This window comes from Streptomyces sp. SKN60 (assembly GCF_026236535.1).
Classification (GTDB): domain Bacteria; phylum Actinomycetota; class Actinomycetes; order Streptomycetales; family Streptomycetaceae; genus Streptomyces.
In genome coordinates, this window is record NZ_JAHTMW010000015.1 from 55,935 (window position 1) to 169,493 (window position 113,559).

The following is a 113,559-nucleotide window of genomic DNA, read 5'->3' on the forward strand; positions in this document are numbered from 1 at the left end:
GCCCGCGCGGTGGTGCCGAGCACGATCGGCTGGTGGGCGCCGCGCGGGAACGCGGCGGCGAGGCGGTCGAGTTCGGGTCCCGGCCAGGCGGCGCGGGCGGCCCGCATCAGCTGCCGCCCGAGGCGCCGGCTCGCGGCGCGCAGGGCGGGCGAGGGGGTGCGGGCGTCGGCGGCCTCGTCGAGGGCGTACGGGTCGGCGCCGAGGGCCGCTGCGGCGGCGAGGGCGGCCGAGGTGAGGCCGGTGGTGTGCAGCCGGCCGCGGCAGAAGGCCTCGAGCCCGGCGGCATCACGGATGCGCCCGGCCTTGACGGCGGCCTCGGCGCCGCCGGAGTGGGCGTGCCCGCCGGCGGGGAACCGCCCGTCGGCGAGCACGAGGAGGGCCGAGCGCGTCATCGAGACCCCATCAGAACAGGAAGTAGCGCTGGGCCATGGGGAGTTCGGCGGCGGGTGCCGGTTCGACCGGTTCGCCGTCGATGGTCACCGTGAAGGTGTCGGCGTCGACCTCGACCCTGGGCAGGGCGTCGTTCTCGCGCATGTCGGCCTTGGTGGTCCGGCGGGTGGAGCGGATCGGGGTGAACTCCTTGTGCAGACCGAGTTTCTGCGGCAGGTCGTCCTCGATCGCCGCCTCGGCGACGAAGTTGACGGAGCCCGCGGCGGCCGCCCTGCCGAGGGCGCCGAACATCGGCCGGGGCAGCACGGGTTGGGGGGTGGGAATGGAGGCGTTGGCGTCGCCCATCTGCGCGTACGCGATCTGGCCGCCCTTGAGGACGACGAGCGGCTTGACACCGAAGAAGGCGGGCTCCCACAGCACCAGGTCGGCGAGCTTGCCGGGTTCGACGGAGCCGATGAGGTGGCCCATGCCCTGGGCGACGGCCGGGTTGATCGTGTACTTGGCGACATAGCGGCGGGCCCGGTGGTTGTCGGCGGCGCCGTCGCCGGGCAGCGCGCCGCGCCGCTTCTTCATGACGTGGGCGGTCTGCCAGGTCCGCATGATCACCTCGCCGATGCGGCCCATGGCCTGGGAGTCGGAGGAGATGATCGAGATCGCGCCCAGGTCGTGGAGGATGTCCTCGGCGGCGATGGTCGAGGGCCGGATCCGGGACTCGGCGAAGGCGAGGTCCTCGGGGACGGCCGGGTTGAGGTGGTGACAGACCATCAGCATGTCGAGGTGTTCCTCGATGGTGTTGACGGTGTGCGGCCGGGTGGGGTTGGTCGAGCTGGGCAGCACGTGCGGCTCGGAGACCACGGTGATGATGTCCGGTGCGTGTCCGCCGCCCGCGCCCTCGGTGTGGTACGCGTGGATGGTGCGGCCGGCGATGGCGGCGAGGGTGTCGCCGACGAAGCCGGCCTCGTTCAGGGTGTCGGTGTGGATGGCGAGTTGGGCGCCGGTCTCGTCGCAGACGCTCAGGCAGGCGTCGATGACGGCGGGGGTGGCGCCCCAGTCCTCGTGGATCTTGAACCCGAGGGCGCCGCCGCGCAGTTGGGAGTGCATGGCCTCCCGGGACGTGGTGTTGCCCTTGCCGAGCAGGCCGATGTTGACCGGGAAGGTGTCCAGGGCCTCGAACATCCGGGCCGTGTGCCAGGGTCCGGGGGTGACGGTGGTGGCCTTGGTGCCCTCGGCGGGTCCGGTGCCGCCGCCGACGAGGGTGGTCACGCCGGTGGCGAGGGCCTGGTCGACGACGGTCGGCGAGATGAAGTGGACATGGGTGTCGACGGCTCCGGCGGTGACGATCCGGCCGTTGCCGACGATCACCTCGGTCTCGGGGCCGATGACGAGCTCCGGGTGGACCCCGTCCATGGTGTCGGGGTTGCCGGCCTTGCCGAGGGCGGTGATGCGGCCGTCGCGGATGCCGATGTCGGCCTTGACGATCCCCCAGTGGTCGATGACGACGGCGCCGGTGATCACGGTGTCGGGGGCGCCCTCGGCCCGGGTGGTCCGGGACTGGCCCATGGACTCGCGGATGACCTTGCCGCCGCCGAAGACGGCCTCGTCGCCGGCCCGGCCGGGACCGCCGGAACGGTCCTCCTCGATCTCGACGAGCAGGTCGGTGTCGGCGAGCCGGATCCGGTCGCCGGCGGTGGGTCCGAACAGGTCGGCGTACGCGGCGCGGTGCAGCTCAGGCACGGTCGCCTCCCTCGGTCTCGGCGTCGTCAAGGGGTCCGGCGGTCTCGCCCAGCGGTCCCGCGGTCTCCCCGCGCAGTCCGGGCACGATCCGGCGGCCGGCGACCGGCACCAGCTCGACCTCGACGGGGATGCCCGGCTCGAAGCGGACGGCGGTGCCCGCGGCGATGTTCAGACGCAGTCCGCGGGCGGCGGCGCGGTCGAAGTCGAGGCCGGGGTTGGCCTCGGCGAAGTGGTAGTGGGAGCCGACCTGGACGGGCCGGTCGGCGGCGTTGAGGACGGTGAGGCGGGTGACGGGGCGGCCCTCGTTGAGGGTCACCGGCCCGTCCCCGTAGAGGATCTCGCCGGGGATCACGGTGCGCGTCCGCCCCTTCAGACGATGGGGTCGTGGACGGTGACGAGCTTGGTCCCGTCCGGGAAGGTGGCCTCGACCTGGACGTCGTGGATCAACTCGGGGATGCCGTCCATGACCTCGTCGCGGGCGAGCACCTTGCGGCCGGAGGCCATGAGCTCGGCGACGGTCCGGCCGTCGCGGGCGCCTTCGAGGACGTGCGAGGTGATGAGGGCGACGGCCTCGGGGTGGTTGAGCCGCACGCCGCGCGCCCGGCGCTTCTCGGCCACGTCGGCCGCGACATGGATGAGCAGACGTTCCTGCTCATGGGGGCTGAGTTGCACGCTTCCACCTCACTGTCGTCACCGGGGGCGGTGTCCCGGACAGCAGCGGACCCTACCGACCTTCAACACTCTGTTGACCTGCGGAGACGGTTCGCCGCGCCAGAGATTGCACGTTAGGGCGGAAGTTTTTCCGGCGCGTTAACTGAGCCTTTGCGCGGTCATTAAACGAGCGCTTGTTCAGGACCGGGGCGCGCCCGGGTCCTGGTGGTGGGCGGCGATGCCGAACCTGCGCTGTTCGCCCGCGGCGGACGCCGAGCCGCCGATCCGCGACACCGAGCTGATCACCGGCTCGTCGGCCGGCTCCCGCAGCGCCTCGAGTTTCTCCAGGTCGGCGGCGGAGACCAGGGCGACGAGCGGCTTGCCGTGGCGGGTGACGACCACCCGCTCGTCGCCGTACACGACGCGGTTGATCAGGTCCGCGAGCTCGGCGCGCGCTTGCGTCACCGGAATCTCGTAAGTCATGCTCCTCATCTTACGGCCTGTACGTCCTGTACATTTTTTACAGAAGGAGGAGCGCCATGAACGGCATCGGCAGCACGCGGAGCACCATGCGGTACGTCCTTCCGGAGTTCACCGAGCGCACGAGCTCCGGCACCCGCACCCTCGACCCCTACTCCAAGCTGCTCCAGGAGCGGATCGTCCTCCTGGGCACACCCGTCGACGAGACCTCGGCGAACGACGTCATCGCGCAGTTCCTGCACCTCGACTACGCCTCGCCCGGGCAGGTGATCAGCCTGTACATCAACTCCCCCGGTGGCTCGGTGAGCGCCATGACCTCGGTCTACGACACGATCCGCACGGTCTCCTGCGAGGTGGAGACCATCTGCCTCGGCCAGGCCGTCGGGCCGGCCGCGGTGCTGCTCGCGGCGGGTTCGCCCGGTCGCCGGCTCGCGCTGCCGGGCGCCCGGATCGTGCTCCAGCAGCCCTCGCTCGACGAGCCGTTGCAGGGACAGCCCAGCGATCTCGACGTCCAGGCACGGGAATTGCTGCGCCAGCGCGAGCTGATCGCCCGCCTGCTCGCCGACCACACCGGACAGGACCGGGAGCGGATCGACGCCGACCTGGACCGCGTCACCGTGCTCGACGCACCGGCGGCCCGGGCGTACGGCCTGGTGGACCACGTCGTTCGCAGCCGCCGGGCGTCCGTCGGCGCCGGGGAGGAGTGAGGCCGCCGTGGTGCCGGAGCTTCCGCCGCTGCCCGCCCTGACGCGCGCCGAGGGCGAGTTCGTGGACGCGTACCTCGAAGTCGTCGATCTCCTGGGGAGAATCAATCCATCCAGGACCTCGCATACCTATGGGGCGCTGCGCGCGGCCCAGGCCCTGGTCGGACGGGCGACGGCACTCCGGGACGCGCTGACGGTCATGCATCTGCGGGGCGAGAGCGAGGTGCACGCGGACACATTGGCGCGTGCGCTAAGGGTGTTGGACGGCGAGCGGCGCTCCGGCCGGGTCACCCTGCCCGGGGAGAGGGCGAGTTGACACCGGCGCGTGTCGTGTCGAGGTCCACACGGGGCACGCGGACCGCAGAATCGCTCCCCCGTTCGGCGTAGTCGACGAATCGACATGGAGCTCAGGTGAGTTGCGCAACAGGTGTACGCATCTGGCGGAATCAGTCGTTCCGGTGCTGGTGAACGACTCATGGGCCAAACCTCCGACGATCGCGAAACCTGACTGTCCACCCGAATGGATCAGTCGTGAGGAGCCTCACATATCGCCGTTTCAGCTCGGATTTCGCCCTGGGTGTGGGTCAAGATCCCTGTCGACGACAAGCCCCCGCCACCCACGGCGGGGCGGTCCGGGCGGACGCCGAGTCCTGCCGCCGTCCCGGACGTCTGGTCGACAGGAGTGGACCGGCAGGAGTGGAGGACCCGAGCAACACGGGCCGCCCGAGCAGTACGGGGCGTCCCTCGGGGTGAAGCCGCAGCCGCGGCCGGGCATCTTCGCCAGCCCGAACCCGACAGGTCATCCTTCGCAGGCGGCTGACGAAGGGTTGCGCATGACTGCGCAGATGCATGTCCCGTCCCTGCTGTCCCGGGCCGGAGCCGTCTCGGCTCTCACCCTCGCCGCCGTCGGCGGCACGCTGCTCGCACCGGGAGCGGCGCCCGAGGCCCAGGCGGCGACCTCCTACGCGAGCAAGGCGCTGAACGTCGCCGCCTCCAAGAAGGGGTCCCCCTACAAGTACGGTGCCAGCGGCCCGACCCGCTTCGACTGCTCGGGCCTCACGCTCTACTCGTACAAGAAGGCGGGCAAGACGCTGCCGCGCACCGCGCAGCAGCAGTACAACAAGACCCGGCACATCTCCTCGGGCAGCCGACAGGTGGGCGACCTGGTGTTCTTCCACTCCGGCGGAAGCGTGTACCACGTCGGGATCTACGCGGGTAACAACAAGATCTGGCACTCCCCCAAGACCGGGTCCTGGGTGAAGCTCGACAGGATCTGGACCTCGAAGGTCTACTACGGCCGGGTGAGGTGACCCGCCCGGACCGGAGGGCGGACCACGGGCCGGTCCGCCGGGCGGACCGCCGGGCGGACCGCCGGGCGGTCAGGCCTGGGTCAGCGCCGCCGTCCACGGCAGATTGATCCACACCGTCTTGCCGCCCTCCGCCGTCGGGGTCACCGAGAGCCGGCCGCCCGCCTCCTTCGTCAGGGAGCGGATGATCACCATCCCCCGCCCGTTGTCCTGCTGCACGGCCGCCGGAAGCCGCTGCGGCCAGCGGGGATGGCTGTCGGTGACCCCGATGTGCAGCTGCTCGTCCCGCTCCAGACGCACGTCGACGGTGAAGGTGGGCGACTGGCCGAAGGTGTGCAGGACCGCGTTGGTCGCCAGCTCCGAGACGATCAGCCGGACCGCGTCCGCCGTCTCGGCCGCGCTGTCGAGCCCCCAGGAGGTGAGCACCTCCGCGACGTACCGCCGCGCGGTGGAGACCGAGGCGGGGTCGCTCGGCAGCGTGACGGTTGCTTCCTGCTGGTCTGCCATGCGACGCCGTCCTTCTCCCGCCGGGCCACGCCCGGAATGCTCTGCGCGTCAGCCTGCCATCGAAGTCACCGCGCCGTGCGTCGATCCACCAGATATACGGATATCTGTCGCCCGAAGCGGTGAACCGCACAGACGCTTGTACGCGTAGCCGTCCGGGCTCAGAGCGCCCCGGGCGGCGCCGTCCGTACGATCGTCGCCACCGCGCGCTCGATCTCCGCGTCCGTGAGGTCCGCACGCGCGGTCAGCCGCAGCCGGGAGATGCCGTCCGGCACCGACGGGGGCCGGAAGCAGCCCACGCCGAGGCCGAGTTCACGGCAGTCGGCGGCCCAGCGCAGCGCCTCCGCGGGGCCCGGGGCGCGCACCGAGACGACGGCCGCGTCGGGGTGCGCGGCGGTGAGGCCGGCGGCGGTGAGCAGCCGGTGCAGGGTGCGGGCGACGGTGCCGGCGCGGGCCGGCAGGGCGGGCTCGGCGCCGATCAGGCGGAGGCTCGCGAGGGCGCCGCCGACCGCGGCCGGGGCGAGCCCGGTGTCGAAGATGAAGGTACGGGCGGCGTTGACCAGGTGCTCGATCACCCGGGCCGGGCCGAGCACCGCGCCGCCCTGGCTGCCCAGGGACTTGGACAGGGTGAGGGTCGCGACGACGTCGGGGTCGCCCGCCAGGCCGGCCTCGTGGAGGGTGCCGCGTCCGCCGTCGCCGAGCACGCCGAAGCCGTGGGCGTCGTCGACGACCAGGCCCGCGCCGTGCTCGCGGCAGGCGGCGGCGAGTCCGGCGAGCGGCGCCCTGTCGCCGTCCACCGAGAACACCGCGTCGCTGACCACGAGGGCCGGGCGGCCGGGGTGCGCGGCCAGGGTCTTGGCGACCGCGTCCGGGTCGGCGTGCGGCACGACCGTGGTCTCGGCCCGGGCGAGCCGGCAGCCGTCGACGATGGAGGCGTGGTTGTCGGCGTCGGAGACGATCAGGCCGTCGCGGACGGACAGCGCGGTGAGCGCCGCCAGATTGGCCGCGTAGCCGGAGGAGAAGACGAGCGCGGCCTCGAAGCCGCAGAACGCGGCGAGTTCCTGTTCGAGCCGGGCGTGCAGCCGGGTCGTGCCGGTGACCAGACGGGAGCCGGTGGCGCCGGCGCCCCAGCGGCGGGCGGCCTCGGCGGCGGCCTCGGTGATCTCGGGGCGGCGGGTGAGACCGAGGTAGTCGTTGCTCGCCAGGTCGAGGAGTTCGGACTCGGCGGTCCGGGGCCGCAGGGTGCGCACCAGGCCGGCCGCCGCGCGCTGCCGTGCCGCCGTCTCGGTCCAGTCGAAGGCGGCCGGGCGCGGGCCCGCCCCCGCGGCGGGGTCCAGGGGGTCCTCGGCGTACGGCGGCATGGCGGGTCCTTTTGTAGGCAGCGCACAGACCCTAACCGGAACCGGTCGAGGTCAGGATGTGGCCATGCACACACCTCAATCGGCGTCGTTTGTTCGGATCCTCCTTGGCCAGGGGGCGGGCCGTAGGCCAGGATCAACGCTTATGGACCTGCTGAACACGCTGGTGGAGAAGGGGCTGCGACGCGAGTCGCCGACCCGTGAAGAAGCGCTCGCCGTGCTGGCGACCTCCGACGACGACCTGCTCGATGTGGTGAGCGCGGCCGGCAAGGTGCGCCGGCAGTGGTTCGGGCGACGGGTGAAGCTCAACTATCTCGTCAATCTGAAGTCCGGGCTGTGCCCCGAGGACTGCTCCTACTGTTCGCAGCGGCTCGGCTCGACGGCCGGGATCCTCAAGTACTCCTGGCTCAAGCCCGACGAGGCCTCGGCCGCGGCGGCCGCCGGTGTCGCCGGTGGCGCCAAGCGGGTCTGCCTGGTGGCGAGCGGCCGCGGCCCGACGGACCGGGACGTGGAGCGGGTCGGCAGGACCATCGAGGCGATCAAGGAGCAGAACGAGGGCATCGAGGTCTGCGCCTGCCTCGGGCTGCTCTCCGACGGCCAGGCCGAGCGCCTGAAGGAAGCCGGCGCCGACGCGTACAACCACAACCTCAACACCTCCGAGGGCACGTACGGCGAGATCACCAGCACCCACACCTACGCGGACCGCGTGGACACCGTACAGAAGGCGCACGGCGCGGGTCTGTCGGCCTGTTCGGGTCTGATCGCGGGCATGGGCGAGACCGACGAGGACCTGGTCGACGTGGTGTTCGCGCTGCGCGAGCTGGACTCGGACTCGGTGCCGGTCAACTTCCTCATCCCCTTCGAGGGCACCCCGCTCGCCAAGGAGTGGAACCTCACCCCGCAGCGCTGTCTGCGGATCCTCGCGATGGTGCGGTTCGTCTGCCCCGACGTGGAGGTCCGGATCGCGGGCGGCCGCGAGGTGCATCTGCGCTCCATGCAGCCGCTGGCCCTGAACATCGCCAACTCGATCTTCCTGGGCGACTATCTGACCAGCGAGGGCCAGGCCGGCCAGGCCGACCTGGACATGATCGCGGACGCCGGCTTCGAGGTGGAGGGCGCGGGCACGACCACGCTGCCCGCGCACCGGGCGGACGTCGCCGCCGCTGCGGCCGGCGCAGGCTGCGGTTCGCACGCCGAGGCGGGAGCGGGTGCGGGTGCGGGCTGCGGTTCGCACGCGGAGGCCGGGGGCGGTTGCGGGCCGTGCGGCGGGCACGCCGGGACGGACGCCCAGACCGAGGAGGCGGCCCCGGCCGACGCCTCGGGCGCGCGCACGGACCTGGTGGCGGTGCGCCGCCGCGGCGCCGGTACGGACCTCGCGCCGAATGCGTAACACCCGTACCACCGAACTCCTCGCCCTGGACCGGGCGCACGTCTGGCACCCGTACGGCCCGATGCCCGGCCGTACGGAACCGCTGGTCGTCGCGTCCGCGTCCGGGGTGAGGCTCCGGCTCGCCGAACCCGCCGAGGGGCACGCCGAGTTGGTGGACGGCATGTCCTCCTGGTGGTCGGCCGTGCACGGCTACAACCACCCGGTGCTCAACGAGGCCGCGCGCGGCCAGTTGGACCGGATGAGCCATGTCATGTTCGGCGGGCTCACCCACGAGCCGGCCGTGCGGCTCGCCGCGCGCCTGGTGGAGATCACCCCGGAGCCGCTGCGGCACGTCTTCCTCAGCGACTCCGGTTCGGTGGCGGTCGAGGTCGCCGCGAAGATGTGCCTGCAGTACTGGCGCTCGCTCGGCCGGCCCGCCAAGCGGCGGCTGCTGACCTGGCGGGGCGGCTACCACGGCGACACCTGGCAGCCGATGTCCGTCTGCGACCCCGAGGGCGGCATGCACGAGCTCTGGTCGGGGGTGCTCCAGAAGCAGGTCTTCGTAGACGCGCCGCCGGCGGAGTACGAGGAGTCGTACGCCGAGCGGCTGCGCGAGGCGATCGGGCGGCACGCCGACGAGCTGGCCGCGGTGATCGTGGAGCCGGTGGTGCAGGGCGCGGGCGGCATGCGCTTCCACAGCCCGGAGTACCTGCGGGTGCTGCGGGAGGCCTGCGACGCGCACGACGTGCTCCTCGTCTTCGACGAGATCGCCACCGGCTTCGGGCGCACCGGCGCGCTGTTCGCCGCCGACCACGCCGGGGTCTCCCCCGATGTGATGTGTCTCGGCAAGGCGCTGACCGGCGGCTATCTGTCGATGGCGGCGACGCTCTGCACGAGCCGGGTCGCCGACGGCATCTCGCGCGGCGAGGTCCCGGTGCTCGCGCACGGCCCGACCTTCATGGGCAACCCGCTGGCCTCCGCCGTGGCCCTGGCCTCGGTGGACCTGCTCCTCGGCCAGGACTGGCAGGTCGAGGTCAAGCGGATCGAGTCGGGTCTCCGCGAGGGCCTCGCCGAGGCCGCCGCGCTTCCCGGCGTCCGGGACGTGCGGGTGCTCGGCGCGATCGGCGTGGTCCAGCTCGACCACGACGTCGACATGCCCGCCGCCACCCGGGCGGCGGTCCGTGAGGGCGTGTGGCTGCGCCCGTTCCGCGACCTGATCTACACGATGCCGCCCTTCGTGACGGGCGACGAGGACGTGGCCCGGATCTGCGCGGCGGTCCGGGCGGCGGCCGCGGCGGGATAGGACCCGCCCCTCAGCTCGGGTACGTACAACCAGGAAAGGCTCCACCCCCATGACCGTCATCGTCGTCACCGGCACCGGCACCGAGATCGGCAAGACGATCGTCACCGCCGCGCTCGCCGCGGTGGCCACCGCCGACGGGCGTTCCGTCGCCGTGCTCAAGCCCGCTCAGACCGGCGTCGCGCCGGGCGAGGCGGGGGACGCGGACGAGGTCGTACGGCTCTCGGGCGCGGTGACAGGGGTGGAACTGGCCCGGTTCCCGGAGCCGTTGGCGCCGGGGACCGCGGCCCGGCGGGCCGGGATGGCACCGGTGCGCCCGGACGAGGTCGCTGCGGTGGCCCGGAAGCTGGCGGAGGAGCACGACCTGGTGCTGGTCGAGGGCGCGGGTGGACTGCTCGTGCGCTTCGACGAGGAGGGCGGCACGCTCGCGGACGCGGCGGGGCTGCTCGGCGCGCCGGTGCTCGTGGTGGCGCCGGCCGGGCTCGGCACGCTCAACTCGACGGCCCTGACGGCGGAGGCGCTGCGGGCCCGCGGCATCCCGCAGCTGGGCGTGGTGGTCGGCAGCTGGCCGGCCGACCCGGACCTGGCGGCCCGGTGCAACCTCGCGGACCTGCCGGAGGCCGCGGGTGCACCACTCCTCGGCGCGGTCCCGTCGGGCGCGGGCGCGCTGTCCCCGGAGGCCTTCCGGGCGGCGGCGGCCGGCTGGCTGGCGCCCGTGCTGGGCGGCACCTGGACCGCGGCGGAGTTCGCGGCGACGGCGCGGCCCTGACCTCCTTACCCTGGGCGGCATGCGACGCGCCCGTGTTCAGGAAATCGTCTTCGACTGCGCCGCTCCGGCCGCCCTCGTGCGGTTCTGGGCGGCGCTCCTCGGCGGGGCTCCGGTCGACCGGAGCCCCGACTGGTCGTACGTCGACCCGCCCGGGTTCGTACGGATCGCCTTCCAGCGGGTGCCGGAGGGCAAGGCGGTGAAGAACCGCCTCCATCTGGACGTCGAGGTGGACGATCCGGCCGCTGCGGCCGATGAGGCGCTGGCGCTCGGGGCGCGCCGCTCCGGCGGGATCGTGACCGACGAGCAGGGCTCGTTCCAGGTGATGCACGACCCGGAGGGCAACGAGTTCTGCTTCGTGACGGGGTAGGTGCACCGGGGTAGGTTCGGTGACGGCCCGCGCCGCCGAGAGGCCGTCAACGAGGGGATTCCGCCGTGCAGTTGCCGTTCCGCTTCGCCGTCAACATGCTCACCCCCGGCTCCGCCGACGAGTGGCGGACCCGCTGCCGCCGGGCGGAGGAGCTCGGCTACGACCTGATCCTGGTGGCCGACCACCTGGGCATGCCCGCGCCGTTCCCGTCCCTGGTGGCGGCCGCCGCGGCGACCGCCCGGCCGCGGCTCGGCACCTTCGTCCTGAACGCGGCCTTCTGGAACCCGGTCCTCCTCGCCCGCGAGGTGACGACCACGGCCGCGCTCACCGGCGGCCGGCTCGAACTCGGGCTGGGCACCGGCTACGTACCGGCCGACCACGAGCGCGCGGGCATCCCGTTCCTGCCGCCGCGCGAGCGGGTGGACCATCTGACCCGGGTGGTCGAGGAGCTGGCGGGGGCGCTCGCAGGCGCCGAGGGGACGCCTCGGGTCGGTCTGACCATCGGCGGCAACGGCGACCGGGTGCTGCGGCTGGCGGCCCGGCACGCCGATGTGATGGCCTTCTCCGGCGGCCGCTTCGACGGCGACGCGCCGACGGTGCTGACCGCCGGGGAGCTGGCGGAGCCGGTCGAGGCCTTCGCGGGCTTCGAGAAGGAGGCGGGCCGCCCGGTGCCGGCCGAGCGCAATCTGCTGATCCAGCGGGTGCTCGTGACGGAGGACCGGGCCGCGGCGGCGGCCGGGTTCGCGACGGTCGTGCCGTACCTCACCGAGGAGCAGGTCCTGGAGCTGCCGATCGTGCTGATCGGCACCGTGCGGGAGATCGTGGACCGGCTGCACGCGCTGCGCGAGCGCTACGGCTTCTCGTACTTCACGGTGCTCGACGGGGCGATGGAGGCCTTCGGCCCGGTGCTCGCGGAGCTGCGCGGGACTACGGACTGAGCGGACCACGGACCGAAACGCGGTCGACGGCGCGCGGCGGCCGGTGGTGGGATGGCGGTCATGGACGATCTTCGGATACGGGCCGCGGTCGCGGCCGACATCGACGCCGTGCTCGCCTTCTGGCGGGCCGCGGCCGAGGGCACCAGCATCAGCGACGACCCGGCCGGCGTGACCCGGCTCGTCGAGCGCGACCCGGAGGCCCTGCTGCTCGCCGAGCGCGCGGACGGCGAGCTGGTCGGCACGGTGATCGCCGGCTTCGACGGCTGGCGCTGTCACCTCTACCGGCTCGCCGTCCACCCCGAGCACCGGCGGCGCGGGATCGGGGGCGCGCTGCTGCGCGCGGCGGAGGAGCGCTTCGTACGGCTGGGCGGGCGGCGGGCGGACGCGATGGTGCTCGACCGGAACGAGCTGGGGCGGGCCGCGTGGCGGGCGGCGGAGTACGGCCCGGAGGAGCAGTGGACGCGCTGGGTGAAGCCGCTGCCGGCCTGAGCGGCCGTACCCCCCTTTGCCGGTCCTTTACCATGGGTGTCCGTAACCGATCCTTCGTACCCGATCATCCGGTCATCCGACCGCAGGAATCGTCAGACTGAAAGGTGTGAGCGTCCGCCCATGGGCGAGCCTCCCAGTAGCCGTTCCCCGTTCCGCCCCCGCGCCCGACACCGCGCGGTCCTCCCCTCCCTGACTGATCATGGGACTCACCCGGGGACGGAGGTGAACCGATGACCGAGGTACTGCTGCTCCTGGTGGCGCTGCTGCTCGCCGTCGCCTGTGGCGCGTTCGTGGCGGCGGAGTTCTCGCTGACGACCGTCGAGCGGGGCGAGCTCGAAGCCGCCGCGGAGCGCGGCGAGCGCGGCGCGGCCGGCGCCCTGAAGGCGGTCCGGTCGCTCACCTTCCAGCTCTCCGGCGCCCAGCTCGGCATCACCGTGACCAATCTGGTCGTCGGCATGCTCTCCGAGCCGTCGATCTCGAAGCTGATCGAGGGCCCGGTGGAGGCGCTCGGCCTGTCCCCCGAGGTCGCCTCCTCGGTGGCCCTGGTCATCGGCACCGGCCTCTCGACCGTGGTCCTGATGGTGATCGGCGAGCTGGTCCCCAAGAACTGGGCGATCTCCTCGCCGCTGGCCGTCGCCAAGGTCGTCGGGACCCCGCAGCGGTACTTCACCGCCGCCTTCAAGCCGCTGATCAGCCATCTGAACAACTCGGCCAACCGCATCCTGCGCCGGCTCGGCCTGGAGCCCACCGAGGAGCTGGCCTCCGCCCGCTCCCCGAAGGAGCTGGTGGCCCTGGCCCGGCACTCGGCGAAGGAGGGCGCCCTGGAGGCGGACACCGCCGAGCTGTTCGTGCGCACCCTGAACCTGGCCGAGCTGACCGCGGAGAACGTGATGACCCCGCGCGTCCAGGTCACCGCCCTGGACGTGCAGGCCACCGCCGAGGACGTGCTCAACGCGACCCGCGCGACCGGTCTGAGCCGCTTCCCCGTCTACCGCGGCAATCTCGACTCGGTCGTCGGCATCGCGCACGTCAAGGACGTGCTCGCGATACCGGCCGACGCGCGGCCGCGCCGCTCGGTCGGCGACATCGTGCGCGAGCCGCTGCTCGTGCCGGAGAGCCTGACCGTGGACCGGCTGCTCGACCGCCTGTCCGGAAAGCAGACCATGGCCGTCGTCATCGACGAGTACGGCGGCACGGCAGGCGTCGCGACCCTGGAGGACATCGTCGAGGAGGTCGTCGGCGAGGTCCGCGACGAGCACGACCCGCACGAGACGCCCGACCTGGCGCCGGCGGGCGAGGACACCGACGGTCGCGCGCTGTGGTCGGCGGACGGCGCCGCCCGCACCGACCAGCTGGCGTCGATCGGCCTGAGGGTGCCGGAGGGCCCGTACGAGACCCTGGCGGGCGTGCTCGCCACCGTGCTCGGCCGGATCCCGGCCAACGGCGACAGCGTGGAGCTGGCCGGCTGGCGGCTCGACGTGGTGGACGCCTCCGGGCGCCGGGCGGCTCGCGTGCTGCTGCACGCCCCGCTCCCGCACTCCGGTGACACGGACGGGGAGGCCGGCCGATGATCGCGGTCCAGTTGCTGATCGGCCTGGCGACCCTGGTCGTCAACGCCTTCTTCGTGGGCGCCGAGTTCGCCCTGATCTCGGTCCGCCGCAGCCAGATCGAGCCGCTCGCGGAGTCCGGCGACCGCCGGGCGCGCAGCGTCGTCTGGGGCCTGGAGCACGTCTCCGCGCTGCTCGCGGCGGCCCAGCTCGGCATCACCCTGTGCACCCTGGTGCTCGGCATCGTGGCCGAGCCGGCCATCGCGAGCATGCTGGAGCCGCTGTTCGACGCGGTCGGTGTGCCGCACGGCCTGGTGCACCCGATCTCGTTCGTGATCGCGCTGGCCCTCGCCACGTATCTGCACATGCTGCTCGGCGAGATGGTCCCGAAGAACATCGCGCTCGCCGAGCCGACCCGCTCGGCGCTGCTGCTCGGTCCGCCGCTCGTGACCCTGGCGCGGGCCCTGAAGCCGGTGATCTTCGCGATCAACGCCTTCGCCAACGGGATCCTGAAGCTGCTGCGGGTGGACGCCAAGGGCGAGGTCGCGGCGACCTTCTCGGACGACGAGCTGGCCCGGATGGTCACCGACGCCGGGGACGCGGGGCTGCTCGACGACCGGGCGGCCGAGCGGCTGCACGACGCCCTGGAGCTGGGCCGGCGCCCGGTGCGGGATGTCGTGATGCCGCTGGAGAAGGTCGTGTACGCGGAGACGGACACCACCCCCGAGCAGCTGGAGGCGCTCTCCGCGCGGACCGGTTTCTCGCGCTTCCCGGTGGTCGACGAGGGCCGCCGGATCCTGGGCTACCTCCATGTGAAGGACGCCCTGGACGTCACCCCGCGCGATCTGCGGTTCCCGGTGACGGCGCTGCGGCCGATCGCCCGGGTGCGGGCGGCGACGCCGATGGACGACGTGCTGACCGCGATGCGGCGCAGCCGGACCCATCTGGCGGCGGTCATCGACGAGGACGGCAAGCTGGCCGGCCTGGTGACGATGGAGGACGTGCTGCGCGAGCTGGTGGGCCGGCCGGCGGGCTCGTAACGCCGTACGGCGGACACGCGAAGGGCCCCCGGGACCGCGACGGTCCGGGGGCCCTTCGGTGTGCCTCACAGGGCCGTCGCGGCCTGCCAGGCGTCGAGCACGGTCCGGTCGCCGTGGCGGGTGAAGCGCGGGTCGTCGGCCCCGTACCGCCCGTAGACGAGCAGCAGCAGGTCGCCGGCAGTGCCCTCGACGGTCACGGTCGCGGTCGCGGTCACCGCGCCCTCGGCCCGGCGCTGCCAGCCGAAGCCGCCCCCGCCGAGGGTGAGCGTCCAGGCGGCGCCGGAGTCGGTGGCGGCGAGCCGGATGCTCGCGCCGTCCCGGTCGAGCTGGGCGACCGGCTCGGCGACCCAGGAGAAGTACGGCAGGTTCTCCAGGAACTCCTCGATGCCGTCGGCGGCCGTCTCCGGGTCGACCGGGCCGGGCGCGCGGCCGAGGGCGAGCTCGGCGTCGGCGTGGTGGACGACCGCCTCGAAGAGCAGCCGGCGCGGGAAGAACCGCACGTGCGGGTCGGCGCCGTGGGACCACATGCGGGTGTCGGGGTCGGCGGCGCGCAGCGTCCGCAGGCTCGCGGCGGCGCTCGCGGCGAGCCAGTCGGGGTACGCGGCGGGGTCGTCCGGCAGGTCGAGCGGCACGTCCCTCGACCAGACGCGTTCGGTGGCGCGGGTGCGGACCAGGTGCTCGATCCAGCGGTGGGTGGTGCCGTGGTGCTTGATCAGGTCGGCGAGGGTCCAGCCCGGGCAGCTGGGCACCGGGGTGGCGGGGTCGGCGCCGCGGACGAGCGTGACGAAGCTCTCCACGCGGGCGGCGACGGCGTCGAGCCGGGCCGGATGCACGTCCTCGGTGAGCCCGAAGCCCTGCGACACCTTCAGCAGCTCGTCGCGCCACGCCCCGGGCGGCTGCCGCAGCGCGGCGTCCCGGAAGAGGCCGTCGAGTCTGCGCCGGTCGGCCGCCGGAAGCCCGCCGAGGACGTACGCCGTGCCCTCCAGCCACTTCACGGCCGTGTCGGGGTCGAGCACCTCGTCACCGGCGGTCTCGACCGCCGTGACCAGCTCGGCCAGGGCCTCGGTCAGCGCGCTGAGCAGCGCCTCGCTCATGGGTTTCCCCTCCCGGTTCTCCACTCGGCGCCGGGACCATACCGCGCGGTACGATCGCTGGGCCATGGAGATCAATGCCACCTACACCAGTCTCGTCGCCGTGGGCGACAGCTTCACCGAGGGTATGTCGGATCTGCGGCCGGACGGGTCCTACCAGGGGTGGGCCGACGTCCTCGCGGGCCGGCTCGCCGCCCGCACGCCCGGCTTCCGCTACGCCAATCTGGCCGTGCGCGGCAAGCTCATCGGGCAGATCGTCGACGAGCAGGTCGACGCCGCCGCGGCGATGAATGCGGACATCGTCACACTGGTCGGCGGGCTCAACGACACCCTGCGCCCGAAATGCGACATGGGCCGGGTGCGCGCCCTGCTCGGCGAGGCCGTCGAGCGGCTCGCGCCCTCCTGCGGGCAGCTGGTCCTGATGCGCAGCCCCGGCCGCAACGGCCCCGTCCTGGAGCGCTTCCGGCCCCGGATGGAGGAGCTCTTCGGGTACGTGGACGAGCTCGCCGCCCGGCACGGCGCCCTGGTGGTCGACCTGTACGGCGCCCCGGCGCTCGCCGACCCGCGCATGTGGGACGTGGACCGGCTGCACCTCACCGGCGAGGGGCACCGCCGGGTGGCCGAGGCGGTCGCGGAGACCCTGGGCCTGCCGCCCGCCTTCGACTGGCGCGCCCCGCTGGCCCCGGCCCCGCGCCCGGGCTGGGCCAGCCGCCGGGCCGCCGACGCCCGCTTCGCCAGGCAGCACCTGGCCCCGTGGATCGGCCGCCGCCTCACCGGCCGCTCCTCGGGCGACGGCCGCCCGCCGAAGCGCCCGGAGCTGCTGCCGTACGAGGAGCCCGCGCTCTGAGGGACCGCGCCGCGGTCGGTGAAGGACGTGACGCCCGTCTCGTAGCAAGCTCCAGCCCGGACCGTGGCGCTGGCCTGCAGAAACCGCCAGTAGAATCTGGACACGTGACTGCTGTGACTGCGAAGCCCCGTATCCCCAACGTCCTGGCCGGCCGCTACGCCTCCGCGGAGCTCGCCGTCCTCTGGTCCCCCGAGCAGAAGGTGACGCTGGAGCGCCGGCTGTGGCTCGCGGTGCTGCGTGCCCAGAAGGACCTCGGGATCGAGGTGCCGGACGCGGCGCTCACCGACTACGAGCGGGTGATCGACCAGGTCGACCTGGCGTCGATCGCCGAGCGCGAGAAGGTCACCCGGCACGACGTGAAGGCCCGGATCGAGGAGTTCAACGCCCTCGCCGGCCACGAGCACGTGCACAAGGGCATGACCTCGCGCGACCTCACCGAGAACGTCGAGCAGCTGCAGATCCGGCTCTCCCTGGAGCTGGTGCGGGACCGCACGGTCGCCGTCCTCGCGCGCCTCGGCAAGCTGTCCGGCGAGTACGCGGAGCTGGTCATGGCCGGCCGCTCGCACAACGTGGCCGCCCAGGCCACCACCCTCGGCAAGCGCTTCGCGACCGCCACCGACGAGCTGCTCGTGGCGTACGCGCGCCTGGAGGAGCTGCTCGGCCGCTACCCGCTGCGCGGGATCAAGGGCCCGGTCGGCACCGCGCAGGACATGCTGGACCTGCTCGGCGGCGACGCCGGCAAGCTCGCGGACCTGGAGCACCGGATCGCCGGGCACCTCGGCTTCGCGCACGCCTTCACCTCGGTCGGCCAGGTCTACCCGCGCTCGCTCGACTACGACGTGGTCACCGCCCTGGTGCAGCTGGCCGCCGCGCCGTCCTCGCTGGCCAAGACGATCCGGCTGATGGCGGGCCACGAGCTGGTCACCGAGGGCTTCAAGCCCGGCCAGGTCGGCTCCTCGGCGATGCCGCACAAGATGAACACCCGCTCCTGCGAGCGCGTCAACGGCCTGATGGTCATCCTGCGCGGCTACGCGTCGATGACCGGCGAGCTGTCCGGCGACCAGTGGAACGAGGGCGACGTGTCCTGCTCGGTGGTCCGCCGGGTGGCCCTGCCGGACGCCTTCTTCGCGCTCGACGGCCTCCTGGAGACCTTCCTCACCGTGCTCGACGAGTTCGGCGCCTTCCCGGCCGTCATCGCCCGCGAGCTCGACCGCTACCTGCCCTTCCTGGCCACCACCAAGGTCCTCATGGGCGCGGTCCGCGCCGGTGTCGGCCGCGAGGTCGCCCACGAGGCCATCAAGGAGAACGCGGTGGCCTCCGCGCTCGCCATGCGCGAGCAGGGCGCCGAGCGCAACGAGCTCCTGGACAAGCTGGCCGCCGACGAGCGGATCCCGCTGGACCGGGCGCAGCTCGACGCGCTGATGGCCGACAAGCTGTCCTTCACCGGTGCCGCCGCCGACCAGGTCGCCGCCGTGGTGGCCCGGGTCGAGGAGATCGTCAAGCAGCACCCGGAGGCCGCCGGCTACACCCCCGGGGCGATCCTCTGACCACCCGGTCCCCCCGGTTCTCCGCCGAGGAGCTTCAGGCCGCCCGCGACCGCATCGTGCCCGATGTGGCCGCGGGCGGCCTTTCGGTGCTGCTCTGCGGGATCAACCCGGGTCTGATGACGGCGGCGACCGGGCACCACTTCGCCCGCCCCGGCAATCGGTTCTGGCCGGTGCTGCACCTGTCCGGGTTCACCCCGCGCCGCCTCGCCCCGGCGGAGCAGGGCGAGCTCCTGTCGTACGGCCTGGGGATCACCAACGTGGTGGCGCGGGCGACGGCACGGGCCGACGAGCTGACCGCCGAGGAGTACCGGGAGGGCGGCCGGATCCTCACCGAGAAGGTGGCGCGGCTCGCCCCGCGCTGGCTCGCGGTCGTCGGGGTCACCGCGTACCGCACGGCCTTCGGCAAGAAGCGTGCCGCGATCGGGCCGCAGGAGCGCACGATCGAGGGCCCGGCGGGCTCGATCACCCGGATCTGGGCGCTGCCCAATCCGAGCGGCCTGAACGCGCACTGGACGGCCGAGACGATGGCCGAGGAGTTCGCCCGGCTGCGGGAGGCGGCGGGCGTGCCGGACCGGCGCGCGGGCTGACTCCGTACGGGCGGAGCGACCGTCGGAGAGACGGTCGGCAGCAGCGGTCGGCAGCGGCGGTCAGGGCGGGTCGACGGTGGTGACGACGGCGAGGAGCTGGAACGGCAGCTCCTTGTCCCACTGGGAGACCCCGAGGGCGACCCACCGCTCCCCCGTCCGCCACAGATGCAGGTCGGGTGTGTGGTTGCTCAGGACGCCCCAGGGCTCGGGTATGTGCTCGCCGGACATGCTCCGGTCGAAAACCGACCACAGGCTGAAGACCTGCGGCGGGCCCCAGAGGGCGGCAAGCAGCGTGGAGAGCCCGTCCCGCTCCGCTTCGTACTGCTCCTCGACGGCTAACCGGCGGGTGCCGTCGTCCTCCCAGAATTCCTCGCTCGTGGCGAGCGCGACAACGTGGTGGTCCGGGCCGCTGTCGCGGAACCCGGAGCGCTCGGCGCGCGCCGGGAAGGCCCGGCCCACCAGCTCGTCGACGGCCACGAGATGCTGTGCCCTGTCCATGGAGCCAGTAAAGCGCGCCCCACTGACAGTTGGCGGCCCGTCAGGCGCCGTTGCCCGGCGGCGCCCGGACCGGCCCGCGGTCGGCGCTCGCCGGGCCCGGGTCCATTGAGTAACATCCGGCCAAAGATGCGTACGAGCTGGGAGGACACACGGTGGGGCGGCTGACCGGCGGGGATCCGTCGCTGCTGCGGCGGATCAACTCCGCGGTGGTACTCCATGCGCTGCGGGGCTCCGACGCGCTCACGCTCACGGACCTGACCCGGATCACCGGCCTCTCCCGGCCGACGGTCGAGGGGGTGACCGAGGGCCTGATCGGGGGCGGTCTGGTCGTCGAGGCGGCGCCCGAGGAGGGCGAGACCCGGCGCCAGGGCCGGCCCGCCCGGAGGTTCCGCTTCCGGGCGGAGGCGGGGCATCTGCTCGGCATCGAGATCGGTCCGCACCGGGTCGCCGCGCTGATCTCCGGCCTCGACGGGCGGATCATCGGCGCCGGTTCGCGCGAGGTGGCGGAGACCGCACCCGAGGACGAGCGCCTGGACAAGGTGCGGGCCGTGGTCGCGGACGTGCTGCGCCGGACCGGGGTGCCCCGGTCCAATCTGCGGGCGGTCGGCGTCGGCACGCCGGGGATCGTCGAGGCGGACGGCACGGTCCGGCTCGGCACGGCGCTGCCCGGCTGGACGGGCCTCGCGCTCGGGGAGCGGCTGCGCCGCTCCTTCCGCTGCCCGGTGATCGTGGAGAACGACGCGAACGCGGCGGCCGTCGCCGAGCACTGGAAGGGCGCGGCCACCGACTCCGACGACATCGTGTTCGTGCTCGCGGGGCTGAGCCCGGGCGCCGGTTCGCTGATCGGCGGGCGGCTGCACCGGGGTTACGGCGGCGCTGCCGGCGAGATCGGCGCGCTGCACCTGCTGGGGCGCGGGGTGACGCCGGAGCATCTGCTGTCGCCGACGGACGAGCCGCTGCACCCGCTGGACGAGCAGGCGGTGGCGGAGGTCTTCGCGCTCGCCCGGCAGGGCGACGCGGCGGCGCAGGCGGCGGTGGAGCGTTTCATCCAGCGCCTGGTGCACGACGTGGCGGCCCTTGTGCTCGCGCTCGATCCGGAGCTGGTGGTGATCGGCGGCTGGGCGGCCGGTCTGGACGGGGTGCTGCAGCCGCTGCGCGAGGAGCTGGCCCGGTTCTGCCTGCGGCCGCCGCGGGTGGTGCTCTCGCTGCTCGGCGAGGCGGCGGTGGCGACGGGTGCGCTGCGGCGCGCCCTGGACCATGTGGAGGAGCAGTTGTTCGTGGTGGACGGCACGGTGTCCGCGCGGCGTTGAGCGGCTCCGGTACGAGGACGGCCCCGGGCGGTGAGCCCGGGGCCGTCCTCGTACGAGCGAGGTGTCGTCAGGAGGCCATGGCCAGGTCGCCGGAGTCGCCGAAGGTGAGGCGGCAGGTGTCGGCGCGGTAGGTGGCCACGGAGACGGCGGCGGTGCGGCCTCCGGAGAGGTAGCGGGTGGTGACGACGAGGACCGGGGAGCCGGGCAGCCGGTCCAGTTCCTTGGCGTCGTCGGCGCGGGCCGAGCCGAGTTCGACGGAGCGGTCCTGGCCGTCGAGGGCGAGCTGCCGCAGTTCGCGCAGTACGGCGCGGGCGCGGGCGGGTCCCTCGGGGGCGGCGGCCGGGTCGAGGCCGGGCACGGAACCGGCGGGCACGTAGAGGAGTTCGGCGGCGACGGGGGTCCCGTCGGTGACGCGCAGCCGGCGCACGGCGTGCACGGTCTCGCCGGGCTTGGCGTCGAGGAGGCGCAGGACGGCGGCCGGGGTGGTGTCGGCGGCCGAGTCCACGGCCTGCCAGCTCTCCTCGCCGGCACCGGGCCAGGCGTGCTGGGTGGTGGAGACGTCGACGCCGACGCGCGGCGGGGCGACGGTGGTGCCGACGCCGCGGCGGCGCTGCAGGCGGCCTTCGAGTTCGAGCTGCTCCAGGGCCTGCCGGAGGGTCGCGCGGGCGACGCCGAAGCGGGCGGCCAGCTCGCGCTCGTTGGGCAGGATCTCGCCGACCGCGAAGTCCGTGTCGAGGGCTTCGCTGATCACGGTCTTGAGGTGCCAGTACTTCGGCTCCGGTGCTGCTTCGAGCTGCGTGGTCCCCACCCTGATCCTCCGCACATTCGCCGTGTCCCGCGGCGTTTTTCCGCGCCCTTGTTTATTAAAGGTTCCTGCACTAACTCTGCGACCATAAGGCGCGGCACACCCTTGGTCAAGACCAATCCTGCGTCAGAGGTCCTGGAATGTGACCCTCTGACCTAGATCGTTCACAGGACGTTCGCGTACGTGCGATGCCGGCGCAGCAAAGTGCCCCGCCGCGGAACACGAGGTTCCGGGGCGGGGCGGGTCGAGCGGGGCGGTCGCACGGGCGGCGGACGGCTGATCGTCAGCCGAGGTCGAGGCCCTGGAGCTTGTCCGGATTGCGCAGGATGTACAGGCAGGCGATCCGGCCGTCCCTGACCTCGATCTGGAAGATCGCGTCGGTCTTCCCGCCGACGAGGGCGACGAGCGCGGACCGGCCGTTGATCTCCTCGAAGCGGAACTCGTAGGAGTCCCGCGCGCCCCGGGCGACGGCGAGCAGGAAGCGCCCGACCTTGTCGGCGCTCTCGATGATCCGCAGCGGGCCCTTGGCCTTGCCGCCGCTGTCGCCGACCAGGCGCACGTCGGGTGCGAGCAGGGCGAGCAGTCCCGCCAGGTCGCCGTCGGCGGCCGCGGCGAGGAACCGCTCGGTGAGGTCGCGGCGTTGGGCCGGGTCGACGTCGTAGCGCGGGCGGCCCTCGTCGACGTGTCTGCGGGCCCGGCCGGCGAGCTGGCGCACGGCGGCCTCGCTGCGGTCGAGGGTGGTGGCGATCTCGGCGAAGGGGAGGCCGAAGGCCTCGCGCAGCACGAACACCGCGCGCTCCAGCGGGGAGAGCGACTCCAGGACGACGAGCAGGGCGAGGGAGACGGAGTCGGCGAGCAGGGCGCGTTCGGCGGTGTCGGGCACGGCGGGCCCGAAGTCGGTGACGATCGGCTCGGGCAGCCAGGGGCCGACGTAGGACTCGCGGCGGGACTGGACGTGGCGGAGCCGGTCGATGGCGAGCCGGGTGGTGATCCGGACGAGGAAGGCGCGGGGCTCGCGGACCCCGGCGCGGTCGTCGGCGGTCCAGCGCAGCCAGGCCTCCTGCACCACGTCCTCGGCGTCGGCGGCGCGGCCGAGCATGCGATAGGCGACACCGGTGAGCAGCGCGCGGTGCTCCTCGAAGACGTCGGTGGGGTCGGTGAGCATCTCGGTCGGCACGTCCCCATCCCAGCCCACGGCGTCAGCCGTGTCCAGTTCGGTCCGGACCGGTCCGCCCGCACCTCTTGAACTCGACTCTACTCACCGGTAATTCTTGCTGACAGGGTGTCTCGCAGGTGTCCTGCAGGGCGTGTCGGTACGACAGGGAGCAGCCATGTCCGCACAGATCTCGTTCCCCGTGGAGTCCGCGGCCGGGCCGCGCACGGTCACCGTGACGTACGAGCGGCGGGGCACGGGCGAACCCCTGCTGCTGCTCCACGGGATCGGCCACCTCTGGCAGGCCTGGGAGCCGGTCATCGACGTGCTCGCCACCGAGCGGGACGTGATCGCCGTCGACCTCCCGGGCTTCGGCGCCTCCCCGGCGCTGCCGGCGCCGCTCGCGTACGACCTGACCACGGTGGTGCCGGTGCTCGACGCCTTCTGCGCCGCGCTCGGGGTGGAACGGCCGCACGTGGCGGGCAATTCGCTCGGCGGACTCCTCGCCCTGGAGCTGGGCCGGGAGAAGCTGGTGCGGTCGGTCACGGCGCTCTCCCCGGCCGGCTTCTGGTCGGAGGCCGAGCGCCGCTACGCCTTCACCACGCTGCGCGCGATGCGGGGCGCCGCGCGGGCGATGCCGCTGCCGCTGATCGAGCGCCTGTCCCGCAGCGCGGCCGGCCGCACCGTCCTCACCAGCACCATCTACGCCCGCCCGGCCCGGCTCTCACCCGAGTCGGCGGTCGCCGAGACGCTGTCCCTGCGCGCGGCCACCGGCTTCGAGCAGACCCTCGCGGCGGGCCGGTCCGTGCTGTTCCGCGAGGACGTCACCGCGCTGCCCGTGACGATCGCCTGGGGCAGCCGCGACCGGCTGCTGCTGCGCCGCCAGGGCGTCCGCGCCAAGCAGGTCATCCCGGGTGCCCGGCTCGTCCGGCTGCCCGGCTGCGGTCATGTGCCGATGAACGACGACCCCGCCCTGGTGGCCCGGGTGATCCTGGACGGCAGTGCCGCCGTCGCGGCCTGACGGCGCGTCGGCGCGGACGGTGCGGCCGCGACGGACGCCCAGCCCGAAGAGTCCGGTGCCGAGCGCCGCCCCGGCCCCCACCAGGAGGCCGCCGGCGGCCTGCGCCGGGCCGAAGGTGCCCTCCCCGACGAGCACGGCGGTCAGCGCGGCGGCCACCGGGATGGCACCGGTATAGAGAGTGGCGCGTTCCATACCGATCCGCTGGGCGCCCATGTAGAAGAGCACGAAACCGACGACGGTCGCGAGCGCCGCCTGCCACACCAGCGCCCCGGCCTCCACGCCCGTCGGCATCCGCAGCGCCGCGGTGCCGTCGACGGCGAACCCGACGAACGCCGCCTCGACGGCGCCGACCCCGCACACCACCGCCGTCAGGAGCTTGGGCCCGAGCAGCCGCAGCACCGGCACCGCGAGCACCGTGAAGCCCACCTCGCCCGCGAGGGCCGCCGCCGACCAGCCGAGCCCGGCCAGGTCGGTGCGGCCCCAGCCCTGCACGGTGAAGGCCCCGGCGGCGACGAGCACCGCCCCGTACAGCACCGGCCTGGTCGGCCGCCGGCCCTCGGTGAGCGGCACCAGGACGGCGACCACGACGGGCGCGCAGCCGACCAGGACGCCGGGGACGGCCGGCTCGGCGGTGCGCTCGGCGGCGAGGACCGCCAGGTTGAAGCCGACCATGCCGACCGCCGCGAGCAGTGCGATCCGCAGCCACAGGCGCACGGTCAGGGCGCGCAGCGGCCCGAGCGCGGCCCGGCCGCCGAGCAGCGGGAGCAGGAGCAGGCAGGCGGCGCCGTAGCGCAGTGCCTGACCGCCCGCGTACGGGTAGGAGCCGAGCAGGCTGTTGGCGGTGAAGGAGGCCCCGACGAGGGCGTAGGCGACGGTGACGAGGAGCACGCCGCGCAGGGGGTTCGCGTTCATGGTGTCGACGCTAGGAACCGGAGCGGCTTGATTTGAGGTCCACTTGTCGTACGTCATCGGGGACCACTTCTCGCGGTGGCCCGGGACACGGCGACGACGCACGAAGGACGTCGGGACGAAGGACGTCGGCACGAAGGGGGTACGGGGATGCGCGGCCAACCGGCCTGGGAGCTGCTGCTGCCCGCGGCGGCGGCGCCTGCGCGGCAGCGGGGGCGCTCGCTCCAGGAGGCGTTGCGGGAGGCCGTGCGCACGGGCCGGCTCGCGGTCGGGACGCGGCTGCCGTCGAGCCGGGCGCTCGCCGCCGACCTCGGGGTGTCCCGGGGCCTGGCGACGGAGGCGTACGAACAGCTCACCGCCGAGGGCTATCTGCGCAGCGACCGGGGGTCGGGCACCTGGGTGGGCGGGGCGGCGCGGGCCGCCGCGCCCGGCGTGCGGGACCTCGCGCCGCGCGCCCCGGGCGTACGCGTGGACTTCCGGCCCGGGACGCCGGACCTGTCGCTGTTCCCGCGCGCCGCGTGGGGCGCGGCGCAGCGGGCCGTACTGTCCGAGCTGGCCCATCGGCGGCTCGGCTACCCGGATCCGCGCGGTCTTCCCGAGCTGCGGACGGCGGTCGCGGCGCTGCTCGCGCGCCGGCGCGGAGTGGTGGCGGATCCGGAGCGTCTGGTGGTGTGTTCGGGGGTGGCGCAGGCGGCCACGCTGCTCGGCCTTGCGCTCCGCGCGCGTGGGCACGGCGCGGTGGGCGTGGAGGATCCGGGCAGCCCGGAGCACGGCCGGCTGTTCGCCGCGACCGGTCTGGACACGGTGTGGCTGCCGGTCGACGAGGAGGGTCTGGTGCCGGGGCCGCTGGCGGCGTCCGGGGTGCGGGCGGTGGTGGTGACGCCCTCGCACCAGTTCCCGTCCGGGATCTCCTACGCGGCCGCCCGGCGGGCCGAACTGCTCGACTGGGCCCGGTCCGTGGACGGGTTCGTGTTCGAGGACGACTACGACGGGGACTTCCGCTACGACCGGGCGCCGGTCGGCGCGCTCCAGGGGCTCGATCCGGAGCGGGTGGTGTATACGGGCTCGGTCAGCAAATCGCTCGCGCCGGGACTGCGTCTGGGCTGGCTGCTGCTGCCGGGTGAGCTGGTCGAGGAGGTCGTGGAGCGCAAGCGCACGATGGACCTCGGCAATCCGGTGATCGACCAGGCGGTGCTCGCCCGTTACGTGTCGGGCGGCGGCTACGACCGGCAGCTGCGGCGCTGCCAGCGGGCCTACCGGGAGCGCCGGGACGCCCTGGTGGCCGCCCTGGAGCGGCACTTCCCCGGCACGGTGACCAGCGGCATCGCGGCCGGTCTGCACGTCATCGCGCGCCTTCCCGCCGCGTACGGGCCGACGCCGGCCCTCCTCGCGGCCGCGGAGGCGGCGGGGGTGGCCCTGCGGCCCCTGGAGGAGTACGGAACGGTGCGCCCGGCGGACGGGGCGGTGCGGCTGGTGATCGGCTACGCGCATCTGACGCCGGCGGAGATCGGGCGCGGGGTGGCGCTGGTGGCGGCGGCCGGCCCGCGAAGCGGCGTGGGCTGAACCTGCCTGCGGGGGCAGGGGGTTGTTCACGCGGGGGTTGTTCACGCGGGGTTCGGCTGGGCGCCGTTCCCGGGCGCTAGGCATGGGGCGCGGCACCGGGGCGCGGGCCTCGGAGCCGTCCGTAAACGAGACGACGGTCCCGCTCCGCCCACCCCCTTGGAGGCGTTCGATGTCCCAGCCCACCCCCGGCCCGGCGGCCGGCGGCCCGGCGCCCGCCCGCCGTACCGTTCTGCGCGGTTCGCTCGCCGCGTCGGCGGCCGCCCTCACCGTCGGCGGCGGCGCGTTCGCGAGCCCGGCGTTCGCCCTGTCGGGGCGTCCGTCGGCCGCGTGGGGCGTGCAGACCGGTGATGTCACCGCGCACGCGGGCCTGGTGTGGGTCCGCTCGGACCGGCCCGCCCGCATGATCACGGAGACCTCGGCGAGCGAATCGTTCCGCCGGGTGCACCGCCACCACGGCCCGCTGCTCGGCCCGGGCACGGACTTCACCGGCACCACCGCGCTGCGCGGCCTTCCGGCCGGCGAGCAGATCCACTACCGGGTCACCCTCGCCGACCCGGACGACCCGCGCCGTACCGGCGAACCGGTCACCGGCACCTTCCGCACCGCGCCCGAGCGGCGCCGGGACGGGGTGCGGTTCCTGTGGTCCGGCGACATCGCCGGACAGGGCTGGGGCATCAACCCGGACATCGGCGGCTTCCGCGCGTACGAGGAGATGCGCCGGCTCGACCCGGACTTCTTCCTGTGCAGCGGCGACACGATCTACGCGGACGGGGTGATCCAGCCGTCCGTGACGCTGCCCGACGGGCGGATCTGGCGGAACGTGACGACGCCGGAGAAGTCCAAGGTCGCCGAGACCCTGGCCGAGTACCGGGGCAACTTCCGCTACAACCTGCTCGACCACAACGTGCGGGACTTCAACGCCCAGGTGCCGTCGATCGTGCAGTGGGACGACCACGAGGTCCGCAACAACTGGTACCCGGGACAGCTCCTCGACGACGTCCGCTACACGGAGAAGGACGCCGAGGTCCTCGCCGCCCGTGCCTCGCGCGCCTTCGCCGAGTACTTCCCCGTCTCCACGCTGCACGCGCGCGTGGGCGAGACCCGCGCCGAGGGCCGGATGCACCGGGTGGTCAACTACGGCCCCCTGCTCGACGTGTTCGTGCTGGACATGCGCTCGTACCGCAACGCCAACTCGCCGGGCCGGCAGGCCGACGACACCACCGGCATCCTCGGCGCCGAGCAGCTGGAATGGCTCAAGCGGGAGCTGTCCCGGTCCCGCGCGGTGTGGAAGGTGCTGGCCGCCGACATGCCGCTGGGCCTGGTCGTCACCGACGGCGCGACCGACTTCGAGGCCGTCGCCCAGGGCGACCCGGGCGCGCCGCTCGGCCGCGAGCTGCAGATCGCCGAGCTGCTGCGGTTCATCAAGCACCGGCGCATCACCGGCACCCTGTGGCTCACCGCGGACGTGCACTACACCTCGGCCCAGCACTACGCCCCGGAGCGCGCGGCCTTCAAGGACTTCGCCCCCTTCTGGGAGTTCGTCTCGGGCCCGCTGGCGGCGGGCGGCTTCCCGGCCAACAAGCTGGACGCCACCTTCGGCCCGGACCGCGTCTTCGTCCGCGCCCCGGACCGCGCGAACCTCTCGCCGATGGAGACCCCGCAGTACTTCGGCGAGGTCGCCATCGACGGCGACAGCGGCGAACTGACGGTCCGCCTGCGGGCGGAGGGCGGTCTTGTGCTGTTCAGCAGAACGCTCCAGCCGGGGCGGGTGGGGCAGTAGGTCCCGGAATCGGGGCGGCGGAGCGTGCCGGTCCGGGCGTCGGCGGGGTACGAGTCCCGGCGCGGGGCCGCCTCCGCCGTCCGGTCGATTGTCAGTGGCGGGTCCTACGGTCTTTCACATGACGCGATCCGTACAGGCGCTGGCCTACGCACGCCCTTCCGCCCTCGAGCCCACCGGCTCCGGGCGGCTGCTCGGACTGGAGACCTCGGGGGGCCTCACGCCGCACGGCGCCGAGGCCCGGCCCCGGTTCTTCTCCGGGTTCCTCACCTCGCCGCAGGTCGCCGCGCGCGGGCTGCTCGCCGTGGCCGACGTGGCGGCGGCGCGCTACTACCAGCGGATGAGACCGGGGTCGCTCGACCCGGTGGTGACGGGCAACGGGGACCGGCTGCGGTTCGAGTCGTTCTCCGGCTGCGGCGGGGTGTACGCGCGTCTTGACGTGCTGAGCGCCGGTCTCGACGGGGCGGAGACCGGGCACGGCACGACGAACGTCGATGTGAACAACCCGCTGCGGGAGGCCCTGTCCCGGCTGACCGGCGGCGACCCGCTGCATCTGCGGGTCGGCCCGGAGGAGTTGGCGGTGACCACCCTGGACGGGCCGGTCGTCGAGAAGAAGGTGCCGCTGCCGGACCGCTGGCTGCGCGGCTTCGCCGAGGCCCAGGTCTCGTCCGCCGGTTTCGACCTGCGGGCCGAGCTGTCCGGGGCGGAGGCGGTGCGCTTCCTGCGTTCGCTGCCGCGCTCCCAGGCGCGCGGCCGGGGCCCCATGTGGGTGGTGCAGCAGGGCCGGACGCTGCGTCCGACCACCCGCCCGGTGCCGGGTGCCGTCTGCCTCGCGGGCCCCGACCGGCTGGTCGCCCTGGAACGGGTGCTGCGGCACGCGACGGCGCTGCGGGTGTACGGGCCGGTGCCGGACGGCGCGGCGGCCGCGCCGAGCGCCTGGGAGGTGGAGCTGCCGGGCATGCGGCTCACGCTCACCCTCTCCCCCGACCCGGCGCGCGGCTTCTCCGGCGAGGGCGGCGTCCTGGAGGCACTGGCCACGGAGGAGGCGGCGCGGGACGCCGAGCTGGTCTCGGTGCTGCTCGCCTGGGAGCCGCGCATCGACCTCGCGGACCTGGCCGAGCAGTCGGGCCTGCCCGTGGACCGGGTGCGGGCGGCGCTGACCCGGCTCGGCACGGCCGGCCGGGTGGGTTACGACGTCGCCGAGGCGGCCTACTTCCACCGTGAACTCCCCTACGACGCCGACCGCGCCGAGCGCCACAACCCGCGGCTGCTGTCCGCCCGCGCCCTGCTCGCGGAGGGCGCGGTCACGCTGGACGGCGAGCTCGCGACGGTGGCGTCCGGCGAGCGCCGCTATCAGGTACGGGAGACGGCGCACGGACGCCTGACCTGCACCTGTACCTGGTGGGCGGACTACCGGGGCCGGCGCGGGCCGTGCAAGCACGCGCTCGCGGTGCGGATGGCACGACGCGGGGCGATGACGGTCGAGGCGGCGGGGACGGCCGAGGCGGTCGCGGAGGGTGTGCGATGACCACGGGGACGATGACGGGGACGGGGACTGCGGCCATGACCGGCATGGAGACCGCGACGGAGGCGCTGCTCACGGCGGTACGGGAGGGGCGGCACCGCGAGGTGCCCGCGCTCCTGGAGCCGCTGGACGCCGCCGCGCGCAAAAAGGCGCTGCCGCGCCTGAAGGAGCTGCGCACCGAGGTGCGCGGCTGGGACTGGCAGCAATGGAACGCGCAGACGGAGGCCCGCCGGGCGCTGCGGGTCGCGGGCGCCGGCTGCCACACGGGCGCGGCCCCGGCGGCGGCCTGGATCGCCTCGCGCGATCTGACCGGCTGGGGGCAGCACACCGTGGACGGCGTCCTGGAGGTCCTGGCGGACCGGGACCCCGCGTGGCTCGGGGACGTGGCGGGCCGGCTCGCCGACCGCCCGGGCGTCGCCGACGACGACTACCGCCTGGTGCACACCCTGGTGCAGCGCTCCGGCCGCCCGGTGCCGACCACTGAGAGCTATCTGCGCGGCTGGACCCGGACGGTGACGGACCACCGGCTGGTGGCGCGGCTGCGCGAGGACCCGCAGACGCCGGTGCTGCTGCCGCACGTCCTGGCGCTGACCGAGACCCCGGACCGGCTGACCTGGTCGGTCGGGCCGGACGCGCCCACGCACTGGCCGACGGCCCTGAAGACCCTCGCCGACGAGGGCGTGCTCGACCGCGCGGTCCTGGTCGACGGCTGCGTGTCCCGGCTGCTGCGCGGCGGCCGGGCCCGCGACCTGCGCTTCCCGCTGACCCTGCTCCAGACCCTCGGCACCACGGACGAGGAGCGGCGGGCGCGGATCCCCGACTGGCTGGGCATGGCGGCGGACGGGCCGTCCCCGGTGGCCGGCCACGCCCAGGCGGTCCTGACCGAGCTCGCGCTGGACGGCGGCCTCTCGGTCACCGAGCTGGCGGAGATGTCGGGCTCGGTGCTGTTCCGCAGCGAGAAGAAGCTGGTTCGGGCGCAGTTGACGCTGCTCGGCAAGGTGCTGCGACGCGAGCCGGGCGCGGCGGCGGAGCTCCTTCCGGTGGTCACGGACGCCTTCGGCCACGAGGACACCTCCCTCCAGGAGCGGGCGCTCGCCCTGGTGGGCCGCCATCTGAAGCACGTGGACGAGTCGGCCCGGACGGAACTGTCCGGCGCCGTCGAGCTGTTGAGCCCCGTGCACCGGCAGGCCGCGGCCGAGCTCTTCGGCGTGGCCGCCGTGTCCGACGCCGCGCCGTACGAGGAGGTCCTGCCGCCCGCGCCGGAGCGCCGCCCGGTGCCGCCTCCGGCCGAGCTGGCGGAACTCGTGGAGGACCTGGTCTCCCTGGAGCGACGGCCGCACGACATGGCGCCGGAGGAGTTCGAGCGGGCGCTCGACGGTCTCGTACGGCATGCGCACCGGGACCGCGAGGCGCTGCGGGCGGCGGTGCGGGAGGCGTTCGCGGGGGCGTACTGGCTGGAGGCGGGGAGTCGCCTCGGCGACGGTACGCGGGGCCTGACGGACATGCTCGCCACCGTGGTGGGCACGGCTCGGGTCACCCGCACCGATGCCGGCCACCGCCCGTCCTGTGCGCACGAGTCGCTGACCTGGGTGCTCCAGTCCCGGGTTCGTGAGGCGGCCTGGCAGCTCGCCCAGGGCAAGCGCGTGCCGTTCCTGCTGGCCGCACCGACCTGGCACACCGGGTCCATCGACGCACCCGTGCTCGTGGAGCGGCTGCGGGAGTACCGGGACAGCGGCGTGGAGCCGCTGCCCCTGGACCTGGCGCAGGCGCTGCTCCGGGTTCGGAAGGGTGATCCGGCGGCAGCCGGGGCGGCAGTCGAGGCGGCGGCGCTCGGCACCCGGGCGGGCGAGCGGCTCGCGGAGTGGCTGACGGCCGACGCCTCGCTCGCGCCCGGGGTGCGGCTGATGCCCCGGAGCCGCGACAAGCGGGGCGGCCAGTGGTGGCTGGCGGACCGGGTGATCCTCGCGGTGCGCGACCGCCGGGTGATCCGCGAGGAGTTCCCGCCGGCGTTCCGCTGGCTCGGCACCGAACCCACCGAGATCCCGCGCGGCTGCGGCTCGTACCACTGGGCCGCTCAGCGCTCCCTCTGGCCCGCCGTCCTCCCCGACGACCGCGAGACCCTCGCGGCCTGGCTCCTGCCGTCGCTGGCGAGTTCAGCGGAGCGGGAGGAGCGGGGTGCGGCGCAGGCGCTCACCGCCCTCGCCGAGTCCGACGGCCCCGTCGGGCCCGCCGTCCACCTCGCGCTCGCCATCGGGCTCGGCTGCTTCCACGCCGAGGACCGGCTGACCGCCGTCGACGCGCTGCTCGTGCTCGCGTCGCGCGGTGAGCTGGACGCGGCGCTGCTCGGGGCGCGGCTCGCGGAGTTGCTCGCCGAGGGGTCGGTGAAGCCGAACCGGCTGGCGGACGCGGCTCGTACGGCGGCGGCGACCGGGGCGTACGGGACGGTGCGCGACGTGCTGCTCGCGCTGCTGCCGTCGGTGCTCGGCGACGCGAAGCCGGCCCGTGGGGCCGGGGAGCTGCTCGCGGTGGCGGCGGAGTGCGCGGAGCGGGCCGGCTGGTCCGGGAAGGAGGTGCCGGGGCTCGCGGAGCTCGCGGCGCGCAAGGGCACCACGCAGCTGGTGACGCAGGCGCGCCGACTCGCGGTCGCGCTCGGACAGCGGGCCGGTCAGACCCGATCGGAAAGTGCTTGAAATCGCCACCAATGCCCCGGATCGGCGCTTAACCCGTCAGTCACAAGGCGTTCGTGATCACGCAACACCGCTGGTTCACAGTGAGGTCATGACGCCCGATATGACGCCCGACATGACGCACCGGAAGAACGCCCGCCGGCTCCACCACTGGCGGCACGACCTGATCGAGCTGGCGGCCCTGTTCACCGCCGTGGTGGTGGCCGACTCGATCGCCAAGACCGTGGTGAAGGGCCCCGACGGCCCCTATCTGCTGGTGTTCTCGGCGATCGCGCTGGTCGCCACGGCCGCCTTCCACACGTGGTGGGCCCGGCGGCACAGTCATGCGCCGCCCGCCGACGATCCCGGCGGCAGCGGGGTGACGTCCCCGCTGCCGCCGGACGCGGTTTCCGGCGAGGCCCCCACCCCCGTGGGGGACTCCGCCGGAACGGCCACCAGCCTGTGGCGGCTGCGGACCACGGTCCGCGACGCCCCGGGCAGCCTGGCCGCGCTCTGCGCGGTGCTCGCCCGGCACGGGGTCGACATCCTGACCCTGCAGACGCACCCGCTGGCCGAGGGCACGGTGGACGAGTTCCTGCTCCGCGCGCCCGCCGGCCTGGAGGCGGGCGTGCTCACACGGGAGATCGCCGCGGCCGGCGGCACCGACACGTGGACCGAGCGCGCCGACGCCCACGACCTGGTCGACACCCCGACCCGGGTGCTCGGCCTGGCCACCCGCACCGCGCTCGACGCGGCCGAACTGCCCCTGGCGCTGCGCCAGCTGCTCGGCCGCTGCACCCTGCGCTCCGTACCGCCGGTCTCCCTCTCCGGCCGTCCGACCGGAGACCACGCCCCGGTGGAGGGGGTCCTGGAGGAGACCGCGATGCGGCTGCGCGACCCGAACGGCGGGACGCTGGTCATCGAGCGGCCGTATCTGCCGTTCACGCCCACCGAGTTCGCCCGGGCCCGCGCCCTGGTCGAGCTCGACGCCCGGCTCGGGCCGCGGCTGCCGCGCAGCCTGGACGTGCTGACGCTGCCCGAGGGCAACGACATCACCGTGCGCCGCGCCGACCAGCGTGACCTGGCCGCCGCGCGGGCCATGCACGACCGCTGCTCCGAGCGGACCCTGGCGCTGCGCTACCACGGCCCGGTCGGCGACGCCGACCGCTACCTCGACCACCTGCTGAGCCCCCGGTTCGGCCGGACGCTCGCCGTGCAGACGGCCTCCGGCCGGGTCGTCGCCCTGGGCCATCTGCTGTGGGACGGCGACGAGACCGAGGTCGCCCTGCTCGTCGAGGACGAGTGGCAGCGGCGCGGCATCGGCTCCGAACTCCTCGGCCGTCTGGTGGCGCTCGCGGAGGAGGCCGGCTGCGACAGCGTCTACGCGGTGACCCAGTCCTCCAACACCGGCATGGTGGCCGCCATGCGGGCGCTCAACCTGCCCCTCGACTACCAGATCGAGGAGGGCACCCTGGTCATCACCGCCCGCCTGGCCGGCCGGCCGGCGAGCGCCGCCGGGCCCCGGGCGGAGTCCGACGCGGCTACACCCGCGCGGCCCGCTGCGGACTCCGCCGGCTCTCCGACGGGGTGGCGGACCCGGCGCTGAGCGCCTGCGTGAGATCCCGCCACAGGTCCTCGACGTCCTCCAGGCCCACGGACATGCGCAGCAGCCGGTCGCTGATGCCGCCGGTGCGCCGGTCCGAGGGATCGACGATGCGGTGGCTGATCGAGGCGGGGTGCTGGATGAGCGAGTCGACACTGCCGAGGCTGACCGCCGGCGTGATGAGCCGTACCGCGCCGATCACGTCGTGCGGGTCGCCGTACACCTCGAAGGCGATCATCGCCCCGCCGATCCGCGGATAGTGCACGCGCGCGATCCGCGGGTCGGCGGCCAGCCGCCGGACCAGGTCGGCGGCGGTCGCCGAGGCGGCCCGTACCCGTACCGGAAGCGTGGACAGGCCGCGCAGCAGCAGATAGCCGGCCAGCGGGTGCAGCACTCCGCCGGTGGCGAAACGCACCTGGCGCAGGGTACGGGCGAACTCCTCGTCGCAGGCGACGACGCCGCCCATGACGTCGCCGTGGCCGCCGAGGTACTTGGTGGCGCTGTGCAGCACGATCCGCGCGCCGAGCTCGGCGGGCCGCTGGAGCACCGGGGTGGCGAAGGTGTTGTCGACGAGCAGCGGCACCTCGCCGCAGGAGTGGGCCAGGGCCCGGATGTCCACCTCGGCGAGGGTCGGGTTGGCCGGGGTCTCGACCATGACCAGGCCGGTGTCGGGCCGGATGGCGTCCGCGACGCCGGCCGGGTCGGTCCAGGTGACCTCGGTGCCGAGCAGTCCGGCGTTCAGCAGGTGGTCGCTGCAGCCGTACAGCGGGCGGACCGCCACCACGTGCCGCAGGCCCTGGCTCGCGCGGGCGAGCAGCACGGCGCTGAGCGCCGCCATGCCGCTGGCGAAGGCGACCGCGGAGTCGGTGCCCTCCAGGCGGGCGAGGGCGGTCTCGAAGCGCCCGGTGGTGGGGTTGTCCAGGCGGGCGTAGACCGGCGGGCCGTCCGGGAGGACGCCGGTGGTGGCGAACGCGTCGATCCGGGCCGCCTCCGCCCGGGCGTCGCGGGACGGGTAGGTGGTGGACAGGTCGAGCGGCGGGGCGTGCAGACCGAGCTCGGCGAGGTCGTCGCGGCCGGCGTGCACGGCTTCGGTGGCGAGTGCCCGGGTGGGGGCGGACTCGGCGGAGGACGCATGGGCGTTCCTGGTCATGTCCATGCGGCGCACTCTGAACGGATACCGCCGGGTAGCGGGAAATCGCCGTGTTACGTTCGGCCAATGGCTGATTCTGTCGTACTGGACCCGGTCGATCTGCACATTCTTCGCCTGTTGCAGAACGACGCCCGGACCACCTACCGGGAGCTCGCCGCCGAGGTGGGGGTGGCTCCGTCCACCTGTCTCGACCGAGTGGCACGGCTGCGCCGCACCGGCGTGATCCTCGGACACCGGCTACAGCTGAATCCGGCCAAACTCGGCCGGGGCCTTGAGGCGCTGCTGCTCGTCCAGGTGCGCCCGCACCGCCGGGAACTCATCGGGCCGTTCGTCGAACGGGTGCGCGCGCTGCCGGAGTCCCGGGCGCTGTTCCATCTCACCGGCCCCGACGACTACTTGGTCCACGTGGCCGTGGCGGACCCCGCCGACCTGCAACGACTCGTCCTGGACGCCTTCACCTCACGGCGCGAGGTGGCCCGGGTGGAGACCCGGCTGATCTTCCAGCAGTGGGAGTGCGGTCCGCTGCTCCCGCCCGTCCCGGGCGCTCATTTGTCAGCCGACTGAGATCGATTGAGGGTGACGCGGGCCCCGTGCACGGGCCAGGATTGGCTCCATGCCAGAGTCTTCCAGCACCGCTCTTCCCCGCCAGGTCGCCGACGACTACGTCGACGCGCTCATCGAACTCGACCCGATCACCGGCACGTTCCTGGGAGTCCGCGAGAGCGCCGGGCGCCTCCCCGACTTCTCCCCCGCCGGTCAGGAAGCCCTCGCCGACCTGGCGCGGCGCACGCTCGAACGACTCGACACGGCGGAGCGGCAGGACGGCGCCCAGGACGAGGCGGAGCAGCGCTGCGGCCGGCTGCTGCGCGAGCGGCTGACCGCCCAGCTCCAGGTGCACGAGGCGGACGAGGGTCTGTGCGCGGTGAGCAATCTGCGCTCGCCCGCGCACAGCGTGCGCCTCTCCTTCACCATGCTGCCGACGGCGACCGCGGCCGACTGGACGGCCGCCGCCGCCCGGCTGCGGGCCGTGCCCGCGGCTCTGGAGGGCTATCGCGCCTCGCTCACCCTGGGGCTCGAACGCGGCATGCGGGGCGGACCGCGGGCCACGGCCACCTTCGTCGGGCAGCTCACCGAGTGGTCGGTCGGCGGCGGCACCGGCCCGGACGGCGCGCCGCGCGGCTGGTTCGCGGGCTTCGCGGCCGGCGCCGACACGGCGATCCGGGCGACCGGGCCGGGCGGCGACGGCGACGGCGGGCTGCCGGACGGGCTGCGTGCCGAGCTGACGGCGGCGGGCGCGGCGGCCGACGCGGCCGTGCTCGCGCTGCGGGACTGGATGCGCGACGTGTACGCGCCGGCGGTCGCCGACGCCCCGGACACCGTGGGCCGCGAGCGCTACCGCCGCTGGGCCCGCTTCTTCAACGGCACCGACCTGGACCTCGACCAGGCCTACGCGTACGGCTGGTCCGAATACCACCGCCTGCTCGGCGAGATGCGGCACGAGGCGGACCGCATTCTTCCCGGCTCCGATCCGTGGGAGGCGTTGGCCCACCTCGACGTGCACGGTGCGCACATCGAGGGCGTGGACGCGGTACGGGACTGGCTGCAGGGCCTGATGGACGAGGCGATCGACGCGCTGGACGGCACGCACTTCGAACTCGCCGACCGGGTGCGGCGGGTGGAGTCCCGGATCGCCCCGCCCGGCGGCGCCGCCGCCCCGTACTACACCGGCCCGTCGGAGGACTTCTCGCGCCCCGGCCGCACCTGGCTGCCGGTGGACGGGCAGCACCGCTTCCCGGTGTACGACCTGGTGTCGACCTGGTACCACGAGGGCGTGCCGGGCCATCACCTGCAGATCGCCCAGTGGGTGCACGTGGCCGACCGGCTCTCCCGCTACCAGGCGACGATCGGCAAGGTCAGCGCCAACACCGAGGGCTGGGCGCTCTACGCGGAGCGGCTGATGGACGAGCTGGGCTTCCTGGGCGACGCGGAGAAGCGGCTCGGCTATCTCGACGCGCAGATGATGCGGGCCTGCCGGGTGATCGTGGACATCGGCATGCACCTGGGCCTGGAGATCCCGGCGGACTCGACGTTCCACCCGGGCGAGCGGTGGACGCCGGCGCTCGCGCAGGAGTTCTTCCAGCGGCACAGCAGCCGGCCGCCGGCCTTCGTGGAGAGCGAGATGACCCGCTATCTGTCGGTGCCGGCCCAGGCCATCGGCTACAAGCTGGGCGAGCGGGCCTGGCTGCTCGGCCGCGCCAACGCCCGCGCCAAGCACGGCGACGCGTTCGACGCGAAGGCCTGGCACATGGCGGCCCTGTCGCAGGGCCCGCTGGGCCTCGACGACCTGGTGGACGAGATCTCGCGGCTCTGAGCGCGGCGCGGCGCGGAGGCCGGGCGGGGGGGGCAGGCGTCCGATCGACCGGCCGGACTGTGAGATACCCCCGGGAGGACTTGATCTCCCGGGGGTTTCCCTGCAAGGTCACGCCCATGACCAGCGGATACCTCCCGGACGCCACGGACTGGCGGATCCTCGACGCCCTCCAGGCCCAGGGCCGGGCCAGCTTCGCCGAGCTCGCGCGGGCCGTGTCCATGTCCGCGTCGGCGGTGACCGAACGCGTGCGGCGCCTGGAGGAGGCGGGGGTGATCGCCGGGTACTCGGCGATCGTCGACCAGGAGCGGCTCGGGCTGCCGATCCTCGCGTTCGTCCGGCTGCGCTACCCCAACGGCAACTACAAGCCCTTCCACGACCTGATCGCCGCCACCCCCGAGGTGCTTGAGGCGCACCATGTGACGGGCGACGACTGCTTCGTCCTGAAGGTCGCCGCCCGCTCCATGCGGCATCTGGAGGAGGTCTCCGGAAAGATCGGCGCGCTCGGCTCGGTCACGACGAGCGTCGTCTACTCCTCGCCGCTCCCCCGGCGTCCGATCAGCCGCTGAGCGCGTCGCCGCCCGTGCGCAGCCGCACGGCCGAGCCGTGCCGGGCCTTGGTGACCTCCAGCTGGGCCGGGATGCGGCGGCGCAGGTCGCCGACGTGGCTGACGATGCCGACGCTGCGGTCCCGTTCGCGCAGGGAGTCCAGCACGTCCAGGACCTCGTCGAGGGTCTGGTCGTCGAGGCTGCCGAAGCCCTCGTCGATGAAGAGGGTGTCCAGGCGGACGCCGCCGGCCTCGTCGGTGACGACGTCGGCGAGGCCGAGCGCCAGCGCGAGGGAGGCGAAGAAGGTCTCGCCGCCGGACAGGGTCGCGGTGTCCCGCTCGTTGCCGGTCCAGGCGTCGACCACGTGCAGGCCGAGTCCGGCCCGCCGGCCGCCGCTGCGGGCGTCGGAGTGGACCAGCGTGTAGCGCCCGGAGGACATCCGCTGCAGCCGGGCCGTGGCGGCGGCCGCGACCTGCTCCAGGCGGGCCGCGAGCACGTACGACTCCAGGCGCATCTTGCGCTCGTTCTCGGCGGAGGTCCCGGCGGCGAGTCCGGCGAGCCGCGCCACCCGCTCGTACTCCTCGCGCAGCGGCCCGAGCCGCCGCACCTCCTCGCCTGCCCGGCCGGACAGCCGGTCAAGCGCCTCGCACCGCTCCGTTACGGCCGAGAGCACGGTGGCGGCCTCGCGCAGCGCCCGCTCGGCGTGGCTGTGCGCGGCGCCGGCGGCGGCCGGGTCGGCCGGCGGGAGCGCGGCGGCGGCCGCGGTGGCCTCGTCACCGAGCCGGTCGGCGACGACCGCGGCCTCCGACCGCCAGGCGTCGACGCGCTGTTGCAGCGTGCGCCGGGCGGGCTCGTCGAGGAGCGCGGCGGCCGCCTCCGCCGGGGTCGCGAACCCGGCCCGGAACGCGGCGTCGGCCAGCCGGTCGTCGGCGTCCTTCATGCCGCGCGCGGCGACCTCGGCGCTGCGCACCGCCTCGGCGGCCCCGGTCAGCAGTCCGATCCGCCGCTCCAGCAGCGTGGCGTACTCGGCGACGCTGCCCGACTCGCCGCGCGAGGCCGCCACTTCGGCCTCCAGATCCGCCTGCTGCTGCTCCAGCGCCTCCCGCCGCGACGTCCGCGCCGCCACCCGCCGCTCGGCCTCCCGCTGCGCGGCGACCCGCTCCTCGTGCTCCCGCTCGGCCGCGCCCAGCGCCTCCCGCGCGGCATGTGTCTGCCCGGCGAGCGCGTGCGCCTCGGCGTGGGCGCGGGAGAGCTCGTCGACAAGCCGGGTGAGGTCGGCGACGGTGGGTTCGGCGGCGGAGCCGCCGTCGGCATCGGCGGCGTCCGGCCCCGCCAGTGCCTCCTTCCGCGCCGCCTCCCAGGCCTCCGCCGTCGCCGCCGCGCCCGTCTCCGCCGCCGTGCGGGCCTCGTCGGCCCGGGTGTAGGCGGCGTAGGCGGTGTCCTCGGCGGTGCGGTCGACGTGGTCGGCGGTGGTGCGGGCGGGGGCGGGGTGGGTGTCGGAGCCGCAGACCTGGCAGGGGGCGCCGGGGGTGAGGGCGGCGGCGAGTTCGGCCGCGATGCCGCGGAGGCGGCGGGACTTGACGTCGAGCCAGTGTTCGTGGGCGTCGTTGCGGCGCTCGCGGGCGGCGGTCAGCTGGTCGCGGGCGGTGGTGAGTTCGGCGGCGAGCGTGTCGCGGCGGCGGGCGGCGGCGAGGCGGCGGCGGGCCGGTTCGAGGCGGCCGGCGAGCTGTTCGGCGCGGGCGGTGGCGTCCTGGGCGGCCTCGGCGTGCCGCTTGAGGCCCTCGCGGCGGGCGTCCCAGCCGGCCAGCCAGACGGCGGCGTCCTGGAGGAACTCCTCGTCGGCGCGGGCCTCGCGGTCCAGGACGGCCCGCTCGGCGGCGAGTTCGGCGCCGCGCTGTTCGGCGCGGCGGGCCGCCTCCAGGCCGCCGAGCTCCTCGCGCAGCCGGCGCTCGACGGCGGAGAGCTGTTCGGTGCCCGCGTCGGCGAGCTCGGGCGGCAGCACGGCGCGGGCCCGGTCGCGGGCGGCGTCGGCGGTGCGGTGGGCGCGCTCGGCGTCCTCGCGCAGGGCGAGCGCGGGCGCGACTCGGTCGGCCTTGAGGGAGCGGTCGAGGGCCTGCTGCCATCGCTCGCACTCGGGGCGGCGGGCGGCGAGCTCGTCCTGGCGGCGCAGCGCGTCGGCGTGCCGGGCCTGCCGGTCGGCGAGCTCGCGGGCCGCGTCGAAGGCGGCGCGCGCGCCGGCCTGGCGTTCCTCGGCGGCGGCGAGCCGGATCCGCGCGATGTCGAGGGCCTCGCGGGCCTCGCTGTGGGCGAGCGCGGCGCGGGTCTGGACGGCCTCGGCGAGGCCGGGTTCGCCCGGGCGCTCCTCGACGGGGACGGCGGCGGGCGAGCCGGGGCCGGCGGCCTCGGCCATCCGGTGGGCGAGGGCGAGCAGCCGCTCGTCGCCGGCGCCGACCTCCCGCTCGGCGGCCTTGCGGAGCTCGGCGAGCCGGTCCTCGACGGCGGCGAAGCGGCGGGTGTCGAAGAGCCGGCCGAGGAGCTTGCCGCGGGCCTCGGCGTCGGCGCGCAGGAAGCGCGCGAAGTCGCCCTGGGGCAGCAGCACGACCTGGCAGAACTGGTCGCGGCTCATGCCGAGGAGCTGGGTGATCTCCTCGCCGATCTCCTGGTGGGACTTGCTGAGCCCCTTCCAGGTGCCGGTCCCGGCGTCGTACTCGCGCAGCGTGCTCTGGGCCTTCTCCGTGGTGAAGCCGCCGCCGCGCTTCTTGGGGCGCGGCTGCGCCGGGCGCCTGGTGATCTCCAGGCGCCGCTCCCCCACAGTGAGTTCGAGGGTGACCTCGGTGGGGGTGCCGCCGGCCGCGTGGTCGCTGCGCAGCACGGACCCGGGGCTCTGGCGGGCGCCGGGGACGGAACCGTACAGCGCGAAGCAGACCGCGTCGAGGACGGAGGTCTTGCCGGCGCCGGTGGGACCGTGGAGCAGGAAGAGGCCGGCCGACGACAGGGTGTCGAAGTCAATCTCCTGGGCGGTGCCGAACGGGCCGAAGGCCGTGACGACGAGGCGGTGGAGTCTCACCGGCCCACCTCGCGCTCGCGGCGGGCCGAGTCGACCCGGACGTCGTCGAAGGCGCCGTACAGCACGCCACGTTCGGCGCGGTCGGGGCCGGCGCCGCCGCGTACGTGGGCCACGAAGTCCTCCGCGATCTGCTGGTCGCTGCGGTCGCGGAGCCGGGTGGCGTAGGAGAGGGCGGGGTCGTCGTCCGTGCGCTCGGGGTCGAAGACCAGGTGCAGGGCGTGCGGGAAGCGCTCGGCGAGCCGGGCCATGGGTTCGGCGGGGCGCACCGGGTCGGTGAGGGTGGCCTCGATCCAGGAGTCCTCGTGGCGGGCGAGGCCGGGGTCGGCGAGCAGGTCGTCGAGGCGGCCGCGGATCCGGGCGAGCGGGCGCGGCACGGGGCAGTCGACCCGCTCGGCGGTGTCCACGGCGCCGTCCGGGCCGAGGTCGATCAGCCACATGGTCTTGCGGTGGTCGGTCTCGGAGAAGGAGTAGGCGAGCGGGGAGCCGGAGTAGCGCACCCGCTCGGTGAGGGTCTGGCTGCCGTGGAGGTGGCCGAGGGCCACGTAGTCGACGCCGTCGAAGACTCCGGCGGGGACGGCGGCGACGCCGCCGACAGTGATGTCGCGCTCGCTGTCGCTGGCCTCGCCGCCGGCCACGAAGGCATGCGCGAGAACGACGGAGCGGGTGCCGTCGGGGCGGGTGGCGAGGTCGGCGCGGACCCGGTCCATGGCGGCGGCGAGGACCGCTTCGTGTCCGGCCTTGGCGGCGCCGAACTGCTCGCGCACCAGCGCCGGTTCGAGGTAGGGCAGGCCGTAGAGGGCGACGTCGCCGTGGGCGTCGGCGAGCAGCACGGGGGTGCCGGCCCCGGCGGGGTCGGTGCGCAGATGGATGCCGGCGCGCTGGATGAGGCCGGCGGCGACGCCGAGGCGGCGGGCCGAGTCGTGGTTGCCGGAGATCATCACGGTGGGCACGCCCGCCTCGGCGAGCCGGTGCAGGGCGGTGTCGAAGAGCTCGACGGCGGCGAGCGGCGGCACTGCGCGGTCGTAGACGTCGCCGGCGACGAGCACCGCGTCCACCTCGCGCTCGCGCACCGTCGCCACCAGGTGGTCGAGGAACGCGGCCTGGGCGTCGAGCAGGGCGACCCGGTGGAACGAGCGTCCCAGGTGCCAGTCCGACGTGTGCAGAAGCCTCATGATCCCTGAGCGTATCGGTGGGGTGTGACAGACCCGGCCGGAACGGCGAAAGGGGTACGGAGCGGGTACGGGCGCACGCCTCGGCCCGGGTGCCCGTGCGGGTGCCGGTCAGGCATCGCCGTACGCCTCGCCGCCGAGTTCGAGGCTCGCCTCGCCGGCGGTCGCGTCGGCGAGCCAGGCCGTGAAGTCCGTCACGTCCGCGTCGGGGAGGCCGATCTCGATGGTCACGGCGGCGCCGTAGGTGACCTCGCGCACCGACCGGCCGGTGGAGCGCAGGTCGTTCTGCAGTTTGCCGGCGCGCTGGTGGTCGACGGTCACGGTGGCGAGCCGGTAGCGGCGCCGGGTGATGGTGCCGAGGGCGTCGAGGGCCTCGCCGACCACGCCGCCGTAGGCGCGGATGAGGCCGCCGGCGCCGAGTTTCACGCCGCCGTAGTAGCGGGTGACGACGGCGACGACGTAGCGCATCTCACGGCGCAGCAGCATCTGGAGCATGGGCACGCCCGCGGTGCCGCCGGGCTCGCCGTCGTCGGAGGCCTTCTGCACGGAGGCGTCGGCGCCGATGACGTATGCGAAGCAGTTGTGCGTGGCGGTGGGGTGCTCGCGGCGGATCCGGGCGACGAACTGCTGTGCCTCCGCCTCGGTGGCGACGGGCGCGAGCGCGCAGATGAAGCGCGATCGGTTGATCTCGGACTCGTGGACGCCCTCGCCGGCGAGCGTGCGGTACTGCTCCTGCATCCCGCCAGCCTATGCGCCCTGCGGGCGCCGCCCGCGCACGCCCCGGTCCGCGCGGATCTCCGGTGCGGGCGGGAATGACCGAGGGTCACGGCGTGTTCACCCTCGTAGTTCGGATCGTTTCACGGAAAGGGCAGTGTGTGATGAGCGTCGAGTCCATGACCACCGAGGCGGAGACCGTGCGCCGCATCCTCACCGAGAGCGGCGACACGTGGGCGGTGGTGGGCCTGTCCAACAACCGGATGCGCGCGGCGTACGGGGTGGCCCAGACCCTCCAGCGCTTCGGCAAGCGGATCGTACCGGTGCACCCGAAGGCGGAGACGGTGCACGGGGAGCAGGGGTACGCGTCGTTGGCGGACATCCCGTTCCCGGTCGACGTGGTCGACGTGTTCGTGAACAGCGAGCTCGCGGGGGCCGTCGCGGACCAGGCCGTCGAGATCGGCGCCAAGGCGGTGTGGTTCCAGCTGGACGTGATCGACGAGGCGGCCTACGAGCGGACCCGGGCGGCCGGTCTCGACATGGTGATGCACCGCTGCCCGGCGATAGAGATCCCGAAGCTGAGCCGCTGACCCGGCCGGCCCGCGCCGGGAGGCGGGCGCCGCGCTCCGGCGGTTCGATGGCCGGTATGAGCGAGCGCGAAGACTTCCTGGCCTGGGTCCGGACCGAGTTGTACGAGGCGGAGCTGGCGATCCACAACGGCGACGCCGGCCCGCGCCGGGCCCTGTGGTCGCGCGAGGAGCCGGTGACGGTGCTGGGCGCCTGGCGCAACGCGTTCGGGCAGCGGGAGGTCGATGAGCTCTTCGCCCATCTGGCGGAGAGCTTCTCGGACTGCACGTCGTACGCCTTCGAGCTGAAGGCGTACGACGTGGTGGGCGACGCGGCCTGGACGGTCGGCTTCGAGCAGACCGCCGCCTCCGTCCGGGGCGAGCCCTCCCGCTACACGCTGCGGGTGACGCAGGTCTACCGCCGTGAGGACGGGCGGTGGCGGGTCGCGCACCGGCACGGGGACTCGGTGGACGGGGTCTGAGCCCCGCTCCGCCACGGCTCGTCGGCCGTCAGCCGTCAGCCGTCAACTGTCGGCCGTCAGACCTCGACGCCGAGGCCTTCGAGGACGACGGCGCCGGGGAGCTCGGCGAAGGCCTTGCCGGGGACGATGAGCTTGCCGCGGCGGCGGCCGCTGCCGATCAGCACCCACGGGGTGTCGACGACGGTGGCGTCGACCAGGACGGGCCAGTCGGCCGGGAGGCCGATGGGGGTGATGCCGCCGTACTCCATGCCGGTGTCACCGGTGGCGGTCTCCATGGGCGCGAAGCGCACCTTGCGCGAGCCGAGCTCCTTGCGGACCACGCCGTTGACGTCGATCCGGGTCGCGGAGCGGACCACGCAGGCGGCCAGGGTGGTGGTCTCGCCGCGCTTGCCGGCGACGATGACGCAGTTCGCGGACTCGTCCAGGAGGCGCGGGCCGTAGTGCTCGATGAACACCGCGGTGTCCGCCACGGCCGGGTCGGTGTCCACGTAGAGGAGCTGGTCGGCGGGCACGGCGCCGGTCCAGGCGCGGACCGCCGCGGCGACGGGGTCGGTGAGCAGGTCGAGGCAGTCGGGGGCGGGGCGGACGTCGTCGAAGGTGCCGATGGGTGCGCGCATGCCCGGCACCGTAACAACTCCGCGCCGGGGCGCGGCTCTTCGTCTCAGCGTACGGGCGGGATGGAGACGGCCATGGTCATCTCGACGGTCTCGGTGCCCTCGTTGCGGTAGGCGTGCGGCACGTTGCTCTCGAAGACGGCGGAGGTGCCGGCCGGGATGACGTGGTCCGCGCCGTCGACCTCCAGGGTGAGGGTCCCGGCCGTGACGTGCAGGAGTTCGGTGGTGCCGTCGGGGTGCGGGTCGGAGGCGCTGCCGTCGCCGGGCATCAGGGTCCAGTGCCACAGCTCCAGCGGGCCGCGGGCCTCGGTGCCGGCGAGCAGGGTGGTCTGGCTGCCGGTGGAGGTGGACCACATGCGGACGGCCTGCTCCGGCGGCACGAGCCGGACGTGCGGGCCCTGCTCGTAGTCGAGCAGCGTGGTGATCGAGACGCCGAGCGCGTCGGCGAGCTTGACCGTGGTGCCGACGCTGGGGTTGGTGCGAGCCTGCTCGATCTGGATGATCATGCCGCGGCTGACTCCGGCCCGGGCGGCGAGCGCGTCCAGGGTGAAGCCGCGCTCGTTGCGCCAGCGCCTCAGGTTGCGGGCGAGCGACTGGGTGAGCTGGTCGAGGTCCGACACGTACCGTCCAATATTCTGAATGACAGAGTCCAACAGGTTGTACTACCGTGTGGTGCACCCCATTGTTCACCGCACTGTACTGCGAGGCACCCCCGATGACCGCACTGACGGCGCTGTTCGCCCTGGGCACCAGTCTGCTCTGGGGGCTCGCCGACTTCGGCGGCGGTCTGCTGACCCGCCGCTTCCCCGCCCTGACCGTGGTCGTGGTCTCGCAGTCGATCGCCGTCGTCGTCCTCGGCGCCGTGGTGCTCGCCACCGGCGCCTTCGACGAGGCCGGTCCGCGGCTCTGGTACGCGGTGGCGGCCGGCGTGGTCGGTCCCGTCGCGATGCTCGCCTTCTACAAGGCGCTCGCCCTCGGCCCGATGGGCGTGGTCTCGCCGCTCGGCTCGCTGGGCGTGGTGGTCCCGGTCGGCGTGGGCCTGATGCTCGGCGACCGGCCCGGGCTTCTGCAGTTCGCGGGCATCGCGGTGGCCGTCCTCGGCGTGGTCCTCGCGGGCGGCCCCGAACTGCGCGGCGCGCCGGTGCAGCGGCAGGCGGTGCTGCTCACCCTGGTCGCGGCCTTCGGCTTCGGCGCCGTGATGGCGCTGATCTCCGAGGCGTCCACCACCCTGACCGGCCTCTTCCTCGCGCTGTTCGTGCAGCGCGTCGCCAATGTCGCGGTCGGCGGGGCGGCCCTGTGGGTCTCCGTACGGCGCGGCGGCCGGGCGCTGCCCGAGGACGGCGGCGGCCTGCGGGCGATCGCCGCCTCGCTCCCCGCGCTCGCCTTCATCGGTCTCGCGGACGTCGCCGCCAACGGCACCTACGCGCTGGCCGCGCAGCGCGGCCCGGTCACCGTGGCCGCGGTGCTCGCGAGCCTCTACCCGGTGGTGACGGCGCTCGCCGCGCGCGGCGTGCTCAAGGAACGGCTGCGCGCGGTGCAGGCGGCCGGCGCGGGACTGGCCCTGGTCGGCACGGTCCTGCTCGCGACGGGCTGACGGCGCGAAGACAGCTCCGCGCGCGTGCCGGGGCCCGGAGGGTGCCAGGCGCAGACCGCCGCGCCCGCAGGGCGTCGGCCCCGACGAGGTGCCGGCCTCGGCAGGCGCCGGGCCGCGAGGCCACGGGCCCGCAAGAGGACTGGGCCGTGTCCGGAAGAGACGGCCTGGGCGCCCGTCAGCTCTCCAGGTTCGCCAGCTCGTCCAGCTCGTCGAGGCCCAGGCCCGCGAGGGCGGCGAGCTGTTCGGGCGTGATGCCCTCGGGGAGCGGGCGGGGCGCGGGGGTGCGCAGCGGTGGCTGCCAGCCCTTCTCGGGGTCGTAGGAGCGGACCACCTTGGCCGGGGCGCCGGCCACCACCGCGTGGTCGGGCACCTCGCCGCGTACGACCGCGCCGGCGGCGACCACGACGTTCCGGCCGAGCCGGGCGCCGGGCAGGATCACCGCGCCGGTGCCGAGCCAGCAGCCGGGGCCTATGCGGACCGGCTCGGAGCGCGGCCACTGCCGGCCGATCGGCACGTCGGGGTCGTCGTAACTGTGGTTGGTCGAGGTGATGTAGACGTAGGGCCCGCAGTAGGTGTCGGAGCCGATGCTGATCGGCGCGTCGGCGATGACATGGCTGCCGCGGCCGAGGACGACGCCGTCGCCGAGGGTCAGCACGGTCTCCGTGCCGAGGTCGAGGTCCGGCAGCATGCCGGCGGTCAGGGTGACCTGCTCGGCGATGATGCAGCAGGCGCCGATCTCGATCCACTGCTCGCCGAACACGGTGCCCTGCGGGAACGCGAGCCGGGTGCCCTCGCCGAGCGCGCGGAAGCGCAGCCGTCCCGGGTGCTCGGCGGTGACCGCGCCCGCCTGCTGGATCCGGCGCCAGCCGCCCTGCAGGGCGCGGGCGACGGCGCGGCGCCGCCAGGCGGTCAGCGAGGAGAAAGAGAACGTGTTTCGGTTCCGGGGCACCCGGACACCGTAGTCGGCGGTGTCGTCGCTGATCAGTGCGGTGCGCTGTGATGTCCGTCATGGGCCGCGGCTACGCTTCGCAGGCAGGCGCGACCGACCGATCGGCCGACCCGATCGAACGACTGAAGAGCGAAGCAGGAGCGAGACGATGGCAGAGGCGACGGACGTGACCGGGGCGTTGATCAAGGGCGTGGGCGGCAAGGAGCCGGTGGTCGACCCGACCGCCTTCACGGCGCCGACCTCGGTGGTGCTCGGCGAGGTCACCCTCGGGCCGCGCGCCAGCGTCTGGTACCACACGGTGCTGCGGGCGGACTGCGGGCCGATCGAGGTCGGCGAGGAGGCGAACGTCCAGGACAACTGCACCGTGCACGTCGACCCGGGCTTCCCGGTGCGGATCGGCGCGCGGGTGACGATCGGTCACAACGCGACCGTGCACGGCTGCACCATCGAGGACGACGTGCTGGTCGGCATGGGCGCCACGGTCCTCAACGGGGCGGTGATCGGCGCGGGTTCACTGATCGCCGCGCAGGCGCTCGTCCCGCAGGGCATGGAGGTGCCGCCGGGTTCGCTGGTCGCGGGCGTGCCCGCGAAGGTGCGGCGGCCCCTGACCGAGGAGGAGCAGGCGGGCATCCGGCTGAATGCGGAGATGTACCTGCACCTGGCCAAGGGCCACGCCGAGGCGTTCGGCGCGTAGCGCGGCGGAACGGCCGCTACTCGGCTGCGGCGGTCGCCGTCGCAGCCGCCTCCGTTTCCGTCTTCGACCGGGTCTCGGCGGCCGCGGCGGCCTTCTTGGCCCGGTTCTTGATGATCAGCATCGAGGCGAGCCCGATGAGTACGGCGAGCACCAGGCCGAGCCAGGAGAAGCGCTTGAGCCAGGCCTCGGCGACGATGCCCACGGAGTAGATGACGGCCGTGGTGCCGCCGGCCCAGAGGATGCCGCCGAGCACGTTGGCGATGAGGAACTTCCAGTACGGCATGCGCAGCACGCCCGCGAGCGGGCCGGCGAAGATCCGCAGCAGCGCGACGAAGCGGCCGAAGAAGACCGCCCACATGCCCCACTTCTCGAAGGAGCGCTCGGCGAGCCCGATGTTGGCCTCGCTGAAGTGCTTGGGGAACTTCTTCCCGAGCCTGGTGAGCAGCGGCCGGCCGCCCTTGCGGCCGATCGCGTAGCCGATGGAGTCGCCGACGATCGCGCCGACACTGGCGCAGGCGCCCAGGACGTACGGGTTGATGTCGCCGTGCTGGGAGGCGAGCAGCGCGGAGCTGACGAGGACGATCTCGCCGGGCAGCGGGATGCCCAGGCTCTCGACCCCGATCACCACCCCGACCAGTGCGTAGACGGCGACCGCGGGGATCGTCTCCAGCCATTCCTGGACGTGCACGCGGGTTCCTCTCCCGTTGGGTGGCGCGATTCAGGGAAGCCTACCTTGGCGGCGCTGAGCGGCCTCTCAGCCCCGGAGGGCGGCCGGGGCTCCGCTTGTGACATCCCTGTGACCGGAACTATGGCTTCCCTCACAGGCGTCGGGTGTCGGCGCTGATGGGATGACCGGATGACGAAGCGCACCCCTGTCCTGCCGGTCCTCGCCGCGGCCGCCCTGCTGCTCACCGCCTGCGGGACGCAGCCGGCCGGCATCGGGGACGTCGAGGCGGGCGGACGCGCACCGGGCGCGCCGTCTGCCAGACCGGTGGACGACCCGGGCAAGGACGGCGTGCGGATCACCTCGCTGACCCTGCCGCCGCTCTCGCCCTCGCCCTCACCGTCGTCCTCGCCGTCGTCCTCGGACTCGGGGATCTCCGCCACGTACGAGGTCACCAACACCGGCACCGAGACCCTGACCTACACGGTGATCGTCACCTTCACGGACGCGGCCGGCGGGGCGATGTCCAACCAGACCGTGACCGTGCGGGACGTCGGCCCGGGGAAGACGGTGCACGGCACGGTACGGGCCGGGGAACTGCCGCCGAGCACGCCCCGGGTGACGGGGGCGAAGGTCTTCGAGGTGACCACGGTGCCGGCGGGCGAGGCCCCGGCCGAGGACGGCGCCTGCCCCGCGTCCGGCATCCGGGTCTACGCGGACCGGGGCGACGCGGCCATGGGGCTGCGCGTCGTGGGGCTGCACCTGGAGAACTGCGGCACCCGCGACTACACCGTGGAGGGCTATCCGCTCCTGGAGCTGCTCGACTCCCGGATGAAGCCGGTCGGCGGCATCGAGGTGCTGAAGGGCAGCGGGAAGATCACCACCGGCGCCGGTCCGGACGAGCCGCCGCGGCGGGTCGTGCTGCGACCCGCCGAGGCGGCGACCGCGACCCTGGTCTGGCGCAACACGACGGAGGCGGGCACGCCGGTGACCGTGCCCCATGTGCGGGTCCGGGCGAAGGCGGGCGCCGCTCCGGTGATCGTGACGCCGGAGCTCGATCTCGGCACGACGGGCCGGCTCGGGGTCCGGCCGTGGAAGAAGGCGGAGCGCTCGGCAGGAGCGTCCGCCGGGTGACGGCCCCCGGGGCGGTCCGGGCCCCGTCGCGGCCCGGGCGGTGCGGGGGACGTCAGGAGGTCACTTGCCCTGGCCGTTGGGGCGCAGGGTCCACAGGACCGTCATCTCGCCGGTGACGGCGCCGTCCTCGCGGGTGATCGCGATGTGGACGGGGAACTCGGGGCGGCTGCCCTCGTCGAGCTCGGCGACGACCTCGGCGGCCGGGCGGCCCAGGGTCGCGGTGGCGGTGACGACGCCCATGGCGAGCTTCTTGTAGGCGATGTCGGCGTTCACGGCGAGCGGGACGGCGCGGCCCAGCTGGTCGCCGAAGGCGGCCAGGACGATGGCGCCGCTGGCGGACTCGGCCAGGGTGAACATGGCGCCGGCGTGCGGGCCGCCGACGTGGTTGTGGTAGTCCGGCTGGTCCGGGAGACGCACGACGGCGCGCTCGGGGGTGGTCTCCAGGAACTCCAGGTTGAGGGTCCGGGCCATGGGCACCGTGGCGGCGAGCATCTCGCCGACGGTCATCTGGTCTGCGCTCATGGGCCGTGATGTTACCCACCAGTAGTAGTCTTCGCCATCCCCGCACGGGGGCGGCCGTAGCCCCGCACCCGCCACCCCTCTATCGTTACGGCCCATGTGGCCAGGACAGCAGCCGCCCGGGGGCGAGCAGAACCCGCAGGACCAGAGTCAGAACCCGTACGCGCAGCCGGGACAGCAGCCGGGCGCCCAGCCCGGCGCCCAGCCCGGCTACGGACAGCCGAATCCGTACCAGCAGCCGACCGTGCCGCAGCCCGCGTACGGCCAGCAGCCCAACCCGTACGCGCAGCCCGGGCAGCAGCCCGGCTACGGGCAGCCGAACCCGTACCAGCAGCCGACGGTGGCGCAGTACGGGATGCCCGGCCCGGCGCAGCCCGGCGGCGGTGACGGCGGGAAGAAGAAGCAGACGACGATCGTGGCGATCGTCGCCGCCGTCGCGGTCCTCGCGGCCGCCGGCGTGACCGCCTTCCTCGTCGTCGGCAAGGACGACGACAAGAAGGACCAGGCGGCCGACCCGAAGGCCTCGCAGTCGTCGAGCAGCACGCCGAGCGGCAGCACCTCCACGCCGCCGCTCGACAACCCGCGCAACGGCGCCGAGCACCAGCCGACGATCCCCGGCTGGAAGGTCGTCTACAACCCCAAGTACGGCACCCTCTTCGACGTCCCGCCGGACTGGGAGCTCTCCAAGCCCGGTGTGGTCACGTACTTCGAGGACGAGAAGAAGGGCGACGGCTCCCCCGTCGTCACCATGTCGGCGCCCGCGCACCTGAAGAGCAACTGGTGCGCGTACGACACCGACAAGAACGGCTCCGAGGAGACCTGGGGCCTGAGCACCGCCGGCACCAAGGGCGGCCAGGGCGCCAAGGACACCGCGGAGGCGGCGTACAACGAGGCCGGCAACTGGGTGTGGGCGGGCTACGCCCAGCACATGCCCAAGGGCACCATCAAGATCACCAAGGCCGTGCCGTTCACCTCCGCCTCGGGCCTGCAGGGCAGCATGGCGACCGCCGTCGCGCCCAACATCAAGAAGCGCAACAAGTGCGAGTCGGACGGCAAGTCCGTCGCCTTCTCCTTCAAGAACGCGAAGGGCGACTTCTCCTCCTTCGTGCTCTACGCCGCGGACGGCGTGAAGGAGGAGCTGTCGGACGACACCATCAAGAAGATCGTCTCCACCGTCCGGCTGGCCCCCGAGTCGCCGGAGTCGTGATCCCCGCTCGCATACCCGGCTGGGCGGGCCGGAACTACCTGCTGCTGACCGCCGCCGCGATCGTCACCAACCTGGGCACCCACGGTGCCCTGATCGCGGCGGCGTTCGCCGTCCTCCAGTCCGGCGGCGACGGCGGTGACGTGGGCCTGGTGGCGATGGCCCGCACCCTCCCGCTCGTGCTCTTCCTGCTCATCGGCGGCGCGGTCGCCGACCGGGTGCCCCGGCACCGGGTGATGGTCGCCGCGAACGCCCTCAACTGCGTCTCGCAGGCCGTGTTCGCGGTCCTCGTGCTCACCGGCGAGGCACGCCTGTGGCAGATGATGCTGCTGACCGCGCTGTGCGGCACCGGGCAGGCGTTCTTCAACCCGGCCGCCGAGGCCATGCTGATGTCCAGCGTGGACGGCGAGCAGGCCGGCCGCGCCTTCGCCCTCTTCCGGATGGCGATGAACGGCGCCGGCATCGGCGGCGCCGCGCTCGGCGGCGCGCTGATCGCCGCCGTCGGACCGGGCTGGGTGCTCGCCATCGACGCCGGCGCCTTCGCCGTCGCGGGCGCGCTGCGCGCCTTCCTCGACGTGCGGCACATCCCCGAGCGGGCGCCGGGCGGCGGGCTGCTCGCCGATCTGCGGGAGGGCTGGGACGAGTTCGCCGGCCGCCCCTGGCTGTGGTCGATCGTCGCCCAGTTCTCCATCGTGGTGGCGCTCGTCGGCGCGGCCGAGTCGGTGTACGGGCCGCTGGTCGCCCGGGATCAGCTGGGCGGCGCCCGGCCCTGGGGCCTCGCGCTCGCCGCGTTCGGCGTCGGCACGCTGGCCGGCGCGCTTCTGATGGCCCGCTGGAAACCGCGCCGGATGCTGCTCGTCGGCACCCTGTGCGTCTTCCCCATCGCGCTGCCCTCGGCGGCGCTCGCGGTGCCGCTCGACGTGGTCGGGCTCGGGGCGGCGATGTTCGTCAGCGGGGTCGCCATCGAGGTGTTCGGCGTGTCCTGGATGACGACGCTGCACCAGGAGATCCCCGAGGAGAAGCTGTCCCGGGTCTCGGCCTACGACTGGTTCGGCTCCACGGCGATGCTGCCGCTCTCCACGGCCCTCGCGGGGCCGGCGGAGACCGTTCTCGGCCGCGGTACGGCGCTGTGGGGGTCGGCGGCGCTGATCGTGCTCGTCACGGCGCTGGTGCTGCTGGTGCCGGACGTACGGAATCTGACGCGGCGTACGAAGCGGGTGACGGTCGCGGAGGCGGGGGCCGGGCCGGCTGCTCCTCCTTCTCCTCCTTCTCCTCCCTCTCCGTCCTCAGCCGATGCCGAAGGTGCCGTCCGGCGGGACGGGTGACGGCACGGCGTCCGCGTCGTGCACCGGCTGCGCGCCCCTGATGAACCGGACGACGTCCTCGCCCGACTCCACCCGCGCCGGGAACGGATCGGCGGCGGTACGGCGGGCGAGGCCCGCGAGGTCGGGCTCCCGGTCGGAGGCGATCAGGACGGCGTTACCGAACCGGCGCCCGCGCAGCACGGCCGGTTCGGCGACGAGCGCGAGCTCGGGGAAGACGGCGGCGAAGGTGGCGAGCTGGCCGCGCAGGAAGTCGAAGGGCGCGCCGTCGGCGAGGTTCGCCGCGTAGACGCCGCCCGGGCGCAGGACGCGGCGGGCCTCGTGGGCGTACTCGACGGAGGTGAGGTGCGCGGGGACCCGCGAGCCGCCGAAGACGTCGGCGATCAGCACGTCGGCCGAGTCCGCCGGCTCGTCCGCCAGCCAGGCGCGGGCGTCCGCGCCGTGCACGGCGATACCGGAGTCCGGCGGCAGCGGCAGCTGCTCGGCGACCAGGTCGAGCAGCCCCAGGTCGGCCTCGGCGACCCGCTGCCGGGAGCCGGGCCGGGTGGCCGCCACGTAGCGGGGCAGGGTGAGCGCCCCGCCGCCCAGGTGGACGACGTCGAGCGGGGCGCCCTCGTCGGCGACCAGGTCCAGGAGGTGGGCGAGCCGCTGCGCGTACTCGAACTCCAGGTGGGCCGGGTCGTCGAGGTCGACGTACGACTGGGGCGCGCCGTCGACGGTCAGCAGCCAGCCGTGCTCGGTGTCCACGTCGGGCATGAGGCGGGCGGTGCCGCCGTCGACGTCACGGATGACGGGAATCTGGTCGTTCACCTGCTCATTGTGCCCACAGCACGCTGACCGCGTTCGCGTGGGCCGCCGCCTGCGCCCGGCCCGCCCGCGCGGCCGGACCACGGCGAGTCACGCGGACGACGCGAACCCGGTCACTCACCCACTCATAGCGCCCACAGCACGCCGACCGCGTTCGCGTGGGCCGCCGCCTGCGCCCGGCCCGCCCGCGCGGCCGGACCACGGCGGGTCAGGTCGAACCGGTCGCGGCCGAAGGCCCGCTTGGACTCGGCGTCGGGCGTGATGACCTCGACGCGGGCGCCGGCGGCGGCGAGCGCGGCGGCCTGGCGGGCCGGGGAGTGCAGCGCCCTGTTGCGGGCGGCGCTGGGCGCGACGATCACGACGCGCTCGTAGCCGGCGGCGAGGTGCGCGTTGGCGGTGGAGTGCAGGCCGCCGTCGATCCAGCGGCGCCCGGCGAGTTCGACCACCGGCCAGGCGCCGGGGATGGCGCAGCTCGCGGTGACGGCGTCGACGAGGGGGACGCCCGCGGCCCGGTCGAAGGCGGTGAGTGCGCCGCTGTCGGCGTCCACGGCGGTGATCAGCAGCCGCGGCTCCTCCGGCCACTTCGCCTCGCCCCCGAGCCGGCCGGCCACGACCGCCCGCCGCGCCTCGGGCGCCACGGTGTCGGCCGCGCTCGCGAGCCGGCCGAGCTTGCGCCCGTACTCCTCGGGCGTACGGGACCCGAGCACGGCGAGCGCGTAACGCAGGACCTGCCCGGGCCGCAGCCGCGCGGGCAGCTCGCCCTCCGCCTCCCCGAACTGCCCCTCGTACAGCTCCCCGAGCGCCATCCCCGCGCCCACCACCTGCGCCGCGACGACCGCCCCGGCCGAACTCCCGACCACCAGATCGGCCTCGCTCAGGTCCATCCCCGCCTCGGCCAGCCCCCACAACACCCCGATCTCCCAAGCGGCCCCGGTCATCCCGCCCGCGCCCAGAACCAGTGCCGTCCGCCTCGCTGTGTCGATCATGGGAGGAGTCTTACGGAGGGGTTGGGACGGGTTGTCCGCCGGGGCCCGGAAGCAGTGCTTCCGGGCCCCGGCGACGCCGTACCGGCCTCAGAGCACCTCCGTCACCGTGCCCGCGCCCACCGTGCGGCCGCCCTCACGGATCGCGAAGCCGAGGCCGGGCTCCAGGGGGAGGTCGCGGCCGAGTTCGACGGTCATGGTGAGGGTGTCGCCGGGGCGGGCGGTGGGGGTGGTGGGGCCGAGGTCGACGGTGCCGACGACGTCGGCGGTGCGGAGGTAGAACTGGGGGCGGTAGCCGGTGGTGATCGGGGTGGCGCGGCCGCCCTCGCGGGTGGAGAGGACGTACACGCGCGCCGTGAAGCGGCGGCGGGGGGCGAGGGTGCCGGGCGCGGCGACGACGTGGCCGCGGCGGACGGCGCCGCGCGGGACGCCGCGGAGGAGCAGGGCGACGTTGTCGCCGGCCTGGGCCGACTCCATCGGGCGGCCGAAGGTCTCCACGCCGGTGACCACGGTCTCGGTGTCCGGGCCGTGGACCATGACGCGGTCGCCGACCCGGACCGTGCCGCGCTCGACGGCTCCGGTGACGACGGTGCCGCGCCCGGTGATGGTGAGCACGCTCTCCACCGGCAGCAGGAACGGCGCCTCCACATAGCGCACCGGCACCGGCACGTACGTGTCGACCGCGTCGAGCAGCGCGTCCACGGACGCCGTCCAGCGCGGGTCGCCCTCCAGGGCGCGCAGCCCGGAGACCCGGACCACGGGCACCGCGTCGCCGCCGTAGCCGTGCGCGGTGAGCAGTTCCCGTACCTCCAGCTCGACCAGGTCGGTCAGCTCGTCGTCCGCGCCGTCCGCCTTGTTGAGCGCCACGACGATGTGGTCGACGCCGACCTGACGGGCCAGCAGGACGTGCTCGGCGGTCTGCGGCATGATCCCGTCGAGCGCGGACACGACGAGGATCGCCCCGTCGAGCTGCGCCGCGCCGGTGATCATGTTCTTGACGTAGTCGGCGTGGCCGGGCATGTCGACGTGCGCGTAGTGACGGGTGTCCGTCTCGTACTCGACGTGCGCCACGTTGATGGTGATGCCGCACCGGGCCTCCTCCGGGGCCCGGTCGATCCGGTCGAAGGCCACGTAGCGGGTGGCCCCGCGCTCGCTGAGGACCTTGGTGATGGCGGCGGTGAGAGTGGTCTTGCCGTGGTCGACGTGACCCATGGTGCCGATGTTGAGGTGCGGCTTGGTGCGGGCGTAGACCTGCTTGGACATGACGATGTCGCTCGATTCCCTGCTCGAAGCGTGAGTGGGGACCCCGGGGCTCAACCGACCCTCCCCCTGAGGGGTCCGCCGGACGGTCCGGGGAGGGTCAGCTTCGGTCGCCGCCGGGCAGCGCGCAGACGGCAGCCTTCGGCGCGTCCGCGACTGCGGACGGCGCTGCGGGGAAGGCGTACCGGGACATGCGTCCGATGATGGCCGGTCGGGTTCCCGCCGTCGAACGAATTACGGTGCGGCCGCGCCGACTTCACACGACCGCGGCCCCGCTCAGGACTCGGGGGTCAGAGGCCGGAGGTCAGAGGTCAGAGGTCGGAGGTCGGAGGTCGGAGGTCGGAGGTCGGAGGTCAGAGGTTCTTCAGGGCCTCGCGCACCGACAGCGGCGAGAGCCGCGAGCCGTTCTGCGCGACGAACGCCCGCACCTCGCCCGGCGCCGTCTTGGCGTACTCGCGCAGCGCCCAGCCGATCGCCTTGCGGATGAAGAAGTCGGGGTGGCCGGAGCGGAGCAGGCAGTAGGAGAAGAGCCGGTCGGCGTCGGTGTCCGCCTTGTGGCGGAGCTGGTGGAGGAGGGCGGTGCGGGCCACCCACAGGTCCTCGTCGGCGATCCACTCGTCCATCGTCCCGGCCAGCTCCGGGTCGGCGGCGACCAGGCCGCCGACCACGTGCGCGGCGAGGTGGTCGACGGTGTCCCACCAGGAGACGGTGGTGACGAGCGTGCGGGCCACCGGCAGGAAGCCGGAGGAGCAGCGCTTGACGTGGCGGCGCAGGTAGTCGACGGCGAAGTAGTGGTACTCGCGCTCGGGCAGCGCGAAGCAGCGCAGCGCCACGGCGGAGCAGTCGGACTCGGCGGGGGCGGGCAGGCCGGCCAGGACGGTGCGGGACAGGGCCCGCCGCTCGGGGGTGCCCACGCCGAGGAAGGGCGCGACGCCCTTCATGTACGCGATCATCTCCTGCGCCCGGAAGGGGTCGCCGGCCGCGGGATACACCTCGGTGAGGCGGGTGAGCACCGTGTCGGCGAGGGTGCTCTCGGGGACGGCGGTCGTGGTCACCGTTTCACTCTAGAAGCCGTGGACTCCGAAAGCCCTGGCGGCGGCGCTCGGACGGCGATCACGGGCCGGTGTCGGTTACGCTCCCCGAATGCTGCTCTCGCCCAAGGCCCGGCTGGCGTATCTCGCCCTGATCCTGCTCTCCGCGGGCGTGTCGGTGCTGCTGTTCGAACCGCAGCGGCTGCTGTCCGCGGGCTGGCCGCCGCAGCTGAGCGGCGCGGGCGCCGTGCTGGTCTTCGGGCTCGCGTACGGGGTGTGCACGGCGGCCCTGGTGCCGCGGCCGATCCTGAATCTGGCGGCGGGGGCGCTGTTCGGCACCCAGGCGGGCTTCGCGGCGGCGCTCGGCGGCACGGTCCTGGGCGCGGGTCTGTCGTTCGCGCTGGGCCGGGCGCTCGGCCAGGAGGCGCTGCGCCCCTATGTACGGGGCCGGTGGCTGAAGGCGGCGGACGGCCAGCTGAGCCGGCACGGGTTCCGGTCGATGCTGGCGATCCGCCTCTTCCCCGGGATGCCGTTCGTGGTGGCGAACTACGCGGCCGCCGTCTCCCGGATGCGGTGCCTGCCGTTCCTTCTCGCGACCGCGCTCGGCTCCGTACCGAACACGGTGGCGTATGTGATCGCGGGCAGCGAGGCGACGTCCCCGACCTCCCCCGCCTTCCTGATCTCGACGGGCTTCATCGTCCTGTCGGCGGCGGTCGCCGCGGTGGTGGGCTGGCGCAAGCGGCACCATCTCCGGGCGGCGGCCTCGGGCGGGGGCGCGGCAGCCCCGGCCGACCCGGCTCCGCAGGAGGAGCGGGAGCCGGTGTCGGCCTGAGCCTCAGCCGCTCGGGGTTACAGCGCCTCGACGATCATCGCGTTCGCCAGGCCGCCCGCCTCGCACATCGCCTGCAGGCCGTAACGGCCGCCGCGCGCCCGCAGGGCGTGCACCAGGGTGGTGGTGAGCCGGGTGCCGCTGGCGCCGAGCGGGTGACCGAGGGCGATGGCGCCGCCGTGCACGTTGACCTTGGCCGGGTCGGCGCCGGTCTCCTGCTGCCAGGCGAGCACGACGCTCGCGAAGGCCTCGTTGATCTCGAAGAGGTCGATGTCCGCGAGGTCGAGGCCGGCGCGGCGCAGCACCTTCTCGGTGGCGGGGATGACGCCGGTGAGCATGAGCAGCGGGTCGGAGCCGGTGACGGCGAAGGAGTGCAGCCGGGCGAGCGGGCGCAGGCCGAGGGCGCGGGCGGTCTCGGCGGCCATGACGAGGACGGCGGAGGCGCCGTCGTTGACCGGGCTGCTGTTGCCGGCGGTGACGGACCAGTCGATCTGCGGGAAGCGCTCGGCGAAGCCGGGGTCCTCGAAGGAGGGCCGGAGTCCGGCGAGGATCTCGGGGGTGGTGGCGGGCCGCACGGACTCGTCGCGGCGCACGTCCCCGTACGGCACGACCTGATCGTCGAAGAGTCCGTCGGCCCAGCTGCGCGCGGCCTTGGTGTGCGAGGCGGAGGCGAACTCGTCCATGGCGGCGCGGCTCAGCGACCACTTGGCGGCGATGAGCTCGGCGCTGATGCCCTGCGGGACCAGGCCGTCGGGGTAGCGGGCGGCGACTCCGGGGCCGAAGGGGTCGGCGCCGGGCGGCACGTTGGACCACATCGGGACGCGGCTCATCGACTCGACGCCGCAGGCCACGGCGATGTCGTACGCGCCGGACATGACTCCCTGGGCGGCGAAGTGCACGGCCTGCTGGGAGGAGCCGCACTGCCGGTCGACGGTGGTGGCGGGCACGGTCTCGGGGAGGCCGGCGCCCAGCCAGGCGTACCGGGTGGTGTTCATGGCCTGCTCGCCGACCTGGTCGACGGTGCCGCCGATGACGTCGTCGACGCGGGCGGGGTCGATCCCGGCCCGGTCGATCAGGGCGCGCAGGGTGTGGGAGAGGAGGGCGACGGGGTGGACGTCGGCGAGGGATCCGCCGGGCTTGCCCTTCCCGATGGGCGTTCGGACTGCTTCGACGATGACGGCGTCGCGCATGACACGGCTCCTGGGGTGCAGGGTTGGATAACTGGACCAACACTCGTCGGTAACATAACCCAGTGAGTTGGATTTTCAAACCCTCCCACCCCTCGCTGCCTTAGGCTTGGGCCCATGAAGGCCGCTCCCCGCCCCTGCTCCATCGCCGACACGCTCGCGCTGGTCGGCGAGAAGTACTCGTTCCTCGTGCTGCGCGAGATCTCCCTCGGCGTCCGCCGCTTCGACCGCATCGCCCGCAACACCGGCGCCCCGCGCGACATCCTCACCGCCCGCCTCAAGCGCCTCGTCGAGGCCGGGGTCCTGGAGAAGGTGGCGTACAGCGAGCGGCCGAAGCGCTACGAGTACCGGGCCACGCCGTCCGGCGAGGAACTGGCGCCGGTGCTGCTGACCCTGATGGCCTGGGGCGACCGCCACCTCAACCCGGACGCCCGGCCGGTGCTCCTGGAGCACAGCTGCGGCGAGGTCCTCGACCCCCGGGTGGTGTGCGGGCACTGCGGCGCGGCGCCGGACCCCACCACCCTCAAGCACCACATGCAGGCCCCGGGCTGGACCACGGCGGGCCCGGTGGAGGGCTGACCCGGGGGGCTCAGGCCCCGTGGCGGGCGCGTCATCTCGGGACGGTACGCTGCGCACCGACCTTATGACCGCACAAGCACATTCGGGACGGCCCTGGCCCCATGAGTTGGTTCGAATCGTTCATCCTCGGGCTCGTCCAGGGGCTCACGGAGTTCCTTCCCATCTCCTCCAGCGCGCACCTGCGGCTCACCGCCGCCTTCGCCGGCTGGGAGGACCCGGGCGCCGCGTTCACGGCCATCACCCAGATCGGCACCGAGACCGCGGTCATCATCTACTTCCGCAAGGACATCGGGCGGATCATCTCGGCCTGGTTCCGCTCGCTCTTCGACAAGGCGATGCGCTCCGACCACGACGCCCAGATGGGCTGGCTGGTCATCGTCGGCTCGATCCCGATCGGCGTCTTCGGCATCACGCTCAAGGACCAGATCGAGGGCCCGTTCCGTGATCTGCGGCTCACCGCCGCCACGCTGATCGTCATGGGCATCGTGCTCGGCGTCGCCGACCGGCTCGCGGCCCGCGACGAGCTGGGCGGCCGGCACCGGGCCGCGCGCGAGCGCAAGACGCTGGCAGAGCTCGGCATCAAGGACGGCCTGATCTACGGCGTCTGCCAGGCGATGGCCCTGATCCCGGGCGTCTCCCGGTCCGGCGCCACCATCTCCGGCGGTCTGCTCATGGGCTACACCCGTGAGGCCGCCGCCCGCTACTCCTTCCTGCTCGCCATCCCCGCGGTGGTCGCCTCCGGCGGCCTGGAGCTCAAGGACGCGGCCGAGGGCGGCCACGTCTCCTGGGGCCCGACGATCTTCGCCACGATCATCGCGTTCGTGGTGGGCTACGTGGTGATCGCGTGGTTCATGAAGTTCATCTCCACGAAGTCCTTCATGCCATTCGTGATCTACCGGATCCTGCTCGGCATCGTGCTCCTCGTGCTGGTCGCCACCGGTGTGCTCAGCCCGCACGCCGGTGAGTCCGCGGGCTGACCGCACCGGAACCGCCGGCACCGACGCCGAGGGCCCGTACAGCTGAAGCCGTACGGGCCCTTGGCGTCTCGCGTCCGCTGCCCGACACTGAGCCGATGACGCAGCGCGTGGATCTCGCCGGCGTGATGGACCGGCTCGCCCTCGACGACCTGGTCACCGGCTACGCCGTGGCCGTGGACGACTCCGACTGGACCGCGTACCGGGCGCTGTTCGCCCCGGGCGGCCGCGCCGACTACCGGGGCTCGGGCGGGATGGAGGGGCCGGCCGCGGAGGTCGCCGAGTGGCTGGCCGGGACGATGCGGCTCTTTCCCGTACGACAGCACCTCATCGTCAACCGCCGGTTCCGGGTGGCGGACGGAGGGGGCTTTCCGGGTGACACGGCCAGCGTGCGCGCCGACTACGTGAACCCGATGCGCTTCGAGTCGGGCGAGGATTTCGTGTGCGGCGGGCGGTACGCCTTCACCGCGCTCCGCACGGACGCCGGCTGGCGGCTGCGCGGCGTGGTGGTCGAGGAGAGGTGGCGCCGTATGTGAGGCCCGCCGGGACCGGCGCGCGCACACTGGAGGCGACACCTGGAGGCAGGGCATGCGGATCCCGTTCGCGCACCGGCCGGAGGCGGCCGGGACGGCGCCCGGAGCGGGCACGGGCACCGGGCCGGACGCGGGGACCGGCCCGGGTACGGACACGGGGCCGGACACCGCGCCCGGCCCGGGTACGGACACGAGGCTCGGCCCGGGTACGGGCACCGGGACCGCTCCGGCTGCTCCTCCCGGCGCCGGGGCCCCGCCGGGCGGCCGGCTCCACGGGCTCGGGCGGTCCGGGCTCGCGTTCCTCCTCGGGGCGCTGCCCGCCCTCGCCTTCCCCGAGCCCGGCCTGTGGTGGTGGGCGTATCTGGCGCTCGTCCCCTGGCTGCTGCTGATCCGCACGGCGCCCGACCAGCGCCGGGCCGGTCTGGACGGCTGGTGCGGCGGGATCGGGTTCATGGTGGCCGTGCACCACTGGCTGCTGCCCAGCCTGCATGTCTTCCTGCTGGTGATCGCCGCACTGCTCGGACTCCTGTGGCTGCCCTGGGGGCGGCTGGTACGGGCGATGCTGGGCGGGACGTCGTCGCCGCGCCGGGCGGCGGCCGCGCTGCTTGTCGTACCTTCCGGCTGGTTGCTCGTCGAGCTGGTCCGCTCCTGGCAGGGCCTCGGCGGGCCCTGGGGGCTGCTCGGGGCGAGCCAGTGGCAGGTGCCGGCCGGGCTGCGGCTCGCCTCGGTCGGCGGGGTGTGGCTGGTGACGCTGCTCGTGGTGGCCGTGAACACGGCCGTCGCCCTGTTCCTCGCCGTACCGCCGCTGCGCCGTACCGCCGTGGCCGGGCTGCTGTGCTGCGCCCTCCTCGTGGGCCTGGCGTGGTGGGCCGGCGCGCCCTCGCGCGGCGCGGGCACGGTGCGGATCGCGGTGGTGCAGCCCGGACTGATCCCGCCGCCGGGCCAGCGCTTCGACCGGAGCGAGGAGCTGACCAGGACGCTGGCCGGGCAGCGCCTCGACCTGGTGGTGTGGGGCGAGAGCAGCGTCGGCACCGACCTGTCGGCCCGGCCGGACCTCACGGCGCGACTGACCACGCTCGCCCGGGCCGTGGACGCGCCGATCCTGGTGAACGTGGACGCGCGCCGCTCGGACCGGCCGGGGATCTTCAAGAGCGCGATCCTGATCGACCGGGACGGGCCGACGGGCGAGCGGTACGACAAGATGCGGCTCGTGCCGTTCGGCGAGTACATCCCGGCCCGGCCGGTGCTCGGCTGGGCGACCTCGGTGGGCAAGGCGGCCGGCGAGGACCGGCACCGCGGCACGGCGCCGGTGGTGATGACGCTGCCGGCGGCGGCCGGGCCCGGGCCTGCGGGGCTGCGGATCGGGCCGCTGATCTGCTTCGAGACCGCCTTCCCCGACATGAGCCGGCGGCTCGCCCGGGACGGCGCGGACGTGCTGGTCGCCCAGTCCTCGACCTCGACCTTCCAGCACTCCTGGGCGCCCGCGCAGCACGCCTCGCTGGGCGCGCTGCGGGCGGCGGAGACGGGCCGCCCCGTGGTGCACGCGACGCTGACCGGGATCAGCGCCGCGTACGGTCCCGACGGGCGGCGGATCGGGCCCGAGCTCGGCATGGCCAGCAGTACGTCGGCCGTCTACGCGCTGCCGCTCGGCGGGGGTCCGACGCTGTACGAGCGGACGGGCGACTGGGCGGTGTACGGGGCGTTCGCCGTGATCGTCCTGGCCTGCCTCGGCGGGCGGCCGTGGCGCCGGGCGCCGGTGCTCAGGAGGCCTGGGCGAGCACCTGGCGCACCACGTACTCGCACAGCTCGTGGGTCCGCAGGGCGTCCCGGGCGCTGAGCGTCCGGCCCGCGCGCACGGCGTCGAGGAAGCCGGTCACGGACTGCTCGATGCCGCGCTGGCGGGCCACCGGCACCCAGTCGCCGCGCCGGCGCACGCTGGGCTGGCCCTTGTGGTCGACGACCTCGGCGAGGTTGAGGACCTGGCGCTTGGTGTCCTGTCCGGAGACCTCCAGGATCTCCTCGGTGGAGCCGTTGAGGCGGTTCATCATGCCGATGGCGGTGAAGCCGTCGCCGGAGAGCTGGAGCACCACGTGGTGCAGCAGTCCGTCGCGGACCCGGGCGCGCACATCGGTGTGCTCGACCTCGCCGGGGACGAGGAAGCGCAGGGTGTCGACGACGTGGATGAAGTCGTCGAGGACGAAGGTGCGCGGGTCCTCGGGCAGTCCGATGCGGTTCTTCTGCATGAGGATCAGTTCGCGCGGGTGGTCCGCGCACTGGGCGTAGGCGGGGGCGAGGCGGCGGTTGAAGCCGACGGCGAGGCCGACTCCGCGCTTCTCGGCGAGGGCGACCAGGGCCTCGGAGTCGGCGTACTCGTAGGCGAGCGGCTTGTCGACGTAGGTGGGCACGCCGGCCTCCAGGAGCCGGGTGACGATCTCGGCGTGGGCGGAGGTGGCGGCGTGCACGAAGGCGGCGTCGAGTCCGGCGGCGAGCAGTGAGTCGAGGTCGGCGTGACGGCGGGCGGCGGGCAGGTGGTAGGTGTCGCCGAGTTCGCCGAGGGTGGTGCGGCTGCGGGTCTGCAGGTGGAGTTCGACGCCGGGAAGGGCGGTCAGGACGGGCAGGTAGGCCTTGCGCGCGATGTCGCCCAGTCCGATGCAGCCAACCTTCACGGGGGTTCTCCTTGCCCTTGTCGCCTCGTCGTCGCCGCGCGCGGCGGTCGGGCCTGCGCGGCGCGGGTCAGCTTACGCGGGGCGGCTGTGGGTCGGGCTCGCGGCGGGATCGCCCGTGGGGCCGGCGGCCGGACTCCCTTCCGGGCGCCCGGTGTTCGGGCGTGCGTCGGTGGGCGGGCGCCAGTCGGCGATGCCGTCGAAGCCGCGCAGGACGAGGCCGGGGCCGAAGCGGGAGACGGCGGTCACGGCCGCGTCCCGCAGGGCGACGGCGGGCCGGGCGGAGAGCAGCGCGAGCCGTCCGGTGCGGGCGGCCTTGCGGACGAGCGCGGTGGTACGGGGCAGCCGGTCGGCCGTGTACGCGGCGAGGGCGGCCGGCACCGGCCGCCCGGCGCCGATGTGGTGGGCGAGGACGATCGCGTCCTCGATCGCCTGGTTGCCGCCCTGGCCGAGGGTGGGCTGCATGGCGTGGGCGGCGTCGCCGAGGAGCGCGGTGCGCCCGTGGTGGAAGGCGGGCAGCGGGTCGATGAGGTGGTGCACGTCGTGGCGCAGGACGGCGCTCTCCTCGGTGGCGGCGAGGATCGCGGGCACGGGGTGGTGCCAGCTGCCGAACAGGCGCTCAAGGGCGGCCTTCTCGCCGTCCGGCGCGTGCGCTCCCTCGGGCGCGGCGGCCATGGCGTAGGCGTAGACGCGGCCGTCCTTGAGCGGCTGGCTGCCCCAGAGGCGGCCGGGTCCCCAGGTCTCGTGCGGGGCGAAGGGGCGTTCGGGGGCGGGGATGACGGTGCGCCAGGTGGTGTAGCCGGAGTAGCGGGGGCCGGGGTGGGCGGGGAAGAGGGCGGCGCGGGTGGCGGAGCGGATGCCGTCGGCGGCGACGACGAGTTCGGCGTCGATCTCGCCGTCGGGGGTGGTGACGCGGGCCGGCTGGGAGGCGTCGCCGGGGTGGGCGAGGGCGGCGGGGGTGGCGGTGCGGACGGTGCCGTCGGGCAGGGCGGCGGTGAGCAGTCCGACCAGGGTGGCGCGGTGCAGCAGGACGAGCGGGTCGCCGAACCGGGCGGCGGCGGCCCGGGCGTCGGTGCGGGCGAGCCAGCGTCCGTCGGGGCGGCGCATGCCGCCGTCGCCCTGCCAGGCGGCGAGTGCGCGGACGGGTGTGCCGAGGCCGATGACGTCGAGGGCGCGCAGGGCGTTGGGGGCGAGACCGATGCCGGCGCCGACGGGCGCGAGGTCGGCGGCGCGTTCGAGGACGGTGACGTCCCAGCCGTGGGCGCGGAGGGCGACGGCGGCGGTGAGACCGCCGATGCCGGCTCCGACGACGACGGCGCGGTGCTGTTCCATGACTCCCCCTCGAAGGGACGGCAGATGAGGACGGCGGACGGCAGAGCACAAGCCCGCACTACAGCTGTAGTGCGCTCGCACCCTCACCGTACTACAGCTGTAGTCGCGTGGGCAGTGGGGGCGGCACGGGTCGCATAGGTTGTCCCCATGACCGCAGCACCCGCCCCGGCCCCGGCCCCCGGCGCCCCGCCCACCCGCGCCCAGCGGATCGGCGACGCCGCGCTCGATCTGCTCGTGGAGCGCGGGATGCGCGGGCTCACCCATCGCGCCGTCGACGAACGGGCCGGCCTCCCCCAGGGCTCCACCTCCAACCACGCCCGCACCCGCCAGGCGCTCCTGGAGACCGCGGTGCGCCGCCAGGTGGAGCGGGAGTCGGGCGTCCTCGCCCCGCACGAGCTGCCCGCGCCGGGCGCCGCGCCCGAGGCCCTGGTCGACGCGCTCGCGCTGGCGCTGCACCGCTATCTGACGGACCACCGGTCGCTGCTCGTCTCCCGCTACGAACTGGCCCTGGAGGCGACCCGGCGGCCCGAACTGCGCTCCTTCTTCGACTCCGCCGGCGCCGTCTTCCACGGCCCGGTGACCGCGATGATGCGCGCGGCCGGCTCGGCCGAGCCCGAGCGGCACGCGCTCTCCCTGATCGCCTGGTGCGAGGGGCTGATGTTCTCCTGCGCGGCCGGCTCCTTCCACGCCGCCGTGCCCAGCCGCGCGGAACTGCGCACCGGCTTCGACGAACTGCTGCGGGGCATGCTGGGTGCCGGGCGGGGCGGGCAGTCCTAAAGCGCTGGCACCCGGGCCCGGCCGTCCGCGACGATGCCCTTCATGACGACCGATCACACGGCAGCACCCGAGCGCGTCTACCCGGACACCACCACGGGTGAGCGCCAGGCCCTGGAGCAGTGGCTCGAGTTCCACCGCGCGACCCTCGCGGCGAAGTGCGCGGGCCTCACCGACGAGCAGCTCCGCACCGTGTCCGTGCCGCCCTCCGAGCTCAATCTGCTCGGCCTGGTCCGGCACATGGCCGACGTCGAGCGCGGCTGGTTCCGCAAGGTCCTCGGCGGCGAGACGGCCCCGTGGCTCTACGCCACCGACGAGGACTTCGACCGGGGCATCCACACGACGGACGGCGACGGCTACGCGGAGGCGTTCGCCACCTGGCAGGCAGAGATCGCCCATGCCCGGAAGCTGGCCGAGGGGCGCGCGCTGGACGACCTCTGCGCGGGCACCCACCACCGCACCGGCGAGCTCATCAACCTGCGCTGGATCTACCTCCACATGATCGAGGAGTACGCCCGCCACAACGGCCACGCGGACCTCATCCGCGAGCGCATCGACGGCGCCACCGGCGCCTGACCGCAACCGGTCGCGCCCGGCCCCGCGCGCCACCGGCGCCGTCCCGGTCAGCCCGGGCCGGGGTGATCACTCATGCGGGGCATTCCCCGCGAGTAGGGGTACGCGAAAGCCGTCCCGACCTGCAGAGTTGCGCGGGTGCATGGAACCCGAACCACAGTGACGCTGCTCGCCGGCGTGGCCATGGCCGCCGCCCTGACGGGCTGTGTCGCCGTCGACCCGCCGCCCACGGCCCCCGCGCCCGCCGCCTCCGCCGGCAGCGCCGCCTCCCCCGACGGCCAGGACGTGGCCCCGCAGATCGTGCAGGGGCCCGCCCGCGAGGCCCTGGAGGCGGCTCTGCCCGATCCCCCGGAGCCGCAGACGGCGGTGGAGCGGCGGCGCACCGACGACAGTCCGCCGGCCCCCGCCCGGCCGCGCCGCACCGAACACCCGCGCCCCTCCGCCGTACCGCAGCAGCAGCGGCACCGGACGCCCGAGCTCCATCTGCCGAAGGGGCCCAAGGGTCCGAAGGTGCCGGAGGTCCCGCGCGACCGGGCCGGTGTGTGCACCCTCGGGCAGTCGTACGGCGGGTGGAGCCCGGACAGTCCGCAGGCGCGGATCTGCAAGGGCGTGTACGGGCGCTGAGCCCGCTATCCCGCTAGGCCGGGCCCGGGAAACCGCCCCGCAGCCGCCGTTCGAGGCGGTCGATCGCGGCCCGCACCCCGTTGCCGTAGCCGTCGTCGTCCAGCGACTCGGCGGCGGCGCGGGCCCGGTCCAGATGGATCCGGGCGGCGTCGGGGCGGGCCAGCTTCACATAGTCGGCGGCCAGGTTGAGATGGAGCGAGGGGGCCAGGGCGCGCAGCGCGACCGACGCGTCGTGGCGGGCGAGCCGGTCCTCGTCGAGGCTCTCGGCGGCGGTCAGGGCGCGCAGGTCCCAGGCCAGCTCGACGTCCGGGTCGTCCTGCGCGTCGGCCATGTAGTGGGCGAGGGTGCAGCGGTGCAGCGGGTCCCCTTCGGGGCCGAGCTGGTCCCAGATCGCGCCGAAGCGGTTGCGGGCCTCCTCCCGGTCGCCGCCGTGGAGCAGCATGACCGCCTGCCCGATCCTGGTCATGACGGCGTCGTCCGCCACCTGCTGCCCGGTCATCACGGCCTCCCCGTGTTCGGTCCCGCTCCGAGCCTGCCGGATCCGGCGCCCGAGGTGTGCCTTCGGCGCGCCGGATCCGAGCCGGCTCCGATCCGGCCCCGAGGGGTCAGCCGGCCAGGTTCGGGATGCGCCAGTCGATCGGCGCGTGGCCCTGCGCGGCGACGGCCGCGTCGATCTGGGTGAAGGGCTGCGAGCCGAAGAACTTCTTCGCCGACAGCGGCGAGGGGTGGGCGCCCTTCACGACCGCGTGCCGCTCCTCGTCGATGAGCGGCAGCTTCTTCTGCGCGTAGTTCCCCCACAGCACGAAGACGGCCGGGTCGGGGCGGTCGGCGACGGCGCGGATGACGGCGTCGGTGAACTTCTCCCAGCCCTTGCCCTTGTGCGAGTTGGCCTCGCCGGCGCGGACCGTGAGCACCGCGTTGAGCAGCAGGACGCCCTGCCGGGCCCACGGCATCAGATAGCCGTTGTCGGGGATGGGGTGGCCGAGCTCGGCCTGCATCTCCTTGTAGATGTTGCGCAGCGAGGGCGGGGTCTTGACGCCCGGCCGGACGGAGAAGCACAGGCCGTGGCCCTGGCCCTCGCCGTGATACGGGTCCTGGCCCAGGATCAGGACCTTGACCTGGTCGAACGGCGTGGCGTCGAGGGCGGCGAAGACCTGCTCGCGCGGCGGGTAGACCGGCCCCTTGGCCCGCTCCTCCTCGACGAACTCGGTCAGCTCCTTGAAGTAGGGCTGGGCCAGCTCTTCGCCGAGGACGCCGCGCCAGGACTCGGGCAGCAGGTCGGTGTCGGTCACGTCGGGAACCTCCGGTGGGCGTTCGTCTGATCTCCACGAGAACCTACCGGGCCCCACTGACAACACCGTCCGCCGCCCGGGTCCCGGGCGACTTCCGGCCACCGTCTACCAGCTGGTACGGCGGCTGAGCTCCCACATCTGCATGACGGTCTGCGGGTCGAGGGCCCGCTCACCGCCCGCGATGTCCTCGCTCGCGGCGATGTAGAGCTTGCCCTGCCACAGCGGCAGCAGGCGCACGTCCTGCACCATGATCTCCTGGGCCTCGGTGAACTCGTCCGTGACGGCGCCGCGGTCGCTCTCGCGCCGGGACTTGGGGAGGAGCTCGTCGGTGATCCGCGGGCTGACGTACGGCGTGCCGAGGACGTTCTTCTTGCCCACGAAGGGGGCGATGAAGTTGTCGGCGTCCGGGAAGTCGGGGAACCAGCCACGGCCGAAGACCGGGTACTGGCCCTTCTGGTAGGCGGCCTGGAACTCCTTCCACGGCTTGCCGTGGAGGGTGATCTCGAACAGCCCGGAGGCCTCCAGCTGGCGCTTGAGCTCGATGAACTCGGGCCCGGTGGCGGAGCCGTAGCGGTCGGTGGCGTACCAGAAGTCCAGCTTCACGGTGTCGGTGATGCCGGCCTGGCGCAGGATGCTCTTGGCCTTGGCCGCGTCGGGCGAGCCGAAGCGGTCGAAGAACTTGGTGGTGTGGCCGGCGATGCCCTTGGGGACCATCGAGTACAGCGGCTCGGCGGTGCCCTGGTAGACCCTGTTGACCAGTTCGTCGCGGTCGACCAGCTGGGCGATGGCCCGGCGGACGGCCGGCTTGGCGACCGAGGGGTCCTTGGCGTTGAAGACCAGGTAGCGGATGTCGGCGCCGGTGGACTCGACGAGCTGGAGGTTCTGGTTCTCCGGCTTGTCGGCCTGGAGGTCGACCACCTCCTCGGCGGTCAGACCGCGGTAGGTGGCGTCGATCTCCTTCTTCTTGAGGGCGGCGACCATCGGCTCGGACTCCTTGAAGTACCGGATGGTCACGCCGCCGTTCTTGCGGTCGGCGAAGCCCTTGTAGCTGGGGTTGCGGGTGAGCTCGGCCTTGTCGCCCTCGGTGTAGGAGTCGAGGGTGTACGGGCCGGAGCCGACCAGCTTGCCGTCCTCGCGGAGCTTGTCCGCGGGGTACTCGGCCGGGTCGACGATCGACATGGCCGGGGTGGCGAGGATGAAGGGGAAGGTCGCGTCGGGCTTGTTGAGCCGGAAGACGATGGTCTGGGGGTCGGTGACGTCCATCTTGTCGAGCGAGCCGAGCATGCCGTTCGGTCCGCCCTCGACGTTGATCGTGCGGATCCGCTCGATCGAGTACTTCACCGTCTCGGCGTCCAGCTTGTGCCCGTTCGAGAAGGTGAGGCCGTCATGGATCCGGCACTCGTAGACCCGGCTCGACGAGCCCTGCTTGAAGGCGCAGTCGGCGGCGTCCGGCTGCGGAGTCGTACTCCCGGTGGGAAATGCCACGAGCGTCTGGAAGACATTCCGGAAAAGCTCCCAGGAATTGTCCCAGGCGGCCGCCGGATCGAGGGTGCTGGGAGAACTCGTCGTCCCCACGACGATTCTCTGGTCCGCTGCGGATTCACTGTCCGAAAACACACCGCATCCGGACAGGAGGGATATGGACGCAAGGGCTGCAGCGGCCTGCAGACTGGTCCGGTTGAACACGTGCACGCTCCTCGTTCAGCCTGGGGTCGGCCGACCATACCGCAGCGCCCCGCCAGGTCAATGTTCGACCCTGGCGGGGCACTTGTGGCATTCGATGGATAACCGGGGCCAAACCGGTCAAGAATTCAGCAGAGTGTCCGGATACCGGTCACTCGACACCGGCGTTCAGGAAAAGACCGCCGTCGACGACGAGCGTCTGACCAGTGATCCAGTCCGACTGCGACGAGGTGAGGAAGGCGGCGGCGCCGCCGATGTCCTCGGGCTGGCCGAGCCGGCCGAGCGCGTAACGGGCGGCCGCCTCGGCCTCCCGGCCCTCGTACAGGGCCGCCGCGAACTTCGTCTTCACGACGGCGGGCGCGATCGCGTTGACGCGCACCAGCGGGGCGAATTCGTGCGCCAGCTGGAGGGTGAGATTGATCATCGCGGCCTTGCTGATTCCGTACGCGCCGATGAACGGCGAGGCGGAGACGCCGGCGATCGAGGCGATGTTCACGATCGCCCCGCCGTGCTCCTTCTGCCAGGCGCGATAGGTCTGCTGGGCGAAGCCGAGCGCCGAGACCACATTCGTCTCGAAGACCTTGCGGGCGACGTTCAGGTCGAGATCGGCGATGGCGCCGAAGACCGGATTGGTGCCCGCGTTGTTGATCAGGAAGTCGACCCGGCCGAAGGCCTCCATGGTCGCCTCGACCGCGGCGGCCTGGTGGGCCTCGTCGTGGGCCTTGCCGGGGACGGCGATGACCCGGTCGGCGCCGAGCCGTTCCACGGCCTCCTTCAGGGCCTCCTCGCCGCGGCCGGTGATGCAGACCCGGTCGCCGCGGGCGACCAGGGCCTCGGCGACGCCGTAGCCGATGCCCCGGCTCGCGCCGGTGACGAGCGCGACCTTGCCCGACGGCTCGGGCAGTTCCTTGCTGCTCATGGGGATGCTCCTCCCGCCTCTTCTCTCGCCCCGCCGGTCAGTTGAGCGGGCCGCCGGCCACGTACATGACCTGGCCGGAGACGAAGCCGGCGTCGTCGCCCGCGAAGAACGCGATGGCGTTGGCGACGTCCTCGGGGCGGCCGACCCGCTGCACCGGGATCATGGAGGCGGCGGCGGCCTGGAAGTCCTCGAAGCCCATGCCGACGCGCTCGGCGGTCTGCGCGGTCATCTCGGTGACGATGAAGCCGGGGGCGACGGCGTTGGCGGTGATGCCGAACTTGCCGAGCTCCTTGGCCAGGGTCTTCGTCAGGCCCTGCAGACCGGCCTTGACGGCGGAGTAGTTGGCCTGGCCGCGGTTGCCCAGGGCCGAGGACGAGGAGAGCGAGACGATCCGGCCGAAGCCCGCGTCCACCATGTGCTTCTGGCAGGCCTTGGCCATCAGGAACGCGCCCTTGAGGTGCACGTTCATCACGATGTCCCAGTCCGACTCGGACATCTTGAAGAGCAGGTTGTCGCGGAGCACGCCGGCGTTGTTGACGAGGATGGTGGGCGCGCCGAGCTCGGCGGCGACCCGCGCGACGGCCGCCTCCACCTGGGCGGCGTCGGAGACATCGCAGCCGACGGCGAGCGCGGTGCCGCCCGCGGCCGTGATCTTCTCGACGGTGTCCTTGCAGGCCGCCTCGTCGAGGTCGAGTACGGCGACGGCGCGGCCCTCGGCCGCCAGCCGGATCGCGGTGGCGGCGCCGATGCCCCGCGCCGCACCGGTGACGACGGCTACCCGCTGCTCGGTGGTGGACATGCTTGTTCTCCTCGCCCTTGGCTCGTCCCTTGGATGCGGTGCCTACCCGGCGGCCCGCCCGCTCTCACCCGGTGACCCTCGTGCCGGGAGGTGAGCGACCGCTTAGTATTGCCCGCAGACGAGACGCTAGAAGCCCTGGCACCCGGTGTCAACGCCCCACCGGGTGCACCGGATCACGCGGCGCGCGCCTTGACCCGGCCGGGGCGGGCCGGGGCCGGGCTCAGCGGACGAGCAGGTCGAGCAGCCGCTCCACCTCGGCCTCGGGGTCGGCGGTCAGGCCGGTGTGCACGGGTCCGGGCTGGACCACCGTGGAGCGGGGGGCGATCAGCCAGCGGAAGCGCCGGCCCGCGTCGTCCCGGGACGCCTGCCCCGCGGCCTCGCCGCCGGTGCAGACGCCCTCGACGGCGTGCAGCGCTGCCCGTACGCCCGTCACGTCGGCGCCCGGGTCGAGCGCGGCCAGCTTGGCCTCGTCCAGATGGGTGCGGGCGGCCACGTACGACCGGGCGCGGCAGTAGACGACCACACCCGCGTTGAAGCACTCGCCGCGCTCCACGCGCGGCACCACGCGCAGCAGCGCGTACTCGAAGACGTCGCGGTCGGTCACGTGGTGCTGTCCTTCTCGGTGGGGCGCGGGGCGAGACGGTCGGCGAGCCAGCCCGGGGGCTGCTGCGGGCGGCGCTCGGTGCGCGGCCCGAGGGTGATCCGCTCGTGGATGGTCGCGGCGCGCGGCAGCAGCGCCTCCACGTACGCGGCGCGCAGCTCGTCGGTGCTGTCGAAGCCGGGCTCGTCGACCAGCCACTCGTCGGGCACGTCCGCCGCGACCTCGGTCAGCAGCTCGCGGGTGACCAGCGGGGCCAGCTCGGCGGCCGCGGCGGCGACGTCGGGCGCGAAGGGCGCGAGGGCGTGGTCGGAGGCGTCGTACGGCTTCGCGGCGGAGGCCTGGGCGCCGGGCCAGTTGTGGTGCCAGATCATGGTGGCGCCGTGGTCGATCAGCCACAGGTCGCCGTGCCAGACCAGCATGTTCGGGTTGCGCCAGGACCGGTCGACGTTGTTGATCACGGCGTCGAACCAGACGACCTTCCCGGCCTCCTTCGGGTCGACCTCGTACGCGAGCGGGTCGAAGCCGAGCGAGCCGGGCAGGAAGTCCATCCCGAGGTTCAGCCCGCCGCTCGCCTTGAGCAGCTCCTGCACCTCCTGATCGGGCTCGGAGAGACCGATCACCGGATCGAGCTGAATGGTCACCAGCTCCGGCACCCGCAGCCCCAGCCGCCGGGCCAACTGCCCGCAGATCACCTCCGCGACCAGGGTCTTGCGCCCCTGCCCGGCGCCGGTGAACTTCATGACGTACGTGCCGAGATCGTCGGCCTCGACGATCCCGGGGAGCGAGCCGCCCTCACGCAAAGGCGTGACATAGCGGGTCGCTACGACCTCTTCCAACACTTTCCCAGGCCACCCATCTCTTCAGCCTTACGAGCCATGGACGAATGAAGAGAGCATAGTAACCGAGGGTGATCACCGGCGAGGGGTGCCGGGATCGGTGGCGCGGGGCCGATGGTGCGGGTCTGCGGGTGAACGCCGAAGTACCTCGCCATCGTCCGGCCCTACGGGAAAACGGCGTCGCCCTCCGGGACCGCTGGGGTCCCGGAGGGCGATGACCTGCTCAGAGGGGGCAGTCCGGGATCACCAGGTGCCCGGCTCCGACTGCCAGCTCTTCAGCGGGTTGTCGAAACCGCCGTCGGTGCGGGCCTTGAAGGTGTGGGCCGCGGTGGTGCCGGCATCGTCGTTGTACATGATCGCGATGTCCTCGCGGCCGTCGTGGTCGGTGTCGCCGGAGACCGGGAACGACGCGTTCTGGACGTGCCAGGTGCCGGAGGGCGCCTGCCAGCTGCGGAAGTCCTCGTTGATCGTGCCGTCCGTCTTGCCGGTCAGGGTGAACAGCGAGGAGTTGCCGTAGCCGTAGTCGTACATGATGCCGAGGTCGGCGCGGCCGTCACCGTTGTAGTCGCCCGCGGTGACCTTGCTGCGCCACCACTCCCACTGGCCGGGCGTACGGGTCCAGGACTTCACTCCCGGCCAGACGCCGCCGTCGGGCTTGCCCAGGAAGGTGAACGCGGAGACCGCGCCGTCGCCGTAGCCGTACACGCCGACGACGTCGTCCTTGCCGTCGCCGTTGAAGTCACCGGCCACGTACTTGGCGCTGCTCTGGTTCCAGGTCCCCGCGCCGGACCACCAGCTCACGAAGATGTTCTTGAACGAACCGTCCGCGTTCGACAGGAACGTGTACGCACCGGTGGTGCTGTTGTCGTGGTCGTACATCATGAGGACGTCGTCCCGGCCGTCGCCGTTGAAGTCGCCGGCGACGATCTTGCCCTTGGCGGTGTCCCAGTTGCCAGGACCGGTGTAGGCGCTGCGGGGCAGCGAGGTGAAGGTGCCGTCGGTCTGGCCCAGGAAGGTGAACATGCCGCTGGAGCCGTCGCCGTAGCCGTACAGGGCGGCCAGGTCGTCCCGGCCGTCGCCGTTGAAGTCACCCGACACCCACTGGGACTGCGAGACCCGCCAGGTCCAGGCGGGGTTGGTGTGGGCGATCTTCGGGGCGGCGAAGCCGCCGTCCGTCTTGGCCAGGTGCGTGAACACCTGCATGGCGTCGGCGCCGTAGTCGTAGACGGTGGCCATGTCGGAGCGGCCGTCGCCGTTGAAGTCGCCCGCCAGCTCCTTGCGGAGGCTGTCGGTGCGGTCGCCCCAGTGGTGCTCGTCCGTGGCGCCGGTGTAGCGGTTGTGGCGGATGTAGCCGTTCTCGAAGTCGGTCCGGGGACCGCCCGCCACGTCGTACTCCTCCGACTGCGGGTAGCCGAGCCAGCTCTTGCCGGCGCCCAGCGCGAGCCACTTGTTGCGGATGCTGCCCCACACGCCCCAGGCCTGGCCCGTCCTGGTGGTCCAGTAGATGGAGCGGGAGTCGGAGGTCTCGCCGCGGCGGCGGAAGTGGTTGTAGCGGCCGACGCCGTCGTCGACGTTGGTCTCGTCGGTGGTCGGGTAGCCGAAGCCGGCCGGGCCGCCGAGCGCCAGGTACTTCTTGTAGATGGTGCCGTGGATGGAGCGCCCGCCGAAGTCGTACGTCCAGTAGATGGCGCCGTCACCGCCGGAACCGCGGAAGGTGGTGACCCAGGCGTCGCTCTCGAACGTGGTCGACTCGTCGGAGGTCGGGTAGCCGAGGAAGCTCTTCTCGGCGCCCAGCGAGACCCAGTAGCTGCGGATGGCGTTGAAGACCATCCAGGCACCGGTCGTCGGGTGCCAGTAGATCGAGGAGTTCTCCCCGCCGGCACCGTTCTGGCGGAAGTGCGCGTACCGGCCTTCGCCGTCCTGCGGGACCAGGACGTCCGTGGTCGGGTGGCCGAAGCCGCTCGGGCCGCCCTTGGCCAGGTACTTCGCCAGGATCGGGCCGCACAGGGTGTGCGTGCCGGTGTCGGCCGAGGTGAAGCTCTGGCACTCGGACCAGGGGGTGCCGCCGAGCACGAGACGGCGACCGGCGCCGAAGACCGAACCGCCGCTCGCGGCGCGGCCCGGGTACTCGGTGATCTCGCCGCTGGCGTCGCGCGACCAGAGGTCGACATAGCCGTCGGCCTCGAAGTCGCCGTCGCTGGTCAGGTTCGGCTGGGCGGTGCCGGTGAACCCGGTCGCGATGGAGGTGGAGCGGACCGTGGCGTCGCCGTAGACCGCGAGGTCGGCGACGGTGGTCGCCGACGTGTCGGTGGTGACCTTGCTGGTGTACTGGTGGATCTTTCCGCTGACCTTGTCGCGGGCCCAGACCTCGGGCAGCTTGTCGCCGTTGAGGTCACCGGGGGCGATGAGGGTCATGTCCTGCCAGTCGGCGTTGCCGAGCAGGACCGGGGGGCGGACACCGGTGGGGCCCAGGTCCAGGTAACCGATCGTGTTCCCGAAGTACAGGTAGAGCTCGCCGCCCGTCTTGACCAGCAGGTCGGGCTGGTCGGCGTCGTCGACGTTCTGGTCACCGTTGTCGTCGTTGACGCTGCCGATCACGAGGATCTGGTCGGCCTGCGCCCAGTGGTCGTTGTCGGGCGACAGGGTGGCCACCGGGGTGCGGTTGGCGTCGATCGGCTGGAGGTCGCCGCCGCCGTTGCCCGGGTAGACGTACAGGTCCTTGCGACTGCCGTCGGGCGACGGGCGCAGGGCGACGAGGTCCTCGTAGTAGTCCTCGTTCCAGCTGCCGCGGTGGGACAGCGACACGACGTCGGCGAAGGAGCCGCGGTCGAGCTTCCTGGACAGGTCGAAGGTGCCGTCGCCCTTGCCGGGGTGCATCCACAGCTGGCCGGAGCCCGGGTCGACGCTCCAGATGTCGACGGTCCCGTCGCCGTTGAGGTCGCCGGGCTTGTCACGGGTCGCCTTGCGCTTGGCGTAGAAGAGATACGCCTTGAGGTCGGACCGGTTGCTCGCCCCGTCGAGGCTGCGGACGAACAGCGTCTGCGGACCGGTCGTGGAGGGGGTGTACTCCACGGTCGCGTTGCCGCCGATCGAGGAGGCCGGGACCTCACGCACCTTCGGGTCGGACTCGGTCCACCACTGGTACTTCTCGACGTCGGTCTCGCCGTTGGCGCCGAAGGTGAAGATGCCCTTCGTACGCGCCTCGGCGGTCCTGTCCGGATCGTTCTCGGGGAACTCCACCGAGCTGACCACCGGCGGATGGCTGGGCCGCGTCGCGTCGATGCTGAACACGCACTGGCCCGCCCAGGGGCCGGCCGCGTAGTCGTCCAGGCCGCGGACGTCCCATCGGTAGGTGCCGGTGGGGAGCTCGGATGCGGGGATGCGCACCTGGGCGACGTTGCCGTTCGTGACCCACACCTGGGGCCGCTTGATGGTGCCCCAGTAGTCCTTGTCGTTCCAGTAGTTGAACTCGGCCCGGAGCGCGTTGTCCTCGGCGTCCGAGACACGGGCGCGGAGCACGACCTCGTCCGTGGTGCCGATCATGCCGCCGCCACAGGACACCGAGGGGTCGGAGCCGCGCTCCCAGATGGAGTTCGGCACGGTGTTGTACTGGGTGGATATGCGGGCGCTGTCCGGGTTCATCTTGCGCCAGGACACGTCGACGGTGTCGGTGGCCGACTTCAGGCCCATGGTCCAGGCCGGCCAGTGCCAGCGCGCCGCGTCCGCGACCGCCGAGGTGACGTTGAGCTCGATGGTGTCGCCGTCGCCGGGGCAGTTGCGGCCGCCGAAGGACTGGCCGGAGGAGTCGACCAGGCGCTGCCAGTTGGGCTGGTTGTTCCAGGTGACCCAGGAGCCGATGGTGCCGGTGTCCCAGATCTGGAGGTCACCGGACTGGCAGCTCCAGGACCCGGCGTACTTCTGCTGGATGCGGAAGGTGGAGGACAGGATCTGCTTGTCCCACAGGCTGCCCATGCCGACCTGGAAGAAGGTCTTGGCGCAGACGACCGCGTAGTTGTTGGCGGAGTCCTTGGCGCAGCCGACGCGGGCTTCCTTGCTGAGGGTGCCGCCGTTCCAGTAGTTGGTGTTCGCCGAGTTCGGGAAGGCGTTGTGCTTGTAGGCCAGCGTCCACGCCGACTTCCAGTCGTCGCGCCAGATCGGGTCGATGACGACGGGGTACTTCGTACCCGGAGCGGTCAGCAGCTTGTGGTCGGGCGTGAGGGTGAGGGTGGAGCCCTTCAGCGCGACGCCGAGGTCCGCCTGGCGGGTGCCCATGGAGATGCCGTCGACGGCCTCCACCGGGTCGGCGACCGCGGCGGCGCGCTTGGCGGCTGCCGTCCTGGGCGTCGTGGCCTGCACGGCCGGCTGGTCGGCGCCGGAGTCCCACATCTGCGGCTTGCCGGAGCTGAACAGCGCCTTGCCCGCGGGGTCGAGGGCCCGCAGCTCGCCGTTGGCCTCCTTGCGGAGGGTCAGTCCCTTGCCCTTGAGGCCGAAGTCGAGGGAGGCGAGGGCCGGGTTGTCGGCGGCCGCGCGGTTCTTGACGATCAGCTGGTGCGAGAAGCCGGTGACGTCGGCGGTGACCCGCAGGTCGACGCCGCGCAGCACCTCGGGGTACGTGGCGCTGTCGCCCTCGATCTTCGGGGCGGGCAGCGGCTTCGGCCAGCTCAGGGAGATGTCCCGGCCGTCCTTGCGCATGGTGACGAGCGGGGTGCTTCCGCCGCCGGAGAAGGTGAGCCCGACACGGGTGGCGCGGGGGGCGATCCGTCCGTCGCTCTGCCGGCTCAGACCGGTGTCCGCGTCCACGAGCTTCCCGCCGCGCAGGACGCGGATCGGAGCCAGGGCGTGGTTCTGGGTGAACGTGCCGTCCGGGTTGGCCCAGACGTCGTCGGTCTCGGTGCGCTTGGAGGGCAGCTCGACCGGCTTGCCGGTGCGCTTGGCCTCCTTGGTCGCCTTGGCGTGGACGGCGGCGTCGGCCGCGGTCTTGGCGGCGTCGGCCTTGGACGCGCCGGCGTCCGCGGCGGCGCGGCCCGTGGTGGTGCCGCCCGGGCCCGTCGGGGTGGTGGCGGCGGTTGCCTCGGCGACGGGCAGCGTGCCGAGCAGCAGGGCGGCGAGCACCGTGCCGGCGGCGGCGCGGAGCGTGCCGCGGCGGCGTGGCGGATCGTCGACGCGGACACGCGTCGGGTTGGGTCTCACGGAGTGGGTCCTCGGGGTTCGGCTCGGCCGCCGCGCCGGAGCGGGTGGCCGAGATCGTCGGTTCCGGCCGCTCGCCGATGACCGCTTCCCGGCCACCTCGACGATCGGCCGTTGGCGTTCGATTATTTGTAGCAGCAGCGGCGGCTCTCGTGTGACGGGTTCCCGCCCTCGGGCCTGTCGCACCACGCCCGGGTCGCAACCAGGTTGACGGAGGCTCACATCCGTTCCCCCGAATGCGGTTTTCTCCAGGACGACCAGCGCCTTGATCCCTGACACTCCCTCAAGAGGCCGTCCTCGCGCCGCCTCGACGCCCCGACGGATCCACTGTTAGGTTCAGCGCCGTCACCTGAAGCGTGATCATGACATGTTTCACGCTTCTCTCATCTTGATCTCACGGAGTGTTCGAATCTTGAGAAGATCCAAGGCGCACGCCTGGCGTGCGCCTCTCAGGCGTGCCTGGCGGTGGCCGATACCGCTGCTGGCACTGAGTCTGATGACCGCCGGTCTCACCACCGTGGACGCGACGGCGGCCCCCTCCGACCTGCGTCTCCTGGAGACGCAGAAGCTCACCAAGGTCGGCGGCGCGCCCGTCACCGGCAAGCCGGCTCCCGGCCCCGCCGAGTCCCAGAAGAAGAGCTGGAAGAAGGCTCCGGCCATCGCCTGGCCGAAGGCCGGCTCCGCCGAAATCACCCTTCCCGCCCCCGAGTCCGCGCCCTCCGGGCAGCGGAATCCGGCCACCCGGGGCGCCCTCGGCAGCGCGGCCGCCAAGTCGGCCAAGACCGGCAAGGCCGGCAAGGCCGTCCGCGCCGGCACCCTGCCGGTGAACGTCGCCGCGCTCCCGCCCCGTACCGCGGGCGGACCCGCCGCACGCGCCGTCAAGCAGCCGGCCGCCGGTGCGAACACCGCCCCGATCAAGGTGAAGGTCGGCCTGCTCGACCGGGCCGCGGCCCGCCGCGCCGGACTCGCCAACAGCCTGCTCCTGTCGGTCCAGCGCACCGACGCGGGCAGCGCCTCGGCTCCCGTCTCGGTCGAGCTCGACTACAACGCCTTCAAGAACGCCTACGGCGGCGGCTGGGGCTCCCGGCTGCGCTTCACCGCGCTCCCGGCCTGTGCCCTGACCACGCCGAAGAAGCCGGGCTGCCGGAGCGGCACCCCGGTCACCACGGTCAACGACCCGAAGACCGGCAAGCTCGTCGCCACCTTCGACGCCCCGGCCCAGCCGGTGACGACGGCGACGGGCGCCCTGCGCTCGATGGCCACCGCCGGCACGCAGTCCGTGACGCTGGCCGCCACCGCGGGCGCCGACGGCTCCAACGGCACGTACAAGGCCACCTCGCTGAACCCTTCCGGCTCCTGGCAGGCCGGCGGTTCCGCGGGTGACTTCTCCTGGTCGTACCCGCTGGACATCCCCGCCTCGCTCGGCGGCCCCAGCCCGTCGCTGACGCTCGGCTACTCCAGCTCGACGATCGACGGCCGGACCTCGGCCTCCGCGCAGCAGACCTCCTGGGTCGGCGACGGCTGGGACCTGGCCTCGAACTACATCGAGCGGTCCTACGTCCCGTGCAGCCAGGACAAGCGCCCGAACTCCGGGTACAACAACCCGAAGGACGACACCGGCGACCTCTGCCACGGCGCCCCGATGGTCACCCTGTCGCTCAACGGCGGCTCCACCCAGCTCGTCCTGGACGACGCCACCAAGAAGTGGCGCCCGGCCAAGGACGACGGCTCCCGGGTCGAGCTGCTCCAGGGCGCCCAGAACGGGGACAAGGAGGGCGACCACTGGCGGTTCACCAACCCGCAGGGCATCCAGTTCTACTTCGGCCTGAACAAGGTCCCCGGCTGGACCACGGGCAGGTCCGTCACCAACTCCGCCTGGACGGTGCCGGTCTACGGCAACCACCCCGGTGAGCCCTGCTACACGGCCGCCTTCGCCGACTCCGTGTGCGACCAGGTGTACCGCTGGAACCTCGACTACGTCGTGGACCCGCGCGGCAACGCCATGACGTACTGGTACGAGAAGGAGACCAACTACTACGGCTCCAACTACCAGATCGCCGGCGGCTCGACGGCCCGGCCGTACGACCGCTCCGGCTGGCTGGACCACATCTCGTACGGCCTGCGCAGCGACGACCTGTTCGCCGAGCCCCCGGCCCAGGTGGACTTCGAGGTCGCCGAGCGCTGCCTGACGACGACCGAGTTCGACTGCGACCCGGCGAAGCTGAAGCCGGAGGCCGACTGGACCATCGCCAAGCAGTGGCCGGACACCCCCGGCGACCAGCTGTGCGCCAAGGACGAGGAGTGCAAGGGCCGGTTCACCCCGACCTTCTTCACCCGCAAGCGCCTGACCGAGGTCACCACCACGGTCTGGAACGGCACCGGGCGCAAGCCCGTCGACACCTGGAAGCTCACCCAGGACTTCCCGATGACCGGTGACGGCACGGACTACCCGCTGTGGCTGTCCGAGATCCGGCACACCGGCCGCAACGGCGGCGACCTGCCGCTGCCGCCCGTGAAGTTCCGCGGCAAGCAGCTCGACAACCGGGTCGACGGCGCCTCGGACGGCAAGCCGCCGTACAAGCGCTACCGCGTCGAGGCGATCGACACGGAGACCGGTTCCACGATCCTGGCGCACTACGCCGACACCCAGTGCTCCGCCACCGCGCTGCCCTCGTCCCCCGAGACGAACACGATGCGGTGCTACCCGGTGATCTCCGAGATCCCGGACCCGAACGACCCGACGCGCGAGCGCAAGCTCTACGTCACCGACTGGTTCCACAAGCACGTCGTCGACTGGGTCCAGGAGGAGGACCGCAACGGCAACTCGCCGACGCGCCGCACCGAGTACCAGTTCATCGGCGACCCGGCATGGGCCTTCGACGACGAGACCGAGATGATGCGGCCCAAGACCCGCACCTGGTCGCAGTGGCGGGGTTACGAGCGGGTCCGCACCTACATCGGCGTGGCCCCCGACCGGCGCTCGCAGACGGAGACGCTCTTCTTCCGCGGCCTCGACGGCGACCGTGCGACGCCCTCCGGCGGCACCAAGTCGGTCAAGGTGAAGGACTCCGAGGGCAACGAGATCCCGGACCACCGCCTCTTCGCCGGCCAGACCCGCGAGGTCCTGGCCTACGACGGCGAGGGCGGCCCGCTGGAGGCGGCCACCACCTACACCCCGTGGCTGCACGGCCCCACGGCGACCCGCCTGCGCAAGGGCGCGGTGCCGGAGGAGGACATCGAGCCGCAGGAGTCGTACGTCCAGCAGACCTCGGACGTCGCCTCCCGCATCCTCCTCTCCGACGGCCGCGGCTGGCGCCGCACCGCGATGCACACGGACTACGACGACCGGGGCTTCGCCCAGTCGGTCTCGAACCGCGGCGACATCGCCGACCCGTCGGACGACAGCTGCACCCGCTACGAGTACGACGAGGACCCGGCGCGCTGGATCATCGCGCGGCAGAAGCGGGTGGAGTCGGTCGCGAAGGCGTGCGACGCGACGAACGTCGCGCGCCCCGAGGACGTGACGTCGGACGTGCGGATGCACTACGACGCGGCGGGCAACGTGCAGTCGACGGAGTCGCTTTCGGGCTACTCGGGCGGCACGCCGCAGTACACCACGGACGGCAGCGCCGAGTACGACGCGTACGGCCGACCGACGGCGACGACGGACGTGTTCGGCAAGGTCACCCGTACCGCCTACACCCCGGCCTCTGGCCAGATTGTCAACAAGGTCGCCACCACCAACCCGCTGGGCCACACCAAGACCACGGAGACGGACCAGGCCCGCGGCTCGGTCCTGACCGAGACGGACGCCAACGGCCGCAAGCAGGTCATGCGCTACGACGCCCTCGGCCGGCTCCTCAAGGTCTGGTCCCCGGACCGCGACCCGCTGAGCAAGTCGCCGGACGGCGAGTTCTCGTACGACATCCGCACCGACGGCCCGGTGGTCATCACCAACAAGGCCCTCCTGGACGACGGCACCTACCGCACCAGCTACGACATCTACGACGCGAGCCTGCGCATCCGTCAGACGCAGATGGAGGCGCTGGGCGGTGGCCGGGTCATCTCGGACACCTTCTACAACAGCCTCGGTCAGGTCTGGAAGTCCAACGGCGCCTACTACACCGAGGGCACTGCCTCCGGCGTCCAGTGGGACCCGAAGGACAACGAGGTCCCGTCCTCGACGATGACCACGTACGACGGCTCCGGCCGTGCGACCGCCCAGATCTCCCGCAAGTTCGGCGTGGAGACCTCCCGGACCACGACGACGTACGGCGGCGACAACATCACCGTCGACCCGCCGAAGGGCGAGACCCCGACCCGGGCCTTCCTGGACGGCGCGGGCCGCAAGACGGAGCTGCGCTTCTTCAAGGCGGACTCGCCGACGGGGGCGTACGACACGACGCGGTACACGTACAACCGGCGCGGGATGCTGGAGTCGGTCGTCAACCAGGCGGGTGACCGCTGGGGGTTCGAGTACGACATCCGTGGCCGGCAGGTCAAGCAGACGGACCCGGACAAGGGTACGTCGACGATGACGTACGGCCCGGGCGACCGGCTTCAGTCCGTGACCGACGCGCGCGGCAAGACCCTCGCCCCCGAGTACGACGTGGTGGGCCGGGTCGTCGCCACGCACGAGGGCTCGGTGACGGGCCCGGTGCTGGCTTCGACGACGTACGACACCCTTCCCGGGGCGAAGGGCCTGCCTGTCGCCTCCACTCGGTATGTGGACGGCAACGCCTACAAGCAGGAGGTCACCGGTTACGACACCGAGTACCGCCCGACCGGGTCGAAGATCACGATCCCGGCCTCGGAGGGCGCTCTGGCCGGCACGTACAGCTTCTCCACCGGCTACCGCCCCAATACCGGTCTGACCGCGTGGACGATGCAGCCGGCGGCCGGCGGCCTGCCCAGCGAGATCACCACGCAGACGTACAACCACTTCGAGCTGCCCACCATCATGGGCGTCGGAGGGAAGACGTTCGTCGGCAAGGTCGACTACTCGCCCATGGGCGACGTGCTGCGCACGGAGTCGGGACCGGCCGGATCCCAGGTCTACTCGACGCACTATTACGACGAGCAGACCCGCAACCTCCTGCGTACGGTCAACGACCGTGAGGTGTCGCCGAGCCGGATCAACGACACGACGTTCGAGCGTGACGACGTCGGCAACATCCTGAAGATCACGGACAAGGAGGGGTCGGAGGCCACGGCCGACGTCCAGTGCTTCACGTACGACTACCTGCGCCGGATGAACGAGGCATGGACCGCCACGGACGACTGCGCTGCCAAGCCCGGATCTGCCGGTCCCGGGTCCACCCCTTCGGTGGGCGGCCCGAACCCGTACTGGACCTCATACAGCTTCGACGCGGCCGGCAACCGCACGAAGGAGATCCAGCACTCCCCGACCGGTGACCTCACCCAGGACGTCACCCGTCTCTACACGTACGGCACCGCGGGCCAGCCCCGCTCCAACCAGCTGACGAAGGTCGACACCTCCGGGCCGGGCGGCTCGCGCACCGAGTCGTACACCTACGACGAGGCGGGCAACACCCGCACCCGGACCATCCAGGGCAACACTCAGACGCTGGACTGGGACATCTCGGGCCAGCTCGCGAAGATCACCAAGGGCACCGAGTCGACGGAGTACGTCTACGATGCCGGCGGCAACCGTCTGATCAAGCGCGACAAGACCGGCACCACGCTGTATCTGCCGAGCACCGAGGTCAAGCTGACGGCAGCGGGCAAGCTGGAGGGCACGCGGTACTACAGCCACCCGGCCGGCCCGGCGATGGTCAAAACGGCGAAGGACGGCGTGATCACCACGTCGTACCTGATGGGCGACCAGAACGGCACGGCCACCACAGCCGTGGACGCGTCGACCTCGGCCATCACCCGCCGCAAGTTCACTCCCTTCGGCGAAGCGCGGGGGACCGTCCCGTCCTTGTGGCCGGGCAAGAAGGGCTTCGTCGGCGGAGAGGTCGACGAGACCACCGGTCTGGTCCATCTCGGAGCGCGCGAGTACGACCCTGCACTCGGCCGGTTCCTCTCCGTCGACCCCGTGGTCGACTACAACGAACCCAAGCAGATGAACCCGTACGCCTACGCGAACAACTCGCCGGTGACGTACGCGGACCCGAGCGGTCTGTCGATCGCACCGCCCGTGATGCCCGTCATGGACTTCACGGCCGCGGAGGAAGCCTGGGCCCGCATGGTCCAGGGCAAGAGCGCGTTGGACGTCGCCCTCGAAGTCGCCCTGGGCATCCTCAAGGACGTCTCGGGCTACAACGACATCAAGTCCTGCCTCAGTGGCGACGGCTGGGCCTGCGCAAGCCTCGCCCTTGACGCCGCCCTGCCCTTCGCGGGCCGCGCCAAGCGCATCCTGAAGGCCCTCGACCGGGCCTGGGAGGCATTCAACAGCTGGGCCTCGAAGATCGCTATGGCGCGCGACATCATGCGCAAGGTCGAGCGGTACCAGCAGGCCATGGCCAAGTACGCCGAGGACCTGGCCGAGTGGAAACGCCAGGTGGAAGAAGCGGCCGAACGCGCGAGAAAACTGGAGGAAGAGGCCGCGGCGGCCCGCAGAGCCGCCCAGGAGGCCGCTGCCGCAGCCGCAAAGAAGGCCGACGAGGCCGCGGCAACGGCGGCGAAGCAGGGCAAGTCCTCGGCGCAGAAGGCGAAGAAGGCTGACGGCGACGGCAAGGCGTCGAAGTCCTCTGAGCCGAAGAAGGCGGACGAGCCGAAGAAGTCGGGTGGCAAGGAAACCGACACCGGCGGACAGGAGAAGGGCACCTGCAACAGCTTCGTGCCCGGCACGAAGGTCCTGATGGCGGACGGCTCCTCGAAGGCCATCGAGGACGTCGAAATCGGGGACCAGGTCGTCGCGACGGACGAGCAGTCCGGCAGCACGCAGGCCCGACCGGTCGTGGCCCAGATCATCGGCGAGGGTCGAAAAAACCTCGTCGAGATCACGATCGACACCGACGGCGCCAAGGGCGACGCGTCCGAGAAGATCACCGCCACCGACGGTCATCCCATCTGGGTCCCGTCCCTGCACTCCTGGTTGAAGGCCACCGACCTCACCGCGGGTGATGTGCTCCGCACTTCCTCGGGCACCTGGGTCCAGGTCACGGAGGTCAAGCGGTGGACCCAGCACAAGAAGGTCCGCAACCTCACGGTTGCCGGCGAGCACACGTACTACGTGCTGGCGGGTTCCGCACCGATCCTCGTCCACAACTGTGGCGACGAAGACGATTTCCAGATCGAGGACCACGTCGAGCCCCGCCATGTCGCGGGAGGAGCCGAGAACGTCGAAGGCAAGTCGACCTTCGCCCCGGAGCTCAGCGACCGTGACTCTCTTCTGAACCTGGCATCTCAATCCAAGCGTTTCATCGGACGAGTTCAGGAAGCCACTGGAAACGTTCGATGGGTAATCGACACCGGCAAGCACATGGGGACTGACGAAAAGGGCCTCCCAACGACGATTCTGACGATCGTCCGAAGGCCTAACGAAGGATGGGACGCGGGTAATCTCGTGACCATGCACCCAGGTCTGCCACGCGATCTGACAAAACCGTTCGCCCACTGATCGACGGCCGGCTCCAGGCGATGCGAATCGCCTGGGGCCGGTCAGGGTGAATCCGAACCATCGGAAGCGAGTAGGAATGATTTCCATTCAGGCCCGAAAGGCGCGGGGCGAGGTACTCCGGAAGATCATTGCGGATCCCGATTTCAATCCGGTACTCTTCGGGATCGATGCCGCACGCTACCCGTACCTGAGTGGAATCGACCCCTACGGGGATACCATTTTCAATGGCCTTCAGGTACGGCAGCTTCTGAACGAGCTCGACTCGTACACATCGACGTGCTCAGCTTCGGCCGAATTCATGGAGGAGCTCAACACCCTGTGCCGCATGGTGACTCCGGGATCACATAGATTTCTCTGGTTCATCGGGGACTGACTGACCTCAAGCCCGAGGTTGTCCGGCCGATCGCTGCTGTGCCCCTCCAGGGACCCGGAGGGGCACAGCGCGCCTATCTCGTTGCGTGCGACCTGCCTACGGGGCAGACTGCCGGCACCGCGTACGTCAGCAGCGACGCGAAGTCCCCCGCGTACGCGTCGTGCGGTGCGTTGCCCAGCAGGTACTTGGAGTGGACCAGGGAGCCGTCCGTCGTCTTCGGCTGCTTCAGGGTGATGCTGGCGCGGCCCTTCAGCGTGTCGACCTCGTTGCTCTCGGCGTACACGGCGCCGGACCGGCTGTCCGCCACCACGGACGGCGGCGACGTCCGGGTGGACGCGGCGGCCTGAGGCACGCCGGGCCCGACGCACGCGGCAACCCTCGCCCCGGACCTCGCCCGGCACCATGATGGAGCCGGACCCGGCCGGGCTCGCCTCGGAGTCGGCGGACCGGCTGGGCCCGGCACGTCACCCGCCGGGACAGTACGGGGGCGGGCGGGACGTCCCTCACCCCGTGGCGGGCGTTCGGAGCCCGGAGATCGAGGCTTTCGACCCAGGCTTAATTTATGACGTGAGTCAAACAACAAGGGAAGAGCGTGTCAAGGCCTCGCACCCGGTGTATCTTGCGGAACAGGCGCGAGAGAACGGGGGTTACGGTGCGAGCGACAAGTGGCCGCACAGTACGCGACCTGCGACGCGAGAACCGCACCACGGTGCTGCGGCGACTCTACTTCGACGGTCCGATGAGCCGCTTCGCGCTCGGACCGGCGACCGGTCTGAGCTCCGGCTCGGTGAGCAACGTGGTCGCCGAACTGGCCGCCGAGGGCCTGGTCGAGGAGGCCGGCAGCGTCGACTCGGCCGGCGGCCGGCCCCGTACGCTGCTCCGGATCAGCCCCGGCAGCGGCTGCATGATCGGTGTGGACGTCGGCGAAACCCGGGTCAGGATCGAGCTGTTCGACCTCACCCTCACCGAACTCGCCCGCACCGAACGCCCGTTGGCCGTCGACGCCGCCGAGCCGCCCGCGCGGTACGAGGTCGGGGTGGTCGTCGGCCACATCCGCGACGGCATCGCCGAGGTCCTTGGCACCGCCGGTGTCGACCCGGAGCGGCTGCTCGGCGTCGGGGTCGGCGTCCCGGGGATCGTCGCGCACGGCGGGCCCGAGGGCGCCGTCGTGCACGGCCAGACCATCGGCTGGGACGCCGTCCCGCTGGAGCGCCTGCTTCGCGAGACCGGCGCCCTGCCCGCCGCCGTCCCGTACCGGATCGACAACGGCGCCCGCACCATGGGTCAGGCCGAGCTCTGGTTCGGCGCCGGGCGCGGCGCGCGCAGCGCGGTCTTCGTGCTCGTCGGCTCGGGCGTCGGCGCCTGCGTGGCCACCGACCCGATGGGGCCCGGCCGCGCGCTGGAGTGGGGTCATCTGACGGTACGGGTCCGGGGGCGCCGCTGCCGCTGCGGCGCGCTGGGCTGCCTGGAGGCGTACGCGGGCGCGGAGGCCCTCGTCGCGCGCTGGCGCGAGGCGGGCGGCAACCCTCCGGCCGGCGCCGACGAGGAGACGGCCCTGGCCGCCCTCCTCACCGCCGCCGACGCCCTCGACCGCACGGCGGTCGCCGTCCTGGAGGAGACCGCCGAGTACCTCGGCGCGGGCGTCTCCGACCTGATCAACCTCTTCCAGCCGGAACGCATCCTGGTCGGTGGCTGGGCCGGCCTCCAGCTCGGCGACGCCTTCCTCGCCCAGGTCCGCGCCCACGCCCGCGCCTACGCACTCCACCACCCCGCCGCCCGCGTCACCATCGGCCTCGGCACCCTGGGCCCGGAGGCCGTCACGATCGGCGCCGCGATCCTCCCCCTCGCCGACTTCTTCGCCCACGGCGGCCGCCGCGCCGAACCGGAAACCCCGGAGTCGGAGGCTCCCGGGGCCCAGCCTGCCTGGCGGACGACCCTGCGGGAACGGACGGCGCACTGAGGCCCGCCCAGAACGGGGGTCCCGGCCCGCGTTAGGGTGCGGCGTGCCTCTGCGAACCGCCCCCGCCACACCCGCCGTACCCCCCGCACCTCCCGCGCCCTTCGTCACCCGCGGCCCGCTCCGCGAGGCCGTCCTGCTCGCGCACGAGGAGGACGGGCAGCGGTGGCCGATGCTCGTGTGGGCGCCGGGGCCGGGGACGCGGATGGTGTCGAGCGCCGTGCTGGGCGGGGGCATCGGGGAACGCGGCTGGGTGCTGAACGCGCAGGTGCCGCCCGGGTACGGGCGGCTCGACCCGGTCGCCCATCTGCGCGCGCTGGCCGTGGACGCCGGGCTCGACGGGCCGGGCGTGGGCCTGATGACGGCGGCTCCGGTGGCCGAGCGGTGCCACGCGGCGGACGGCGGCGCCGAGGCCGTGGTCACGGCCGGCATCGGCGTACGGGGCTGGGCGGCCGTCCCGGACGACGGCGCCCTCACCGCACCGCGCCGCCCCGGCACCATCAACATCCTCGTCTCGCTGCCCGTGCCGCTCACCGACGCCGCCCTCGTCAACGCGGTGGCCACCGCCACCGAGGCGAAGACGCAGGCCCTGGTGGAACTGGGCGCGGACGCCTCCGGCACCCCCACCGACGCCGTATGCGTGGCCTGCCCCTCCCCCGGCACGGTCGACGGGCGGCAACCGGAGGCCTTCGCCGGGCCACGCTCCCTGTGGGGCGCGCGGATCGCCCGCGCGGTGCACCGGGCGGCCCGGGAGGCCTGCGCGGCGGCGCTTGCGCGCCACGGCTGAGACGGCCGAACGGATCGCGTCCCCGCGTACGGCTGACGCGGAGCGCCCGTGTCCGACAGCATGGGCGGCGCATGCGGATCAAGGCGCATTCTGATCGATGGGAGAGGTACGAGATGAGCGGTGTGGCGCGCAGGACGGTCGTCGCGGCGGCGGGCGGAGCGGGTCTGACGGCGGCCCTCGCCGCCTGCGGCGGCGGCGACAACGGCGGCAAGAACGGCTCCGGCGGCTCCGGCGGCTCGGACGTCCACGAGGAGAACGCGCCGCTCGCGACGACCGGCGACATCCCGGTGGGCGGCGGGAAGGTGTTCGCCGACAAGGGCGTGGTCGTCACCCAGCCCAAGCAGGGCGAGTTCAAGGCCTATTCGTCCCGTTGCACCCACCAGGGCTGCGCCGTGGGCAGCGTGGCGGACGGCGTGATCGTCTGCCCCTGCCACCAGAGCCGTTTCGACGCCAACGACGGCAGTGTGAAGCAGGGACCGGCGACGAAGCCCCTGGAGCCGATGCCGATCGAGGTGGCCGGGGAGGCGATCAGGCTCGCCTGACCCCCGGGGCCGCTCGCCGCGGCGCCTTCCAGCAGCCGAGCACGTCGTCGGTGGTGGCGATGGTGGCGACCAGGGCGAGGGTGTTGCGGATCATCGCGGGGGTGTAGTCGGCCGGCACGCCCGCGATGGCGTCGGCGGGAACGACCACCGTGTAGCCGAGGTTCACGGCGTCGAACACGGCGTTGGGAATGGCGACGTTGGCGGAGACGCCGGTGACGACCAGGGTGCGGCAGCCGAGGTTGCGGAGCAGCGGATCGACGTCGGTGCCGGCGATCGGCGACAGGCCGTGCAGCCGCCGCACCACGAGGTCCTGCTCGGCCACCTCGATCGGTGCGGCGATCCGTACGGCGGTGCTGCCGGTGTGCTGCTGTACGGGGAGCCGGGCGGCGGCGCGGAACAGGCGCGCGTTGTGGTTGGCGCCGCGCCCGTCGGGGCGCCGTTCGGCGACGGCGTGCAGGACCTGCACATCGGCCTCGTGGGCGGCGGCGACCAGCCGGGCGACGTTGTGCAGGGCGCCCGACGAGCGGGCCACGGCGGCGAGTTCGGGCAGGGCGCTGTCAGCGCCCACGACGCCCTGCTGGCACTCGACGGTGAGCAGCACGGCCCCGTCGGGTGCGAGCAGTTCCCTGAGCTGGTCCCTCAGCGGTTCCCTGCGCCGGTTCCCCTCGCCCATGACGTCCTCCTCCTTGCCCCCGGCTGCCCGTAGGCCCCATGATTTCTGACACTCCATCAGAATTCCAGGAAATCCAGAAGGGTGCGCACGATGAGCGTCGCACAGCGCCGCGGACGCCGGATCATGATGACCCCGGCCGAGCTCGACACCTTCCTCTCCGAACAGCGCACCTGCCGGGTCGCGACCGTCTCGGCCGACGGCCGCCCGCACGTCAGCGCGCTCTGGTTCGCCTGGGACGGCGCCTCGCTCTGGCTCTACTCGCTGACCCGCAGCCGCCGTTGGGCCGAGCTGCGGGCCCGGCCGCAGGTGGCGGTGGTGGTCGACGACGGGGTGGAGTACGGGGAGCTGCGCGGCGTGGAGCTCTCGGGCACCGTGGAGTTCGTCGGCGAGGCCCCGCGCACGGGTGAGCCGTGCCCCGAACTCGACGCCGTCGAGCGCCTCTTCGCCGCGAAGAACTTCGGCCTCGACGCGATGCCGCACGACGGCCGCCACGCCTGGCTGCGGCTCACTCCGGACGCCGTCGCGTCCTGGGACTTCCGCAAGATCTGAGCCGCACGCCGGAGGGGTGCGCGGCTCAGCTCTCGTGCGCCGCGCCCGCCTCCCGCAGCGCCTCGACGACCGCGCGGATCGAGGGGCGGCGCCCCGCGTCCGTGCGCCAGGTCGCGTAGATGTGGCGGCGCACCGGCTGGCGTACCGGCACGAAGGACACCCCGTCCATGGTCGCGGGGCGGCCGAGCCGGGGCGCGACGCACACGCCGAGCCCGGCCGCGACCAGCGCGAGCTGGGTGTGGTGGTCGCCGGCGACATGGGCGATGCGCGGCTCGATGCCCTTGCCGCGCAACGTGAACATCAGCCAGTCGTGGCAGAACTCGCCGGCCGGCCAGGAGACCCATTCCTCGTCGGCGAAGTCGTCGAGCTCGACGGAGGCGCGCCCGGCCAGCGGGTGGTCGGCGGGCAGCGCGACATCGGCCGAGTCGTCGAGCAGATGGGCCCGTTCGAGGCCGGCGGGGACAGGGGCCCGCTTGTTGTTCCAGTCGAGGACGACGGCGAGGTCGCTGTCCCCGCGCAGCACGTCACGGGTCCCGAAGTCCGGCTCCAACTCGGCGGTGTGCACCCGCAGTTCGGGGTGGGCCGAGCGGAGAGAACGGATGGCGGCGGGGAACAGGCCGCGCATCGCCGTGGGGAAGGCGGCGATCCGCACCTCGCCGACCACCTGGCCGCGCTGCGCCTCGATGTCCGCCTGGGCGAGCTGCACCTGCGAGAGGATCCGGGAGGCATGCTCGGCGAGCAGCAGTCCGGCGTCGGTGAGCCGGATCCCCCGGCCGCTGCGGGCGAGCAGCTGCTGTCCGATCTCGCGCTCCAGTTTGGCCAGCTGCTGCGAGACGGCGGAGGTCGTGACGTGCAGCCCTTCGGCGGCGCCACTCACCGAGCCGTGCCGCGCGACGGCGTCCAGGGTCCGCAGGCGCTCCAGATTCAACATGTAAGCGATTCTAAGAGGTCGTCTCCAATGATTCTCGCTTGTACTACGAGGTCGGCTCGGTCACCCTGAGTTCCATGAGCAGCCCCGCCACCCCTTCCGCACCCCGCCGGCCGCAGGTCGACTGGCGCGTCCGCTTCGGCGTCCTCGCCCTGATCTGGGGCTTCAGCTTCCTCTTCATCAAGGTCGGCACGGACGGCTTCGCGCCGTTCCAGGTGACCTTCGGCCGGCTGCTCTTCGGCACGGCGGTGCTCGCCGTCGCCATGGTCGTGAAGCGCGACCGGCTGCCGCGCGGCGCGCGCACCTGGGGCCATCTGACGGTGGCGGCGTTCCTGCTCAACGCGCTGCCTTTCTCACTGTTCTCGTACGCGGAGCTGACCATCCCGTCGACGCTGGCGGGCATCTGCAACGCGACGACCCCGCTGTGGGGCATGCTCCTGTCCCTGGTGGCGCTCTCCGAGGACCGTCCCACCCGGGTGCGCGCGGCGGGCCTGGGCATCGGCTTCGTCGGGGTGCTCACGGTGCTCGGCGCCTGGCAGGGCTTCTCGGGCCTGGACGTCACGGGCACGGCGCTCGCCCTGCTCGCCTCCTTCAGCTACGCGGTCGGCTGGATCTACGTCCGCCGCACCCTGGCCGGCACCGGCGCCTCGAACCTCTCCCTCGCGGGCTCCCAGGTCGGCCTGGCCACGATCCAACTGGCCCTGGTCACCCCACTGTTCACCAGCCGGCCGGAGTCCTTCGCGGTCCTTCCGCTGCTCTCCGTGATCGCCCTGGGCGCGCTCGGCACGGGCTGCGCGATGCTGCTCCAGTACGGCGTGGTGGCCGAGGTCGGCCCGACGACGGCCTCCATGGTCACGTACTTCATCCCGGTCATCGCGACCGCCGCCGGCGTCGCCCTCCTCGGCGAGCAGTTGTCCTGGAACACCCCGGTCGGCGCGGTCATCGTCCTCGCGGGCGCCGCCCTCACCCAGACCCGCGGCCCGCGCCGCACCGAGCCCACGCCGCCCGTGGCCGCCGCCCCGGCCGAAGCCCCGCGCCCGGAGACCGCCGGCACCCGCTCGTAGCGCGGGGCCACACCCTCAGCCGTAGCTCCGCGCCGGCGCCGGCCCCGCCGCGTACGCCACCGCGTCGGCGAGCGGTTCGAGGTCGGTCCGGGCGAGGCCGGAGACGGTGAGCCGGACCGCAGGGCCCGCGTCCATGCGGAAGCGGGCGCCGGGGGCGACGGCCCAGCCGGCGGCGAGGAGGCGGGCGACGGCGCCGGTCTCGTCGGCGACCGGAACCCAGACGTTCATGCCGCTGCGCCCGTGCGCCTCGGCGCCGCGCCGGGCGAGCGCCCGGACCAGGCCGTCGCGCCGCGCCCCGTACGAGGCGGCCACCGCCGCCGGATCGATCGCGCCCGTGGTCCACAGGTGCACCACGGCCCGCTGGAGCAGCCGGCTGACCCAGCCGGGGCCGAGGCGCTGCCGGCCGAGCACCCGGTCGACGGTCTCCGCGTCGCCGGTGAAGGCGGCGATCCGCAGGTCGGGGCCCCAGGCCTTGGCGACCGAGCGCACGAAGACCCACTTGCCCTCCCCCGTGGCCAGCGGGTGCAGCGGCTGGGCGACGATGCCGTGCCCGTGGTCGTCCTCGACGAGCAGCACGTCCGGGTGCGCCGCGAGGACCGCGCGCAGCGCGGCGGCCCGCTCGGCCGTGACGCAGGCGCCGGTCGGGTTCTGGGCGCGGTCGGTGACGATCACGGCGCGCGCGCCGGCGCGCAGGGCGCGGGCCACCGCCTCGGGCAGCGGCCCCTCGTCGTCGACGGCGACCGGCACCGGCCGAAGGCCGAGCGCGGGCACGAGGTCGAGGAGGCTGCCCCAGCCGGGGTCCTCCACCGCCACGGCGTCGCCCGGCCGCAGATGCGCGGCGAGCACCCGCTCGACGGCGTCGAGCGAGCCGGAGGCGACCCCGACCGGCCCGGCCGGCACACCGCCCGCGTCGAAGGCCGCCCGGGCGAGCCGCGCGAACTCCTCGTCGACCGGCGCCTCCCCGTACAGCGGGGCCCGCTCGGCGTACTCGCGCGCGACGGCGGCCAGCACCTCCCCGAGCGGCGGCAGCAGCGCGGGGTCCGGGCTGCCGTTGCTGACATCCCGCACGCCCTCGGGGGCGTCGACCCGGATCGAGCCGCGCGCGGTGGTCGCGGGCGCGGCGCGCACCCGGCTGCCGCGCCGCCCGTCGGTCTCGATCACCCCGCGCTCGCGCAGGGTGCGGTAGGCGGCGGCCACGGTGTTCGGGTTCACTCCGAGCCCGGCGGCCAACTCCCGCATCGGCGGCAGCAGTTGTCCGGGCTTGAGCTGCCCGGCACCGACCCCGCGCTCGACGCTGGCGGCGATCTCCGATGCGCGACGACCTTCGATCCGATACTCTCCTAGCACAAAGCAGATTATGCACTAGTGCAATGGAGTTCGCAATGCCGGAGACACAGGCGACCACGGCCACCGCCGCCGGGACCGGGACCAAGGCCGGATCCGGGACAGCCGGGGCCGGGGCCGGGGAGTACGCCCCCACCGAGCGCACCGTCCCCACCCGCTCCCGGGAGCGCGCCTCGTACGACCGCGCGCTGGTGCACTCGATCCTCGACGAGACCTACCTCTGCCACCTCGGCTTCGTCCGCGACGGCGCGCCCGTCGTGCTCCCGACCCTCTACGGGCGGATAGGCGAGCGCCTTTACGTGCACGGGTCCACCGGCTCCCGGCCGCTGCGGTCCGCCGGCCGGGGCGAGGACGCGCCGGGCCTGCCGGTCTGTCTGACCGTGACCCACGTGGACGGCCTGGTGCTCGCCAAGTCCGCCTTCCACCACTCGATCAACTACCGCTCGGTCGTGGTGCACGGCGTCGCCCACCAGGTCACCGACCCCGAGGAGCTGCGCACCGCGCTCGACGCGCTCGTCGACCACGTGGTGCCCGGTCGCGCCGCCGACTCCCGGCCGGCCAACGCCAAGGAGCTCGCCGCCACCGCCGTGCTCCGCATCGACCTCGCCGAGGTCTCCGCGAAGGTCCGCACCGGCGGCCCCAACGACGACCCCGAGGACGCCGCGCTCCCCCACTGGGCCGGCGTGGTCCCCGTACAGCGCGGCTACGGCACCCCGGTCCCGGCCGACGGCCGGCCCGACGCGCTGCCGCTGCCCGACTACCTCGCCGCCCTGTAGGAGGACCGCCATGCTCATCCACCCCTGGGACGCGGCCCTCGACGAGGCCGAGTGGCGAAACTGGCTGGCCCGCCACGACTTCGGCCAGCTCGCGGTGAACGGCGCGCCCGGTGAGCCGCCGTGGGTGCAGCCGCTGCACTTCCGTTACGAGCCGGAGCCCGGCCCGTACGGCCAGGCGCTCACCCACCTCGCCCGGCCCAACCCGCTCTGGCGCGACCTGGAGCGCTCGTCCACCGTGCTGCTCAGCGTGGTCGACGACTACGTCTACGTGCCCGGCCACTGGACCGCCCCGGACGGCGCGCCGTCCGCGCACGGCACCCCGACCTCCTTCTACGCGGCCGTCCAGCTGCGCTGCACCGCGCACATCGTGGACGACCCGGCGGAGAAGGCGGAGCTGCTCAACCGCCAGGTCGCCCACTTCCAGCCGGAGGGCGGCACGGCCCCGGCGGCCCCGGGCGAGGCGCCGTTCGGCCGGATGCTCCCGGGCATCCGGATGCTGCGGCTCGAAGTGACCGACGTACGCGCCAAGTTCAAGTACGGCGGCAACAAGTCGGCCGACATCCGCGACCGCGTCACCGACCGCCTGTCCGACCGCCGGGGCCCGGGCGACGCGGCGGCCCTCGCCCACAAGGCCCGCCGCACGCCCGCCGACAGTCAAGACACCCCCTAGGCGGGGGTCGCCACCGTCCCCCTGGTCTCGGCGAAGGCCAGACCGGTCACCGCGAGCAGCAGGAGGAGCGTCCCGGCGACCGTGGCGACGGTGAGCTGTTCGCCGAGCAGGGTGACCGCGATGACCGCCGCGCTGACCGGCTCCAGGAGCATGATCACGGAGACGGTGGCGGCGCGGACGACGGCCGCCCCGGCGAAGTAGAGCGCATAGGCGAGGGCGGTCGGCACGGCCGCGACGTAAAGCAGCAGGGCGAGCAGCCGCAGCGGCGCGTCGGTGTGCGGCAGCAGGCCCTCCGCCCAGGCCATGGGCAGCAGCCCCACCATGCCGACGGCGAAGGCCCAGGTGGTGGTCGACAGCGCGTCGCCGCTGCCGGTGCCGCCTCCAGTACTGCCTCCAGTACTGCCTCCAGTACTGCCTCCGGTGCGGCCGAGCCAGCGGGTGATCAGAGTGATCGCCGCGTATCCGGCGGCGGACAGGACGGCGAGGGCGACGCCGAGCGGGCGGACCTCCGCCCCGCCGCTGCCGAGGACGAGGACGCCGAGCCCGGCGAGCGCGCCGCCGACCGCGGCGGCGCCGCCCACGCCGATCCGCTCGCCCATCAGCAGGCGCGCGCCGACGGCGATGAGCACGGGCCCGGCGCCGAGGGTGACGACCGTGCCGACGGCGAGCCCCGTGGCCTGCACGGCGGCGAAGTAGGCGCTCTGGAAGACGGTCAGGCCGATGCCGGTGCCGAGGATGCGGACGAGCCTGCGGCGCCGCGGTTCGTGAGCGGCCGGAGTCCTCGGTCCCCGCCGCAGCGCGAGCGCGCCGAGCAGCAGGACGAGCCCGCCGGCGCAGCGCCAGAAGGAGAGGGCGAGGGGGCCCATGTCGCTGGCCCGGAAGACCAGCGAGGCGGCGGCCCCGGCGGTGCCCCAGGCGATTCCGGCGACGATCAGATAGGTGAGGCTCCGCCCGGTGGACAGGGCGGGGCCGAAGGAGTTCGACACGTGCGTTCTTCTCCGTGTGAAGACAGGAAGGGTGGTGGTCGCTGGGCTCCGCGGGCGGGCAGCGACGAACCGCCCGGGGGCCATGTGTCGGCACGCCCGGGCCCGGTCTTCGTCAGCGGAAGGTGCCGCCCGCGCTAGGCGGCGGGAGGCGGAAGAACGGTCGCATGCATGAGCGGCACCCTACGCGGAGTTCCGCCCGGCCGTCACCTCGGTGTCCGCCGTGGCGGACGCGGCGGCCGATCCGGTCACCGGCTCGGCGGCCGCGGCCTTGGGCGTGGACGACTGCGCGATGAACGCGCCGACGAGGACCACCGCGCCGCCGAGGATCTGCGGAGCCGCCAGGTGCTCGCCGAGCAGCACCCAGGCGAGCACGGTCGCGATGACCGCCTCCAGGCAGGCCACCACGCCCGCGACCTGCGGCGAGAGCCTGCGCACGGAGATGACGCCGGTGACGTACGCGAGGACGGTGGCGATCAGCACCACGTAGCCGATCAGCAGTCCGGCCGGGACCTGGGTGCCGTTCATGTCGGCGGTGCCGGCGAGCACCGACCAGTCCATGCCCCACGGGCGGGCGACGGCGGTGAGCACGAGCGCGCCGCCGAGGAGTCCGTACGCGATGACGCCGAGCGGGTCGGCGGGCTCGGCCTCGTCGCTGCCCTGGTCGGAGAGGACGAAGTAGCCGACCTGGCAGCAGGCGGCGGCGAGCGCGAGGAGCAGTCCGAGCAGGTCGAAGCTCAGCCCGGACCAGACCTGGACGACACAGGCGAGACCGCCGACGGCGAGGACGACGCCGAGCGCGGCGCGCCGGGTGACCGGCCGGCGCTGGACGAAGCGGACCCAGCCGAGGACGAGCGCGGGGGCGAGGTACTCGATGAGCAGCGCGACGCCGACCGGGATCCGGGAGATCGCGGCGAAGTAGCAGGCCTGGACGCCCGCGACGGCGAGCAGTCCGAAGCCGGCGAGCAGCGCGGGCTTGCGGCGCACCAGGTCCCGGTGGCGCCAGGCCACCGGCAGCATGACGAGGGCGGCGCCGGCCACCCGGAGCCACACCACATGGAGCGGGTCGAGTCCCGCCTCGATGAGCGGCTTGGCCGCCACTCCCGAACCACCGAATGCGAAGGCCGAGGCCAGGGCGAGTCCCAGGCCGGCGCTTCTCCCCTGAGACGCGTGCATCGGGCCATCATGACAGGACCCGGTCAGGTGCGTAACCCCCGTTACACCTGTTGAGACGGGTGCTCGATCCGGGCGGTCAGCGCGCCCGGATCGACCCCTGCCCGGCGCAGCACCTCGGCGGCCCGGCTGTCCCGGTCGACGGCGAGCGCGGCGAGCAGATCGAGGCCGCGCACCCGGCTGTCGCCGCGGAGGGCACCGCGGTGGGCGGCGCGGTCGAAGGCGCCGGCGAGGGCGGCGGCGGCCGCGGGCGACCAGCCGGCGGCGCCGGTCTCGGCCCCGCGCAGGACGGGCAGGGTGGCGCCGGTGTCCTCGACGGAGCGCTGCCAGCGCAGCCCGTAGCCGATGGAGCGCTGGACGAGGTAGCCGAGGACGCGGGCGCGCCGGTCGGCGTCACCGAGCGCGGCGGCCGCCTCGGGGTCGGCCTCGACGAGGGAGTGCAGAAGGTGGGCGGTGTCGATCTGCCGGTCGCCGTCCCGCAGGGCCCGCCGCCGGGCGCCGTCGAGGGCGCGCATGAGCTGTGCGGTCAGCCGGTCGGCGAGGTCGGCCCGGCGCTCGGCGGGCAGCAGCCGGGGCACCAGGGGCGCGGGCGGGCGCCCGGTGAGCCGGCCGGGCGCGCGGTCGGGACGGCGGTCGGGCGACGGGACCGGAGGGACGGGAGCGTGCACCCTTCCACCTCATCAGCCCCGGAGCGCGCGGTCATCCTCGGCGAGGAGCATGTGCGCATCCCACCGGGGTCGGGTACGGGCGGTCGATTCCTCCTCCTTGCGGATGAGATCGCGCGAGTTCGCCTCCCGGGGCGCGCGCCGCCTTGCCCCGCGCCCTCCGCGCAACCACACGGCCGCCCTTCACCGTCCTTTCAGACATGTTCTGGATGGTGGCCCTGCTCGCGCAAGACGGGCGGCAGTACGTCTACCGCGTGTACGCGCCGCGGAAGGCGCTGCCGGCCGACCTCTTCTGGGCCGCGTTCCACTGTCACGACGAGGGCGGCGGCCCGCGCGCCTCGGACTGGTTCGACTCCGCGCAGATCTGGTGGTTCGACGGCGTCGACGGCGAGCCCGCAGAACTGACGGTTCATCAGTATTGAATGTTCACGCCCCTGCGGCTACGTTCCGCGACACCGATAGTCGACTGGTACGCGTGAAGGGGTGGTCCCATGGCCGAAGTCAGCGCGGAGGCACGCATCGAGGCACCGGCCGAGAAGGTGTGGGCGCGGCTCACCGACTTCGGTTCGTACGGGGAGTGGAACGCCACCCACACCGACTTCCCGAACGGCGGCCCGGCCGCCCTGGAGGCGGGCGCGACCTTCGCGGAGAACATGAAGCTGATGGGCTTCCCCGCCGAGGTGACCTGGACGGTGGAGGAGCTGGAGACCGCCCGGGTGTTCGCGATCCGCGGCAAGGGCCCGATGGGCGTCGTCGTCGGCACCCGCTACTCCCTCACCGCCGACGGCGAGGCCACCACGGTACGGATCGACGGGGAGTTCACGGGTGCGGCCGTCTCCCTGATGGCCGGCAAGCTCAGGGACTCGGCGACGGCCGCGCTGACCGAGTCGCTGCGCAAGCTGGCCGGCCTGGTCGGCTGACCGACCGGCTGACCCGTTCCGTACGCGAGGGGGCCCCGCGGCATGCGCATGCCGTGGGGCCCCCTCGTGACCGTCAGCCGCTCAGTGCTCGTCGGCCAGGATCAGGTACAGCTTCTTGCGGGCCTCGTTGATGACCTCCACGGCCTTCTGCCGCTGCTCGGCGTCACCGGTCTTCCAGACCTGCCCGAAGGCCTCCATCAGACCGAAGCCGGCCTGCCGGATCTCGTTCAGGGCCTCCCAGTCGACACCGCGCCCGGCCTCCTCCCACGGGGCGTCCGGCCCCGCCTCGGCCTCCGTGCGCCCGGCGTCGGTGAGCGTGAACAGCTTCTTGCCGCCCTCGCTCTCGCTGGTGATCAGCCCCTCGTCCTCCAGCATCTGGAGGGTCGGGTAGACCGAGCCCGGGCTGGGCTTCCAGGTCCCGCCACTGCGCTCGACGATCTCCTGGATCATCTCGTAGCCGTGCATCGGGCGGTCCGTGAGGAGGGCCAGGATCGAGGCGCGCACATCGCCGCGCCGCGCCCGCCCACGCCCCCCTCCGGGACCGCGACCGCGCCCACCCCAGGGCCCACCGCCCCACGGGCCGCCGCCCCAGCCGGGCCCGAACTGCCCGAAGGCCGCTCGCCGCCCCTCGAAGTCACCACGAGGTCCGGGGCCGCAGTGCCCGCGTCCGGCACCGGGGCCGTTCCCGCTTCCGTGTCCGAATTCATGTCCGTAGGTACGCATCGCAACGCTCCTTCCGTCGAGATTCATCGAGATTCATCGCTGAACTGTCGCGATGCCTCAACGATATATCGGAACTGTTCGCCGAGCAAGCACCGAACAGCACACCGATCGGTCCAGTGGTCCGCGATTGGCCTTGGCCTGGGGTTTTGCGCGTCCGGTACGTTCCGGGTCATGCGGATTCGAATCGTCGACGCCTTCACCGACCGCCCCTTCTCCGGCAACCCGGCCGGCGTCCTGCTCCTGGACGCCTTCCCGGAGGACGCCTGGCTCCAGAAGGTGGCCGCCGAGGTCAACCTCTCGGAGACCGCCTTCGCCCACCCCCTGCCGCCGGGCGGCGACGCGGACTGGGCGCTGCGCTGGTTCACCCCCACCACCGAGGTCGACATGTGCGGCCACGCCACCCTCGCCACCGCCCACGTCCTGCACAGCACCGGCACCGCCACCGGCACCGTCCGCTTCGCCGCCCGCTGCGGCCTGCTGATCACCACCGCCGGGGCCGACGGCACGATCACCATGGACTTCCCGACCTCGTCCCTCACCCCGGTCGCCGCGCCCGAGGGCCTGGCGAAGGCGCTGGGCGCGGAGCCGGTCGCCGTGCACGACACCGCCGCGCACATCGGCGACCTGGTCGTTGAGCTGGCCGACGAGGCGACCGTGCGCCGGCTGACCCCGGACTTCGCACTGCTCAGCACCCTGTCCGACCGCGGGATCATCGCGACGGCCGCCGCGGAGGACCCGGAGGGTCCGTACCAGTTCGTCTCGCGCGGCTTCTTCCCGGCCGTCGGCATCGACGAGGACCCGGTCACCGGCAGCGCCCACACCGCGCTCGCCCCGTACTGGTCGGCCCGCTTCGGCCGCGCCGAGCTCACCGGCTTCCAGGGCGGCGCGCGCACCGGCCTCGTCCGCACCCGGCTGCGCGGCGAGCGCACCCTGCTGACCGGCCACGCGGTGACCGTGATCGACGGCGAGCTGCACGCCTGAGAACCCCGGGGACCCCGAGACGCGGAAGGGGCGTGCGGCCGATGCCGTACGCCCCTTCTTCCGCCGAAGTCGCTCACACCGTGGGCAGCCAGCCCACCTTCCCGGCGAGCAGCCCGTAGCCGACGAAGGCCACGATGTCGAGCAGCGAGTGCGCCACCACCAGCGGCCCGACCCGCCCCCAGCGCCGGTACAGCCAGACGAAGACCACACCCATCACCATGTTGCCGAGGAAGCCGCCGATGCCCTGGTAGAGGTGGTACGAGCCGCGCAGCACCGAGCTGGCCGCCATCGAGGCCTTCGGGGACCAGCCCAACTGGTCGAGCCGGCGCAGCAGATAGCCGACGACGATCACCTCCTCCACGACGGAGTTCTGGATCGCCGAGAGGATGAGCACCGGGTACTTCCACCACACGTCGGGCAGCGACTCGGGCACCACGGTGAGGTTGAAGCCGGAGGCCCGGGCGGCCAGGTAGAAGGCCAGTCCCGCGCTGCCGATGCCGGCCGCGACGAGCGCGCCGCGCCCCAGGTCCGGCCAGGGCCGGGTGCGGTCGAAGCCGATCGCCCGCAGCCCGCGCACCCCGGCGCCCTCGCGCAGCAGCAGATGCGCGACCAGGGCGACCGGTACGAGCGCGGTGGCGATGCCGAAGAGCTGCCAGGCCAGATCGAGCCAGGGCCGCCCCGGCGCGTACGAGCCGTTGAGCGTGGCGGCCTGCTCCTTGAGGGCGCCCGGCTTGGTCAGCGAGCCGATGAAGCTGATCAGCGCGGAGACGCCGCTCGCGCCGAGCGAGAGCGCGAGCACGAGCAGCGTCTCGGAGCGCAGGATCCGGCGCGAGGGGCCGCCGGGAGGCAGGGAAGCGTCCACCACATGTTGCTCCGACACCACACCTGTCTCCCATTCCCCACGGCCGTACGGGTACGGGAAACCCTACCTACGCTCCGGAGCCGCCCGGCGGGACCTGCACGACCCGGACCTGCCCGGCCAGGGCCTGCTGGCCGGCAAGGACCTGGCCGGACCTACGCGGCCGGGGGACCTACGCCGCCGGATCCACGGCCCGGTCCCCTTCCCTGCCGACGGTCACGCCGACCGGCCAGCTGTGCACCGGCTCCCCGGTGAGCATCAGCTCGCGGTAGCGGCGGGTGGTGGCCGCGAGCGCCGCCGCCCGGTCCAGGCCCGACTCCAGGGCCCGGTGGAAGGTGTCGGCCTGCCAGGAGGCGCCGTTCACCTTCCGCCGGCAGCGCTGCTCGATCACCCCGAGGTAGAAGTCCCGGTCGCGCGGCTCGATGTGCCAGGCGTCGAGCCCGGCCGCGGCCAGCGGCAGCAGCTCGTCGAGCACGAGGCGGGTGGCGGGCACGGTCGCCACCGCGCCGGAGCGGCCCGGCCGCGGCCAGCGCAGCTCGGCCTCGATGCCGTACCGGCAGGCGGTGTCGAAGTTGTGGGCGGCGTCCGCGAAGTCGAGCCGCCGCCAGATCGGCCGGGACTCCTCGGCGAGCGTGCGCACGAGCCCGTAGTAGAAGGCGGCGTTGGCGACGACGTCGGTGACGGTCGGTCCGGCCGGCAGCACCCGGTTCTCCACCCGCAGGTGCGGGACGCCGTCGACCCAGCCGTACACCGGCCGGTTCCAGCGGTAGACGGTGCCGTTGTGCAGCACCAGCTCCTGCAGCTTCGGCACCCCGCCCGCGTCCAGGACGCGCAGCGGGTCCTCCTCCTCGCAGATCGGCAGCAGCGCCGGGAAGTAGCGCAGGTTCTCCTCGAAGAGGTCGTACACCGAGTCGATCCAGCGTTCGCCGAACCAGGTGCGCGGGCGCACCCCCTGCGCCTGGAGTTCCGGCGGCCGGGTGTCGGTGGCCTGGGTGAAGAGCGGCGGCCGGGACTCCCGCCACAGCTCGTGGCCGAAGAGGAAGGGCGCGTTGGCGCCCACGGCTGTCTGGACGGCGGAGACGGCCTGCGCCGCGTTCCACACGGCGGCGAAGCGCGGCGGGGTGACCTGGAGGTGCAGCTGCACCGAGGTGCAGGCGGCCTCGGGCACGATCGAGGCCGAGGTGCAGAGCAGCCGCTCCACGCCGTGGATGTCGAGGGTGAAGTCCTCGCCGCGGGCGGCCAGGATCTGGTCGTTGAGCAGCGTGTAGCGGTCGGCGGCGGAGAGGTTGTCGAAGACCGCGTCGTCCTGGGTGAGGGTCGGCAGTATTCCGATCATCACGACTCCGGCGCCGAGCTCGGCGGCCTTGCGGTCGGCATATCCGAGGCCGGTGCGGAGTTCCTCGGCGAGCCGGTCGAATACATGCCCGTCGAGCCGGTGCGGGGCGATGTTGACTTCCAGGTTGAACATTCCGAGTTCGGTCTGGAAATCGGGGCTCGCGATGCGGTCGAGCACCGGTGCGTTGAGCATCCGTGGCAGCCCGTCCGGGCCCGCGAGATTGAGTTCGATCTCCAGGCCCATGAGATTGCGGGGCCGGTCGAACCGCTTCTCCGCGAGCAGCCGCGCGAGTGCCGCGAGGCATTGCTGGAGCTTTCTGCGGTAGCGCTGCCGGTCGGACGGGCCGAACCCGTCGGCCACGACCTTCTCCCCCATCGAAGCGTCCCTCCCGAGTGGGCGGCCGCCGCGACGGCCGCGAGCGTCACGGACGATGATGCCCCGTCGGCTGATCGACAACGCCTGCGGGAGCGAGGTCGCGGCGGATAGGCTGGAACGGCTTTGTCCGGCGGTGGATCCCGGGGGCGGAGTGCGATGGACATATACCAATGTCATATTGTCCGCGCCGCACCGGCGCAGCGGGGGTCGGGATTCGGCCGACCCCACCGGACGGAGAAAGTGCAGGCAGGCGATCCGTCGGAGCCCGGCATTCCGAGCGATCGCCCTGGGAATAAGTCCGGATGACGCCTTGTCAGGAATATCGGCGGCGCCTAGCGGAAACACTGTGTGAACACGTGTCGTATAAACTTCGCGAACGAGGCAGAGTGTTGGCGCACGGCCATGCACCCATGGCCCCCCTCTCTGGCCCCGTCGCTGACAGCGCCGTCGTTACCTGCCCACGCTTCACCGTGTCTCCTGAGTGAGAGGCGACCCATCATGCTCCGACCCTCCCCGGCCCCCGCGCCGGCCCTCCGCAGTGTCCTCGCCGCCCTCGGCTCGCCCTCGGCGGTCAGCGAGGCGCGCACACCGGCTCTGCGGGCCGCACAGGGACCGCTGAGCCCCGAACTGCCGCTGCCCGTCCATGTGCTCGGCGTGGCCGCCGCCCCCGGCGTCGTCGGCGCGACCGGACCGCGGCCCCCGCGCACCCACCTGGCCGGCTGGCGCTTCCTGGTCCGGCACGGGGACCGGGCGATCGCCGCCGCCGACACGATGCTCACCCCGGACGGCTGGGCCTTCTCGCACTTCTTCGAGGGTCCGTACGTGGCGGCCACCGAGCGGGCCCTGATCCAGGCCGAGGCGCTGGTCACCCCGTACCAGCCGCGGCTGCTCTCGGTGCCGGAGCTGTACATGCTGACGCTGTGGCTGCACACCGACACCGACGCGGACGGCGCGAGCACCGCGCCCGGACCGGAGGACCTGCTGGTCCCGCTCGCACCGGCACCGCCCGGGATCGCCTCCCACCGCCCCTACCGGGTGGCGGACCTGCTGCCGGTGATCGGCCTGCGCCTCGGGCCGCCGCCGCTGCTCGGCTCCGCGGCGGGCGCCTGAGCCCCGCCCCGTACACGCGCCCCGGGACCGTACGGACCCCCGGGGCGCACTGCTGTCCGAGTGGGGGCACGTTCGGACTAGCCCACTGGGACCACCCCGAACCCCCCGAAGAGATGGTGCAGTTGACCCGAACCGCCCCTGCGGGTGATGCGTCTTCCCGGGAGAGGACGAGCTGCCGCGAAATACCTGCGGAACGCCGTCCGTAGGGCAAGACTGGGGACCGGAACCGAACCGACCGACGGGGGCGGCGATGACCACGAAGAGCCGCAGGACATCCACCACGACGCAGCGAAAGAATCCATCCATGTGCCAGCACCAGCCTGCCTGTCCCAACGCCGACTCCGCGGACCGGGAGGCCGCCCGACTCGTGGCGCACCACCCCGAGCAGGGCTGGAGTCTGCTGTGCAACGGCGTCCTGCTGTTCGAGGACACCGGTGAGCTGCTGCCGGACGGGCAGATCATCGCCCCGCACCGCCCGCTGACGGCGGCCGGCGTGACGACGGCGGCCTGAAGCAGTACCAGGGGCAGTACGAGGAACGGTACGAGGAAACGCGGAGCACATGCCGAGGGCCGGCCCCGGAGACGGAAAGTCTCCGAACCGGCCCTCGCGTCATGCTCAGTTGTCGTACTCCTCCAGCGGCGGGCAGGAGCACACCAGGTTGCGGTCGCCGAACGCGCCGTCGATGCGGCGGACCGGCGGCCAGTACTTGTCCGTGGCCGAGACGCCGGCCGGGAAGACCGCCTCCTCGCGGGTGTACGGGTGGTCCCACTCGCCGCCCAGCGCCGCCGCGGTGTGCGGGGCGTTGTGCAGCGGGTTGTCCTCGGCCGGCCACGCGCCGGAGCCGACCTTCTCGATCTCCGCGCGGATGGCGATCATCGTGTCGCAGAAGCGGTCGAGCTCGGCCAGGTCCTCGGACTCGGTGGGCTCGATCATCAGCGTGCCGGCCACCGGGAAGGACATCGTCGGCGCGTGGAAGCCGTAGTCGATCAGGCGCTTGGCGATGTCGTCGACGGTGACGCCGGTCGCCTTGGACAGCGGGCGCAGGTCGACGATGCACTCGTGGGCGACCAGACCGGCCGGGCCGGTGTAGAGCACCGGGTAGTGCGGCTCCAGGCGCTTGGCGATGTAGTTCGCCGCGAGCACCGCGACCTGGGTGGCGCGCTTGAGGCCCTCGCCGCCCATCAGGCGCACGTACGACCACGAGATCGGCAGGATGCCGGCGGAGCCCCACGGGGCGGCCGAGATCGGGCCGACACCGGTCTCCGGGCCCGCGGTGGGCTGCAGCGGGTGGTTCGGCAGGTACGGGGCGAGGTGGGCGCGCACGCCGACCGGGCCGACGCCGGGGCCGCCGCCGCCGTGCGGGATGCAGAAGGTCTTGTGCAGGTTGAGGTGCGAGACGTCGCCGCCGAAGTGGCCCGGCTTGGCGAGGCCGACCAGCGCGTTGAGGTTGGCGCCGTCGACGTACACCTGGCCGCCGGCCTCGTGGACCTCGGCGCAGATGTCGGCGACGTGCTCCTCGAACACACCGTGCGTGGACGGGTAGGTGATCATCAGCACGGCGAGCTCGTCGCGGTGCTGCGCGATCTTGGCGCGCAGGTCGGCGACGTCGACCTCGCCGTCGTCGGCGGTCTTCACGACGACGACCTTCATGCCGGCCATGACCGCGGAGGCGGCGTTGGTGCCGTGCGCGGAGGACGGGATGAGGCAGATGGTGCGCTGGGCGTCGCCGTTGGCGCGGTGGTAGGCGCGGACCGCGAGCAGACCGGCCAGCTCGCCCTGGGAGCCGGCGTTCGGCTGGATCGACACCTTGTCGTAGCCGGTGACCTCGGCGAGGCGCTCCTCCAGCTCGGTGATGAGCGTGGTGTAGCCCTGGGCCTGCTCGATCGGGGCGAAGGGGTGGATCTGGCCGAACTCGGGCCAGGTCACCGGCTCCATCTCGGTGGTCGCGTTCAGCTTCATGGTGCAGGAGCCGAGCGGGATCATGCCGCGGTCGAGCGCGTAGTCGCGGTCGGCGAGCTTGCGCAGGTAGCGCAGCATCGCGGTCTCGGAGCGGTGCGCGTGGAAGACCGGGTGGGTCAGGTACGCGTCGGTGCGCAGCGCGTCGGCCGGCAGCGCGTCCTCGGTGCTCGCGTCCAGGGCCTCGACGTCGGCCTCGACGCCGAAGGCGGCCCACACGGCGGCCAGGTTGGCGCGGGTGGTGGTCTCGTCGCAGGAGACGGAGACGGTGTCCGCGTCGGCCCGGTAGAGGTTCACGCCGGCCTCGCGGGCGGCGGCGACGACCGCGTCGGCCTTGCCCGGGACGCGGGCGGTCAGGGTGTCGAAGAAGGCGCCCTGGGTGAGCTCGACGCCCCCGGCGCGCAGACCGGCGGCGAGGATCGCGGCGTAGCGGTGGGTGCGCCGCGCGATGCCCTTGAGGCCCTCGGGGCCGTGGTACACGGCGTACATGCCGGCCATCACGGCGAGCAGGACCTGCGCCGTACAGATGTTGCTGGTGGCCTTCTCGCGGCGGATGTGCTGCTCGCGGGTCTGCAGGGTCAGGCGGTACGCCTTGTTGCCGTCGGCGTCGACGGAGACGCCGACCAGGCGGCCCGGCATCGAGCGGACGTGCTTGTCCTGGACGGCCATGTAGCCGGCGTGCGGGCCGCCGAAGCCGAGCGGGACGCCGAAGCGCTGGGTGGTGCCGACGGCGATGTCGGCGCCGAGGGAGCCCGGCGAGGCGAGCAGGGTGAGCGCGAGCAGGTCGGCGGCGACGGTGACGATCGCGCCGAGCTCGTGGGCCTGGTCGATGACCGGCTTGATGTCACGGATGGCACCGGAGGCGCCCGGGTACTGCAGCAGCACGCCGAACACACCGCGCTCGGCGATCTCGGCCGGGATGCCGGCGGACAGGTCGGCGACGACGACCTCGACGCCGGTCGGCTCGGCGCGGGTCTCGATGACGGCGACGGTCTGCGGCAGGGCGTCGGCGTCGACGAGGAAGACCCCGTTCTTGACCTTGCCGATACGGCGGGACAGCGCCATGGCCTCGGCGGCGGCGGTGCCCTCGTCGAGCAGCGAGGAGCCGGCGGTGGGCAGACCGGTGAGGTCGGCGACCATGGTCTGGAAGTTGAGCAGCGCCTCCAGGCGGCCCTGCGAGATCTCCGGCTGGTACGGCGTGTAGGCCGTGTACCAGGCCGGGTTCTCCATGACGTTGCGCAGGATCACCGGCGGCGTGAAGGTGCCGTAGTAGCCCAGGCCGATCATCGGGGCGAGGACCTGGTTGCGGTCGGCCAGCTCGCGCAGCTCGGCGAGGACCTCGGCCTCGGTGCGGGCGGCCGGCAGCGCGAGGGCCTCGGCGTTCTTGATGACGTCCGGAACGGCGGCGGCCGTGAGCTCGTCGAGGGAGCCGTAACCGACCTGGGCGAGCATCTTGGCCCGCGCCTCGGCGTCGGGTCCGATGTGCCGCTGCTCGAAGGGAATGCCCTGCTCGAGCTCGGAGAGCGGGATGCGGTTGGCGGTCATGTACGGGGGCCTCCTGGTCGTCACGACCTGCGAGGGGCACCACGGCGCTGGTGCCCGGACGGCCTCCCCCTCTGTCATCTCAACCTGAGAGCTTCACCGGCCGTGCCTCGCGGCGGGCCGGCTTTCACCGTCGGTGAGGGCGGGAGACATGGAACGCCCGCCCTGCTTTCCAGAGTGACCTCGTCCGCGCGGTACGGGTGCCTGAGAGATTCCGGGGAGGATTTGCTCCTTCGGCGCCTCCGAAAGCTTTCTCCGGAGGACTCTCCCGCGCGGGGTTCGCAGCCACAGCCAGCCTACCAGCGCGGTTCCCGCTCCCATCGCTCAAGTGGCCGACATCCCAGATGTGCACTTTCGTAGTGCTTGTAGAGCAGTTGCGACCAGTTGGAGGGACCGTGCAGACCGACATCGATCCGCGCAGCCTGATCGGCCGCAAGGCGTTCGACCGGAACGGACACAAGATCGGCACCGTGGACGAGGTGTACCTGGACGACGCGACGGGGGTCCCCGAATGGGCCGCCGTCCGCACCGGCCTCTTCAGCCGGGACGCGTTCGTCCCCCTGGAGCCCAGCGAGCTCGCGGGCGACGGCCTCCACGTCCCCTACGAACGCGCGCTCATCAAGGACGCCCCGGACTTCGGGGTCGGCCGCCATCTCTCCCCGGACCAGGAACTCCAGCTCTACCGCCACTACAGCCTCGCCCTCCCCCCTCCGCCCCAGGACCCCGGCCCCCGCGACTTCGGCCGCCTGGCGGGCCAGGAGGAGGCCTGACGGGGCGCTGACGGCCGACGCGAGGGCGGCTAGGCGGCGGCGCCCGTCGCGCCGCCCGGGACCAGGGGCAGCGGGTCGGACGGGGTCAGGTCGGGGTCGTCGACGGAGAAGGTGCGGACCCGGCCCGGCTCGGAGCCGGGCTCCTCGAAGCGGACCGTGACCCGGCCCAGGCCGCTGCCCTGCACCCACCCGGCGCCGTGCACGGCGTGCCGCACGTCGTGGCCGGGCGACCAGCGCCGCTCGGCGGTCTCCGTGGCGGTCGGCGGCGCGGCCTCCGGCACGGCGGCCGCGGGCTGCGTGGCCTGCGCGGGTGCGGACTCGGCCGACTCGTCCCGTACGGGCTCCGCCTGCTCCGCCTCGGCCTGCGCGAACAGGTCCTCCTGCGTGTAGTCGGCGAGCCCGCTCACGCCCACGCCGAGCAGCCGCACCCCGCCCGTGGTGTCCACCAGGTCGAGCAGCCGCCCGGCGGCCTCGCGCACCACCACCGGGTCGTCCGTCGGCCCGCGCAGCGTCTCGGAGCGGGTCAGCGTCGAGAAGTCGTAGCGCCGCACCTTCAGGACGATCGTCCGCCCCGAGTGCCCCGAGCCCCGCAGCCGCGCCACACACCGCTCCGCGAGCCGCTCCACCTCCAGGCGGATCCGCAGCCGGTCGTGCAGGTCCACGTCGAAGGTGTCCTCCACGGAGACCGACTTCGCGTCCCGCTCCGCCACCACCGGCCGGTCGTCGTGCCCGAGCGCCATCTGGTAGAGCCCGGCACCGTGCGAGCGCCCCAGGAGCCGTACGAGCTCGTCCTCGCCGGCCTCCACCACCTCGGCCACCGTCGTGATCCCGGCCCGCCGCAGGTGCTCCCCGGTGGCCGGGCCGACCCCGGGGATGATCCGCACCGAACGTGGCCCAAGGAGCTCCCGCTCCGTCCCGGGCTCTATCAGCACAAGACCGTCCGGCTTGGCCTCCTCGGAGGCGATCTTCGCGAGCATCTTCGAGCCGGCCAGGCCCACCGACCCGGTCAGCCCGGTGGCGGCGAGGATGTCCCGCCGCAGCCGCTCCCCCACCGCCCGCGCGCCCGCACTGTCCTCGGCCAGGCCGCCCGCCTCCAGATCGACGAAGGCCTCGTCCAGGCTCAGCGGCTCCACCAGCGGCGACAGGCGCCCGAGGAGCTCCATGACCTGTCCGCTGATCGCCCGGTAGAAGGCGAACCGCGGCACCAGATACGCCGCGTTCGGCGCGAGCCGCCGCGCCTGCCCCATGGGCATCGCGGAGTGCACGCCGAAGCGCCGGGCCTCGTACGAGGCGGTGGCGACCACTCCGCGCGGCCCCAGCCCGCCCACGACCACGGGTTTTCCGCGCAGGCTGGGCTTCGACGCCTGCTCGGCGGCGGCGAAGAAGGCATCCATGTCGAGATGCAGGATCGTGGGCGCGGCTCTCACGGTTCCGATGCTGCCGCACACCACTGACAATCGGCCCGCACGCGCGTGCGGGCCGTGTCGCCGGACGGCGTCCGAGACGGAGGTACGGGGGTACGGGGGCGGTCAGACGGCCCGGTCGCGGCGCCGGCGCGCCAGCTCGTCCGCCGGGTTGTGCCCGATCAGGGTCTCGCCGGTGTCGACCCGCTCGCCGTGCAGCTGCGAGAGCGCCGCCTCCACGTCGCGCCAGACCACGCCCACCGCGATGCCGAAGACGCCCTGCCCGCCCTGGAGCAGCGAGACCACCTCGTCCGGCGAGGAGCATTCGTAGACGGTCGCGCCGTCGCTCATCAGCGTCATGCGCTCGAGGTCGCGGAAGCCGCGGGCCCGCAGGTGCTGCACGGCGGCGCGGATGTTCTGGAGCGCGACCCCGGTGTCCAGGAAGCGCTTGACGATCTTGAGGACGACGACGTCCCGAAAGCTGTAGAGGCGCTGGGTGCCCGAGCCGTACGCGGGCCGCACGCTCGGCTCGACGAGGCCGGTGCGCGCCCAGTAGTCCAGCTGCCGGTAGGTGATGCCGGCCGCCGCGCAGGCCGTGGGGCCGCGATAGCCGACGGTCTCCGTCGCCGGGCCCGCCGGGCCCGCGCTCGCGTCCGTACCGAAGTCGCCCACACTGCCGTGAAGCGGATACGGGCCCTTCTCCCCGGGAGCACGCCCCAGGAAGCCCCCTGCCGTACCGTCGCCGCTGCTCATCACGCCGACCCTCCGTCCTTGACCTGCCCACACGAAGGTAGGCAGTCACTCGGGGTGCGTCAACGATCGCCACACTCGGCACGCCGAGTGATAATCACCCGAAGAGTGGTTTCCCGTGCCCCTCTTTGGGGAAAGGCTACTCGAATGCTCCGGGGGCTCTCCGTCCCGACGGCCCGTCGAGGTGTCGCCCGAACGGACGACCTCCCGGCCGCCTCCCGGTCTGCCTCCCGGCCCGCCGGCTACTGGTTGCCGGTCCCGAAGTCCTCCGGGGAGATCTGGTCGAGGAACTCGCGGAACTTCTCCACCTCGTCCTCCTGCTCGTCCGGAATCGCGATCCCCGCGTCGTCGAGCACCCCGTCGCTGCCGTAGATCGGCGTCCCGGTGCGCAGGGCGAGGGCTATCGCGTCGGACGGGCGGGCGCTCACCTCGACCCCGCTGGCGAAGACCAGCTCGGCGTAGAACACCCCGTCGCGCAGGTCCGTGATGCGGACCTCGGTGAGCTCCTGGCCCACGGCCTCCAGGACGTCCTTGAACAGGTCGTGCGTCAGCGGCCTGGCCGGAGCCATGCCCTGCTGGGCGAAGGCGATCGCGGTCGCCTCGCCCGGACCGATCCAGATCGGGAGGTACCGGTCGCCCCCCACTTCGCGCAGGAGAACGATCGGCTGGTTGGAGGGCATTTCCACCCGGACACCCACAACGTCGAGCTCGTTCACACAGCAACCCTAGGACGTGCCCGACCGGTTTGGGTAGTCGGGCCGTCCTAAGGCCGTCCTAAGGCCGGCGGAAGATCACCGACGGATCCCTCGCGGATCACTGCAGGCGCACCCCGAGCGCGGTCTGTACCAGTGCCGCGTGGAGGCGTACGGCGAGTCCCGCGAGCTCCTTCGCGGTGGCCTCGGCATGGGCCCTGGTCTGCGGATTGCGGTGCCGGCGCAGCGGCGCCACCACCTGCTCGACCAGACCGGCCTCCCGGTCGGCGGCGGCCTTCACGGCCCGCAGGTGGCGCGGTTCGAGACCGAACCTCCCCAGGTCCGCCACGAGCTTGGCGACGGTGACGGTCTCGGCCTCGTAGCCGCCGCCCTCCACCTGGGCGATCAGCCCGTACGACTCCCACTCGGCCAGCTCGGCCTCGGTCACCTCGGCGGCGGCCAGCAGCTCGGCCCGGCCGACCCGGGCGGCGGTGGGCCGGTCGCCCTCGGTGTCCAAGGTCCCGTCGAGCAGGTCGCGCCGGCCGCCGGCCGGGGCCGGCAGCCGCACCTCCTCACCCCGGGCGAGGGCGTCCAGGTGCTCGCGGATGACCTTGAGCGGGAGGTAGTGGTCCCGCTGCATCCGCAGGATCTGGGCGAGCCGCTCCACGTCCTCGGCACTGAACTTCCGGTAGCCGGAGGCCGTGCGGCGGGGCTCGACGAGCCCCTCGGCCTCCAGGAACCGGATCTTGGAGATGGTCACTTCGGGAAACTCGTCGCGCAGCTGGCTCAGCACCGTGCCGATGCTGACCAGCCGCTCCCCCGCGGAGGCGGTGCCGAGCCCGGCACCGCCCGTCGGTGTACGCAGCATGGACCTTCCCTGAAGGTGCTCCGGAGCGTCACACGCCCCGCTGGCTCGCGAAGAACACGAGCCGGTACTTGCCGATCTGCACCTCGTCACCGTTGGAGAGCACGACCGAGTCGATCGGCTCGCGGTTGACGTAGGTGCCGTTGAGGCTGCCGACGTCCGCCACCGTGAAGGTGCCGTCGGGCTGGCGCCGGAACTCCACGTGACGGCGCGACACGGTCACGTCGTCCAGGAAGATGTCGCTCTGCGGGTGGCGGCCGGCCGTGGTCAGCTCGCCGTCCAGCAGGAAGCGGCTGCCCGAGTTGGGGCCGCGGCGCACGATCAGCAGCGCCGAACCCGACGGCAGTGCCTCGACCGCCGCCAGGGCCTCCTGAGAGAGCGCCGGAATCTGGCCGGTGACCTCCGCGTCGTAGGCCTCTAGCCCCGAGATGGAGATCGTCGAGGTCGTCTCGGAAGCGCGCTCCGGCACCACCCCGCCGCGCAGCGGCGCGCCGCAGTGGGAGCAGAAACGGCTGTCCGCAGTGTTGCGGTGACCGCACCTCGTACACACCGGCATGGACGCGTCCTCCTGCCGCGGCTGCCCCGCGGAGGTCTGGGTCGCGTACGGGTCGGGGACAAACCCTCCACCCGTACTTGAGGTTGATGGTTCTCCGAAACCTATGCGCGCGGCACCCGCAGGGTCAACAGAAGACGCGCCCTGTGTGCCCGGAATGTCGCCACCCTGGCCACCGACCTCGTCACGGAAGAGCGGGCGCTCGGCGCCCTGTTCCTCATCCTGGGCGTGACGCGGCGCGCGATGCCTGGCGTTGCCGCCGTCCTCGCGTCCGCTCTTGCCGAACAACTTCGCAAACAACTTCACGGGCGATTCCCCTTGACCGAAACAGACCCGCCCGTGGGGCAGGACGAACCCTGACTGAACACACCTGCCGACCCGGACACCTTCACAACGTCCGTGGCCACTCGACAGTTTCCACCACGCACCACCCATGTGGTGCGGCGACCCCCCGCAAGGTCATGCCCTTGCCGCGCGACCGTCATCGAGCCCCGCCTCACTGCGAGGACGACTGAGCGTAGTCAGGCCGCTTCGCAGGTCGCAAGGCGTCGACGACGATCTTCCCGGAACGCTCCACC

At 73.2% G+C, this 113,559-nt stretch carries 104 protein-coding genes, 2 pseudogenes and 2 riboswitches (2 of these 108 running past the window's edge); of the genes and pseudogenes, 53 read left to right on the plus strand and 53 right to left on the minus strand.

Annotation, left to right across the window (positions count from 1 at the left end):
• The 5 genes from KV205_RS24675 to KV205_RS24695 all read right to left on the minus strand — a co-directional run.
• Positions 1–392, minus strand: the 5' portion of a protein-coding gene (locus KV205_RS24675) for an urease accessory protein UreF (RefSeq protein WP_265866779.1). It extends 283 nt beyond the left edge of the window; 392 of the gene's 675 nt are visible here — the first part of the coding sequence; the start codon lies at positions 390–392; the stop codon falls past the left edge of the window.
• Between the two features lie 10 nt (positions 393–402).
• Complete coding sequence (locus KV205_RS24680) at positions 403–2,124, minus strand: urease subunit alpha (protein WP_265866780.1); 1,722 nt, start codon at positions 2,122–2,124, stop codon at positions 403–405.
• Positions 2,117–2,476, minus strand: a complete 360-nt coding sequence (locus KV205_RS24685) for an urease subunit beta (RefSeq protein ID WP_265866781.1) — start codon at positions 2,474–2,476, stop codon at positions 2,117–2,119. Before KV205_RS24685 ends, KV205_RS24680 begins: the two co-directional genes overlap by 8 nt.
• Positions 2,477–2,493: 17 nt before the next feature.
• A complete protein-coding gene (locus tag KV205_RS24690; protein WP_265866782.1) occupies positions 2,494–2,796 on the minus strand; it encodes an urease subunit gamma in 303 nt (100 codons plus the stop codon).
• A gap of 177 nt (positions 2,797–2,973) precedes the next feature.
• Positions 2,974–3,258 carry a type II toxin-antitoxin system Phd/YefM family antitoxin gene (locus KV205_RS24695; RefSeq protein WP_265866783.1) on the minus strand — a complete coding sequence of 95 codons (285 nt, stop codon included), beginning with the start codon at positions 3,256–3,258 and terminating at the stop codon, positions 2,974–2,976.
• Between the two features lie 56 nt (positions 3,259–3,314).
• Here KV205_RS24695 and KV205_RS24700 point away from each other — a divergent pair, with 56 nt between their 5' ends.
• The 3 genes from KV205_RS24700 (at position 3,315) to KV205_RS24710 (ending at position 5,269) form a co-directional block, all read left to right on the plus strand.
• Positions 3,315–3,962: an ATP-dependent Clp protease proteolytic subunit gene (locus tag KV205_RS24700; protein ID WP_265866784.1), complete on the plus strand. Its 648-nt coding sequence runs from the start codon at positions 3,315–3,317 to the stop codon at positions 3,960–3,962.
• Between the two features lie 7 nt (positions 3,963–3,969).
• Positions 3,970–4,275, plus strand: coding sequence for a hypothetical protein (locus tag KV205_RS24705; protein WP_265866785.1), 306 nt, complete (start codon positions 3,970–3,972; stop codon positions 4,273–4,275).
• A gap of 394 nt (positions 4,276–4,669) precedes the next feature.
• A riboswitch (cyclic di-AMP (ydaO/yuaA leader) is annotated at positions 4,670–4,789 on the plus strand.
• Between the two features lie 3 nt (positions 4,790–4,792).
• Positions 4,793–5,269: a C40 family peptidase gene (locus KV205_RS24710; RefSeq protein WP_265866786.1), complete on the plus strand. Its 477-nt coding sequence runs from the start codon at positions 4,793–4,795 to the stop codon at positions 5,267–5,269.
• A 69-nt stretch (positions 5,270–5,338) separates the two neighbouring features.
• Here the strand turns inward: KV205_RS24710 and KV205_RS24715 are convergent, their stop codons facing one another.
• Together KV205_RS24715 and KV205_RS24720 are read right to left on the minus strand one after the other, a co-directional pair.
• The gene (locus KV205_RS24715; RefSeq protein ID WP_265866787.1) at positions 5,339–5,773 is read right to left on the minus strand and encodes an ATP-binding protein; all 435 of its coding nucleotides are present in this window, start codon (positions 5,771–5,773) and stop codon (positions 5,339–5,341) included.
• 158 nt (positions 5,774–5,931) lie between these two features.
• Positions 5,932–7,131: an 8-amino-7-oxononanoate synthase gene (locus KV205_RS24720; protein ID WP_265866788.1), complete on the minus strand. Its 1,200-nt coding sequence runs from the start codon at positions 7,129–7,131 to the stop codon at positions 5,932–5,934.
• Positions 7,132–7,273: 142 nt separating this feature from the next.
• Here KV205_RS24720 and bioB point away from each other — a divergent pair, with 142 nt between their 5' ends.
• The 8 genes and pseudogenes from bioB (at position 7,274) to KV205_RS24760 (ending at position 14,947) form a co-directional block, all read left to right on the plus strand.
• Complete coding sequence (gene bioB, locus KV205_RS24725) at positions 7,274–8,518, plus strand: biotin synthase BioB (RefSeq protein WP_265866789.1); 1,245 nt, start codon at positions 7,274–7,276, stop codon at positions 8,516–8,518.
• Entirely contained in the window at positions 8,511–9,800 is a 1,290-nt protein-coding gene (locus KV205_RS24730) for an adenosylmethionine--8-amino-7-oxononanoate transaminase (protein WP_265866790.1), read from the plus strand. Before bioB ends, KV205_RS24730 begins: the two co-directional genes overlap by 8 nt.
• Before the next feature lie 49 nt (positions 9,801–9,849).
• Positions 9,850–10,566, plus strand: a complete 717-nt coding sequence (bioD, locus tag KV205_RS24735; RefSeq protein ID WP_265866791.1) for a dethiobiotin synthase — start codon at positions 9,850–9,852, stop codon at positions 10,564–10,566.
• Positions 10,567–10,585: 19 nt separating this feature from the next.
• On the plus strand, positions 10,586–10,933 hold the full coding sequence (locus tag KV205_RS24740) for a VOC family protein (protein ID WP_265866792.1): 348 nt from the start codon (positions 10,586–10,588) through the stop codon (positions 10,931–10,933).
• Positions 10,934–10,998: 65 nt separating this feature from the next.
• Complete coding sequence (locus tag KV205_RS24745; RefSeq protein ID WP_265866793.1) at positions 10,999–11,871, plus strand: TIGR03621 family F420-dependent LLM class oxidoreductase; 873 nt, start codon at positions 10,999–11,001, stop codon at positions 11,869–11,871.
• Positions 11,872–12,360: pseudogene (locus tag KV205_RS24750) on the plus strand (GNAT family N-acetyltransferase); the annotation flags it as partial. It abuts the gene before it with no gap.
• Positions 12,361–12,590: 230 nt separating this feature from the next.
• Complete coding sequence (locus KV205_RS24755; protein WP_265866794.1) at positions 12,591–13,931, plus strand: hemolysin family protein; 1,341 nt, start codon at positions 12,591–12,593, stop codon at positions 13,929–13,931.
• A complete protein-coding gene (locus tag KV205_RS24760; RefSeq protein ID WP_265866795.1) occupies positions 13,928–14,947 on the plus strand; it encodes a hemolysin family protein in 1,020 nt (339 codons plus the stop codon). The genes KV205_RS24755 and KV205_RS24760 overlap by 4 nt, the downstream gene beginning before the upstream one ends.
• Before the next feature lie 65 nt (positions 14,948–15,012).
• On the opposite strand, the gene KV205_RS24765 is transcribed toward KV205_RS24760, so the two are convergent.
• Positions 15,013–16,041 carry a maleylpyruvate isomerase family mycothiol-dependent enzyme gene (locus KV205_RS24765; protein ID WP_265866796.1) on the minus strand — a complete coding sequence of 343 codons (1,029 nt, stop codon included), beginning with the start codon at positions 16,039–16,041 and terminating at the stop codon, positions 15,013–15,015.
• A gap of 64 nt (positions 16,042–16,105) precedes the next feature.
• On the opposite strand from KV205_RS24765, the gene KV205_RS24770 reads away from it, so the two are divergent.
• From KV205_RS24770 to mug, 3 genes are all read left to right on the plus strand, one after another.
• Positions 16,106–16,885 (plus strand): SGNH/GDSL hydrolase family protein, encoded by a 780-nt coding sequence (locus tag KV205_RS24770; RefSeq protein WP_265866797.1) that lies wholly within the window; start codon positions 16,106–16,108, stop codon positions 16,883–16,885.
• A gap of 104 nt (positions 16,886–16,989) precedes the next feature.
• A complete protein-coding gene (gene purB / locus KV205_RS24775) occupies positions 16,990–18,432 on the plus strand; it encodes an adenylosuccinate lyase (RefSeq protein ID WP_265866798.1) in 1,443 nt (480 codons plus the stop codon).
• A gap of 56 nt (positions 18,433–18,488) precedes the next feature.
• A complete protein-coding gene (gene mug, locus KV205_RS24780; RefSeq protein WP_265866799.1) occupies positions 18,489–19,019 on the plus strand; it encodes a G/U mismatch-specific DNA glycosylase in 531 nt (176 codons plus the stop codon).
• Between the two features lie 60 nt (positions 19,020–19,079).
• Here the strand turns inward: mug and KV205_RS24785 are convergent, their stop codons facing one another.
• Positions 19,080–19,517: a hypothetical protein gene (locus KV205_RS24785; protein ID WP_265866800.1), complete on the minus strand. Its 438-nt coding sequence runs from the start codon at positions 19,515–19,517 to the stop codon at positions 19,080–19,082.
• Between the two features lie 152 nt (positions 19,518–19,669).
• Here KV205_RS24785 and KV205_RS24790 point away from each other — a divergent pair, with 152 nt between their 5' ends.
• Positions 19,670–20,827: an ROK family protein gene (locus KV205_RS24790; protein WP_265866801.1), complete on the plus strand. Its 1,158-nt coding sequence runs from the start codon at positions 19,670–19,672 to the stop codon at positions 20,825–20,827.
• A 67-nt stretch (positions 20,828–20,894) separates the two neighbouring features.
• On the opposite strand, the gene KV205_RS24795 is transcribed toward KV205_RS24790, so the two are convergent.
• Both KV205_RS24795 and sigJ read right to left on the minus strand, forming a co-directional pair.
• Entirely contained in the window at positions 20,895–21,635 is a 741-nt protein-coding gene (locus KV205_RS24795) for a GntR family transcriptional regulator (RefSeq protein ID WP_265866802.1), read from the minus strand.
• A gap of 280 nt (positions 21,636–21,915) precedes the next feature.
• Complete coding sequence (sigJ, locus tag KV205_RS24800) at positions 21,916–22,797, minus strand: RNA polymerase sigma factor SigJ (protein WP_265866885.1); 882 nt, start codon at positions 22,795–22,797, stop codon at positions 21,916–21,918.
• 166 nt (positions 22,798–22,963) lie between these two features.
• Between sigJ and KV205_RS24805 the strand changes: the two genes are divergently transcribed.
• Positions 22,964–23,806 (plus strand): alpha/beta fold hydrolase, encoded by an 843-nt coding sequence (locus tag KV205_RS24805; protein WP_265866803.1) that lies wholly within the window; start codon positions 22,964–22,966, stop codon positions 23,804–23,806.
• 120 nt (positions 23,807–23,926) lie between these two features.
• Here the strand turns inward: KV205_RS24805 and KV205_RS24810 are convergent.
• Positions 23,927–24,775 (minus strand): annotated as a pseudogene (locus KV205_RS24810) (EamA family transporter); the annotation flags it as partial.
• 90 nt (positions 24,776–24,865) lie between these two features.
• On the opposite strand from KV205_RS24810, the gene KV205_RS24815 reads away from it, so the two are divergent.
• The 5 genes from KV205_RS24815 to KV205_RS24835 all read left to right on the plus strand — a co-directional run bounded on the left by KV205_RS24815 (position 24,866) and on the right by KV205_RS24835 (position 33,852).
• Positions 24,866–26,278: a PLP-dependent aminotransferase family protein gene (locus tag KV205_RS24815; protein WP_265866804.1), complete on the plus strand. Its 1,413-nt coding sequence runs from the start codon at positions 24,866–24,868 to the stop codon at positions 26,276–26,278.
• A gap of 169 nt (positions 26,279–26,447) precedes the next feature.
• A complete protein-coding gene (locus KV205_RS24820; protein WP_265866805.1) occupies positions 26,448–28,058 on the plus strand; it encodes an alkaline phosphatase in 1,611 nt (536 codons plus the stop codon).
• 118 nt (positions 28,059–28,176) lie between these two features.
• Positions 28,177–29,583, plus strand: coding sequence for an SWIM zinc finger family protein (locus KV205_RS24825; protein WP_265866806.1), 1,407 nt, complete (start codon positions 28,177–28,179; stop codon positions 29,581–29,583).
• Entirely contained in the window at positions 29,580–32,270 is a 2,691-nt protein-coding gene (locus KV205_RS24830; RefSeq protein ID WP_265866807.1) for a DUF6493 family protein, read from the plus strand. Before KV205_RS24825 ends, KV205_RS24830 begins: the two co-directional genes overlap by 4 nt.
• Positions 32,271–32,382: 112 nt before the next feature.
• Positions 32,383–33,852, plus strand: coding sequence for a GNAT family N-acetyltransferase (locus KV205_RS24835; protein ID WP_265866886.1), 1,470 nt, complete (start codon positions 32,383–32,385; stop codon positions 33,850–33,852).
• On the opposite strand, the gene KV205_RS24840 is transcribed toward KV205_RS24835, so the two are convergent.
• Positions 33,788–34,999 (minus strand): PLP-dependent aspartate aminotransferase family protein, encoded by a 1,212-nt coding sequence (locus KV205_RS24840; RefSeq protein ID WP_265866887.1) that lies wholly within the window; start codon positions 34,997–34,999, stop codon positions 33,788–33,790. The genes KV205_RS24835 and KV205_RS24840 overlap by 65 nt on opposite strands.
• A 66-nt stretch (positions 35,000–35,065) precedes the next feature.
• On the opposite strand from KV205_RS24840, the gene KV205_RS24845 reads away from it, so the two are divergent.
• From KV205_RS24845 to KV205_RS24855, 3 genes are all read left to right on the plus strand, one after another.
• Positions 35,066–35,563: an Lrp/AsnC family transcriptional regulator gene (locus tag KV205_RS24845; RefSeq protein WP_265866808.1), complete on the plus strand. Its 498-nt coding sequence runs from the start codon at positions 35,066–35,068 to the stop codon at positions 35,561–35,563.
• 49 nt (positions 35,564–35,612) lie between these two features.
• On the plus strand, positions 35,613–37,370 hold the full coding sequence (locus tag KV205_RS24850) for a DUF885 domain-containing protein (RefSeq protein WP_265866809.1): 1,758 nt from the start codon (positions 35,613–35,615) through the stop codon (positions 37,368–37,370).
• A 116-nt stretch (positions 37,371–37,486) separates the two neighbouring features.
• Positions 37,487–37,936 carry an Lrp/AsnC family transcriptional regulator gene (locus tag KV205_RS24855; RefSeq protein ID WP_265866810.1) on the plus strand — a complete coding sequence of 150 codons (450 nt, stop codon included), beginning with the start codon at positions 37,487–37,489 and terminating at the stop codon, positions 37,934–37,936.
• Here KV205_RS24855 and KV205_RS24860 read toward each other — a convergent pair.
• The 3 genes from KV205_RS24860 to KV205_RS24870 all read right to left on the minus strand — a co-directional run bounded on the left by KV205_RS24860 (position 37,926) and on the right by KV205_RS24870 (position 42,889).
• Entirely contained in the window at positions 37,926–40,982 is a 3,057-nt protein-coding gene (locus tag KV205_RS24860) for an SMC family ATPase (RefSeq protein WP_265866812.1), read from the minus strand. The two genes, KV205_RS24855 and KV205_RS24860, sit on opposite strands and share 11 nt — an antisense overlap.
• Complete coding sequence (locus KV205_RS24865; protein WP_265866813.1) at positions 40,979–42,154, minus strand: exonuclease SbcCD subunit D; 1,176 nt, start codon at positions 42,152–42,154, stop codon at positions 40,979–40,981. The genes KV205_RS24860 and KV205_RS24865 overlap by 4 nt, the downstream gene beginning before the upstream one ends.
• A 108-nt stretch (positions 42,155–42,262) precedes the next feature.
• Positions 42,263–42,889 (minus strand): YigZ family protein, encoded by a 627-nt coding sequence (locus KV205_RS24870; protein WP_265866814.1) that lies wholly within the window; start codon positions 42,887–42,889, stop codon positions 42,263–42,265.
• Between the two features lie 155 nt (positions 42,890–43,044).
• Here KV205_RS24870 and KV205_RS24875 point away from each other — a divergent pair, with 155 nt between their 5' ends.
• Entirely contained in the window at positions 43,045–43,455 is a 411-nt protein-coding gene (locus KV205_RS24875; RefSeq protein WP_265866888.1) for a CoA-binding protein, read from the plus strand.
• A 56-nt stretch (positions 43,456–43,511) separates the two neighbouring features.
• Positions 43,512–43,913, plus strand: coding sequence for a nuclear transport factor 2 family protein (locus KV205_RS24880; protein WP_265866816.1), 402 nt, complete (start codon positions 43,512–43,514; stop codon positions 43,911–43,913).
• Positions 43,914–43,969: 56 nt separating this feature from the next.
• Here the strand turns inward: KV205_RS24880 and KV205_RS24885 are convergent, their stop codons facing one another.
• Together KV205_RS24885 and KV205_RS24890 are read right to left on the minus strand one after the other, a co-directional pair.
• Entirely contained in the window at positions 43,970–44,530 is a 561-nt protein-coding gene (locus KV205_RS24885) for a YbaK/EbsC family protein (RefSeq protein ID WP_265866817.1), read from the minus strand.
• Between the two features lie 44 nt (positions 44,531–44,574).
• Entirely contained in the window at positions 44,575–45,147 is a 573-nt protein-coding gene (locus KV205_RS24890) for a helix-turn-helix domain-containing protein (protein ID WP_265866818.1), read from the minus strand.
• A gap of 104 nt (positions 45,148–45,251) precedes the next feature.
• Here KV205_RS24890 and KV205_RS24895 point away from each other — a divergent pair, with 104 nt between their 5' ends.
• Positions 45,252–46,121 (plus strand): DMT family transporter, encoded by an 870-nt coding sequence (locus KV205_RS24895; RefSeq protein WP_265866889.1) that lies wholly within the window; start codon positions 45,252–45,254, stop codon positions 46,119–46,121.
• Positions 46,122–46,296: 175 nt separating this feature from the next.
• Here the strand turns inward: KV205_RS24895 and KV205_RS24900 are convergent, their stop codons facing one another.
• Entirely contained in the window at positions 46,297–47,070 is a 774-nt protein-coding gene (locus KV205_RS24900) for an acyltransferase (RefSeq protein ID WP_265866819.1), read from the minus strand.
• A 148-nt stretch (positions 47,071–47,218) separates the two neighbouring features.
• Here KV205_RS24900 and KV205_RS24905 point away from each other — a divergent pair, with 148 nt between their 5' ends.
• Positions 47,219–47,764 carry a gamma carbonic anhydrase family protein gene (locus tag KV205_RS24905; RefSeq protein WP_265866820.1) on the plus strand — a complete coding sequence of 182 codons (546 nt, stop codon included), beginning with the start codon at positions 47,219–47,221 and terminating at the stop codon, positions 47,762–47,764.
• A 16-nt stretch (positions 47,765–47,780) separates the two neighbouring features.
• Here the strand turns inward: KV205_RS24905 and KV205_RS24910 are convergent, their stop codons facing one another.
• On the minus strand, positions 47,781–48,452 hold the full coding sequence (locus KV205_RS24910) for a DedA family protein (protein WP_265866821.1): 672 nt from the start codon (positions 48,450–48,452) through the stop codon (positions 47,781–47,783).
• 168 nt (positions 48,453–48,620) lie between these two features.
• On the opposite strand from KV205_RS24910, the gene KV205_RS24915 reads away from it, so the two are divergent.
• Positions 48,621–49,562 carry a DUF4232 domain-containing protein gene (locus KV205_RS24915; RefSeq protein WP_265866822.1) on the plus strand — a complete coding sequence of 314 codons (942 nt, stop codon included), beginning with the start codon at positions 48,621–48,623 and terminating at the stop codon, positions 49,560–49,562.
• A 60-nt stretch (positions 49,563–49,622) separates the two neighbouring features.
• On the opposite strand, the gene KV205_RS24920 is transcribed toward KV205_RS24915, so the two are convergent.
• Entirely contained in the window at positions 49,623–50,084 is a 462-nt protein-coding gene (locus KV205_RS24920) for a DUF4442 domain-containing protein (protein WP_265866823.1), read from the minus strand.
• Positions 50,085–50,178: 94 nt separating this feature from the next.
• Here KV205_RS24920 and KV205_RS24925 point away from each other — a divergent pair, with 94 nt between their 5' ends.
• On the plus strand, positions 50,179–51,288 hold the full coding sequence (locus tag KV205_RS24925; protein ID WP_265866824.1) for a hypothetical protein: 1,110 nt from the start codon (positions 50,179–50,181) through the stop codon (positions 51,286–51,288).
• Complete coding sequence (locus tag KV205_RS24930) at positions 51,285–52,610, plus strand: MFS transporter (RefSeq protein WP_265866825.1); 1,326 nt, start codon at positions 51,285–51,287, stop codon at positions 52,608–52,610. The genes KV205_RS24925 and KV205_RS24930 overlap by 4 nt, the downstream gene beginning before the upstream one ends.
• Here KV205_RS24930 and KV205_RS24935 read toward each other — a convergent pair.
• From KV205_RS24935 to KV205_RS24950, 4 genes are all read right to left on the minus strand, one after another.
• Complete coding sequence (locus KV205_RS24935) at positions 52,572–53,417, minus strand: spermidine synthase (protein ID WP_265866826.1); 846 nt, start codon at positions 53,415–53,417, stop codon at positions 52,572–52,574. The genes KV205_RS24930 and KV205_RS24935 overlap by 39 nt on opposite strands.
• Before the next feature lie 122 nt (positions 53,418–53,539).
• Positions 53,540–54,400 carry a patatin-like phospholipase family protein gene (locus tag KV205_RS24940; protein WP_265866827.1) on the minus strand — a complete coding sequence of 287 codons (861 nt, stop codon included), beginning with the start codon at positions 54,398–54,400 and terminating at the stop codon, positions 53,540–53,542.
• A gap of 87 nt (positions 54,401–54,487) precedes the next feature.
• Entirely contained in the window at positions 54,488–55,660 is a 1,173-nt protein-coding gene (gene tuf, locus KV205_RS24945) for an elongation factor Tu (protein ID WP_265866828.1), read from the minus strand.
• A 350-nt stretch (positions 55,661–56,010) separates the two neighbouring features.
• Positions 56,011–56,712, minus strand: coding sequence for a DNA alkylation repair protein (locus KV205_RS24950; RefSeq protein WP_265866829.1), 702 nt, complete (start codon positions 56,710–56,712; stop codon positions 56,011–56,013).
• Positions 56,713–56,800: 88 nt separating this feature from the next.
• Between KV205_RS24950 and KV205_RS24955 the strand changes: the two genes are divergently transcribed.
• Complete coding sequence (locus KV205_RS24955; RefSeq protein ID WP_265866830.1) at positions 56,801–57,520, plus strand: TVP38/TMEM64 family protein; 720 nt, start codon at positions 56,801–56,803, stop codon at positions 57,518–57,520.
• A 17-nt stretch (positions 57,521–57,537) separates the two neighbouring features.
• On the opposite strand, the gene KV205_RS24960 is transcribed toward KV205_RS24955, so the two are convergent.
• Positions 57,538–58,707 (minus strand): thiolase family protein, encoded by a 1,170-nt coding sequence (locus KV205_RS24960; protein WP_265866831.1) that lies wholly within the window; start codon positions 58,705–58,707, stop codon positions 57,538–57,540.
• Positions 58,708–58,821: 114 nt separating this feature from the next.
• Here KV205_RS24960 and KV205_RS24965 point away from each other — a divergent pair, with 114 nt between their 5' ends.
• From KV205_RS24965 to lnt, 4 genes are all read left to right on the plus strand, one after another.
• On the plus strand, positions 58,822–59,283 hold the full coding sequence (locus KV205_RS24965) for a helix-turn-helix domain-containing protein (protein WP_265866832.1): 462 nt from the start codon (positions 58,822–58,824) through the stop codon (positions 59,281–59,283).
• 101 nt (positions 59,284–59,384) lie between these two features.
• Positions 59,385–60,260, plus strand: coding sequence for an undecaprenyl-diphosphate phosphatase (locus KV205_RS24970; RefSeq protein ID WP_265866833.1), 876 nt, complete (start codon positions 59,385–59,387; stop codon positions 60,258–60,260).
• Between the two features lie 95 nt (positions 60,261–60,355).
• Entirely contained in the window at positions 60,356–60,793 is a 438-nt protein-coding gene (locus tag KV205_RS24975; RefSeq protein WP_265866834.1) for a nuclear transport factor 2 family protein, read from the plus strand.
• Between the two features lie 52 nt (positions 60,794–60,845).
• Positions 60,846–62,627 (plus strand): apolipoprotein N-acyltransferase, encoded by a 1,782-nt coding sequence (gene lnt, locus KV205_RS24980; RefSeq protein ID WP_265866835.1) that lies wholly within the window; start codon positions 60,846–60,848, stop codon positions 62,625–62,627.
• Here lnt and KV205_RS24985 read toward each other — a convergent pair.
• Both KV205_RS24985 and KV205_RS24990 read right to left on the minus strand, forming a co-directional pair.
• Positions 62,551–63,456, minus strand: a complete 906-nt coding sequence (locus KV205_RS24985) for a Gfo/Idh/MocA family protein (RefSeq protein WP_265866836.1) — start codon at positions 63,454–63,456, stop codon at positions 62,551–62,553. The genes lnt and KV205_RS24985 overlap by 77 nt on opposite strands.
• A gap of 72 nt (positions 63,457–63,528) precedes the next feature.
• A complete protein-coding gene (locus KV205_RS24990; protein ID WP_265866837.1) occupies positions 63,529–64,785 on the minus strand; it encodes an FAD-dependent monooxygenase in 1,257 nt (418 codons plus the stop codon).
• A gap of 147 nt (positions 64,786–64,932) precedes the next feature.
• Here KV205_RS24990 and KV205_RS24995 point away from each other — a divergent pair, with 147 nt between their 5' ends.
• From KV205_RS24995 to KV205_RS25005, 3 genes are all read left to right on the plus strand, one after another.
• The gene (locus KV205_RS24995) at positions 64,933–65,562 is read left to right on the plus strand and encodes a TetR/AcrR family transcriptional regulator (protein WP_265866838.1); all 630 of its coding nucleotides are present in this window, start codon (positions 64,933–64,935) and stop codon (positions 65,560–65,562) included.
• 33 nt (positions 65,563–65,595) lie between these two features.
• Complete coding sequence (locus tag KV205_RS25000; protein ID WP_265866839.1) at positions 65,596–66,135, plus strand: DinB family protein; 540 nt, start codon at positions 65,596–65,598, stop codon at positions 66,133–66,135.
• A 135-nt stretch (positions 66,136–66,270) separates the two neighbouring features.
• The gene (locus KV205_RS25005) at positions 66,271–66,756 is read left to right on the plus strand and encodes a hypothetical protein (protein ID WP_265866840.1); all 486 of its coding nucleotides are present in this window, start codon (positions 66,271–66,273) and stop codon (positions 66,754–66,756) included.
• Between the two features lie 13 nt (positions 66,757–66,769).
• Here the strand turns inward: KV205_RS25005 and KV205_RS25010 are convergent, their stop codons facing one another.
• The 8 genes from KV205_RS25010 to KV205_RS36340 form a co-directional block, all read right to left on the minus strand.
• On the minus strand, positions 66,770–67,255 hold the full coding sequence (locus KV205_RS25010; protein WP_265866841.1) for a hypothetical protein: 486 nt from the start codon (positions 67,253–67,255) through the stop codon (positions 66,770–66,772).
• 106 nt (positions 67,256–67,361) lie between these two features.
• Positions 67,362–68,048 carry a uracil-DNA glycosylase gene (gene ung, locus KV205_RS25015; RefSeq protein ID WP_265866842.1) on the minus strand — a complete coding sequence of 229 codons (687 nt, stop codon included), beginning with the start codon at positions 68,046–68,048 and terminating at the stop codon, positions 67,362–67,364.
• 105 nt (positions 68,049–68,153) lie between these two features.
• Positions 68,154–69,734 (minus strand): ABC transporter substrate-binding protein, encoded by a 1,581-nt coding sequence (locus KV205_RS25020; protein ID WP_265866843.1) that lies wholly within the window; start codon positions 69,732–69,734, stop codon positions 68,154–68,156.
• A gap of 148 nt (positions 69,735–69,882) precedes the next feature.
• Entirely contained in the window at positions 69,883–70,650 is a 768-nt protein-coding gene (locus tag KV205_RS25025; protein WP_265866844.1) for an SDR family oxidoreductase, read from the minus strand.
• Positions 70,651–70,687: 37 nt separating this feature from the next.
• Positions 70,688–71,449, minus strand: a complete 762-nt coding sequence (gene fabG, locus KV205_RS25030; RefSeq protein ID WP_265866845.1) for a 3-oxoacyl-ACP reductase FabG — start codon at positions 71,447–71,449, stop codon at positions 70,688–70,690.
• Positions 71,450–71,669: 220 nt separating this feature from the next.
• Complete coding sequence (locus KV205_RS25035) at positions 71,670–72,053, minus strand: DUF3037 domain-containing protein (RefSeq protein ID WP_265866846.1); 384 nt, start codon at positions 72,051–72,053, stop codon at positions 71,670–71,672.
• Positions 72,050–72,889, minus strand: a complete 840-nt coding sequence (locus KV205_RS25040; RefSeq protein ID WP_374214723.1) for a HipA family kinase — start codon at positions 72,887–72,889, stop codon at positions 72,050–72,052. The genes KV205_RS25035 and KV205_RS25040 overlap by 4 nt, the downstream gene beginning before the upstream one ends.
• Positions 72,890–73,129: 240 nt before the next feature.
• Complete coding sequence (locus KV205_RS36340) at positions 73,130–78,076, minus strand: FG-GAP-like repeat-containing protein (protein WP_265866847.1); 4,947 nt, start codon at positions 78,074–78,076, stop codon at positions 73,130–73,132.
• 493 nt (positions 78,077–78,569) lie between these two features.
• On the opposite strand from KV205_RS36340, the gene KV205_RS25050 reads away from it, so the two are divergent.
• On the plus strand, positions 78,570–85,661 hold the full coding sequence (locus tag KV205_RS25050) for a polymorphic toxin-type HINT domain-containing protein (protein ID WP_265866848.1): 7,092 nt from the start codon (positions 78,570–78,572) through the stop codon (positions 85,659–85,661).
• Between the two features lie 446 nt (positions 85,662–86,107).
• On the opposite strand, the gene KV205_RS25055 is transcribed toward KV205_RS25050, so the two are convergent.
• Entirely contained in the window at positions 86,108–86,386 is a 279-nt protein-coding gene (locus tag KV205_RS25055) for a hypothetical protein (RefSeq protein ID WP_265866849.1), read from the minus strand.
• 300 nt (positions 86,387–86,686) lie between these two features.
• On the opposite strand from KV205_RS25055, the gene KV205_RS25060 reads away from it, so the two are divergent.
• From KV205_RS25060 to KV205_RS25070, 3 genes are all read left to right on the plus strand, one after another.
• Positions 86,687–87,994 (plus strand): ROK family transcriptional regulator, encoded by a 1,308-nt coding sequence (locus KV205_RS25060; RefSeq protein ID WP_265866850.1) that lies wholly within the window; start codon positions 86,687–86,689, stop codon positions 87,992–87,994.
• A 49-nt stretch (positions 87,995–88,043) separates the two neighbouring features.
• Complete coding sequence (locus KV205_RS25065; protein ID WP_374214725.1) at positions 88,044–88,778, plus strand: adenosylcobinamide amidohydrolase; 735 nt, start codon at positions 88,044–88,046, stop codon at positions 88,776–88,778.
• Between the two features lie 113 nt (positions 88,779–88,891).
• On the plus strand, positions 88,892–89,320 hold the full coding sequence (locus KV205_RS25070; RefSeq protein ID WP_265866851.1) for a Rieske (2Fe-2S) protein: 429 nt from the start codon (positions 88,892–88,894) through the stop codon (positions 89,318–89,320).
• Here the strand turns inward: KV205_RS25070 and KV205_RS25075 are convergent.
• On the minus strand, positions 89,307–89,993 hold the full coding sequence (locus KV205_RS25075; RefSeq protein WP_265866852.1) for a cysteine hydrolase: 687 nt from the start codon (positions 89,991–89,993) through the stop codon (positions 89,307–89,309). The two genes, KV205_RS25070 and KV205_RS25075, sit on opposite strands and share 14 nt — an antisense overlap.
• A 90-nt stretch (positions 89,994–90,083) precedes the next feature.
• On the opposite strand from KV205_RS25075, the gene KV205_RS25080 reads away from it, so the two are divergent.
• Positions 90,084–90,542: a pyridoxamine 5'-phosphate oxidase family protein gene (locus tag KV205_RS25080; protein WP_265866853.1), complete on the plus strand. Its 459-nt coding sequence runs from the start codon at positions 90,084–90,086 to the stop codon at positions 90,540–90,542.
• Between the two features lie 25 nt (positions 90,543–90,567).
• On the opposite strand, the gene KV205_RS25085 is transcribed toward KV205_RS25080, so the two are convergent.
• Positions 90,568–91,473, minus strand: a complete 906-nt coding sequence (locus tag KV205_RS25085) for a LysR family transcriptional regulator (protein ID WP_265866854.1) — start codon at positions 91,471–91,473, stop codon at positions 90,568–90,570.
• A 74-nt stretch (positions 91,474–91,547) separates the two neighbouring features.
• Between KV205_RS25085 and KV205_RS25090 the strand changes: the two genes are divergently transcribed.
• A complete protein-coding gene (locus KV205_RS25090; RefSeq protein WP_265866855.1) occupies positions 91,548–92,534 on the plus strand; it encodes a DMT family transporter in 987 nt (328 codons plus the stop codon).
• Positions 92,535–92,549: 15 nt separating this feature from the next.
• Here KV205_RS25090 and KV205_RS25095 read toward each other — a convergent pair whose 3' ends face one another.
• Entirely contained in the window at positions 92,550–93,881 is a 1,332-nt protein-coding gene (locus KV205_RS25095) for an aminotransferase class I/II-fold pyridoxal phosphate-dependent enzyme (RefSeq protein ID WP_265866856.1), read from the minus strand.
• A gap of 35 nt (positions 93,882–93,916) precedes the next feature.
• Here KV205_RS25095 and KV205_RS25100 point away from each other — a divergent pair, with 35 nt between their 5' ends.
• Together KV205_RS25100 and KV205_RS25105 are read left to right on the plus strand one after the other, a co-directional pair.
• Positions 93,917–94,654 (plus strand): pyridoxamine 5'-phosphate oxidase family protein, encoded by a 738-nt coding sequence (locus KV205_RS25100; RefSeq protein WP_265866857.1) that lies wholly within the window; start codon positions 93,917–93,919, stop codon positions 94,652–94,654.
• A gap of 10 nt (positions 94,655–94,664) precedes the next feature.
• Complete coding sequence (locus KV205_RS25105) at positions 94,665–95,324, plus strand: FMN-binding negative transcriptional regulator (protein ID WP_265866858.1); 660 nt, start codon at positions 94,665–94,667, stop codon at positions 95,322–95,324.
• Here the strand turns inward: KV205_RS25105 and KV205_RS25110 are convergent.
• The 3 genes from KV205_RS25110 to KV205_RS25120 all read right to left on the minus strand — a co-directional run bounded on the left by KV205_RS25110 (position 95,321) and on the right by KV205_RS25120 (position 98,061).
• Complete coding sequence (locus KV205_RS25110; RefSeq protein WP_265866860.1) at positions 95,321–96,310, minus strand: DMT family transporter; 990 nt, start codon at positions 96,308–96,310, stop codon at positions 95,321–95,323. The genes KV205_RS25105 and KV205_RS25110 overlap by 4 nt on opposite strands.
• Positions 96,311–96,490: 180 nt before the next feature.
• Complete coding sequence (locus tag KV205_RS25115; RefSeq protein WP_265866861.1) at positions 96,491–97,483, minus strand: DMT family transporter; 993 nt, start codon at positions 97,481–97,483, stop codon at positions 96,491–96,493.
• A 41-nt stretch (positions 97,484–97,524) separates the two neighbouring features.
• Positions 97,525–98,061, minus strand: a complete 537-nt coding sequence (locus KV205_RS25120; RefSeq protein ID WP_374214726.1) for a Clp protease N-terminal domain-containing protein — start codon at positions 98,059–98,061, stop codon at positions 97,525–97,527.
• 284 nt (positions 98,062–98,345) lie between these two features.
• On the opposite strand from KV205_RS25120, the gene KV205_RS25125 reads away from it, so the two are divergent.
• Both KV205_RS25125 and KV205_RS25130 read left to right on the plus strand, forming a co-directional pair.
• The gene (locus KV205_RS25125) at positions 98,346–98,567 is read left to right on the plus strand and encodes a hypothetical protein (protein ID WP_265866862.1); all 222 of its coding nucleotides are present in this window, start codon (positions 98,346–98,348) and stop codon (positions 98,565–98,567) included.
• Between the two features lie 69 nt (positions 98,568–98,636).
• Entirely contained in the window at positions 98,637–99,065 is a 429-nt protein-coding gene (locus KV205_RS25130) for an SRPBCC family protein (protein ID WP_265866863.1), read from the plus strand.
• An 81-nt stretch (positions 99,066–99,146) separates the two neighbouring features.
• Here KV205_RS25130 and KV205_RS25135 read toward each other — a convergent pair whose 3' ends face one another.
• Entirely contained in the window at positions 99,147–99,788 is a 642-nt protein-coding gene (locus tag KV205_RS25135; RefSeq protein WP_265866864.1) for a PadR family transcriptional regulator, read from the minus strand.
• Positions 99,789–99,959: 171 nt separating this feature from the next.
• Between KV205_RS25135 and KV205_RS25140 the strand changes: the two genes are divergently transcribed.
• The gene (locus tag KV205_RS25140; RefSeq protein ID WP_265866865.1) at positions 99,960–100,769 is read left to right on the plus strand and encodes a PhzF family phenazine biosynthesis protein; all 810 of its coding nucleotides are present in this window, start codon (positions 99,960–99,962) and stop codon (positions 100,767–100,769) included.
• 73 nt (positions 100,770–100,842) lie between these two features.
• Here the strand turns inward: KV205_RS25140 and KV205_RS25145 are convergent, their stop codons facing one another.
• Positions 100,843–101,634 (minus strand): CPBP family intramembrane glutamic endopeptidase, encoded by a 792-nt coding sequence (locus KV205_RS25145; RefSeq protein ID WP_265866866.1) that lies wholly within the window; start codon positions 101,632–101,634, stop codon positions 100,843–100,845.
• 166 nt (positions 101,635–101,800) lie between these two features.
• Positions 101,801–103,339 carry a glutamate--cysteine ligase gene (locus KV205_RS25150; RefSeq protein WP_265866867.1) on the minus strand — a complete coding sequence of 513 codons (1,539 nt, stop codon included), beginning with the start codon at positions 103,337–103,339 and terminating at the stop codon, positions 101,801–101,803.
• Positions 103,340–103,837: 498 nt separating this feature from the next.
• Here KV205_RS25150 and KV205_RS25155 point away from each other — a divergent pair, with 498 nt between their 5' ends.
• Both KV205_RS25155 and KV205_RS25160 read left to right on the plus strand, forming a co-directional pair.
• Positions 103,838–104,449 carry a hypothetical protein gene (locus tag KV205_RS25155; RefSeq protein WP_265866868.1) on the plus strand — a complete coding sequence of 204 codons (612 nt, stop codon included), beginning with the start codon at positions 103,838–103,840 and terminating at the stop codon, positions 104,447–104,449.
• Between the two features lie 304 nt (positions 104,450–104,753).
• A complete protein-coding gene (locus KV205_RS25160) occupies positions 104,754–104,960 on the plus strand; it encodes a DUF5999 family protein (protein ID WP_306806344.1) in 207 nt (68 codons plus the stop codon).
• Between the two features lie 105 nt (positions 104,961–105,065).
• Here KV205_RS25160 and gcvP read toward each other — a convergent pair whose 3' ends face one another.
• Positions 105,066–107,951: an aminomethyl-transferring glycine dehydrogenase gene (gene gcvP, locus KV205_RS25165; RefSeq protein ID WP_265866870.1), complete on the minus strand. Its 2,886-nt coding sequence runs from the start codon at positions 107,949–107,951 to the stop codon at positions 105,066–105,068.
• A gap of 179 nt (positions 107,952–108,130) precedes the next feature.
• Positions 108,131–108,229, minus strand: a riboswitch (glycine riboswitch).
• A gap of 63 nt (positions 108,230–108,292) precedes the next feature.
• On the opposite strand from gcvP, the gene KV205_RS25170 reads away from it, so the two are divergent.
• Positions 108,293–108,718 carry a PRC-barrel domain-containing protein gene (locus KV205_RS25170; RefSeq protein ID WP_265866871.1) on the plus strand — a complete coding sequence of 142 codons (426 nt, stop codon included), beginning with the start codon at positions 108,293–108,295 and terminating at the stop codon, positions 108,716–108,718.
• A gap of 29 nt (positions 108,719–108,747) precedes the next feature.
• Here KV205_RS25170 and KV205_RS25175 read toward each other — a convergent pair whose 3' ends face one another.
• The 6 genes from KV205_RS25175 to KV205_RS25200 all read right to left on the minus strand — a co-directional run.
• Entirely contained in the window at positions 108,748–110,145 is a 1,398-nt protein-coding gene (locus tag KV205_RS25175; protein WP_265866872.1) for a DNA polymerase IV, read from the minus strand.
• Between the two features lie 102 nt (positions 110,146–110,247).
• A complete protein-coding gene (locus KV205_RS25180) occupies positions 110,248–110,874 on the minus strand; it encodes a MerR family transcriptional regulator (RefSeq protein WP_265866873.1) in 627 nt (208 codons plus the stop codon).
• A gap of 239 nt (positions 110,875–111,113) precedes the next feature.
• Complete coding sequence (locus tag KV205_RS25185) at positions 111,114–111,587, minus strand: bifunctional nuclease family protein (RefSeq protein WP_265866874.1); 474 nt, start codon at positions 111,585–111,587, stop codon at positions 111,114–111,116.
• Between the two features lie 97 nt (positions 111,588–111,684).
• Positions 111,685–112,431, minus strand: a complete 747-nt coding sequence (locus KV205_RS25190) for a MerR family transcriptional regulator (RefSeq protein ID WP_265866875.1) — start codon at positions 112,429–112,431, stop codon at positions 111,685–111,687.
• Positions 112,432–112,459: 28 nt separating this feature from the next.
• Entirely contained in the window at positions 112,460–113,416 is a 957-nt protein-coding gene (locus KV205_RS25195) for an FHA domain-containing protein (protein WP_265866876.1), read from the minus strand.
• A gap of 61 nt (positions 113,417–113,477) precedes the next feature.
• A protein-coding gene (locus KV205_RS25200) for a DUF881 domain-containing protein (protein ID WP_265866877.1) crosses the window boundary here: on the minus strand, positions 113,478–113,559 show its final stretch. Its footprint extends 914 nt past the window's final position; 82 of the gene's 996 nt are visible here — the last part of the coding sequence; its start codon lies off the right edge, out of view — the gene reads right to left on this strand; its stop codon occupies positions 113,478–113,480.

Coding starts and splice junctions, on each gene's coding strand:
- KV205_RS24695 (WP_265866783.1), bottom strand. CDS start 3,258: ATGACTTACGAGATTCCGGTGACGCAAGCGCGCGCCGAGCTCGCGGAC.
- KV205_RS24700 (WP_265866784.1), top strand. CDS start 3,315: ATGAACGGCATCGGCAGCACGCGGAGCACCATGCGGTACGTCCTTCCG.
- KV205_RS24710 (WP_265866786.1), top strand. CDS start 4,793: ATGACTGCGCAGATGCATGTCCCGTCCCTGCTGTCCCGGGCCGGAGCC.
- KV205_RS24715 (WP_265866787.1), bottom strand. CDS start 5,773: ATGGCAGACCAGCAGGAAGCAACCGTCACGCTGCCGAGCGACCCCGCC.
- KV205_RS24720 (WP_265866788.1), bottom strand. CDS start 7,131: ATGCCGCCGTACGCCGAGGACCCCCTGGACCCCGCCGCGGGGGCGGGC.
- bioB (WP_265866789.1), top strand. CDS start 7,274: ATGGACCTGCTGAACACGCTGGTGGAGAAGGGGCTGCGACGCGAGTCG.
- KV205_RS24730 (WP_265866790.1), top strand. CDS start 8,511: ATGCGTAACACCCGTACCACCGAACTCCTCGCCCTGGACCGGGCGCAC.
- bioD (WP_265866791.1), top strand. CDS start 9,850: ATGACCGTCATCGTCGTCACCGGCACCGGCACCGAGATCGGCAAGACG.
- KV205_RS24740 (WP_265866792.1), top strand. CDS start 10,586: ATGCGACGCGCCCGTGTTCAGGAAATCGTCTTCGACTGCGCCGCTCCG.
- KV205_RS24755 (WP_265866794.1), top strand. CDS start 12,591: ATGACCGAGGTACTGCTGCTCCTGGTGGCGCTGCTGCTCGCCGTCGCC.
- KV205_RS24760 (WP_265866795.1), top strand. CDS start 13,928: ATGATCGCGGTCCAGTTGCTGATCGGCCTGGCGACCCTGGTCGTCAAC.
- KV205_RS24765 (WP_265866796.1), bottom strand. CDS start 16,041: ATGAGCGAGGCGCTGCTCAGCGCGCTGACCGAGGCCCTGGCCGAGCTG.
- KV205_RS24770 (WP_265866797.1), top strand. CDS start 16,106: ATGGAGATCAATGCCACCTACACCAGTCTCGTCGCCGTGGGCGACAGC.
- KV205_RS24785 (WP_265866800.1), bottom strand. CDS start 19,517: ATGGACAGGGCACAGCATCTCGTGGCCGTCGACGAGCTGGTGGGCCGG.
- sigJ (WP_265866885.1), bottom strand. CDS start 22,797: ATGCTCACCGACCCCACCGACGTCTTCGAGGAGCACCGCGCGCTGCTC.
- KV205_RS24805 (WP_265866803.1), top strand. CDS start 22,964: ATGTCCGCACAGATCTCGTTCCCCGTGGAGTCCGCGGCCGGGCCGCGC.
- KV205_RS24815 (WP_265866804.1), top strand. CDS start 24,866: ATGCGCGGCCAACCGGCCTGGGAGCTGCTGCTGCCCGCGGCGGCGGCG.
- KV205_RS24820 (WP_265866805.1), top strand. CDS start 26,448: ATGTCCCAGCCCACCCCCGGCCCGGCGGCCGGCGGCCCGGCGCCCGCC.
- KV205_RS24825 (WP_265866806.1), top strand. CDS start 28,177: ATGACGCGATCCGTACAGGCGCTGGCCTACGCACGCCCTTCCGCCCTC.
- KV205_RS24830 (WP_265866807.1), top strand. CDS start 29,580: ATGACCACGGGGACGATGACGGGGACGGGGACTGCGGCCATGACCGGC.
- KV205_RS24835 (WP_265866886.1), top strand. CDS start 32,383: ATGACGCACCGGAAGAACGCCCGCCGGCTCCACCACTGGCGGCACGAC.
- KV205_RS24840 (WP_265866887.1), bottom strand. CDS start 34,999: ATGACCAGGAACGCCCATGCGTCCTCCGCCGAGTCCGCCCCCACCCGG.
- KV205_RS24845 (WP_265866808.1), top strand. CDS start 35,066: ATGGCTGATTCTGTCGTACTGGACCCGGTCGATCTGCACATTCTTCGC.
- KV205_RS24850 (WP_265866809.1), top strand. CDS start 35,613: ATGCCAGAGTCTTCCAGCACCGCTCTTCCCCGCCAGGTCGCCGACGAC.
- KV205_RS24855 (WP_265866810.1), top strand. CDS start 37,487: ATGACCAGCGGATACCTCCCGGACGCCACGGACTGGCGGATCCTCGAC.
- KV205_RS24865 (WP_265866813.1), bottom strand. CDS start 42,154: ATGAGGCTTCTGCACACGTCGGACTGGCACCTGGGACGCTCGTTCCAC.
- KV205_RS24870 (WP_265866814.1), bottom strand. CDS start 42,889: ATGCAGGAGCAGTACCGCACGCTCGCCGGCGAGGGCGTCCACGAGTCC.
- KV205_RS24875 (WP_265866888.1), top strand. CDS start 43,045: ATGACCACCGAGGCGGAGACCGTGCGCCGCATCCTCACCGAGAGCGGC.
- KV205_RS24880 (WP_265866816.1), top strand. CDS start 43,512: ATGAGCGAGCGCGAAGACTTCCTGGCCTGGGTCCGGACCGAGTTGTAC.
- KV205_RS24885 (WP_265866817.1), bottom strand. CDS start 44,530: ATGCGCGCACCCATCGGCACCTTCGACGACGTCCGCCCCGCCCCCGAC.
- KV205_RS24905 (WP_265866820.1), top strand. CDS start 47,219: ATGGCAGAGGCGACGGACGTGACCGGGGCGTTGATCAAGGGCGTGGGC.
- KV205_RS24915 (WP_265866822.1), top strand. CDS start 48,621: ATGACGAAGCGCACCCCTGTCCTGCCGGTCCTCGCCGCGGCCGCCCTG.
- KV205_RS24920 (WP_265866823.1), bottom strand. CDS start 50,084: ATGAGCGCAGACCAGATGACCGTCGGCGAGATGCTCGCCGCCACGGTG.
- KV205_RS24925 (WP_265866824.1), top strand. CDS start 50,179: ATGTGGCCAGGACAGCAGCCGCCCGGGGGCGAGCAGAACCCGCAGGAC.
- KV205_RS24940 (WP_265866827.1), bottom strand. CDS start 54,400: ATGATCGACACAGCGAGGCGGACGGCACTGGTTCTGGGCGCGGGCGGG.
- tuf (WP_265866828.1), bottom strand. CDS start 55,660: ATGTCCAAGCAGGTCTACGCCCGCACCAAGCCGCACCTCAACATCGGC.
- KV205_RS24955 (WP_265866830.1), top strand. CDS start 56,801: ATGCTGCTCTCGCCCAAGGCCCGGCTGGCGTATCTCGCCCTGATCCTG.
- KV205_RS24960 (WP_265866831.1), bottom strand. CDS start 58,707: ATGCGCGACGCCGTCATCGTCGAAGCAGTCCGAACGCCCATCGGGAAG.
- KV205_RS24965 (WP_265866832.1), top strand. CDS start 58,822: ATGAAGGCCGCTCCCCGCCCCTGCTCCATCGCCGACACGCTCGCGCTG.
- KV205_RS24970 (WP_265866833.1), top strand. CDS start 59,385: ATGAGTTGGTTCGAATCGTTCATCCTCGGGCTCGTCCAGGGGCTCACG.
- KV205_RS24975 (WP_265866834.1), top strand. CDS start 60,356: ATGACGCAGCGCGTGGATCTCGCCGGCGTGATGGACCGGCTCGCCCTC.
- lnt (WP_265866835.1), top strand. CDS start 60,846: ATGCGGATCCCGTTCGCGCACCGGCCGGAGGCGGCCGGGACGGCGCCC.
- KV205_RS24990 (WP_265866837.1), bottom strand. CDS start 64,785: ATGGAACAGCACCGCGCCGTCGTCGTCGGAGCCGGCATCGGCGGTCTC.
- KV205_RS24995 (WP_265866838.1), top strand. CDS start 64,933: ATGACCGCAGCACCCGCCCCGGCCCCGGCCCCCGGCGCCCCGCCCACC.
- KV205_RS25000 (WP_265866839.1), top strand. CDS start 65,596: ATGCCCTTCATGACGACCGATCACACGGCAGCACCCGAGCGCGTCTAC.
- KV205_RS25010 (WP_265866841.1), bottom strand. CDS start 67,255: ATGACCGGGCAGCAGGTGGCGGACGACGCCGTCATGACCAGGATCGGG.
- KV205_RS25025 (WP_265866844.1), bottom strand. CDS start 70,650: ATGAGCAGCAAGGAACTGCCCGAGCCGTCGGGCAAGGTCGCGCTCGTC.
- fabG (WP_265866845.1), bottom strand. CDS start 71,449: ATGTCCACCACCGAGCAGCGGGTAGCCGTCGTCACCGGTGCGGCGCGG.
- KV205_RS25050 (WP_265866848.1), top strand. CDS start 78,570: ATGACCGCCGGTCTCACCACCGTGGACGCGACGGCGGCCCCCTCCGAC.
- KV205_RS25070 (WP_265866851.1), top strand. CDS start 88,892: ATGAGCGGTGTGGCGCGCAGGACGGTCGTCGCGGCGGCGGGCGGAGCG.
- KV205_RS25075 (WP_265866852.1), bottom strand. CDS start 89,993: ATGGGCGAGGGGAACCGGCGCAGGGAACCGCTGAGGGACCAGCTCAGG.
- KV205_RS25080 (WP_265866853.1), top strand. CDS start 90,084: ATGAGCGTCGCACAGCGCCGCGGACGCCGGATCATGATGACCCCGGCC.
- KV205_RS25085 (WP_265866854.1), bottom strand. CDS start 91,473: ATGTTGAATCTGGAGCGCCTGCGGACCCTGGACGCCGTCGCGCGGCAC.
- KV205_RS25090 (WP_265866855.1), top strand. CDS start 91,548: ATGAGCAGCCCCGCCACCCCTTCCGCACCCCGCCGGCCGCAGGTCGAC.
- KV205_RS25100 (WP_265866857.1), top strand. CDS start 93,917: ATGCCGGAGACACAGGCGACCACGGCCACCGCCGCCGGGACCGGGACC.
- KV205_RS25105 (WP_265866858.1), top strand. CDS start 94,665: ATGCTCATCCACCCCTGGGACGCGGCCCTCGACGAGGCCGAGTGGCGA.
- KV205_RS25115 (WP_265866861.1), bottom strand. CDS start 97,483: ATGCACGCGTCTCAGGGGAGAAGCGCCGGCCTGGGACTCGCCCTGGCC.
- KV205_RS25125 (WP_265866862.1), top strand. CDS start 98,346: ATGTTCTGGATGGTGGCCCTGCTCGCGCAAGACGGGCGGCAGTACGTC.
- KV205_RS25130 (WP_265866863.1), top strand. CDS start 98,637: ATGGCCGAAGTCAGCGCGGAGGCACGCATCGAGGCACCGGCCGAGAAG.
- KV205_RS25135 (WP_265866864.1), bottom strand. CDS start 99,788: ATGCGTACCTACGGACATGAATTCGGACACGGAAGCGGGAACGGCCCC.
- KV205_RS25140 (WP_265866865.1), top strand. CDS start 99,960: ATGCGGATTCGAATCGTCGACGCCTTCACCGACCGCCCCTTCTCCGGC.
- KV205_RS25150 (WP_265866867.1), bottom strand. CDS start 103,339: ATGGGGGAGAAGGTCGTGGCCGACGGGTTCGGCCCGTCCGACCGGCAG.
- KV205_RS25155 (WP_265866868.1), top strand. CDS start 103,838: ATGCTCCGACCCTCCCCGGCCCCCGCGCCGGCCCTCCGCAGTGTCCTC.
- KV205_RS25160 (WP_306806344.1), top strand. CDS start 104,754: ATGTGCCAGCACCAGCCTGCCTGTCCCAACGCCGACTCCGCGGACCGG.
- gcvP (WP_265866870.1), bottom strand. CDS start 107,951: ATGACCGCCAACCGCATCCCGCTCTCCGAGCTCGAGCAGGGCATTCCC.
- KV205_RS25170 (WP_265866871.1), top strand. CDS start 108,293: ATGTGCACTTTCGTAGTGCTTGTAGAGCAGTTGCGACCAGTTGGAGGG.
- KV205_RS25180 (WP_265866873.1), bottom strand. CDS start 110,874: ATGAGCAGCGGCGACGGTACGGCAGGGGGCTTCCTGGGGCGTGCTCCC.
- KV205_RS25190 (WP_265866875.1), bottom strand. CDS start 112,431: ATGCTGCGTACACCGACGGGCGGTGCCGGGCTCGGCACCGCCTCCGCG.
- KV205_RS25195 (WP_265866876.1), bottom strand. CDS start 113,416: ATGGGTGGTGCGTGGTGGAAACTGTCGAGTGGCCACGGACGTTGTGAA.